Raw genomic sequence first — 101,200 nt, forward strand, 5'->3', positions numbered from 1 at the left:
CAATGACCAAAGAGCCAAAGAACCTAGCAGAAACTCTCATCCCCGCCAAGACTGCTTCGTCTCGGTGAAGCAGCTTCTATACCCCTAACCACATACCCGTCAACACTCCTACGCAAAAAAAATGAAACAAAATCATAACCTAATCAAAAAATCCCAGAAAACCGCCATGCCCCACACTAAATGTTCCTACCCCAAAATAAAAACAGGCCCATAAGGCCCGTTTTCACTCCAACCACTCCCTTATGAACTGGGGTCAGATAACGTCTTCCGTCGGTCCTTCGGTCAAAACACCTTCCCATTTGGCAGAAACTGCGGCGGCGTAGCCATTTCCCAGCACATTTGTGGCGGTGCGCAGCATGTCGAGGAAATGGTCGATCCCCAGAATGAGCGCAATCCCGGCCTCGGGCAGCCCAAACTGCGGCAGAACGGCAACCAGCGTAACCAGCGATGCGCGGGGAACCCCGGCAATACCTTTACTGCTCAACATCATAACAAGCACCATTAGCGCCTGCTGTGTCCACGGCATATGGATGCCATATGCCTGAGCAATGAAGATCGCGCCAAAAGACTGGAACAGAATAGATCCGTCCAGATTAAAGCTATACCCCAAAGGCAGCACAAAGCCTGCAATGCGCGATGGCACGCCAAAGTTTTCCAGCCGCTCCAGCAGCAGTGGATAGACAGATTCACTACTGGCTGTTGCAAACCCAAGAATGACCGGCTGCACGAGTTCGCGGATCAGCTCCTTGATGCGCGGACCAATGACACAGAATGTAATGCAGGTCAGCACAACCCAGAGGGTCATGATTGTTCCGTAGAACTGGAACAAAAACCGCCCGAAATGCATCACCATTTCCGGCCCACTATGCGCAAGGCTTCCCATGATGGAACCAAAGACGGCAATAGGGGCCAACACCATGACCATATCGGTCATACGCAACATGATATGCGCCAGTTCCTCCGACCATGCGAGCATGGTTTTGCCAGCCTTACCCGCAGCAGGCAAAGACACACCAAACAGGACCGAGAACACAACAATCTGAAGAATGTCATTGCGAGACATGGCATCCAGAATACTTGTGGGCACGATGTGCAGCACAAAGTCGACCGGCTGGAAAGGATGCCTGAGCGAAGCAATATCCGCAGGCAACGGTGCGGAGAACCCTGCCCCCGGCTGCAGGATGTTAGCCGCCAGCAAACCGATGGTGAGCGAGATAAAGGACATGGCCAAGAACCAGAGGATGACCTTCCCCCCCACACGCAGCACGAGCGTATCATCCCCCAGCTTGCCTATGCCGCTCACCAGCGTGGCAAACACAAGCGGGGCAATGACCATACGAATCAGCCTAAGGAACAGACCTGTAAGCAATGTTGCGACCTGCTCCGCAGCACTGACATACGCAGGTGCCCAAACATGTATGGACAGGCCGCACACAATACCCAAAACGAGAGCAACAAGGATGGCGTATGTCCGCCGTCTGGTATTTCCGAACTGCGTGGCAACTGCCATCAGCGTAATTCCTCTCCCGTTTTGACTGAAAACTTCCGTGACAAAGACGCTCCTAATAGGAAAGACTTGTCCGGTCGTCAAAAACCGTGTTGTGGAATGTGCTCCGCCCGTGCTCAGGGTGCCGTTAAAATTGGGGTTTGTCACAAAGTTTCGGCATTGCCCTTTTGCTCTTTCCATGAGATGTCATTTTCTCCACTTTCCAGTCGTCTGGCAGTTTTGTTCATGTCCTTTTTTCGCTCCGGTGTTGTTTCCCTTATTGTGGCCTCGACCCTATCTGGTCAGGCTATGGCCAAGACCGCGTGCGATACCGCGTCCGATGGGCAGATTGAAATTTCCATGAAGGAAGTTGGCGCAGCCATTGGCTATATGTGGGGGCGCGGCACTCTGACTTATGGCGGGCAGCGTTACCCCATTTCGGTCAAGGGTGGCGGTGCTCTGGCTTTGGGGGGCGCCAAAGTAACTGGCACGGGCTGCGTTAGGAACCTGTCCCGTCTGGTGGATTTTGAAGGCACTTACTGGACTATTGGTGGAGACGCCGCCGTAGGCTCCGGGCCTGTCGGCATTGTTATGGAAAATGCCAAAGGGGTTGATATGTCCTTTTCAGGCCATGCCCACGGTGCGCATCTCTCCGGCCAGATTTCTCGTCTTTACTTCAAAATTGATTCGTTCTGAGCAACAGCCGCATCCGCCATTATTGCCAGACCTGTTTGGGCTACTCGCCCCGTTCCTAAGTTTACCATTCGCAATCTGCTTATGCGACCCTCATAATTAAAAATTATTTTATGCGGTCTAATAAAAAAGGGCCTGCGGAATAATCCGCAGGCCCTTTGTTTATACCGTCTTCAACTGGTGGCTTTGTCAAACCAGCCAAAGTTCTTTCAGAACGCCCATGTTGCGTCACAGCTGAACCAGAACATATTGTTTGTGCCGTTATTGACGACAGGATTATCAACAGTACCAGCCTGGTTGAACGGATGTGTACCATTGAGCGATTTGTCCAGACGGACTTCCGGCCGAATAATAAAGCCACCCAGAGCCAGCTTTTTGTTAATGAACTCGGGCTTATAGGTCACGCCCACCGTGAGTTCACCATACGTTGTTGGCATGGCGTTGTAGTAGGGATACGGCTTATTGGTAAGCGCCTGTGTAAAGGAATTAAAGCTGGAATATTCAGCAATAAACACCCCCGGAGTTGTCGCGGAAAACTTCGCCACGCGCATTCAGGGTCAGCCACGGGTGGAATGCATAGGAGAAATAGGTGCTTACGCCGTAAACGTCGTCACGCAGACCATCATCATGCAAGTAAGTGCCGTTAACGGAAACAGTCATCTTATCATTCACATGATAAGTCGCCATGAAGTCCCCATTATACTGCATCAGGCTATTGGCGGCCTTGCCCATGCCGGAGCTAAGCCAGCCCTCGGCCGATGTGACCTGCCGACCATTGTTCCCCTGCGGGCCAAAATGGCCGATTGCGTGCATGTCCAGCTTGCCATCAAGCAGTTTGTTCCATGCAAAGCCAAAGTAACCCTTGGGTTTGTTGTTATTACCCGATGAGCCGAATGTTGTGGAGTTACCCGCATCCACCCCAAGGATCCAGTCCATGTGCTGGGTCACGTGCATGGTTGCCAGAATACCAACGGTTTCGAACGGCACGATGTAATCGGACGCATAGTTGAAGCTGTAGAACGGACGCGCCTGAGAGGGTGTGCCTTCCGCCCCCATGATGCCGTACATCTGGCCAACCTGCACGTCGATCCCGCGTTTGAAAATCCACGGTAGATGCGCATCAATATGTGCCTGCGTAGGCGCCCACTGGTAAAGGCCATGCAAGGAGCCGGACCCCATGCCAATGGTCGGGTCAAAACGTGCATCCGAACCATACATGGCTTCAAACACAAACCCCAGACCGTAGCCTTTGCCAACAGATGTGACAGGGTGAGAGATGGAACCCATAATCTGGTTAAGGGTCGCGGTATTGGCGCGGTCTGTATAGTACTGCGCAAAGTTGCGGCCTGAACGTGTCCAGGGGTTACCGGTAACACCCCCTTCAACCGACACATGCGCCTCCAGCCCCTGCCAGTAGTTCGGGGTCTGCCCAGCTTTGGGATGAAAGAGATTGCCCACGGTGGGCTTCATCGCATCATCTTCGCTGCTCACGCCAGAGGGAACTTCTTCCCCATCAGATGGCGTGCCCGCAGCTTTTTCTGCTTCTGGCGGTGCGCTGATTGGCGCATTAACAACCTGAGCAGTGTTCAGGGACGCAGGAGCGACCCCGGTTTCTGCTGCATGAGCATACGATGCAAGCAATGAGCCGCCCGACACACACGCGGCAAGAAGGAAATTGACTTCCTGAACAAAGTTTTTACGCATCACAACAATTCCAATCCAAGAAAGAAAACTAAGTCTTGTGTCTTCGGCTCATTCTTTTTTGAACTTACTCATAAAAAATACTGTACAAACCAGCATGATTGTTGAATAGATAAAAAATATTTCGATGTTGTAATAAATTACGACAGCAAGGGCAATCAACGCCGCCACAAGGGCAAAGCCCGGCAAAACAGGGTACAGCGGTGCCTTGTAGCTGCGCACCAGATTAGGTTCAGTCCGCCGCAGACGGAACAGGCTGATCATGCTCAGCATATACATGGTCAGCGCACCAAAGACCGACATGGTCACCAAAGTTGCCGTTAAAGACTGCCCCTGAATGCTAATCAGATCATCAGAAAAAATAGCCGCAATTCCAATGGCGCCACCCGCCAGAGTTGCCACATAAGGCGTTTTGAAACGCGGATGCAGCCGCCCCAGAACTTCGGGCAGAAATCCAGCGCGGGCCAGCGCAAACATCTGCCGGGCATACCCCATGATAATACCATGCAAGGATGCCACCAGCCCGAACAGCCCCAGCCAGACCAGCATGTGCAACCAGCCGCTATGCGCCCCTACAACCTGCTTCATAGCCTGCGGCAAAGGATCATTCAGGTTGGACAGAGCGTGCCAGTCACCAACGCCGCCAGCAAAAATCATGACACCAAAAGCAAGAGTAACAAGCGTTAGAATACCAGCAATATAGGCAATGGGAATGGAACGGCGTGCATCGCGTGCTTCTTCCGCCGCCATGGCAACACCTTCCACAGCCAGAAAAAACCAGATGGCAAACGGCATTGCCGCAAAAATACCACCCAGCGCCTGCCAGCCAAAGTGCGGCGCCCCACCCCAGCCATCGGCCAGAAAATGGTCCCATGTAAACGCTGGAGCCACCACACCCATAAACACCAGAAGTTCGATAATGGCGGCAATGGTAATGAACAGCTCAAATGTTGCGGCAATATGCACACCAATAATATTGAGCGTCATGAACACCAGATAGGCCCCCAAAGCCGCAACCTTGGGCGACAGTCCGGGGAACTGGACATTCAGATAAGCACCAATAGCCAGAGCAATGGCGGGGGGAGCAAAAATAAACTCGATCAGAGTTGCCAGACCGGCAACAAGCCCACCCCAGCGCCCCAAGGCCCGAAAGCTATAGGCAAAAGGGCCACCTGCGTGCGGGATCGAGCACGTGAGTTCTGTAAAACTGAAGATAAAAGCGGTGTACATCAACGCCACAAAAACAGTGGCTACCAGAAAGCCGAGCGTTCCGGCGGTGCCCCACCCGTAACTCCAGCCAAAATACTCGCCAGAAATGACAAGTCCGACGGCAATCCCCCACAAATGGAAGGCACCGAGAGACTGGCTGAGCTTAGTCCCGCTGCTCTCACTCATGCGTCTGTGTCCTTATCATGTAAAGATAGTGTGTTTTTGCCCAACACCTTGTCTGGTGCTGCGTCTTTTAAGCCGACACCTGTAAGTCCAAGCCGTTCCGCCTCCTGCATCAGCCATGCCAACTTGCTTGCGGCTACGGGTATCGTCATGCCGTGAGCATGGATGTTGGACAGGCAGTTCCGTAAGGAATCAGGGCAGCCCACATACGGTGCGTATGTCAGGTAAATGCCCAGACTGTCCGCAACACTCAGGCCGGGCCGTTCGCCAATCATCATAACGACCAGTCTGGCCCCCATGGCCTGAGCAATCTCGTCCCCAATGGCAACGCGGCTTTGCGTTGCAATCACCAGAGGAGCAATGCGCCAACCCCGAAGGAGAGGCTGCATTGCCTGAAAAAACGGAATGGCGTTGGTCTGGGTCGCAATGGAGGACAGACCATCCGCCGCCACGAACACAACGTCCCATTCCTCTTTGCGCAATGTGTGCAAAGACTGCTCACAAAGCCTGCGCCCCAGATCCGGGCGACGCAGATACGTGGCCCTATCCGCCGCACGGCTTTGCACATGCAGGCAGGGTGCGCCATGCAACTGCTGTTCCATGCCCTGCACGTCCAATGGCGCATGCACCGCATCCCGCGCCTGCGCATGCGCCGCCTGAAACGCCAGCACATCCGTGGTGCGCTGTGCGTTACCACTACGGCCAAGGCCAATACGTGCGCGGGTTAACCCACGCAGGGACTGCCATTCGTCCCTTACCGCCGGATTGGTCGGCACAGAGAGTTTGCCGTGTTCCGTCATGCCGCGCCAACCAGTCTGGCAAGCGGGGTCTGCCCCAGCGCCAGTGGGCGCATCTGGTTGGCTAGCGGGTCGTACAGCCCCATACGCTCCAGCCATGTGGCAAACTCGGGCGCTGGGCGCGCGCCCAGCATGTGCCGCAGGGTCAGAATATCGTGGAAAGACAGGCTCTGGTAATTGAGCATGATGTCATCCGCGCCGGGCACGCCAATCAGGAAGGTAATGCCCGCCACACCCAGCAGGGTCATCAGGTTGTCCATGTCATCCTGATCAACCTCGGCATGGTTTGTGTAGCAGGCGTCACACCCCATGGGCACACCCATGAGTTTGGCGCAGAAATGGTCTTCCAGTCCGGCGCGAATGACCTGTTTGCCGTCATACAGATATTCGGGACCAATAAAGCCCACCACGGTGTTCACCAGCAAAGGGTCAAACGCCCGCGCTACGGCATAGGCCCGCGCCTCTACCGTTTGCTGGTCAATGCCGTGGTGGGCGCCAGCAGACAGGGCTGCCCCCTGCCCTGTTTCAAAATACATGACATTCTGCCCGACCGTGCCCCGCCCCAGAGCCAAAGCCGCCTCATGCGCCTCCCGCAGAATGGCAAGGCTGACCCCGAACCCTTCATTCGCCTTTTGCGTGCCTGCAACGGACTGGAAAACAAGATCCACCGCGCCACCACGGTTCATGATCTCCAACGTATTGGTAACATGGGTGAGCACGCAGGTCTGGGTTGGAATATCGTATAACTGACGGGCCTGATCCAACATATCCAGCAGGGCCAGACCATTGGCCACACTATCCGTTGCCGGGTTAATGCCAATAACGGCATCCCCCATACCGTAAAGCAGACCATCCAACGTGGAAGCCGCAATCCCTTTCAGGTCATCCGTCGGATGGTTGGGTTGCAGACGCGAGGACAGGCACCCGGGCAGGCCAATGGTATTACGGAATTTGGTGATAACCTGAATTTTACGCGCAACACTCATCATATCCTGATTGCGCATGAGTTTGCTGACGGCCGCGGCCATTTCTGGTGTAATACCGGGCGCAATCCGGGCAAGACTGAGCGTATCCGCCTCGTGCGAGAGCAGCCAGTCACGGAACTCTCCAACAGTCATATGCGCTATGGGTGCGAAGGCGTTGGTATCGTGGGTATCCACAATCAGGCGCGTGACTTCGTCTTCCTCATAGGGAACAAGTGCGGTTTGGACAAAACTGCGCAAGGGAACATCGGCCAGAGCGTAACGGGCGGCCATTCTCTGCGCATCAGACTGGGCAGCCAGACCGGCCAACTGGTCGCCAGAGCGTGTGGAAGAGGCAACCGCCAGAAGGGTTTTGAGGTCAGGAAAATGGTAGCTCTCCCCTCCCAGCCTGTGACGATATCCCATCTTGCAAAGCCTCCCGCCCCTGCGTGCGCACTTTTGTCGCAAGGGCCAGAAAGGAAGCACCTCGCGCTTTAGTTCGATATCGTTACAATAGCAGCATCCCCGCCTTCGGACTTGACTGGAGGAGACAATTTATTGATCATTCAAAACAAATTGCACCCTTACATAGACGTATCCTGCCATGTCTGACCCGATGCAAAGCCCGACATCTGGTGTGCTGGCTGCTGCCGCAACCGGTGTTGAAGAGTTCATTACCTCCCGCGGGGGGGATATCGACCGGATTGCCGGGCGCTCTGGCCTTTCCACCGGCCAGTTCGCCCTGCCAACGGACAGGCTGGACCTGACCGCCTATTGCCGCCTGTTTGAAGAAGCCGCGCGTGAGACGCAGGATGGCAATCTGGGCCTATGGTTTGGCCAGCAGTTCCAGCCGGAAATGCTGGGGCTTGTGGGGTATATTGCCCTCCTTTCCGCAACAGTGGAGGAGGCCGTGCGCAATCTGGCCAGCCATTTTGGCTATCATCAAGGCAACACACATACACAGTTGATAGAACAAAAAAACGGGCTGCTCCGGCTGGAATACGCCATTCAGGACCCCGCCATTACCCAGCGCAGGCACGATGCGGAGCTGACCATGGGCATGTTCTGCAATGTTCTGCGCCACGCCATGGGGGAAGACTGGGTGCCCGAGGCCGTTCTGTTTGAGCACCAGCGCCCTGAACAAACACATGAACACAGGGATGCTTTTCAGGCGGATATCCGCTTTGGCCATGCCACAAACGCCCTGCTGTTCCGCAAAGCGGGGCTGGACCGCCCCATGCCCAAAGCCAACGCCAATATGCTTGAAATCATGCGGGCCTCGCTTATCTCCCTCTCCCGCAACCACCAGAGCAACGGGCTGGTGGTCCCTTCCCCTCCGCTCAAGGAGCAGATTGCCGCCATTATTCGCGCAGGGCTGGCAGAGCGGTGCTGCACACTCTCCGACATTGCCCAGAGCATGAACATGCCAGCATGGACACTGCAACGCAGGTTAGCCCAAGTTAACCTCTCCTTTGGCACATTGCTGGAGGAAGTGCGCTACGCCGAGGCCTGCCGCCACCTCAGCCAGTCCGGTTCGGACATGAGCGAAATTGCCATGGCTCTTGGCTACACCGAGACAAGCGCCTTCAGCCGCGCTTTTCGTAAATGGAGCGGCCTTTCCCCCCGCGCATGGCGGGAGGAGCACCTTATTAAAACAAACCGGCTTAACGCACCGCTAAGCACCCCGTAACCAGCCCACGACCGTATTCATATTTGCATCAACCCCGCATAATATGAGACACGAACAGGGCATGAAGCAGACCGCCCCCCCCCTCCGCCGTGGCTGGACCACGGGCAGTTGCGCAACGGCTGCGGCCAAGGCCGCATGGCTGGTTCTGCAAGGGCACGAGCCTCCTGCCACCGTGTGGATTACCCTCCCCTCTGGCAAAAACGCTACGTTCAGCCTCTGCCAGTATTCCGGCCCCCCCAACGCGCCCTGCGCCGCGGTTATAAAAGACGCAGGCGATGACCCGGACATTACCCACGGCGCCATGGTGCGCTGCACGGTTCAGGCTGGTGTTGCGGGTTCGGGTATTGTGTTCAAGGCCGGGCCGGGTGTTGGCACCATTACACGCCCCGGCCTGCCGTTACCGCCGGGCGAACCCGCCATTAACCCCACCCCACGCGCCATGATCCGCACAGCCCTGACACAGGCCAATCAGGGCATTACCCCGGACGTGGACGTGACGATCAGCATTGATAATGGGGAGGAACTGGCACACCACACGCTCAATGCCCGGCTTGGCATTGTGGGCGGGCTATCCATTTTAGGCACAACGGGCATTGTCATGCCATTTTCGTGCTCCGCATGGATTGAGAGTATTCACCGTGGGGTGGACGTGGCGCGGGCTGAATCCCTGCTCCATGTTCTGGCGGCCACGGGCAACGTATCCGAAAAAGCGGGGCAGGCCCTGTACGGTCTGCCAGATGTGGCCTTGATTGAAATGGGAGATTTTGCGGGTGGGTTGCTCAAATACATCCGTCATCACCCCGTCCCGCGTCTGAGCCTTGCTGGCGGCATTGCCAAAATGACCAAGCTGGGCCAAGGCCGCCTGGACCTGCATTCCAGCCGCAGTCAGGCGGATATGTCCGCACTGGCCCAGCTAGCCGCCCAACATGGCGCGCCAGACGGCCTGCCGGGACTGATCCAGACAAGCCCTACGGTTGCAGAAGCCTTTTTGTTAACCAGCAACCACAACTTCCCTTTAGGGAACCTGATTGCCCACAAGGCGTGGGATGTTGCCCACCACACCCTGCACCCCGCCACCGTAGCACTGGATGTGCTGGTGTTTGACCGCGCAGGCACACTGGTGGGCAAAGCAGAGGGGCCTTTACCCCTTTAACTGCGGAACCGGCGGCGGTAATCCGGGTCATACAAAGCGCTCTCCCGCCCGGCTATGCCTGCAAGGGCGGGACCGACCAGCACCAGCGCCGTGCGTTCGATCGGGTTGTGTTCCAGCTCTGCCTCAATATTCTCCAGCGTACCATGCAGCACAAGCTGGTCTGGCCATGATGCACGGGCAACAATGGCCACGGGGCATTGTGGGCCATAAAACGGGGTGAGTTCGGCCACAATACGGGCCAGAGCATGCACGGCAAGATGGATGGCCAGTGTTGCCCCCGTGGCGGCAAATGCTTCCAGCTTTTCGCGCTCGGGCATGGCGGATGCGCGACCGTTAACGCGGGTCAGCACAAGGCTCTGCGCCACGCCGGGCACTGTCAGTTCCCGCCCCAGAACAGATGCCGCAGCCGCAAAGGCTGGCACACCCGGTGTCATGGTCCACGGAATGTTGTTGCGCTCCAGCCTACGCACCTGCTCGGCCACGGCACTGTAAATGGACAGATCACCCGAATGCAGCCGGGCCACATCGTGCCCAGCTTTGTGGGCCTTTACATACTCTGCCTCAATCTCATCCAAAGACATGGGGGCCGTATCGACCAGACGGGCATCATCAGGGCAGTACTGGAGCATATCCGGTGGTACAATGGAGCCTGCATACAGGCAGACCGGGCAGGACGCCAGCAGGTCTCGCCCCCGGATGGTCAACAGATCCGCAGCACCGGGGCCTGCACCAATAAAATGAACCGTCACTTCCTAATCTCCTTCTGCCACCGCACAGGTTACACCACAAAAGACCTGACGGGGCAGGCACAACCGTGCCCCAGCCCCCGCACCGGCAAGAGCACATGCCTCCGCCACAGATGCAACCCCTACATGCCGCATAACCGTGCGCGAAGCTGTGGGGCAGACTTCCTGCACCTGCTGGAGTTGTGCGTGGCTTACCCACAACACCTCCGCCCCCCACCTGCGCGCTACCACATGGGGCAGGTCATCCATATTTTTTATGTCCGGGACCGCAATATAGTTGGGAGTTCTGCCCCTCAAACCATGCAGGCTGCGCGCAACCAGTTCCAGCGCATGTTCGGGCAATGCGGCCTTGCGCCACCCCATCCCCACCACAATCATGCGTTTTGGGGCTTGCTGGCCACCCATTGGGTGACGGTCATGGCGGGCCGGAAAGCATGGAACCCCCCAACCTCATCCAAACGCGCAACGGAAAGACGGGTCATGCGCCCCCCCCACTCCCGCAAAGCCTGTACTAACCGGCTCTCGGTTTCCACCACCACGGCGTTCACCACCATGCGCCCGCCCGGCCGCAGGGCGGCCCATGCCTGTTCCAGCACACCCGCACGGCTGGCGCCACCCCCTACAAAAATGGCATCTGGCGTTTCCAGCCCATGCAAACCATCTGGCGCACGGGCCTGCACAACCTGCAAATCGGGAACACCCAATGCCTGCGCATTGCGGGCAATACGGGCTGCACGTTCTGGCGCGCTCTCAATTGTTATGGCGCGGCACCCCGGCCCTGCGAGCATCCATTCGATGGAAACAGACCCCGCTCCCCCGCCGATATCCCACAACAGCTCTCCCATACGGGGCGCCAGGGCGGACAGGGTTACAGCCCTTATTTCCTGCCGGGTTAACTGTCCGTCATGTTCAAAGCAACTATCGGGCAGGCCGCTACACTGGGGCAGGCAGTGTTCGGTCGCACCTGCTGGCACTTCCAGTGCAAGCAGGTTCAGTGCGGCCACATCCGCCGGGGGGCCAGCCTGCGCAACAAAGCTACGGCATTGCTCATCAGCCCCGCCCAAGGCTTCCATCAGGTGGCAACGCACCGCGCCCAAACCAAGGCTTACCAGCCATTCCGCCAACTGCCGGGGGGTCCGGGCATCGGCCGAGAGCACAAGCAGCCTTGCCTGAGGCTGCAAAAACGGTCGCAACCGCGCCATGGGTCTGCCACAGACGGACACCACATGGCATTGCTCCCCCGCCCAGCCAAGCCGTGCACACGCCAACGACACGGAGGAAGGTGCGGGAAGGCACAACATTTCACCCGCCCCAAGGCTACGGGCCAGCACACCCCCAACCCCGTAAAAAAATGGATCGCCCGAGGCCAGAACAACCACGCGGTGCCCACGCAGGGCCATAACCTGCTGCACACCCGCACTAAACGGCGTGGGCCACGCCACACACCGGCCCTGCGGCAGCGGCGCCACCAGAGCCAGATGGCGCACACCACCAAAAACATACTCCGCCTGCATGATCAGACTTCTGGCTGTGCCACTCAGCCCGTCCAGACCATTCTCCCCCACCCCAATAACACTTAGCCAAGGAGCAGGCCCAAGGGCATGGTCGTCAGACATAATTGACCCTTTCCGGCATACAGCAATAAGGCCGGGTGGCCTTTGCTTGCTCCCGCTTATGGCCTGCGGGTATAGGTTGGCCAAGATAACCCGGCACCAAGGTTCTGACATGCCCGCAGCGTTTCCGCCCCCCTTGAACGAGAAGGGGAACACCGTACAGCCCGGCCTGCGCGTGCTGGTGCTGGGCGGCACAACGGAGGCCAGTACCCTGTGCCGTAAGCTGGTCACCGGTTGGCCTGCCTGCCATGCGGTTCTCTCGCTTGCCGGTGCAACCCGCCAGCCGCACCTGCCGGACATGACCACACGCATTGGCGGCTTTGGGGGTGTGCAAGGGCTGACCGACTGGCTGCGCCATAACGCCATCCATGCCGTTGTGGACGCCACGCACCCCTTTGCCGCACAAATGAGCCAGCATGCTGCCGCGGCCTGCGCTGCGGCCTGCGTGCCCCTGTTGCGGCTGGAACGGCCCGGCTGGAAAGCAACGCCGCATGACGACTGGCTGATGGTGCCCAGCATAACGGATGCGGCCAGCACGCTTGCCCATGCCAGCAGATGGAAGACCCACCCGCAATCCGTGTTCCTGACCACAGGGCGGAAGGAGACCCGGCCTTTTAAGGAGGCTGCGCAACACCACTATCTGTTCCGCTCCATTGATCAGCCCGAAGCGGCCGACCTGCCCCCCCACACGCAGGTCATATGCGCGCGTGGGCCGTTTGATCTGGCCGCTGAACTCCAGCTTATGCGTGTGCATAACATTACCGTGCTGGTGACCAAAAACTCGGGTGGGGTGGCCACTTACCCCAAGCTGGAAGCCGCCCGTATGCTGGGCATACCCGTGATCATGATTGCGCGCCCCACCGGGCAGGACACCCCCCACGCCGAGGATGCCGCAGCAGCTCTGGCGTGGCTGCATCAATGCGCCTCTTCCACCTTGCGAGACGTATAAAGCCAGGGTTCCTGACCTTCGGGCCGGGTTAACACTCTTGTGGCCGGGCAACCGATCAGCACCAGTGTGCTCATATCCGCCCATTCGGCATCGGCCTGTGCAATGGTGGAAAGCCGGACCGCCTCATCCGGTCGTCCAATGGCGCGGGCAAAGGCAACTGGCTCATCCCCCCCCATACTCAGCCGCAAATGGTCAAACGCAGCCCCTAGCTGCCATGGACGTGCGTGCGAACGCGGGTTGTACAAGGCAATCACCAACCCTGCCTGTGCCGCCAGCCGCAAACGCTCCAGCACAACCGGCCACGGTTTGAGGTTATCGGAAAGGGAAATGACACAAAAATCTCCCCCCAAAGGAGCCCCAAGCCGGGCGGCTGCGGCCAGAACAGCACTAACACCGGGAATGACCTGTATATTAAGCGTTCGCCAGACCTCGGGGCCATTTTCCACGGCTTCGAATACAGCACTCGCCATACCAAAAACCCCGGCATCCCCGCCGGAAACCACGGCCACATGCCGCCCGCTCATAGCCATTTCCAAGGCATGGCAGGCGCGGGAGATTTCCTCCCGGTTATCGGAGATATGGCGCACCACCTCCGGCCCAGCCTCCACCCGCCGGACATAGGGCGCATACCCGACCAGATCGGTCGCATGGGCAAGAGCCTGCCGCGCCTGCGGGGTCAACTGCTGCGGATTACCCGGACCAAGGCCCACAACAACCAAAGAACCACCGCTCATCGCACACGCTTCCTTCCGGGCAGCAGCACAAGGGAAAAATAAGGCGCTTTACCCTGACACTCCGCCAGTGGGGTAATCACCTGCCCCCCCTGCGTGCCCCGCTCCACGTAAACCGCGTCTTCCATCCGGCCACTCTGGGCAACGGCCTGACGGACATGGGGCATATTCCGCCCGATCTTCATAATAACGGCCGCATCCGTCCGCTCCAGCCAGTTGGCAAGCTCGGCCTGCGGCAGGGTTGCGGGGAGCACACACAGCACGTCATCACCATGGGTCATGGGGGCCAGCGCCTGACTCCAGCAGCCATTCATGGCCATAATGCCCGGAACCACCTGCGTATTGCACCGCTCATGCAGCCGGTCGAACACATACATGGCCGAACCGTACAAAAACGGATCTCCCTCGCACAGGAGGGTCACATCACGCCCCGTTGCAAGCACCTCTGCCAGCCGCTCAGCACTCTGGTCGTAAAAAGCCGACATATTCTGGTGGTAAGCCGGGTCGTTAACCGAAATCTCGGTCGTAAACGGGTAGACCAGCCGCATCTCACACGCATTGGGGCCAATATGGGCCTGCGCAATGGTCCGTGCCTGACTTGGGTGGTTTTCGCGGCAGAAATACGCAACAACGGGGGCAGAACCAATCAGGCGTGCCGCACGCAGGGTGATCAGTTCCGGGTCCCCCGGACCTACGCCTACAATACTCAGTGTGGCTGCCATTATTCGACCTCTGTCGCCAGAGCGTTAAGGGCCGCAGCAGCCATGGCGCTACCGCCAAGCCGCCCATGTACCACCAGCCATGGCACATCATGCCTTTTGGTCAGGGCCTCTTTGGATTCCGCAGCGCCAATAAAACCAACTGGCACGCCCAGAACCGCCGCCGGGCGGGGCGCTCCCGCATCCAGCATTTCCAGCAGATGGAACAAGGCCGTAGGTGCGTTACCAATGGCGACAACCGCCCCCCCGAGCCTTTCCCCCCACAAATCGAGGGCGGCGGCAGAGCGTGTGTTGCCAATAGCCAGCGCCTGCTGTGGTGTGCGCGGGTCTCGCAGGGTGCAGATCACATCATTATCCGCAGGCAGGCGGGTGCGGGTAACGCCACGGGCCACCATTTCCGCATCACACAGAATGGCGCATCCATCGCGCAGGGCCTGCCGTGCGCGGGGCACCAGATCCTCGGTCATGGCAACAGACTGCGCCACATCCACCATGCCGCAGGCATGAATAATGCGCACAACCACAGTTGCCTGCTCCGGGGTAAAGGCGCTCAGATCCGCCTCTGCCCGAATGGTGGCAAAAGAACGCTGGTAGATGGCCGCCCCATCCCGAATATACTCATAGGCCGGCATCCACCGCTCCTTCGTTTTTGAATAACTCGAATGCTTTATAAACAGCCTGTTCGTTCACGAACAGGCTTTCCACCTCCCCTGTGGCCGATCCATTACGCACCAGCCCATAACCCTGCCCACCTGCTACAAGGGTAAAGTCGGTCGCGGCCGGATGCGCACACCCTTTGCGACAGCCTGAAACATGCAGATGCGCCCCATCTGGCAACAACGGCGCCAGCCTGCGGGCCAGGTCTTCCGTCTCGCCAGCAGCCTGCGCACAGGCGCCAGCCCCGCTACAGGCCCATATGCGCAACAGAGGAGAATGCGGGTCAGCCACCATGCCAGCCACAGCAGGGGCCTGCGCCATGCCACCCAGAACAAGGGTGTGCCATGGTGTCAGCCGCAAAATACCATCTCCCTGTGCCGCCGCAACAGTCGCGCAATCATGCAGCGTATCTGCGGTCATGCACCCCATTGGCGCGGACAGGGCAAACAGCCCATGCCCCAGCGGCCCAACACGCCCGCAACACGCCCCCGCTGGAGTAGGGGCGGCTATGTGCAACTGCCCAGCCACCCCCAGCAACTCGAACAAGACCTGCCCCACCGCACGGTTACGTTGCGGCCGAACATTCTGGTGGGACGCAACAAACACCTGCGCAAGCCCCACGGCCTGACTGGCAGCCACGGCATAAGTGGTGGGGAGGCCGCGCATGTTCCCACAAACAACGGACCACTGCCCCGGCCCCACCGCACGCAGGGTAATATCCGCGCGCAACAAACCTGCGGGGTAAAGCCCGCCACCATCCACGGCAAAACCAAATTTGCCCGGCAGGGCTGTCAGTGCTTCCGCACCGATCAGCGCATTCCGCAAGGACTCCGCACAGGCGATTGTGTCCACAGCGCAGGACGGGTCATCCCCCGCCAGAGGGGAGACAAGCATTGCCTGCCGCCGCTCCATGCCCGCATCAACCAGACCAAGCCCCGCCGCCACTGCAATATCGGGGAACCGGCGCGCGGCATCCGCACTAAACCCACGGAGTTGCAGGCTGGCCCTGTTGGTCAGGCTTATGCGGCCGTTACCCATTTTTCTGGCGACATCCGCCAACAAAAAAGCCTGCGCTGCCTCCAGCCGCCCCAGCGTGGGGCGCACCCGTACCAGCCAGCCATCGGCTGCCTCCATCGGGGCAAAAAGCCCCGGACACCACCCTTTGATTTCCGGTTGAGCAAAACCGCCATACACCCCGGTTACTCCCGTCTGGTCGGCCACCTGCGCACATTGGCCACAAAGGGGCGCTCCCCCTGCTGGCACGCGGTGTCCTGCAAAAACGACAAGGGCTACAGCACCACACCCGCCCCCATGGTGGAACAGAGCCACACAGCCAGAACGCTGGATATCCGCCCTGCTCTGCCCCATACCGCGCAACGTGCTGGGGCTGGCCTGCGTTCGTGTTAGGCTCCCAGACACAGGCTTGTCAAAGTGCTCCAAGGCACGGCAGGCATCTACTTTTATTCTGTTTGAAGCAGCTTCCTCTTGCATCGCGAGCAAAACCCTGCTTGCAGCATGACTCATGCAGGCTTCATTTGAGCGAACCAGTTGGTTTCCCATCATGCTCCGTCTGGAAGGGGCGCGTGTTCTTGTGGCTGGCGGCGGCAATGTCGCGGCCAACAAGGTGCAACTTCTTGTCTCCACAGGGGCGCGGGTGGAAATTTTATCGCCCACCCTCTCCCCCGAACTCGAACGCCTTGTGGCGGACGGCAAGGCGCATGTTACACGCCAGGACGCCACGGCGGACAACCTGAGCGCACGCCTGCCCGGCTGCCGCATGGTATACCTTGCCACCAGCAACCGTGCGCTCAATGCCGAACTGAGCGCGCTGTGCCAGAGCCTGAATATTCCTGTTTGCGCGGTGGATGACCCAGAGGTATCCAGCTTTATTACCCCCGCCATGACCACGCGTGGCGCGGTGCAGATTGCGGTCTCCACCGGCGGCGCCGCCCCGGTTCTGGCACGCAGGCTCCGCGCGAAAATAGAAGAGATCATGCCCGCGGGCTTGCACAGGCTGGCAGCCTTCATGCAGCAAAGCCGCGTGGCCCTGCGCACTCAGGTTCCGGATTCCGCCATACGCCGCCGGGTATGGGAGCGTTTTTTGGATGGTGCGGGTGGCCCGCTGGCCATGGCAGGCAATACGCAGGCGGCACAGGGCGAACTTGACCGCATTCTAGGCGAAGGCAATGCCAGAACAGGCGAGGTCTGGCTTGTAGGGGCTGGGCCGGGCAACCCCGACCTGCTCACCCTTGCAGCCCTGCGGCTGATGCAGGATGCGGATAGCGTTCTGTACGACAATCTGGTCGGGCCGGATATTCTGAACTACGTGCGCCGCGATGCCGAGCGGGTTTTTGTTGGCAAACAGACCAACAACCATACCCTGCCACAGGAGGGCATCAATGCCGAACTCATCCGCCGGGCGAAGGCGGGCGAGCGTGTGCTCAGACTCAAAGGGGGAGACCCGTTTATTTTTGGCCGTGGGGGGGAGGAAATAGAAGCACTGGTGGAAGCCGGTGTGCCATTCCGCATTATCCCCGGCATTTCGGCCGCCAATGGGTGTGCTGCCTATGCGGGCATACCGCTGACCCACCGCGACTGCGCACAGGCCTGCCTGTTTATTACCGGCCACGCCAGAGCCGATGGCACGCTCAATCTGGCATGGGAGACCATAGCCCTACGCAGCCAGACCATTGTTATTTACATGGGGCTAACTCTGGTCAGTCAGCTCTGTGCCCGGCTGATCGAACATGGCCTGCCCGCAGACTGGCCCGCAGCCATTGTGGAAGGTGGCACCCTGCCACGCCAGCGCGTGCTGACCGGCACCCTGACCACTCTGCCACAACAGGTTACAGACAACCACATAACCAGCCCCGCACTGATTATTGTGGGGGAAGTTGTGAACCACCGGGTTATTTCTGCGTCGTCCTAAGTCACAGCCGTTTGCCAGGCACAGTGGGCCTGATGGACATACACCGCTCTGGCGCCACCGCCATTGCGCTCGGAAAGCTGGTCCGCCCTTACACAGAGTGCATCTGTTGCGGGTGGGCGGCCGAACATACGCCGGTATTCCCGACTGAACTGGGAGGGACTCTCATACCCCACGGCAAAGGCTGCTTCCGCCGCATCCACGTTTTCGCTCACCATACGCCTGCGGGCTTCCTGCAACCGCAATTGCGTGCGGTATTGCAAGGGACTCATGTTGGTAGCCGCCCGAAAATGCCTATGGAAGGTGGACAACCCCATACCGGCCACCTTAGCCGCACGGCCAATATCAAACGGTTCCGCGTAATGCTGGGAAATCCAGTGAATGGCCCGGTTAATATGGGAAAGATTACTCCCCGCCGTGGCAATCTGCCTGAGCGCACACCCCTGATCCCCCTGTAACAGCCGGTACAGCAGTTCACGCACGATCAGGGGTTTGAGGATGGGAATATCTTCGGGCTGGTCCAGCAGCTTCATCAACCGCAACAAAGGTTCGGTAATGCCTGAGTTAAGCGGGCTTAACCCCATACCCATAATACACGCCTGATTGGGGTCCACCTGCCGGTCATTCACAACCAGCAGCAACTCCGCAATCAACACGGGGTCCAGCGCCAGACACAAGGCCAGATAGGGCCGTTCCGGGCTGGCCTGTGTAATACAGCCCGCAACAGGCAGGTCCACCGCCGTCACAAGGTAGTGGCTATCATCATAATCAAACACGCGGTCACGCAGCATGACCTGCTTTCTGCCCTGCACAATAACGTAAACGCGCGGTTCAAAAACAAAGGGAATAGGCTCGCTCACAACCTCAGCCCGGTAGAGCGTCAGTTCGGGAATGGCGGTTGTCACCGTGGATTGTGTACAATGCCGGAGCACCAGCCTCTGTAATTCCGCCAGATTACCGGCCATGCACGCCTCTTTGCTCCATTATTCCCCCAAAGCAGCCTGTGCGTCAGGCAGGCATGCAGCATTCCAGATATAGGAGAATAAGGCAATCAGCCACCCGCCTGCCTTGCCCAAAAGAGCACATAGCGGAGCAAACCGAGAGAATAAGGCAAGAAGTGAGCAGAATTGCTCTACCGCCCAGTCGCTATTCTGGCCCATTTTTGGCTCCGATATATAACAGTCAGGGAAGAACAGGCTCATGGCCTACGCCACAACAAACCCTTACACGGGCGAAGTCGTCAAAACCTTTGCCGATGCCACGGATCAGGAAGTCCAGAACGCACTGGACAATGCCTATACCGCGTTCCAGTCCTGGCGTGATGTGTCCTTTGCCCAGCGTGCAGAGGTTATGACTGCTGCGGCAAAAATCCTGCGTGACAACATGGACGACTACGCATCCCTGCTGACGCTGGAAATGGGCAAGGTCTTTGCCGAAGCCAAGGCGGAAGTCACGCTCTCGGCCGAAATTTTTGAATATTACGCTGAACACGCCGAACGCCTGCTGGCCGCCGAACCCCTGCCGGTCAAAAACCCCGAAGAAGGGCAGGCCATGCTGGTCCACGAACCGCAGGGCATTGTGTTCGCTATTGAGCCGTGGAACTTCCCCTACTACCAGATCGCCCGCATTATTGCGCCCCAGCTTTCCGCCGGGAACACGGTCATTCTCAAACATGCGTCCAACGTGCCGCAGTGCGCCGCCGCGTTTGATGACCTGATGCGCAAGGCAGGCCTGCCCGAAGGCGCGTTCCGCAACCTGTATCTGGCCCGCCACCACACCGAAACCGTGCTCAATGACCCGCGCGTATGCGGTGTTGCCCTGACCGGCTCCGAAGGGGCTGGGGCCATTGTGGCCTCGGTCGCAGGGAAAGCGCTCAAAAAAGCCACCATGGAACTTGGCGGTTCAGACGCATTTGTTGTGCTTGAAGACGCTGATCTGGAAAAAGCCGTTAAATGGGCCGTGTTTGGCCGCCATTGGAATGCAGGGCAGGTTTGCGTCTCTTCCAAACGGTTGATCGTGGCCGATGCCATTTATGACCGCTTTGTAGACCTCTACAAAAAAGGTGTTGCAGCCCTTAAGGCAGGCGACCCGATGGACCCTGCCACAACGCTGGCCCCTCTTTCCTCCCAGAAGGCCGCGGACGACCTGCGCACTCAGGTGGAAGAAGCCTGCAAGCTGGGTGCCAAGGCCGAGGTTATTGGTGCAGCCGTGCCTGAAAAAGGTGCTTTTTTCCAGCCGGTTCTGCTGACCAATCTGGAGAACAACCCCGCCCGCCTGTGGGAGTTCTTTGGCCCGGTGACCCAGCTTTACCGCGCAAAAGACACGGAAGACGCCATCCGCATTGCCAATGATTCGCCTTACGGCCTTGGCGGGTCTGTATTCACACAGGACACCAAGCGTGGGGTGGACGTTGCCCGCCGCATTTACACCGGCATGGTCTACATCAACCATCCGACCATGGTCAAAGCAGACCTGCCGTTTGGTGGTGTGGCCCGCTCCGGCTTTGGCCGCGAACTGATCGGCCTTGGCATTAAGGAATTCGTCAACCACAAGCTGATTGACGTTGTGGACATTGACGCACCGTTCTGATCGAACACTCAGGTCGTTGCTATGAACGCCGTTTGCGCGGCGTTCGTAGCTCCCCACCAAAAGGCCCGGCATATCTGTCGGGCCTTTTGTGTAACGCGGCCCTTTTGCTTTATCGCTCGGTCTGACCAACCGCGAGCCGGAGCAGAATATACTCACGCAGCCGTTGGGGCAACAGCCGCTCAACCACCCGCAACACGCGGAACGGCCACGGAAAAATATACTCCCGCCGCCCCTGTGCAATGGCGCGGGCAATAACACGGGCGGCTTTTTTGGCTGAGACCAAAAACGGGCGAGGGCCTTCCAGCCGCTGGCTCATGGGGGTGTCCACAAAACCGGGCACGATCAAGGTCAGCTTTACGCCGTATTGCCGCCACGCAAGCCCCGCGGATTTGGCAAAGAAAGCCAACCCGGATTTGGAACTGCAATAGGAGGCGGAAAATGGCATTTCGTAAAATCCGGCTACGGAGCCAATGAGCGCAATATGCCCATACCCCCGCTCCACCATGCTCTTTGCCGCAGCCGTGGCCAGCGTAACGGGGGTTGCGTAATTCACCAGTCCGAGCTGGAGCACCTTGCGGGGGTCTTCCGTCCTGTCCTCCAGGGACTGGATATCCGACAGGCCCGCACCAAGCACCACGCAGTCCGGGCTATGGGCTTTGTCATCTTCCTCAAACGCCGTCAGGGCAGCGGCTCCATCGCACAGGTCAATCTGGCGTGTATGCACCACGGCCCCTCTGGCACAACATTCCGTGGCTATCCGGGTCAGGCGCAGGGCGTTTCTGCCCCACAGAATCAGGGTTCGACCGGGTGCTGCATAATGGTGTGCAAGCTCCGCACCAATGCCTCCCGTGGCCCCTGTGATCAGCACGGAACGCAGAACGTCGTTCCCCGATGCATCTGATTTCACATTTTTTCCTTTCCCATTGAGAGAGAATAAGGCATCACCCGTGGAGTTTTTCATGTTCCGTTCCATGGAGGGGCAATGTCTTTCCCGACTCAGATTACCGTTTCCCCTGTTTCGGGCTCACGTCAGCTTTCTCTCTTTATAAAGCTTCCGCGCAAACTTTACGATGGCCTGCCCGGATATGTTGCCCCTTTGGACATGGAAGAGCGCGATATGCTCTCCCCCAAAAAAGCACCTTTTTTTGACCACGGTTTTGCGTGTTACTTTCTGGCATGGCGGAATGGCAAACCCATTGGCCGCATATCTGCCCAGATAGATTCCCTTGTGCTCAAACAGCCCGGCCCCAGAACCGGCTTTTTTGGCGCGCTGGACACAGCAGAACCGGCCTGCGTTCCGCTGCTGCTTGAAGCCGCAACCCAATGGCTTGAAGCACGCGGTGTTGAACGCATACGTGGCCCATGGACGCTTAACAGCAACGGTCAGTCTGGTGTGATGATTGAGGGGCAGCAGGAAATGCCCATGATCGGCACGCCATGGCACCCCGCAACCCTTGGTCCCGCTGTTGAGCAGGCAGGCTTTGAAAAAGCGATGGACCTGCTTTCCTACCGTATGGAAACCGGGCCACAGGCCGAACAGGCGAACCAGATACCCCCCAACCTGCGCCAGCGTCTGGGCAAAATTACCATGCGCGGCCTGCGCCTGAAGCACATTGTGGAAGACGCCAAAATCCTGCGCGAAATCTATAATGATGCATGGGCCGATACATGGGGCAATGTGCCACTGACCGCCCATGAGGTTGAAGCCCTGCTTAAAGCGCTTAAACCCATCCTGCGCCCTGAGCAGTATGTGCTGGCCGAAGTTGAAGGGGAACCCGCCGCCATAGCGCTGGTCATACCCAATATGTTTGACATTAGCGGGGATCTGGGCGGCGCGCCCTCCCCTCTGGGCTGGCTCAAGCTGGGGGCGCGCGTTCTCCGGCATGACTTCCATTCCGCGCGGGTCGTGCTCCTTGGCGTTCGCAAAAAATATATGGGCACAGCCCTGCGCGCCATGCTGCCGGTTCTGATTATTGATGAACTGATGAAGCGCGGTCACGTGCTACCCTACCGGAACATAGAACTGGGCTGGGTGCTGGAAACCCATACAGGGCTGCGCAACCTTATTGAGCGTATTGTTCCCACCCCGTACAAGCGGCACCGCATGTATGAGAAAATTCTGGCTCAACCCGAAGCCTGAATGTTGCACTCCTAACCCGCTCCATTCCCCACCTCAGGGGCCAGCCCTTCATGCTGGTTCATGAGGTGGGGAATTATAGGTGGCTCCACCCGTTTGCTTTGAACTGCATGAGTGCTCCGCTCCCATCCACAACGGATACACCACAGGGGCCTGCTTCAAACTGGCCTATGCGCGTTACAGGCACATTCCCATACGGGGTTGGCAGGCTTGGGCATGTGCTAAGTTGCTGTTCACGCTCTGGGGGGACGGCAAACAGAATTTCGTAGTCATCTCCACCAGTCAGGCATATTTCCTGCCATGAACGCCCAAGACTACGGGCCGCAGCCGACAGGGGAACCGTATCGGCCTCAATGCGCACATGCAGCGCATTTTCCCGCGCCAGATGGCCTGCATCCTGCACCAGTCCGTCGGATACATCCATGGCCGCAGACGCCAGACCATGGAGTGGCAGCCCCACACGGGGCTGTGGCAGGCGGTAGCGTTGCGCCAGATGGCCTGTTGGGTCATCCAGACGCTCCCTCCCCTGCAACACCCGTAGGCCCAAAGCACCATCGCCTATGGTGCCGCTCACCCACAATCCATCCCCTGCGCGCGCACCACACCGCCGGATCGCCTGACCGGGGCAAACAGAACCAACAATAGTCAGGGACAGCACGAGCGGCCCGGAGGTAGAAGTTGTATCTCCCCCCATCAGGCTCAACCCAAAATGGGCCTGATCCTGCGCCAAGCCCAGACAGAACTGCTCGACCCAGCTTTCCGTAATATGGGGGGGGCGCGCAAAGGCCAGCAGCCAGCCTTCTGGCATGCTGCCCATGGCGGCAAGGTCAGACAGGTTGCACCGCAACAGTTTGCGGCCGATTGTATCGGGCGGGTCTGTGGGTAGAAAATGAACATTTTCCACCATGGCATCAACCGCCATCACCATTTCCCGCCCCTGTGGGGGGGAGAAAACGGCGGCGTCATCGCACAAATTCAGGGCGGCGGAACCTGCCAGTGGCAGAAAATGCCGCTTTATAAACGCAAATTCGGGCGGCAGGTCAGTCCTGGGTTGGGGAAGGTGCGATGCTGTCATGGTCCTCAACCGGTGTCGGGTTTTTGAAAACCGTGTCCAGCACACCATTTACCAGACGCGGTTCATCCCCAAAAAAGAAGCCATGCGCCACATCCATATATTCATTGATCAGCACCGGGGCTGGCACTTCCGCATGACGGAATTCCGCAATGGCTGCAAAAAACAGCGCCCGCAAAACCGGGTCCAGCCGCTCGATCGGCCATGTGGATGGCAGGGTTTTAACAATATCCTGCTCAATAGAGGTGTGGTTGGAGACAGCCCCCCTTACAATGGAGGTAAACAGCGCCACATCCGCCTCGGGAATACGCCCGTCTTCGTAAGTTTCACCGCTCAGGGTCGTGCCGAACCTGTGGACCAGAAACTGCTCAATAACGGAATCCGGACGATCCCCATTCTGTTCAATCTGGAACAGAGCCTGCACGGCGGCAACGCGCGCGGCTGTGCGTGGCCGCTGCGCGGCTTTCAGCTTGGGTTGGTCCTGTAGTTCTGTCATCGTTCTCTCCTGCCCCGCTTTTATGCAGAGCCGCGTTTTGTGGCGTTTTTATCCATAAAGGTCTAGTCTTTTTGTTCGCTCTGCTGGGTTTTGCTTTCCATGAGCGTCAGAATTTCCGAAAAATCCCGCGCTTCCGTAAAATCACGGTACACGCTGGCAAAGCGCACATAACCAACGCCGTCCACTTCCTTAAGGGCATCCATCGCCAGTTCGCCAATACGGGCCGAAGCGACTTCCGTATCTCCCGATGCCTCAAGCTGACGCACCACCCCGGTTACGATCTGCTCCATCTGCTCATCCGATACCGGGCGCTTGCGCAGGGCAATACGGATGGAGCGGGAAATTTTATCCCTGTCAAACGGGGCGCGGCGTCCATCCTGCTTGACCACCACCAGTTCGCGCAGCTGCACGCGTTCCACCGTGGTAAAGCGCTGCCCACAGGACAGGCACGCCCGACGGCGGCGAATGGCCGACCCCTCTTCATTGGGTCGACTGTCCTTGACCTGACTATCCGGGTTCCCGCAAAAAGGGCAACGCATGATGGTACCAACCTTCTCTCAGGCGCGTATCCGACGGCATTGTGCTGTTCAAAGAGCGCTAGGTGACAATCAGATATTTGTTTTAACCGGGTTCGTCCATACTGCCCATGCCCCAAGGCCCACGGAGTAACCATGAAACCTCGTTACCAAGCAATTCTGGCCAGCGCCCTGCTCAGCCTGACGGCACTCAGCCCCGTGCATGCCCAGGAACACAATACCGGGCCGTCCGTTCCCGGACAGGCCGATGCGCAAAAAGATATTACCATTACCGATAGTGCGTTGCACTTCCCTACCACGCCGGGGCAAGGGCAGGCGGAACTCTATTTTACACTCACCAATAACAGCCACACGACCCACCTGCTAACCGGGGTTACCTCCCCCGCATGCAGCAAGCTGATTGGCTACCACACCGATCAGGAAAATACCCCCGGCACACGGCACCTGTTCCAGCATCTGGCACTGCCGGAAACAACAACGCTGGTGTTCGCAAGTGCGGGCTACCACATGCTCTGCGTTGGTCCGGTCGCGCAAGCACTGGGCCAGTCCAATGTGCAGGTTACATTCCAGTTTTTGGGCGGGTCGAGCAAAAGTGTTTCAACCCCCATCACGTCCGCCGCCCAGTAAGGAACTCCCGCCTCCAAAGTAAGCGGAACAAAACCCGCCTGCTTTGGAGGCAGGTCGCTTTTAGCCACCCGTATAGGTGCTGAGTGTGCGCTTAACAGCCTGATGCCACCCAGCAATCATGGTCCGGCGCTGGGTGCTGTCCATTTTGGGTTCAAACAGAGTGCCGCGCGCCCATTCGGCCGCCACGTTTTCCTCATTTTCCCAGACACCTGTCGCCATACCCGCCAAAAAGCCAGCGCCCAAGGCTGTCGTTTCAACATTGCGGGGGCGTTCGACCTTGGCTTGCAGCATGTCGGCAAGGAACTGGCAGTACCAGTCATTGGCGGACATGCCACCATCCACACGAATGCTCTCGGTGGTGCCGCCACCATCCTGCACCATGGCACTGACCAGATCCAGCGTCTGATACGCCACAGACTCCAGTGCCGCGCGGGCAATATGGGCCGCCGTTGCATCCAGTGTTAGACCACAGATCAGGCCGCGCGCATCGGGGTCCCAATGTGGTGCGCCAAGCCCGACAAAACCCGGCACCATATACACACCATGGCTATGGGGCACGCGGGTTGCCATATCGTCCGTCTGGGAGGCATGCGTGATTAGGTGCAGGCCGTCTCGCAGCCATTTAATGGCCGCACCGGCCACAAAAATGGACCCTTCCAGCGCATAGGTTGGCTTGCCGTTCAGGCGGTAGGCAACTGTGGTCAGCATCCGGTTGCGCGATTCCACGGGTTTGTCGCCCGTGTTCAGCAGCAAAAAGCAGCCTGTGCCGTAGGTGGCCTTGGCCATACCCGGCGTAAAGCAGGCCTGCCCCACAACGGCTGCCTGCTGGTCCCCCGCAATCCCGGCAATGGGAATGGCCCGCCCGAACAGGGCTGGGTCCGTCTCGCCATACAGGGTGCTGCTATCCTTGACTTCGGGCAGCAGGGCCGCAGGAATACGGAACAGGGACAACAAATCCTCGTCCCACTGCTGCCGATGAATATCAAACAGCATGGTGCGCGAGGCATTCGTTGCATCGGTCGCATGGACCTTGCCGCCGGTCAGACGCCACAAAATGAAGGAATCAATGGTGCCAAACGCCAGTTCGCCCTTTTCCGCACGGGCACGCGCACCGGCCACATTGTCCAGCAGCCATGCCAGTTTTGTGGCGGAAAAATAGGGGTCCAACAGCAGGCCCGTGCGTTCGCGCACCAGAGCCTCGGCTCCTTCGTCGCGCAGTTTCTGGCACACACTGGCGGTCCGCCGGTCCTGCCAGACAATAGCGCGATGGATCGGCTTGCCCGTGCTGCGCTCCCATACCACTATGGTTTCGCGCTGGTTGGTAATGCCAATGCCCGCAACCCGATCTATGGCGCCACTCTGTTCCAGTGCTGCACGGGCGGTGTTGAGCACATCGGTCCAGATATCTTCCGGGCAGTGCTCAACCCAGCCTGCATTGGGGTAATGCTGGGGGAACTCCTGACGGGCGGCAGCCAGTTCGTTGGCATCGCGGTCAAAAACAATGCTGCGGGTTGACGTTGTTCCCTGATCGATCGCCAGAACACAATCTTTTTTGGTCATGGGGAATATCCCTTCTATTCTGAGCAGTCAGTCTGCCGCAGGAGTGGAGTGGCGGCCCAGAGCGGGCATGAACGGACGCAGCAGCGTCTGATAGAGTGTGGCGCCAATAACACCGCCCGCAAGCGGGCCAACAACAGGCACCCACCAGTAATTCTGGGGAGATGGCAGAGCCGTGCGCCCCCACCCTGCCACAAAGCAGAACAGGCGCGGTCCAAAGTCACGCGCGGGGTTAATGGCCCAACCTTCCAGATAACCCGAGGACGCACCGATAATGGCAACCAGCAGGCCAATAATCAATGCGCCGGAATTCGCCTGCGGGGCTGCCGTATTGTACTGGCAGGTCACGGCAAAAATACCAAGGACGAGGAATGCGGTCAGAATTGTCTCGTTCAGGAGCGCATGCAGGGGCGTTACAAATTCCCCCGGATGGGTAAAGAACACGCCCGCAGCCGCGCCATCATTGGCAAAGTCCAGATGGTGGGCCAGCGCGTAATGCACAATAACCGAGCCATACAGGGCATACACCAAAGATGCCCCCAAAAAGCCCCCCACAACCTGCGCCACCCAGTAAGGGAGCACCTTGCGCCATGCAAAACCACGGTAGCAAGCCAATGCCAGCGTTACCGCAGGGTTGGCATGGGTGCCTGAAACGGCCCCCGTTACGTAAATGGCAAGGGTCACACCCAGCCCCCACGTAATGGCGACCCCCCAGTAGGACAGCTGGTAGGGGCTGGGGTCGTACAGCGAGTACATGGCCGCAACTGAATCACCCACCAGAATGATGATCAGCACAGCCAGACACTCGGCTATCAGTTCGCCCAGCAGTGAGTTCTTTACCTTATCCATAATCTTTCCTCTTTTTATTTTTTTTGTTCGGAAAGCGGTGTTTTACAGATCAGACAGCTTTCTTCTGAACATAGGTTTCAACACGGGCTTTTTCCGCGTCATTCAGGTGCAGGCCAAGCTTGCTACGCCGCCACAGAACATCTTCTGCCGTACGCGCCCACTCCCGGTCCATCAGGTAATCGACCTCACGCGTAGTCAGGTCACCACCAAGCAGTTCACCCATGGCGTCCATGGTATCAGCCTGCCCGATAATTTCGTATGTGCGGCTACCGTAGTTGCGCATCAGGCGCCATGCCAGCCCCTCTGGCAACCAGGGCGCCACACGGCGCAGGCGGGCCAATGCGCCATCAAACCCACCTTCACCAATATCACCACCGGGCAGAACCTCGCTTGCAGTCCAGCTCTGGCCACCAACTGCGGGCAGAACGGGGGCAAGCTTTTCCAGCGCATGCTCGGCCAGTTTACGGTAGGTTGTAATTTTGCCACCAAAAATGGACAGCAAAGGCGCGCCGTCCTGCGTGTCCAGATCCAGAACATAATCGCGCGTTACGGCGGAGGCATTGGCCGATGCATCGTCATACAACGGGCGCAGTCCGGCATAGCTCCACACCACATCGCTTTCGCGCACCTGAACATTCAGGTAGCGGTTCACGCTTTCGCACAGATAGGTCACTTCGTCTGGCGCAATGCCGACCTTGCCCGGTTCTTCCTTCCACGGAATATCGGTGGTGCCGATCAGGGTGAACTTCTGTTCGTAGGGAATAGCGAAAACAATCCGCTTATCCGGGTTTTGGAAAATATATGCCTGCGGCCCCTCGTACACACGCGGGACAATAATATGGCTCCCCTTGACCAGCCGCACGGATTTGGAATTAGGGATTTTGAGCGTATCGGCCAGCAGACGCGCAACCCACGGCCCGGCAGCATTGACCATAGCTTTGGCACGCACGGTCTGGGTCTCGCCTGTCGTGCGGTTTTCCAGCGTTGCCACCCACTGCCCGTTCACGCGCTGCGCTGCAATCAGGCGTGTGCGCACGCGCACATCCGCCCCACGCTCGGCGGCGTCCATGGCGTTCAGCACAACAAGGCGACTATCCTGCACCCAGCCATCGGAATAAATGAAGCCCTTGGTATATTCAGGTTTGAGCGCACGCCCTGAAGAATGCTTACGAAAATCCACACCAATGGATTTGGGCAACGTCATGTTGGATGCCAGATGATCGTACAGAAACAGCCCGGCCTTGAGCATCCACGCAGGACGAACCAGCTTGGAATGGGGCAGCACAAACCGCAACGGCCACATAATGTGGGGGGCCATGGTCAGCAGGCGTTCACGCTCCATCAGGGCTTCGCGCACAAGGCGGAACTCGTAATATTCCAGATAACGCAGGCCGCCGTGGATGAGCTTGGTGCTGGATGAGGATGTATAGCTTGCCAGATCATCCTGCTCGACCAACAGGACAGACGCGCCACGCCCGCAGGCGTCACGCGCAATGCCGGTGCCGTTAACGCCCCCCCCGACAACAAGAAGGTCATAAATACGCTCGGATGATGCAGGTGCTGACATGGCTTTTATCGGTTCCATCTAGACGAAGGCTTTGTTCGTTTTATTCGAATTCGAAAACAGAACGCAAGAACTATGGTCAGCGTCCCCGCCGGAAGAGATTTTTTGAACCATCATGTTTCTTTTACGAACATTCCTGCGCGCCAATAACATGCAAATCCACGTCATGCTCACGCAAAATGGCACGAATGCCCGCAGGTGGCATCTGATCCGTAAAAAACGCATTGATCTGGGATATATGCCCCACCCGCGCCATGGGCCTGCGCAAAAATTTGGTGTGGTCCGCCAGCAGAAAAACGGTTCTGGCATTGCGCATAATGGCTTGCGCGGCATTAATTTCATCCGCGTCAAAATCCAGCAATGTGCCGTCCGCATCAATGCCAGAAATGCCAATAACGCCAAAATCCGCCCGATACTGCTCAATCATGGCCGCAGCAGCGGGGCCAACAATGCCGCCATCGCGCAGTCGCACGCTGCCGCCCGTAATAATCAGGCTACATTCGGGTGCTGGCGCCAGCAGCGTGGCCACGTGAATATTATTGGTGATCACCCGCAAAGTGCGGTGGGTACGCAACGAGCGGGCAAAAGCCTCTGTGGTGGTGCCTATGTTGATAAACAGGGAGGCGCCATCAGGAATCGCCTTTGCGGCTTCGCGCCCTATGGCTTCCTTTTCCTGAAAATGCAGGATCTGGCGGTCGGAATACGCAATGTTTTCAGCGGGCGACAGGCTGCTGGCCCCCCCGTGGTGGCGGGCCAGCAGGCCCTGCCCAGCCATCATGTTCACGTCCCGGCGCACGGTCTGGACGGTTACACCCAACTCCCGCGCCAGTTCCTCGCTCGCAACATAACCATGCTGGTTGACCAGCCGCAAAATATGCCTGCGCCGCCTTTCCAGAGCGTTGCTCATGCGGGTTCGGCCTCAATAACTGCTAACACGGCCTCTCCATAACGTTCCAACTTGGAGCGGCCCACGCCTTTAATTTCTCCCAACGTATCCAGATCATCGGGTTTTTCGAGCGCGATATCCTTCAGGACCGAATCATGGAAGATGACATAAGGCGGTATTTCCTGCTCTTTTGCTTCTTCCCGCCGCCACTTGCGCAACGCTTCAAACAATGCCTGCCGGTCCTCTGGCAAATCGAGTGCGACCGATTGCCTTTGCCCCCTGCCCGAGCCAGCATTCCCGCCATGTTCCACAACCGGGTCCGCCCGCAAGGCAACGCTTTCCTCCCCTCGCAGGATCGGGCGGGCAATATCGGGGTTCAGTCGCAGTCCGCCGTATTGTCCTTCTATGCGCAAGGCGCCACGCGCAATAAGCTGGCGCACCACACCGCGCCAGAACTGCTCGCTTCTATCCTGCCCTATTCCCCAGACCGAAAGCTTGTCATGCCCGTTGCGGCTTATGCCATCCGTCTGTTTAGCCCGCAAAACGGCAATAACATGCAGCGCGCCAAAACTTTCTCCCGTGCGGTATACGGCGGACAACAGCTTTCGGGCGGCCTCCGTTCCATCAAACGTCAGAACTGGGTGGCGGCAATTATCACAATGGCCACAAGGCTGCTCCAGTTCCTCACCAAAGCAGTTCAGCAACGCCTGTGTGCGACAGCCTGTTGTTTCCGTAAACGCGATCATGGCCTCCAGACGGCTGCGCATGATCCGTTTTTCGTTATCGGGGGCGGCAGACTGGTCCAGCCAGTAACGTGCACGGGCTATGTCCTCCCCACCGTAGAGCAGCACCGTATCGGACGGCAGGCCATCACGCCCGGCCCGACCGATCTGCTGATAATAGGCCTCGGGCGAGGATGGCATATCCAGATGCACAACGGCGCGCACGTCTGGACGGTCTATGCCCATGCCAAACGCAACCGTGGCCACAATAACCAATGGCTCACCAGAACGAAAACGCAGCAATGCCGCGCGTTTTTCCACAGGGGAGAGGCCGGCATGGTACGCAAGGGCAGGCCAGCCCCGCTCACGCAGGGACGCCGCTATACGCTCGGTTCTGGCCCGGCTGCCACAATAGACAATGGCGGCGTCCTCCCTGTAGCGCTCCAGCGCCACAAGCAGTTGTTTAAGCTCCGAACCCTTGGGCTGGACGGCAATATTCAGGTTTGGCCGATGGAAGCTGGAGACCAGAACATGCGCATGGGGCATGTCGAGTGCAGCCAGAATATCATCTCGTGTGCGTTCATCTGCCGTGGCGGTCAGGGCCAAGCGCGGCACATTGGGAAAATGCCGCGGCAGTGCGGTCAGGGCACGGTATTCAGGCCGGAACTCATGCCCCCAGGCCGAAATACAATGTGCTTCATCAATGGCAATAATGGAAAGCGGGATGCGCGTAAGCCGGTCGAGCGTGCCTGAAGACAAAAGCCGTTCGGGCGAAATATAGAGCAGGTCCACGCGCCCATTGGCCAGATCAGACCTGATCTGGGCAGATTCGTTTTCATCCAGCTCGGAATGCAGGGCCGCGGCATTAACACCAAGCTGCCTAAGCCCTGCGACCTGATCATCCATCAGCGCAATAAGGGGGGAGATTACCAGCCCCATGCCCGGTCGGCACAAAGCTGGAATCTGGTAGCAGATACTTTTGCCCCCACCCGTGGGCATGAGCACAAGGGCATCCTGCCCCTGCATGGCGCATTCCACAGCCTGCGCCTGTAAACTGCGAAAACCCGGAAACCCGAAAACAGCCTGCAAAACCTCCAGCACGGACCGGTTACAAAACCGATCCCGTGGTGGCGCTGAAAACGCCATGTCCTCCGGCGGGCCTAGGGGTGGCTCATACGGAGGAATGTCGGTGAATGCAGGTTCTGTTTCCTCCATGGTGCTCAGGGGCTTGTCAGTTCAATCTCTACACGGCGGGAACCAACAACCATCCCTTCCATATTGGACGGTGCACGGGGTGTTTCCACAATGCGGTCAGCCCGAACGCCATCTTGCTGTAGTTTGGCGGTTACGGCCTTGGCGCGCTGGATTGCAACAAGGGCATCGGCAGAGAGGTCTTTGCCTGCACCGGCATAACCTTCAACCCGCACAATGCGGGAGGGATGCTTGTCCGCTTCCTGCGCGACCTGCGCAACCACGTCCAGCCCGGCCTGATCGAGTTCAGCCGACTGATTGGAAAAAAACACAATATATTTGCGAGGGGCCTGACTTGCACAAGCAGCCAGCAGGCTCAGGCAGGCAACTGAAAATAGGCGGCGCATAATGGTCATTCCTATAATGATCAAAACAGAAGCATTTTATTTGGTGCCCCTCCCGGCTGCTGGCGTCAATAACGATTCCAGCAGGCCTAAGCAGCAGCGGCTTTTGCCACCCCGTCTGACAGACGCCAGATACGGTCCAGCTTTTCCACCCCGGTCAGGCGGTGGGCAATCAGTATAACGGTGCGCCCCTCGGTTACGTTGTTCAACGTCCGCAGGAACTCCTGCTCTGTCTGTGCGTCCAGCCCGGTGGCGGGTTCGTCCAGAATAAGAATGGGTGCGGGGGCGAGCAAGGTGCGCGCCAGAGCAATACGGCGCCCCTGCCCACCGGACAGGCGAATACCTCCCTCGCCGACCCATGTATCCAGCCCTTCTGGCAGGGAGCGCACCACATCGGACACAGCAGCCTGATCAAGCGCTCTCCACATATCCTCTTCCGAAGCATCGGGGCGACCGAGTAGAAGATTGGCGCGAATAGTATCGTCAAACAGATGCGTTGCCTGCGAGAGCCATGCCATTTTGCTGCGCACGGACTCTGGACGAATGGTGGCCATATCTTCCCCACCCAACACAATATGCCCACTCTGCGGGCTGGCCGCACGCAACAGCAAAGCCGCCAGACTGGATTTACCAGCCCCTGAAGGTCCCAGAATGGCAACCCGGCTCCCTGCGGGAATATCGAGCGTCAGCCCTTTCAAAACCCACGGCCTGTCTTCCGCCCAGCGGAAGCGCACATTCTCCAGACGGATACTCGTGTTGGCTGGCGCATCCTGCTGGGCTGCCTGTGCGCGGGCAACGGCAGGCTTTACAGCCATTTCCACCACCCGGCGGGCGGACGCCCCCATAATACCAGCCTGCAACCCGGCGCGGGTAAGGGTAACCGCGCTTTCAAACGCAGCCACACTCAGAAAGAGTATGCTCACGCCTTCAAGCGCCCCCAGCCTGGGGAGCAGAATGCCACCAATGGCCAGCAGTACCAAAAATATGGCGATCTGCCCAAACAGAAAGGCCAGAGCATTGGCAAACGCCGCACGGCGGGCAACGGCCATCTGCCCTTGCAGCAGTGCTGCATCTGCTGCCTGAACACGGGCCAGCATCCGCCCTTCCGCACCAAAAGCACGGATCTCGCGCAGCCCACCAACCAGATCAAGCACGGAAATACGCAAATGCGCCAAAAGATGCGCCGACTGTTCAGCCGCTTTTTGCCCCGACCGTGCGATCAGCCAAGGCACCACAAAAGAGGCGCAGGCAAACAGCAGCCCAACAGCCAGCCCCAGAACAAGGCTCTGCCGCCCAACAATAACCAGCAGAGCCGGAAAGGTCAGACCGGCACAGACCAGCGGCACCACAATGCGCAGGTAAAGCCCATCCAGCGCGCCAATATCCGACACCAGACGGGACAGCATATCCCCCGCCCGACGGAACCCCAGACCCGCTGCCGCACCGTGGGCAAGGGAGTGGAAAAACCACACCCGCAGGTCTGCCAGCGCACGGAACATGGCATCATGCGCAAACAGCCGCTCCGCGTAACGCAACGTCACGCGCCCTGCCCCCACCCAGCGCAGCAACGCTGTTGTGACCACCAATTCGCCCAGAACACACCCGGCCAGCCGCAGGCCGGACACCTGCATCAATGCCAGACCGCAGGCCAAAGCCGCCAGCGCCAGCAATACCCCAACAATCAGGCGTGCGCCCTGCCTACGCCATAGGCCAAAGATCACGCATATGGCCTGCCAGTCCGTAAATCTGGCGGAAGACTGGGGAGCTGTAGCAACAGGCGGCACACTGGCCTGCCCGGCGGTTGTCTGATCTTGCGTTGCCATGTCAGGCGGCCCCCTGCCGGTTGATCACACGCCCGTTTTGCAGGTCAATCCGCCGCCCCTTAAACATATGGGCGGCAGCCGAATGCGTAGCCAGAATAACCGTACGGCCAACGGCAAGACGTTGCAGGCTTTCAAAAACACTTTTTTCGGTTGCGGGGTCCAGATGCGCCGTGGGTTCATCCAGCAACAGAACCGGCGCGTTTTTCAGGTAAGCACGGGCAATGGCAATACGCTGCGCCTGACCGCCAGAAAGACCAAACCCACCTTCACCGATCTGTGTATCCAGCCCATCGGGCAGAGTCGGCAAAAACTCGTCCACAGCGGCTGAACGCAGGGCGCTGGCCAGTTCCCGCTCATCTGCATCGGGCTTGGCGAACAGAATATTATCACGCAGGGAGCCTGCAAACAGCACAGGTTTTTGCCCAATCCATGACACCACGCGTGAGAGCGCATCGGGCACGATGCTTTGCAAGGGGGCGCCATTCAACAGCACACGCCCGCTCTGGGGGGTAATAAAGCCCAGCAGCAATTCCATAATGGTCGACTTGCCCGCGCCAGAAGGGCCAGCCAGCACCAGCGTTTCCCCCGCTGGCACGGTAAAACTGACATGCTCCAGCGTAGCCCCACGCGCGGGGTCCCACGTAAAGCCGACATCATCAAACGCGACCATAACGCCATTGGCGCTAACGGTTCTGGCCCCATCCAACACCGGGCGCTCTGTAACTTCTGGCAGGTCCAGTATGGCGGTGGCAGCACCCTGTGCATGCGCCCGGTCCTGATAGGCCAGAGCAAAGCTACGCAGGGGTGCAAAAAATTCCGGCACGGCCAACAGCGCAAACAGACTGGCAATAACAGTCTGCTGCAATGCAGGGGAAGGACCACCTGCCTGCATGGCCAGCGCCTGCCGTCCATCAAGCACTGCCAGCAGAATAAAAGCGGCGACCATGGCGCAGTCGATTGATGCGGAGGAGAGAAATGCAACCCGCAGCACCTTCATGGTGCGTACGCGCAGTTCCTCGGCGGCATCACCCAGACGGCGAGTCTCATCTTCTGTCCGGCCAGCCAGAACAATGGTGGCAATACCTTTAATACGGTCCAGAAAGCGTGCCTGAAGGCGGGTCATGGCCAAAAACTGGTTGCGTGATGCCACAGCCGCACCAATGCCAAACACAGCCTGCCCAACAGGCACCGCCACACCACACAGCCCCAGAATAACAGCCGCACGTGGTTGCATAATGCCAACAGGAAGCAAAATAACAACCGGAGCGGCCATCCACAGCACCGAAGCAGGCACCCAGCGGCCAAAAAAGCCGTCCAGCGCTTCTATCCGGTCCACAACAACAGAAGCCAGCACACCGCTATGGGTGCGGCGCAACAGCGCAGGGCCACCCGCCAGAATGGAGGCCATGACCTCCCCCCGCAAACGCCTGCGCGCAACAATACCAGCCCGTGCGGCGGCCACATCGGCCTGAATCATGCAAAGGGCACGCAAAATGGCCAGAGCCGGAAACAGCAGGAAAGGCCATGCCGGAAATCCCGCTCCCTGCCCACCCGCATGCCAGCCCACAAGGGCATGCCCAAGAACAACAGCCACACACCAGGCCTGCCCAATACCAGCAAGACTGGAGAGCAGCCCGGACCCAACCACTGATCGTGCTGCCTGACGACCAAGACGCGACTGGAGGCGCGTCCAGTTACGTATTGCTGCTTTCTCGTTCCTCATGACAGACAGCGTTTATACTGCTCTGCCAAGGACGCAACAGTTTAGATCGCCACTCCCCGCTGCGCATAAGGCATGCCAGCGTTCTGCGGCTTGCCTTATTTTACGGGTTTTCCGCTTTATCCAGATGCATGACCAGCGTGAACAGCACGCCGTCTTTTCCGCTATAGCTCAAAGATGCCTTTAGCTGTCTGGCAAAACCGTGAATAAGTTTAAGCCCGATCCCCTGTGTGCCAGAGGCCGGGTCAAACGCGCAACCAATGCCATTATCACCAACACTCAGCGTAACCAGATTGCCATTTTTTGTCAGACGCACATGAATGACGCCCATCCGGCCATCGGGAAAGGCGTATTTGATCGAGTTTGTCACGACTTCGGTCACGATCAACGCCAGCGGCACAGCCTGATCCGGGTCCATCCAGAAGCTGTCTGACTCCACCTGTAGACTGATGCGCCCCGCATCTGCCTCCCCCGCAACATGGAAGGTCTGCTCACACAAATCTTTGAGAAAAACAGCCATGTTCAGGCTGGTCAGTGAGTCTTCCGCATAAAGCGTGCGGTGCAGCGTTGCCAGCGCACGGATTCGGTCTCGCGCCAGAGCAAACTCCGCCTTGACCTCCGGGTGGGCTATCTGGTTGGCCTGAAGATTCAAAAGGGATGCAACGATCTGGAGGTTATTCTTCACACGGTGGTGAATTTCCTTCATCAGGAGTTCCTGATGCGCCATGGCCTTCTTCAGCCTTGCCTCATGCCGGGAGAGGCGCTGGGTTGCCCGCGTAAATGCCTGCCCCAGCCGCTGGAGTTCAAGCGGCATGGTGCGTGTAATGCGCCCGTCAAACACGCCTTCCATCTGCCATTTACGCACGGAATATGTCAGCCGCCGCAAAGGCCAGACCAGCACAATATTGGCCGCAAGCGTAACCCCCACCAGACCAGCGGCAAGCAGGAACAGCAGGGCCGCAATCTGGAATACCATGGCGCGCAGGGCATCGGCTTCTATGGGGGTGCGCTGGGTTGAGACAAAAATATCCGCCCCACCAGCAATTCCCCCCAATGCGTACCCCCCCTGCACGGATGGAAGGGACACAACGGACCGATCGCTTTTTTCCAGCTTTTCCTTCAGGCGGAAGACCATATCCGGCCGGGGCTGCTCCCAGTTACAGTTGGTGCATACGGGGAAAAGCTCCCCATCATGCATGAGCAGCCATGCCTGAACGGGGTTTGTATCATCGGAAAAAGCCTCCCACCCCGAGGCCCCGCCCAGATAAGCGCGTGTGCGCGAAATTTGCAGGATGCCAACCAGATAACCGTGTGCTTCCGGCTCGGCCACAAAAGCGGCAGGGACGGTTATGCGCAAAAATGCTCCGTTATCTTCCCCACCACCACTTTTTTGCACAGCCTCCATAACCGTGGCGTTAATACGTGCTGGTGGCGTTAAGGTGCCGACCTCCGCGCAGGAACGCCCCGAAGGGGAGACGGAATCGAGTTTTTGCCCTTTTTCATCCAACACGGCCAAAAAGCAGTAACGCTGCCCGCTAATTGTTTCGGCCAGCCTGAGCGCGTGCACGATCTGGTCGCGGGTCAGGTCCATGTTGCCAATTGTTTCGAGCGCGCTACGCAGGCGGTCGGTATCATGCCGGAACTGCTGGTCCAGCCGCATAATGGCCGCAACCGCGCGTTGGGAACTGCCGACCCTGACTTCCTGATAATTACGAAGGGCCAGAACGGCCCCAATGCTCAGAACGGGAATGCCCGACAGGCAGATCAGCACCCGCATACGCGCACTGGTGGTGATAAACACCCGGCCCAGACCGGACATAAGCAGGCCGCCAAAGCGCCGGACGACCTGCCCGACCGAGGAAAATACAGACAAACGGCTCAGTCCTGCTTGCTCCGGTCTTCCTCAATCAGCTTGAGAAGCTCTTCAGGCACAGGCTCATTCACAACGTCATCAAAAAGCTGGTGCAGGCCACGCTTGAGCCACACATCAAAAGCCTGATCCCGAGACTGCCTGCTTTTGCGGGGGGGAGCGCCGTCCATACTCTTTCCCATTCCGAACCTAGGATCCTGCCATTGTTTGCCTGACGCCGCAGCATGCGGGGCGGGCAATTCATCCCCGACAGACCTGCATCTTTCAAGCTCAGCGTGCGCCATGTTCAGACTACAGCAGCATTCATGCTAGAGGACTCGGCACGCGCGCCACCAATAGGTTTTGTGGCGTTTGCGTGCACGCGACCGCTTTTTTTGCGACCAGCCGCCTCGGACACGGATTCTTCTCCAGTTAACCAGACTTCAAGCTGACGCCGAGCGCGGAAAACCCTGCTTTTGGCCGTACCAACCGCGCAGCCGGACATTTCCGCGAGTTCCTGATAGCTCATTCCTTCCAGAACCCCCAGCACCAAAGCTTCCCGCTGGTCGTCTGGCAGCCGTGCAAGGGCTGCATCCAGTTCCATCAGGGCAAGCCTGTCATCATGCCGGGCGGCTACGGCCAGCATGGACTGGGGGGCATCATCAATATCTGTCGTTTCGCGCTTTTTGCGCAAATCGGAAATAAAGCGGTTCCGCAGGATACGGTGCATCCATGCGCCAAAATTGGTGCCGGGGATAAAACTCTGCTGAGCGGCCAGCGCATTGCAAACAGCATCCTGCACCAGATCTTCGGCGGCGGTGCGGTTGCGGGTCAGGGCCAATGCCTGCACACGCAGCTTGGGCAGGATAGCAATCACCTGATCGTGGAATAACGAGGCTGTCATTGTTTTTACTCCGCTCTTCTTCCGTTTAAGGGAGCAATGAACAAGACCCCGGCAAGGTTACATGGGGATGCATTTTTTGTAATCACGAAAACGAGAGCGTTTGCTCCCAGAAGTTACCCGCCCTCACCCGCCTGCTGTTGCGCCAGTTTATGCAGCATGGTTCTGGCGCGGGACACTCGGGCCTTGATGGTGCCAACATCCACTTCACAAATTTCGGCCGCCTCCACATAGGTCATGCCCTGTGCTCCTATCAGCACCAGTGCTTCACGCAGCAAAGGGGTCAACTGCCAGAGCAGAAGCTCAAGCTCCTGCACTTCCTGCCGCCCATCAGCAGCAGGGGCTGCGCGCAGGGGGGGCTGCTGCTCGTAATGGGCCAGCACCTCGCGCTCTTTTTTGCCACGCCTGCGCTGTTCCAGAAAAAGATTGCGCAGAATGGTAAAGCACCACGCCTTCAGGCTACTCCCCGCTTCATACTGCACCATACGGTCCAGCGCGCGCAGAACAGTCTCCTGCACCAGATCATCAGCCATGGAGGGATCACGCGCCAAAAAGCGGGCAAAGCCGCGCAAAGACGGCAAAAGAGCGAGCAATTCTGCCCTAAAGGTGGAGCGCACGCCCTCATGATCGGGATTTGGTGTGTTAATCAGACTTCATCCCCTTTCAGCAATCGTCGCTCCGTGGCATCATTGCCTTACCGTATGTTTTTATCATGACCTAATCATAAGGAGATTTGTCATGTCAGAGTCACTGCGTGACGGGCTGATCCGGGCTCTCCCTTATGGCAGACGTTATGCACGCGCCCTGACTGGCAACCAGCCGGAGGGCGACCTGCTGGTGGCACAAAGCCTGAGGGGTCTTACATCACAACCCCCTGCGGAAGGGTTTACGCCCCTGCTCCAACTCTATCAGGCAATTTCGCGCCTGTATGGTATGGACGAAACGCATAGAGACACACAGGGGCCGGGTCTTTCCCCCACCCAGCGGCAGTTGCTGCTCCTGACCACGCTGGAAGAAATTAACGTGGAAACAGCAGCCCGCATTATTGGCCTGCCCCATGATCAGGCCATGCAGGAGTTGGAAACAGCCCAGAAACAACTCCACAAAGGCGTGCAGACATCGGTCCTGATTATTGAGGACGAGCCGATTATCGCCATGGATATAGAACTTCTGGTCATGCAGTGTGGTCACAAGGTTGCAGGCGTTGCCCACACACAGGCCGATGCCGTGCAACTGGCCGCACAAACCCGCCCCGGTCTTATTCTGGCGGACATCAACCTCGGTCCGGGGGGGGATGGCATGGCCGCAGTGGCCGAAATTACGGCTACCTTCAAAGTTCCAGTCATTTACGTAACCGCCTACCCCGAAAGACTGCTGACAGGCGAAAAACTGGAACCCTGCTTTGTTATTACCAAACCGTTTGACCCCTTAACCCTTGCCGTTGCCACCTATCAGGCCGTAAGCAGTATGGGTGTAGCTCAGACCTGATCTGTTGGGTAAAAAGCTGCCAGAAACCTTGATCGACTTTATTCTGGAACGGCTCAATCTGTTATGGCGCTCCCCCCCCTACTTCATTTGCAGGACATTACCCTAACCCTCGGCGGCAAGCCGCTCCTTGATGGCGCGGGGTTTGCCGTTGGCAAGGGGGAGCGTGTCTGTCTGGTCGGGCGTAACGGGTCGGGCAAATCCACCCTGCTCAAAATTGCAGCGGGCCTTATTCAGCCAGATGCGGGCACTGTGTTCCTCCAGCCCGGTGCGTCCCTGCGCTACCTGCCGCAAGAACCAGACCTGAGCGCATACGCCACAACGGCCGATTATGTTGCTGCCCAGATTGCCGACCCCAACATGGAATGGCGTACCGGCCCCATGCTGGACGCCCTCGGCCTGACGGGGGAGGAAAGCACAGCCCACCTCTCGGGCGGGGAAACGCGGCGTTGCGCCATTGCAGGCGTGCTGGCAGCCGCCCCCGACGTGCTGTTGCTGGACGAACCAACCAACCATCTGGATATGCCAACCATTGAATGGCTGGAGCGCGAACTGCTCAGCCTTGGCTCGGCCATGATCATGATCAGCCATGACCGGCGGCTGCTTTCAACACTCTCCCGCTCTGTGGTCTGGCTGGACCGGGGCATTACCCGCAGGCTGGATGAAGGGTTTGACCGCTTTGAATCCTGGCGCGAGGAAGTGCTGGAGCAGGAGGAACGAGACGCCCATAAGCTGGACCGCCAGATTGCGCGCGAAGAAGACTGGATGCGCTACGGCGTAACCGCCCGCCGCAAACGCAATGTGCGCCGCGTGCGCGAGTTGGCCGCCCTGCGCACCGCCCGAAAAGACGCCGTGCGCGCTCCGGGCACGGTTACTCTCAATGCCCAGTCCGCCTCCACCTCCAGCCGCCTTGTGGCTGTGGCAGAGGACGTAAACAAGGCATGGGGCGACAAATGCGTTATTCATAACCTTAACCTGCGCGTCCTGCGCGGAGACCGGCTTGGCGTTGTGGGGGCCAACGGTGCGGGCAAAACAACCCTGCTGCGCCTGCTAACCGGGGGCGACCAGCCCGATAGTGGCAGTATTACGCTTGGCCCTTCCTTAAGCATGGTTACTCTGGACCAGCAGCGCCGCTCCCTTGACCCCGAACGCACACTGGCCGAAACCCTGACCGATGGTGGGGGCGACATGGTCCAGATCGGGGACGAAAAGCGCCATGTTATTGGCTATATGAAGGATTTTCTGTTCCGCCCAGAACAGGCCCGCACACCCGTTAGCGCCCTATCCGGCGGGGAGCGGGGCCGCCTGATGCTGGCCTGCGCGCTCGCCAAACCGTCCAACCTGCTTATTCTGGACGAACCCACCAACGATCTGGATTTGGAAACACTGGATATTTTGCAAGATATGCTTTGCACGTATCCCGGCACGGTCCTGTTGGTCAGCCATGACCGTGATTTTCTGGACCGCATAGCCACCTCCGTTCTGGCGGCCGAAGGTGCGGGCGCATGGGTTGAATACGCCGGCGGCTACAGCGACATGCTGGTCCAGCGGAACCTGCAACCGCTGGAAACGTCGCCCGTTGTCGCGGTATCCGAGCCGACAAAACCCCGGGAGCAACCCGCCAGACAGGCTACGCGCAAGCTGAGTTACAAAGACCAGTACGCACTGGACAACCTGCCGCTGGAAATGGAAAAACTGGAGGCCAAAGCCGCCACACACCGCACCAGCATGGCCGACCCCGACCTTTACAACAAGGACCCCAAGGCGTTTGACCGCCACACCGCCGAACTGGAAAAAATTGAGGCAAAACTGGCAGAATGTGAAGAACAGTGGCTTGAACTGGAAATGAAGCGTGAAGCATTATCGGCTGAGTAAGCCGCCATTGCCCACCCCGCGTAACGCCACACAGTAACTTTGCACTCTGAATCGCAGGCATGATGACAAAGCCGCCCGACACGCCCAGACCTTCTGCCGGACCATGGGCAAGCGCGTTCCGGTCGTTACTACGCAACCGCTCCGCTCTTGCCTCTTTTGCTGTTCTTGCCGTTATTGTTCTGGCCAGTTTGTGCGCGCCTTTTTATGCCCACCACATTGCCCATACCGACCCGTTTGTCTCCAACGTAGCAGGCACCATTGTGCTGAACGGGCAGGAAACAGACATTATGCAGCCCAACGACAACCCGCTGCATCTGGGGCTTAGCCCCATTGGACCAACAGGCAGCACCACCTACCTGCTGGGAGCGGACAGTCAGGGGCGCGACATTATGGCCCGCCTGCTCTACGGGGGGCGGAACTCTCTGCTTATTTCCTTTAGTGCGGCACTCCTGTGCCTTGTTATGGCCGGAGTGGTGGGCATTACCGCCGGTTTTTTTGGCGGCATAACAGACATGGTTCTGTCCCGACTGATGGATATTATGTGGGCAGTCCCTGTTTACCTGTTCGCCATCTCGCTCTCCATTGTCACAATCACCTCGGGGCTGCGGATTGGGCCGTTTGTTATAGAGGCTGATAACCTGCTTATTCCCATTGTGATTATAGCACTGGTCTATGTCCCCTATGCCGCACGCCCAGTGCGTGGGCGGGTTATTGCGTTGCGACAGGCCGAGTTTGTAACGGCTGCCAAATGTCTGGGGGTGCCGCGCTGGCGTATTGTGCTGCGTGATATTTTGCCCAATGTCAGCACAACGCTGGTTGTGATGGGGCCATTGCTTATGGCCATGGCCCTGCTGGCGGAAAGTGCATTGTCTTTTCTCTCCATTGGGGTGCAGGCTCCGGCGGCATCATGGGGGACAATCATTCTTGATGGCGAAGGGCTGATATACACCCGCCCCATGGTCGCCATTGCACCCGGTCTGGCTATTGTGGCTGTTGTGCTGGCCCTGAACATTCTGGGCGATGGTCTGCGCGATGCGCTGGACGTGCGCGATACCTCCCGGCGGGAATGAGAGGACGGACAGACCATGATCATGCCCCTCCTGCGCCGTCTGGGTCAGACGGTTTTTGTGCTCTTCGGTATTTCCGCTCTGGTGTTCGCGGTGTTTTTTGCAACCCCCGGAGCCGACCCGACCGCCCGCATTGCAGGGCGTAACGCCGCCCCCCAGACCATGGAAAAAGTCCGCAAGGAATATGGCTTTGACCGCCCCCTACCCGTGCAATACGCCATTATGATGAAAAAACTGTTCATCACGCGGGATCTGGCAAGTTATGCCAACCGGGGTGAACTGGTCGTGCCCGAGATCATGCGTGCAGCCCCTGTTACCCTCTCTCTCGTCACTGGGGCTGCTATCATCTGGGTGGTTCTCTCCATTGCCATGGGGGTTATTGCGGCCGCGTTCAAAGGTTCATGGATTGACCGTGGGCTTATGATTCTAGGATTGGTTGGTATTTCCATTCCTGTTTTCTGGCTTGGTCAGGTTGTTAATCTGATCACCCAGAACCGTTACCATGACACATGGCTGTTTTCGTGGGTGCCGGGGCTGGGCTATGTGCCCTTCAGCCAAAGCCCGGGCGGCTGGTTTTTGGCGCTGGTTATTCCGTGGTGTGTGCTTGCGGTTATGTTTGTTGGTATTTACAGCCGGATTTTACGCGCAGACCTTGTTGGCATTATGGGGGAAGACTTCATACGCACCGCCCGCGCCAAAGGGCTGTCGCCCAGCCGCGTGCTGCTCCGCCATGGCCTGCGCACGGCACTGATTACATTTGTCTCTCTCTTTGGCATGGATTTTGCCCAGCTTGTGGGAGGGGGAGCTTTGCTTACGGAGGTCGTCTTTGGCCTGCCCGGTGTTGGTCGGCTCACCTATCAGGCGCTGAACAGCCTTGATCTGCCCCTTATTATGGCTACGGTCATGTATTCCGCCGTATTTGTGGTGCTGGCCAATGCCTTGGTGGATGCGACCTACATCTTCCTCGACCCAAGGGTGCGTGATGCTGGCTGACAACTCCACTCCCCCCCTGCTTGAAGTGCGCGACCTGTGCGTAAGCTTTACGTCACGCGGGCAGGTTATTCCTATTGTCGAGAATATTTCCTTCAGCATTGGGGATCGGGAAATTCTGGGGCTGGTAGGAGAGTCCGGTTCAGGCAAGTCCATAACCGCCATGGCCCTCATGGGACTGATAGACACACCCGGAGTGCGCATTACCGGTTCCGCCCATTTTAGGGGGCGGGACCTTCTGGCCCTGCCGGGCAGGCAACTCCGCGCCCTGCGGGGGCGGGAGATCGCCATGATCTTTCAGGACCCGATGACGGCCTTTACACCCGTCTACACCATTGGCTGGCAGATTGATGAGCAGTTGCGCGTCCACCAGTCTCTTTCCCGCAGGCAGGCCCGTGCGCGCACAATAGAACTGTTGGGAGAAATGGGGGTACCAGACCCCGCCAATACCGCCAACAGGTACCCCCACCAGCTTTCTGGCGGGTTGCGCCAGCGCGCCATGATCGCCATGGCGCTCTCCTGCAATCCATCTCTTCTGATCGCGGATGAACCGACCACAGCGCTGGACGTAACCGTGCAAGCCCAGATTTTGGAACTCATGCGCAAGCTACGCACGACCTATGGCTCCTCGGTTCTGCTGATTACCCACGACATGGGCGTGGTGGCTGAGACATGCGATAACACACTGGTCCTGTATTCTGGCAGGGTAGCGGAAACCGGAACAACCCAGGCGCTATTTGCTCACCCCCAGCACCCTTATACGGCAGCGCTGCTGGCCTCTATTCCGCCCATGAGCGGACCACGCCCAGATCGGCTACCCGCCATTCCCGGAGGACCACCCCAGCCTATGGAACGCCCCGCAGGCTGCGCCTTTGCGCCACGCTGCATATACACCCATGCTGCCTGCCTGCCTGCCCCGCCTCCACGGTTTTGCACCGTTGGGCCGGGCCATAACGTTGCCTGTGTACTGCCAGAGGAGGGCACCCCCCTGCCCCCACGGTCCGCCGCCAACACAGCATCCATTCCATGAGAAGCCCCATGTCTTCCGCGCCCTCCACCGAGCAGACGGCAAACGCCCCCCAGCCCCTTATGGCGGTCAGGGACGTGTACAAAACCTACACGTTAAAAAAAGGACAGACCTTAAAAGCGGTCGACGGCGTTTCCTTCACCATTATGCCGGGTGAAGTGCTTGGCCTTGTGGGAGAATCCGGTTGCGGAAAATCCACACTGGGGCGCTGCCTCCTGCGGCTGAGTGATGTATCTGCCGGGCAGATTGTATTTGAAGGGCAGGATATAACACACCTACCCGAACGCACCTTACGCCCCCTGCGCCCACGAATGCAGATGGTGTTCCAAGATTCCTACGCATCCCTCAACCCCCGAAGGCGCATCGGGGACCTGCTGGCTGAACCCTTGCGGGTACACCGCACCCCCGAAGGAAGCAGAAGAACTTCCGCCACCATAGCACACAGGCTGGCCGAACTTATGGAACTGGTCAGCCTGCCCCATACAGCGCTTGAGCGGTACCCACACGAATTTTCGGGCGGGCAGCGCCAGCGCATTAACATTGCCCGCGCCCTTGCCCTTGCCCCCCGCCTTATTGTTGCGGACGAACCCGTTTCGGCTCTGGATGTTTCGGTTCAGGCGCAAATTGTAAATCTATTTGCCGATTTACAAAAACACCTTGGACTTACCTATGTGTTTATTGCCCACGACCTTGCGGTTGTGCGCCAGATTTCCACCCGTGTTGCGGTCATGTATCTTGGCGTGATTGTTGAATTGGGCGAGACGGATACCGTTTTGCACCATGCGGCACATCCCTACACCATTGCGCTCACGCAGGCCGTACCCCGCCCGGTTGTGGGGGCCGCACGGCAGGCCCCTTTACGGGGGGAGATTCCAAGCCCGGTTAACAAACCCTCTGGTTGCCGTTTTCATACACGCTGCCCAGCAGCACAGCCCCGCTGCCAGAACGAGGCCCCCGTATTAAGGCAGATTGCCCCCGGCCATGAGGTTGCCTGCCATTATCCTGTTTGAAAAATAACGTAAGGAGTGCACTGAGCACACTCCTTACGCAAAACCTGTTTAATGGTGAGGAGGTTTAACAGCCACAACCTCAATTTCGACCAACCAGCCGGGGTTGGACAGTTGCGCCACGGCAAAAGCGGACCTAACCGGCAGGTTAGGCTGGTCTTTGGTGCCAAAGTACTTTGTGTAGCTTTGCATCATACCATCAAAATCCAGTTTTTTGGTCTGTGCATCGGCAACCATAAACACATGCATCTGCACGACATCCCCCATACCCAGCCCCATTTTTTTAAGAATATCCTGTATCCGTTTAAGGCTCTCATCGGTCTGTGTAGCCATGGAGCCATAGGCTGCCACGCTTTTGGCGGGTGCGGCCGGGTTGGTCACGGGGGCGCCAATGCCGCTGACGTAAACGGTGGAATAGCCCGCAGGCACCTCAACGGCGGATGCAATGGGGTATGCGGCCTCGTTCTGCCGGACAACGCCATTCTGGGCCTGTGCTGGCGCGCACGCCCCCATGCCCACAAGCCCCATAGCCGCAAACATGGTGGAAACTGCAAAAGTTCTGAACATACGCATAAGATTACTCCGCTTCGGGTGTCAGATGCAGGCGCATGAAAGCCACATCTGCGGGATTGAGGGGGTCTTTGTAGTCATTCCCAAAATGTGTGCGAATATACGCCACAACATCGGCAACCTGTCGATCATTCAGCATGCCAGAAAACCACGGCATGCCACCATAACCATTCAAAATGACGGTTGCGGGGTAACTTGCAATCTGCAAACGCGGATTGTGGACAAGTGCTGGAATGCGTGCCCCTGCCCCAACAGCCCCCTGCCCATCCGCCATATGGCAACTCTGGCAGATATGTTTGTAAACAGCCTCGCCCGATGGCATGTCCACCATTTGGGTTGAAGTGGGTGCTGCCCTATCCGCACGCGCAACACCAGACAGGACGAAAGCAGACAGAGCGGCGGAAAAAAGAAAGATCTTACGCATTATGCCGCCCCCAGTGCGCGTTTGTGGAGCCGTGTTACCGCATCCAGCGCGGACAGAACCGCCCCCTCCTGCCAGCACCCAACGTACGAGGCATGCTCCCCCGCCAGAACCACACGCTGGTCAACCGCGCATAGGGCTTGATAATGGGTTTTACGTGCTTCCTCGCTCCAAAGAGCGCAACATCCTAACGTCCACGGGGTCCGGCTCCAGGCGTAGCTTACGCCGTTCAGGAATTCCTTGCGGTATTGTGGATGAAAAGCCAGCCCTTGTTTTATGCCCTCTTCCAGCCGCTCCTGCGGGGTCATACCCGCAAAATCATACGCTGCCGGGCCAAACATATACCCCCCCAACAGAACAGCCGGTCCTTTGGAGAAAATGCCATGACTTGGGTAGGAGACCTGACTGATCGGCTGGTTCGTAAAGCTGATCCCGCCATAAATCTTGTCATCCTCTTCCCAAAACCGCCGTTTGAACTCCAGCCCAAGCTTGACGGATGAACCATAGGGCACGGCTGCTATGGCTGCCTTCATGCCATCACTGACCTGCACATCAAGCTGAGAGAGAATGGAAAGCGGTATGGTGCAAACACAGTAATCCGCCCTGGCATGGCGTACTGCACCACCGTGATGCATATCGTTATAAGTCACGCTTACGCCGCTGTTGTCCTGATGAATGGCGGTTACCTTGCAGTTCAGGCGTATCAGCCCCGGTATCTGTCTGGCAAAGGCCTTGCCAATACTGTCCATGCCGCCAACAGGCTGGAACATGGTTGTCTGCATATCCAACCGTTCGTGAAAGGCCATCCAGTTCCACATTCCGGATTTCCAGATTTCATCCCGGTTCATCAGGTCCGAAGGAATGGGTGCGCCATCTGGCCCACCGCCTTGCGGTTTTTCAAACCCCCGACGGAGCGAACTGAGTGTGCCTTTGGTATATTGCAAGTCTGGCGTCAGTGCTCCCCAGCCCCGCATGGCGTTTTTCAGGTGGGCCACTTCATCCGCACTCATCAGGTCATCCAGTTTGTGCTGATCTACCGCTTTGGCCAGAAGTTCTGCCGTAAAACCCGTAAAATCGGCCGTCAACTCCCTGTAACGCACGGCTTTGCCACCAAAAGAGCCAGTCGAATGGAGCCAGCTATTATGGTTAAGCTCAATAAACGGCTCCAACTGCACGCCAAATTCGCGGCAATAATACAGTAAAGCCTGATGATGGTAAGGAATACGCCACGGACCGGGGTTAATATAGTTCCCTGCGGCAAAACCAACTTTTTGCGTAGCCCCCCCGAGTTCGGCAACCGTATCCCCCCCACGCAGGCTGATGTTGCGCCCACCACTACGGGTCTGGAACTCCAGAACCTGAACATCATACCCGGCCTTGCGCAACTCATACGCACTCAGCATACCCGCCAGACCGGCCCCCAAAACCAGCACGGATGTGCCCCGCTTTGCACCAGACAGGTTGGGTGGGCCGGAAAAATCCGTGCCCATGGCGTGCCCCATGCTGGTCATGGCCTGATAAAGAGCCGCACTCCCTGCCAGCGTGCCAATACGCCCCAAAAGCTGCCTGCGTGTTTGTAAAGGCGCGTGTGATGGACCTGCCATTGCGTATTCCTGCTCTATTTTCCACCCATGGTTCCATACGCAAAGAACCCGAACACAGACCAAATTCTTTCAAAATAAAGGGAATGACCTTCTATTTGATAAGATTGGCTCCACCTTGCTTTTCTGCTTTTTCTGAGCATGCACGAAGGTAAGAATTACTGAGGACGAACCTTATGAATGCAGGTCTTTTCCATAACCTTGCTGTATTCAGGCTGCGCGTGGATCGCATAGTCTGGGCCCCACCAAGATGAGTGTTACTTCATCCCCCGTAAACCATTCTGGTATCAGAACAAAGTTAAAAACAGGGGGCGAATGTATTTTGGTATAAGAGCGCTGTTCTGGCCGGATAAACGATTATTCCTGCTTATCGAACAAGACAAAACTGTTAAAAACAAAGTCACGATCGATTAAAATGTTTTTCTACACTGAAATCTGATGCCCCTTGCGGGAAAATGATGACCCTATACCCATAATCTGGCGGTATTTGACAACAGTACGTCTGGATACCCGAAATCCCTGTTTTTCCAGAACTTCCACCAAAGCACTATCGGAAAGGGGGTTATCGGGCTTTTCTTCCCGCACAACTCTGCGCAGGCAGGCACGGGCTGCGGCCGCGGCACGTGGGGGTGCCTGCCCACCACGGCCGAGACCTGCGGTAAAAAAGAAACGCAGCGGCAAAACCCCATCTGGCGTGGAAACATATTTATCCGCCACCAATCGACTGACCGTACTTTCATGCACCTGCATGTCCTGTGCAATCTGGAGCATGGTCAGCGGGTGCAGGGCCTCCACCCCCCGGATCAGAAAATCTGGCTGGCGTTGCAGAATTTTTTGCCCAAGCAGCACAAGGCTTCTGCGCCGCCTGGCCACTACGTTCAAAAGCCAGCGTGCATCTGCCATCCATTCCTTAACCTGCCCACGCTCACGCACACTCAGGCGCGATGAGAGCTGAGAACGCAACTCCGTATTCAGCGTAAGGCTCTGCGCACGGTCCGCGTAGGCAAAAACCTGCCATTGCCCTTGGTCATCCTGCTCAACACGCAATTCCGCCTTGCGTAGCAAAGCTGGTTCGATCGCCTGTTTACAATATGGATATGGCTCCAGCCGTTGCAGTACCAGAAGCATTTGTTCGAGCTGTTGTGCGTTCACACCACACACACAGGCAAGCCCTACCCTGTCCCCTTTGACCAGACGACCAAGGTTTGCCAACAGTCTGGTAAATGCATCATTCAGCAGCCCTTCATCATCAAGCTGCACGGCAAAACATTCGGCAACAGACAGCGCCCCCACCCCAACCGGCTCCAACCTGAGCAGATACTGCCGAGCCTCCTCCACACAGGCACGCGCCACCCCCCGGCTCTGGCTGAATGTGTCCAGAGTGGCAGAGGACAGCCGACCGTATTCATCCACCTCTTCCAGCAACAAGGCCGCCAGACGGCACAACCATGCGGGCCTGACGGAAAGGGCAATCTGGCGAAGCAACCGCTCATCAACCGAGGCTTCCGCCGCCACCAGCCGGTCTGTCTCGTCCTGCGTGGTGGATGCGCCCGAATACGCGGGGTAACTGGCTGGCTGATCAAACTCCCATTCTGGTAATTCCAGAAAAGGATTCCGCTCCACCTGTTGGGTTACGTAAGCCTCCATATCGGTCTGAGACAGGCGCAACAGCCTGAGCGCTTCCCGCATTCTGGGGGTTACGGCAACGCCCTGTTTATGGCGGACCTTCTGCTCCAGAACCGGGCGCATAGCGGGTGGTCAGGTCCGTGTAGGGGGTGCGGGTGTAACCATCTCAGCCCGTCTGGCGGCGGCCTTGTCCCACACAAAAGCACCAGCCCACAATGCCAGAAAAACCGCCATGATCGCACTGCCCAGAAGCGGAAAATGCTCCGCCAGCATGGAGGCCATACTCACAAGGGAGGAACCTGCCACGCCCCCCTCCCCCAGTCCCGCGGCATATTCAGTCGCCCCGACCCCGAGGGCAGCAAGGGCAGAAACACTGGTTATGGCCAGATTATAAATCTGGCGGCGGGTGCGCGTTTGCGCACTCCAGCCATAGGCGCGCATCATCAGCACGGCATCAAGCGTATCTATGGCGGACATCCCTGCGGTAAATAGCAACGGGAACATAAGAATACCCACAAGCCCTAGCCCCTGAGCACTCTGGGCCGCAGCCAGCCCCAGCAGCCCGACCTCGGTTGCTGTATCAAACCCCAGACCGAACAGGAAACCCAGCGGATACATCTGCCATGAACGCCCGATAAGCCTGAAAGCCGGACCAAACAGGCGCGCCATCAACCCGCCGGACACCGTATCGGGCATGTCCGCTTTGTTGCGGAACATCTGCCATTGCCGCGCGACGGCATATACATTGTACCCCGCCATGAGGAACAGAAATGTTACGGACACAGCCGAGCCAATACTGCCGCCCACAAGGTGCCAGCGTTCCAGCCAGTCATGTGTAGGTAAAACCGCCAGAAACAGCACGGCAAGGCACACCACAGAGGAATGCCCTAACGAAAAGAACAGCCCCACCCCCAATGGGGAGCGCCCAGCAACCATAAGCTTACGGGTAACCAGATCAATCGCCACAATATGGTCCGCATCCATGGCGTGGCGCAGCCCAAACACCCATGCCAGCAGGGCTGAGGCCAAAAGTGTTGCATTGCCACCAAGGCAGAACCACGCGGCAGTCCACGCAAGGGCATTGAACAGCAGTAAAGCCGCAAGTAACCAGTACCCCTGCGCGGACCGTGCCGCCAGAATGGCTCTGTTTGGCAACCATGCGGGGTCTGGGGCCAGAGTAAATGGGTCTTGCCGCATGTTAGCAAATCCTTGGTAGTTGTTCCCCTGATGGCATGGTCAAAACCCGTGCGCCACCAAACTCATTCATAATATGCACGCTTCCGTGCGCGCCTGTACTGGCCTGCAACGTGCCAATAATGGCGGCATTGCGCCCCAGCGGGTGGCCTTGCAGGGCCGCAAGCGCGCGCGTGGCCTGGTGGGCGGGCACTACGGCCACCAGCTTGCCCTCATTGGCCAAAAACAGCGGGTCCAGCCCCAGTATTTCACACACCCCCTCTACTTCGGGGTGCACAGGCAAGGCTGCTTCATTAACCGTCACCACCACACCACTTGCTTCTGCCAGTTCGCTCAGCACGCCTGCCACGCCACCACGTGTGGCGTCACGCATGCAGCGCACATCAGGCACCGCGTGCAGCAGCGCATCCACAAGGCCATTCAGGGGGGCACAGTCACTTTGCAGGCGTGTTTGCAGCGCCAGATCCCCACGTGCGCACAAAATGGCGGCACCGTGGTCCCCCAATGTGCCATTGACCAGCACAACATCCCCAGGTTGTCCTGCGGCAATGCTGATATTGTGTTCGGGCCGGATAACGCCTACGCCACTGGTGGTTACAAACAGCCCGTCACAGGCATGGCGCGGGACCACCTTGGTATCCCCCGTTACAATCCGCACACCCGCCTGAGCCGCACTTTGGGCCATGGCCTCCACAACCCGGCGAAGCACGGATAACTCCAGCCCTTCGGCCAGCACAAACGCAGCAGACAGGGCAACAGGGGATGCGCCACCTACGGCCAGATCATTCACCGTGCCGCACACGGCAAGGGTGCCAATATTGCCACCGGGGAACTCCAGCGGTTCCACCACAAAGGCGTCTGTTGTCAAAGCCAGCCTGTCTCCGCGCTGTGTAAGCGCGGCCAGATCCAGCCGGGCCTGATCCTCCTGCGGGGCCTGCGGATTTTGTGCAAAAGCGGCCAGAAACACCTCGTCAATTAAGGCGCGCATGGCGCTGCCACCGCCCCCATGCGCCAGCGTAATGCGGCCATTTGCACCAATCCCTGTTACCGTGCCGGGCATTATGCCGCCTCCTCCACGCCGTGATATTCGTAATAGGCTGCACAGGCCCCTTCGGATGAGACCATGAGCGCACCCGATGGATGATCAGGCGAGCAGCCCCGCCCAAAAGCCTGACATTGCGGGGGTTTGATCCGCCCTGTCAGCACATCTCCACAACGACACTGCTCAAGGTCGGCCAAATGGTGGGGCTGCATGGCAAAGCGTTTTTCCGCATCAAACTGGTGCCATTCTGGCCGTAATTGCAGGCCGGACCCGGCAATCTGGCCAAGGCCGCGCCATTCGCACGCCTGCCGGACCTCATACACCCGGTCAATCGCGGCCATGGCGGCCGGGTTGCCCTGTGCCGCCACCACGCGGGCGTACTGGTTTTCCACGCGCGCCTGACCTGCCTCAATCTGGTTGAGCACCATAAGCAGGGATTGCAGAATATCCAGCGGCTCAAAACCCGCCACAACCAATGGGCGTTTGAAGTCCTGCGCAATAAATGCATAAGGCTGCGTGCCGATCACCATGGAAACATGACCGGGGCCAATAAACCCGTCCACGTTAAAATCCGGCTGCTCCAGCAGGGCGCGCAATGTGGGAATGATGGTGATATGCTGGCAAAGAATGGAAAAATTACTTATTTTTTCAGCATTGGCCCGCAAAACTGTCAGTGCTGTGGAGGGGGCTGTTGTTTCAAACCCCAACGCAAAAAACACCACCTGCCGGTCCGGGTTGGCCCGTGCAAGAGCCAGCGCATCGAGCGGAGAATAGACCATGCGCACATCCGCCCCTGCCGCACGGGCCTGTAGCAGGCTGCCGCTGCCGCCGGGCACACGCATGGCATCCCCAAAGGTGGCAAAAATGACATCGGGCCTATGGGCTATGGCAATGGCGTCTTCTATCCGTCCTTTTGGCAGCACACAGACCGGGCACCCCGGACCATGTGCGAACTCAATATTGGCCGGAAGCCGCCGGTCCAACCCATAACGAAAGATTGTATGGGTGTGCCCGCCACAGACTTCCATAACCGTAACGGGTCTGGCCCGAATGCGGCCAATACGCTCCGCGACCTGACTAATCTGCACCAGCAGTGCTTCGGCCAACTGGGGATTGCGGAAATCTTTTACAAACTGCATGGCTCAGACCTGCGCACTGGTGCGCATGGCATCCAGTTCTCCGGCCAGTTCATCCATACTGGCGAGCAGGCGCAGGGTTTCATGCGCCTCGGCCTCGTCTATCCGGCTCATGGCAAAACCAACGTGTACAAGCACCCATGTGCCCACAAGTTCTGCCAGCGGCTGGTCCGGCTGTGCAACACACAATACATCCACCTGCCTGCGCACGCCTGAAACATCCACCTCGGCCAGCATGGCCTGTTCATCCACAATGGCCGTTATCTGGCCGGGAATACCAAGACACATTTCAGGAATTTCCCTTCTGTAAAGTCTGTTTTCCCGCATCGGGCACAATACCGTAGCGCTCCAGCTTGGCCCGCAACCCCACGCGGGAGAGGCCCAGTTCACGCGCGGTCAGGCTTTTGTTCCAACCACACCGGGCAATGGTTTCCATCAGCACATTGGCTTCCAGCGCGTCCATGCGTTCCTGCAAGGTGCCACCATCCTGTACCACAGGGTCTGGCGCTGCCTGTGGCTGAGTGGCCAGAGGCACTGGCTCTGCTCCCATAACCATGGGGGATAACAGGTCCAGCCCCAGACTATCGCTTTCAGCCAGCACTAACATGCGCAGGATTTCGTTCTGTAATTCACGCACATTGCCCGGCCAGCCGTACTGCACCAGCACATCCAGCACGCCCGGAGCAAAGCCACGCACATGCCGTCCATGCCGCGCACAGGCGGCATCCAGCAAATGTTGCGCCAGAACGTGAATATCCGCAGGGCGGCTCCGCAGGGGGGGGATGCTCAGAACCATGCCGGTCAGGCGGAAATACAGGTCCTCCCGGAACCGGCCCGCCCTCACCTCTGCTCGCAGGTCCCTGTGCGTTGCGGCCAACACGCGCACATCCACACGCGTTGTTTCGTTCGTGCCGAGGGGGCGGAACTCCCCTTCTTGCAAAAAACGCAGGATTTTGACCTGAAAAGCCGGAGAAATATCGCCGATTTCATCCAAAAAAAGCGTGCCGCCATCCGCTTCTTCCACCAGACCACGGCGGTTTGCATGCGCGCCGGTAAAAGCGCCTTTGCGGTGACCAAACAATTCGGATTCCAGCAGATCATCGGGTATGGCGCCGCAATTAACGGCAACAAACGCACCCGCACTGCGCTGGCTGGCATAATGCACGGCACGGGCCAGCAGTTCCTTGCCTGTGCCGGTTTCGCCTTCAATCAGCACCGGAATGTCAAACACCGCTGTTTTAGCGGCCTGCCGGCATACATCGCTCATCGGGCTGGTCGGGGTGCGGATAATGGCGTCAAAATGGTAGCTCCCCGCTACCCGCTCACGCTGCTGGCGCAAACGCCCCTCCGCCACGGGGGGAGCCAGCTTGAGTTCGAGCGAGAGACGCTCATACTCCCGCTGCATGGCAAAAAGCTGTGTGGCATTACGTGCGGCCAGCAAAAGCTGGTCCGGGTGCCACGGTTTTGTAATATACTGGTAAATGCCTGCCTGATTAATGGCGTCTATCATGTCATCCGGTTCGGTATAACCGGTTACGATCATGCGGACGATATCTGGCCAACGCGCACGCACATCTGCCAGAAACTCCACACCACTCATGCCCGGCATACGCTGATCGCAAAAAATGGCGTGAACCCAGTTGTTTTCCAGCAGCGCGCGGGCCTGCTCCACGTTTGTCGCGCTCAGAACTTCAAATTCCTCACGCAGGATACGCGCAATAACCTCCACAGAGCGGGGTTCGTCATCAACAACCAAAATGCAGGCGGGCGTTACCACGATATGCTTACTCCGCTGCGCGCAGCATGTCCGCACGGGCCTGTGCTTGCGCCGCCAGTGCATCCAGCAGTGCGCGGCGCTCCCCCTTCAGCCAGTCCAGCCATTGTGGCATGCCCTGCCCATTGCGGGTGGACACATGCAAAATCTGCGCCTGAGGTGCTACGCGCTTTATGTTGGCCTCCAACACATCAACCTTCACATCCAGATGTGGCAGCAGGTCGGTCTTGGTGAGCAGAACCATATCTGCTTTTTCAAAAATATCCGGGTATTTAAGGGGTTTATCCTCCCCTTCTGTCACGGACAGGAGGGTCACCCGCCGTTTTTCCCCCAGATCAAAAGCTGCGGGACAAACCAGATTGCCAACATTTTCAATAAACAGGATACCACCCATATGCATTCCAAGGTGCTCCACGGCATGGCCAACCATGTGCGCGTCCAGATGGCACCCTTTGCCGGTATTGATCTGGATAGCTGGAGTGCCTGTTGCGCGAATACGCTCGGCATCATGACTGGTCTGCTGGTCCCCCTCAATTACCGAACAGGGAATGGTGCCTGCCAGCGTTTTGAGTGTTTCCACCAGCAACGTGGTTTTACCCGCCCCAGGGCCTGCCAGCATATTGAGCGCCAGACTGCCATCCTGGGCAAAGCGGGCACGGTTGGTTGCTGCGTAGGCATCGTTCTTGGAGAGGATATTACGCTCGATTTCCACCATGCGGGCCTGTGACAACCCCGGCGCATGGGCACGCGCGGGACCGCTGCCGTAATTCAGGTCGGCATGTGCGCCCTCCCCTTCATGCGGGTGGGGGTGATCGTGCCCATGGTCGTGCGAATGTTCGTGGGCATGGCCATGGGTATGGCCTGCGCCATGGGGGTGGGCGTGATCACCGCCTTCGAACGTTGCGCCATCGCCACTACAGCCGCATGTTGTACACATCAGATTACCTCCATGTCTTTCAACCTTATTTCCGTCCCGCCCGTGGGCTGGAGGCGCACACCCGCGCATACGGGGCAAGGGTCCATGCGATTTTCGAGTTCCACAGTCTGCCCGCAATCAAAACACCATGCGCTACCGGGCACGATATCAAAATCCAGCACAGCACCTTCAGCCAGTGTGCCGCGGGCGACTACCTCAAAGCCAAAGTGCATGGCGGGCAGTTCCACCCCGGCAAAACGCCCAACCTCCACCCGCACACGGGTGACCTTGGTAAAACCCTCCCGTTGCGCGCTTTCCTCGATCACGCCCATCAGGCTTTCACACAAGGACATTTCATGCATGCTGCGCCACCTCCACCGTAACAGGCACACAAGGGTTAAGTGCCGCCAGAACACACTCAACGGTGACCTTAGCGCAGCCCGGACGCAGCCGGGAGATAGCCTGACGGAAAAGCCCATCCTTGGCAGCATGCCAGAAAGTGGGGGATAAAATCTGGTAATCCGTGACCAGACCATTATGCACCTGCGCCACATGGACCAGCATACCACGCGCAGCGCGCGCCACCCCCACTCCGGCGCCCAAGCTGGCCAGAAAAGGACCAACACGGGCAAACATGCGCCCCTCCGGCCCTTCCAGACAGGCCAGAAACTCCAACACCCGCGCGACAAGCCGCGCAAATGGCGGAACACCCCCCTGCCCTGCCAGCGCTTGCATAACCGGGCAATGCGCATAATCAGGCCATATGCTGGCGTCATATGCCATAATGGGCCTGCTCTGCCCCCGGTCATGCCCCAGCCATGCCTGTATGGTCTGTGGGTTTAGGGCATCCATTGTCACACTCGCCCCCGCCCCTTCCAGCGCTGCATGGCAGCGGTGGAGCAGCCTGGGCAAAAACGCCGCGTTTTCCGCCCCCCCGCCTGCAAGCCACGCCGCAAATGCAGGGGCATCCATGGTGGCAATGGGCGTAGCCGAACCCGTAAGCTCCCTGACCAAATATGCCCCGTCCTTACGGTTGTGAAGCACTTTGCACAGGCTCTCGCGCTGGGGGGGCATATTCAACTGCACAGGTAATGTCACCAGCAACGCCAGAGCATGATCCTGCAAAATTTCATCCTGCATGCGGGCAGGCTCAAACGCGGCCTGCTCCACCAGCCCCAACGCCCGCGTACTGGCCGCCATATGGGCGACCCGGCACAGGCTGAACACCCGTCCGATCAACGCCAGAGCCTGTTCTGGCTCCAAACCGGCACATAACAGCCCGGCATCCACCACATTATGCGTACGAACACCCCATGGCTGGCCATTTTGCCCTCCATGCAGGAGAAGTCCGCCGATCATACCCCGTCCTGTCTGGCTGACTGCCCGACCAGAAGGCTCCTGCGCCCCATGGCATGGTCATGTGTTGGATGTTCCGCCTGCACGGCTGACTGCACGGCAGCCGGCTGGGGGTTGAGCGCAGGGTCCAGCAGGCCACGCACGGCAGCCTGTGCCGTGTCAGTCGCTTGCAACATGGTGGTAAAATTGAACATGGGCGAGAACAGCGAGCACGCCCAGTAACCGGGCAGAGCCTCGGCCCCACCATCACGCAGGGCTGCCGTAAACTCGTATGAACCGGATGGAAAATCCAGCAGCTTTTTACTGCCGGAGACGACACCCGCCCAATCTGCCCCCACACCGGGGACCACAATCAGATTCATAAACCAAGGGGTCACCAGCGCCCCCACCACCTGCCCCTCAAAAACACTAAACCCGACAGCTTTGACATTCAGGGCTTCGTTCACAAACGGCAGGCCCCGCATTTTGCTGGCATAAATATCGGCAAACACGCGTTCCAGCGCCTGCGCAAACATGCTGGCAGAATTTTGCTCCGTGGGACATTCCGCCTCGCTGTGGTGGTGCGGCGCTGCGGAGGGAGCGTCCGCCCCCGCAGCAGGTGGCGCGGCAGAAGCGGAAACCACCATAAACTGCTCTTTTGCGCCATCGCATGTCGGGCAGCGCCAATAATCGGGCAGGCTGGCAAAAGGCGTGTGCGGGGGCACCTGCCATACCACGCATCCTTCTGCCGGGTCATAGACACTCCAGCAGATTTTGCACTCCATGATCGCATCATCAGGAAGGCGTGTAGCATCGCCCAGATACGAGCCTTCAAACCTTGGGCTGGGGCTGCTCATGCCTGCCCACTCTGCCGGGAGGCTCCTTCCTCTCGCAATACAGTGCAGATTTCGTGCAGGCGGCTTGCGGAATCTGCAATATCTTCCGGTGCCGCGCAGGCGACCTCTGGCACGGTGGATACCTCGATCGTGTCCAGAATCAGTGTGTCCATGGAATTAAAATACCGCACACGCCAGATATGTGGCGTGGCTGTGGCCTCTATCCGGCAATTGCCATACCCGCGTGACAGAATGGTCAGCCGCCCCCGCCCCAAGCAGGTTTCCAGCATGTCCATATCCTCGGGGGTGTGCGGTAGCAGGCTCAGGTTTACAACGTGGGGAGGGTTCTGGGGGCGCCAGTTCTCGCTTTGCTCAAACAGTTCGGTCAAAATAGCCGGAGCGTTCACAACGCCGTCTTTTACACCAGCAGCCACATCCGGGCGGTTACGTTTTGCAGGAAACGCACGCGCCACAAGTGCTTTGGGAAAAGCCGAAACCTCCACCTGTTCACGCACATCCTGCCCATGCGGGCCACCATAGGCACGCAAGGACCACACGCCCGCAAACACGGTTTCCTGCACTTCCACCAGCCCTGCTGTGTCTTCCAGTCTGGCTGAAACCTCGCCCTCGCCCAGCGCATCGTTGACTGCCGCCGCAGATGCGGGGGCCAGATCGTGCCGGGGTAAAAGGCGGGCATCCCCCTCCTGCCAGTCCTGCGCCTGTTTTTGCAGGTTTTCTAAAAATGCGAGTGTTGCGGCCATAATGGCCGGGTCTTCAATTTCTGGCACGTGTGGTTCGTACACATTAACGCCCGAGGGCATGGCCAGATAATTCAGTTCCTCATCTTCCTGCCCAAGCTGCGACCCCGGACCGAACCCCACTGGTGGGACCATAAAAGATGCACTCATGCTCCACGCTCCGCGCCCTGTGTGGCGGGCGGGGCAAAAATTGCCCCAAACCTGCTGACATAAGTATCCCAGTCCCGCATGCGCGAAATACTGGCTTTGACCTGCCCGTTTTCCAACAAGACCAATGCCGGAAGGGATAGATCGCCATCATTGCGGACCAATGCTGCCTCAAGCGTTGCATCAGCCACGGCCCCACTAATCGGTTGCACCCCCTGCAAGCCAGCGGCCCCCAGTTGCAGCAGGTCTGGCAAAATGGCCGCCAGATCGGGTGTTTCCAGATGTATTCTGGCGTGACTGGGCAGCAGCAGCAGCACAAAACCGGCCTCCGCCTGCTCCAACGTGTGCAAAACGGGCATGCCGTGCCGGGTTGTTAGGCCATTAACCAAGGGAAGTTCCAAGACGGACATAGCGTATTCAGGCCTCCGTAAGCCCTGCATCAAATGCAGCCTGTAGGTGGGGGGGAAGGCGTGGGGGTGCTGCACACAGGTCCGCAAACCCGTTGCTGACGATCTGCTCGGCAGCGCCACCATCGACCTGCGTTGTGGCTAATGTGGCCAGTGCGTGCAGGGCATCGTGCAATTTTTGTGCTTCCACCGGCTCCAAGCGTGCACGGGCCATACCCATAAAAACCAGCAGGTAGTCCCCTACCTGCGTATCGGGCACCAGAATGGTATCGACCTGCTCCTGCCGGGCAGACTGTTGCGTACCCCTGTGTGGCTCAACCTCACAGAGCGCCATGCTGCCATTGCAGTAGAGCACTTTCATCGGGATACCCAGACACATCTTTTATACCCCTCTGCTGCGCGCAAGAATGCGCTCATCCCCGTAACGACAGGCCATCTCCTCGGATGGGCGGCCCTGCTCATAGGCTTTGCGGGCTACGGCCTGCGTCATCACTCCGGCCCCCGGTTCTGGAGCGCTTTGCCGAGGTGTGGGCACCACACCGCAGCGCTGCGCCAGAAGGTCCAGCACCATGCGCACGGCATGGGGCACCTGCTCGGCCACGGCCCTGGTCAACCCGCCGCCATAATCCTGCATGGTCACGGGTTGCACACCCACCAGATGAATGGCGCGTGGCGCATGGCCACGCAGGTCCAGCAATGCCAGCACTTCCTGAAAACCGGTCTGGTGGAGGCTCATTTTGCGCGCCCCTATTGTTGCGGGCACGGCAGAGCCTTCCACATGGTGCAAGGTGGTTGGGGGGAGACCAAAATCTATGGCGTCCACAATAATCAGGGTTTCAAGGTCTTCCAGCACGGGCAGCAGATAAAGGCCCTGCGTGCCACCATCCATGACCTCCACTTCCGGGCCAAAGCTGTAGCGGGCGGCAAGGTGCTCAACCGCACGCACACCAAACCCCTCATCCGCCCACAGAATATTCCCGATGCCCAGCACCAGAATTTTCCGCTCACTGCCATATAGAACCGCGTCTACCGCCACGTGTGCCGCCTCCTGTTCCCCATGCAGGGAACCGCGCCCCACCCAAGGCAGGTTCGCGCTTTCCCTGCCATTCAATAAAAGCAAGAAACATGCCAACTTCCAGAATGGCAGATGCGCGACCGGGCTAATACAAAAATCCCGCCAACACGTAAATGTGATGGCGGGATTTTATGGACTCTAACTTTCCAGAATGAGCAGAATAGTGGTTACACCACTCTCATTCTGGCCGATCATCGCGGTAAGACCGATACCCATTGGTCATTGCCGACAGCAAAGTCTGGCGGGACATAATATCCTCCCGCGTGACGGTATAAATGTGGATCATAACAAACAGAATAATCACCCACATTCCCCAGTGGTGGAGGAAGTGCGTGCCCAGGTCGCCCCCTAGCCAGGGCATGACCCAACCAAATACCCTGCCCTCCCAGCTATCCATGCCTGTTCCTTCAGAATACAGCGCAAATCCGCTCACAATCATGAACAGGCCGGTCAGGGTAAAGCAGAAGAACAGGGCCGTGCGGGCCAGCGCGTTATGCCCGATTGTTTTTTCGCCCTGCTTTTTAATAAAGGCATAGACCAGTATTTCGTCCAGCAGGCCTTTCCAGTAGTCCTTTCGCCAGACAGGAATATAGAATAGCTCGCGCGTATAAATATTCCCCATAAAGGTCCAGATAATACGCCCGGCAAACCCCACAGCAAAAATCCAAGCCGCGGCAAAATGCAGGTACCGGATCCAGCCCATGAGAAAATGGTTACTGGGTTCGCCCGAAAGCGTTGGCAACGGCGTGCCAATAAAATACCCGGTAACAGCCAGCACAACAATGGATGCCGCCGTAACCCAGTGCCAGAGCCTGACAGGGGCCTCATACACATAAATTGTGGTGAGCCTGCGCGCGCGTAATGCCCGCGCATTTTGCCCCTGCAGGTTCGTGCCCTGCAGGTCCTCGTCAGTCAGGACGTTCGATTTGGATGAAACCATCGGGCTATCCCCCTTAGCGCACGGTTACGCGGGCGAGTTCATCCCCATCAGGAGCCATCACGTGTGTGGCGCAGGCCATGCAGGGGTCAAACGAGTGCAGGGTCCGCAGGATTTCCACCGGCTGTTCGGGGTTTGCCATGGGCGTTCCCAGCAACGATGCTTCGAATGCACCAATGTTGCCCTTGGCGTCCCGCGGGCCTGCGTTCCATGTGCTGGGCACCACGCACTGGTAGTTTTCTATCCGGCCATCCTTGATTTTGATCCAATGACCAAGCCCACCACGGGGTGCGGCCACAAGACCAACCCCCTTGGCCTCCTTGGGCCATGTGGCCGGATCCCAGCGCGACATATTGGCTGTTGCCAGGTCCCCATTGCGGATGTTGGTGATCAGGGCGTCGTAATCATCCAGCAACTGCTGGGCGCAATAATGCCCTTCCAGCGCACGGGTGAGCGTACGCCCAATGGTGGTGGGTAGCGCCTGCTGTGGCGTAAAGCTGGTGCCCGCCAGCGCGTTAAAGCGGCCCAGAGCATCGTCCACCTGTGCTTTAACGTAAGGCACACCTTTTGCGTATGCCAGAATATAGCGCGCCAGAGGCCCAACCTCGCACGCATTACCACGCCAGCGCGGAGCCTTGACCCATGAATATTTGGCGTTTTCATCCACGGCTTCAATATTGGTGCGCGTGCCCTTGGCGCCACTGCCCAGAGCGTAGTGCGGGTCGGTCACACCATCCCACGGGTGCAGGCCAACATCCTCACGCCCCTGCCCGTAGCTATACCAGCTATGGGTTACAAACTCCTGCACCTGTTCGGGGTCACGGGCATCAATCGGATGGATTTCGTTCCAGTTGCCATTCAGAATGACGCCACCGGGCAGGCGGTCGGTCGATTTATCGCCCTGTATGGTGGGGTAATCGCCGTAATCCATAAGATTGTGGTTTGCCAGACCGCCACCATAGAGCCAGTTCTTGTAATAGCTGGCAATGGCGATTACATCGGGCACGTACACATTTTGCGAAAACTCATAAGCCTCATCAAGCTTTTGCTTAATAAAGTTCAGCCGGTCCATGTTCAGCGGAGCGCCTGCGGCCATGTCGCCATCAATATTGATGGCACAGGGCACACCCCCCACCATATAGTTGGGGTGCGGGTTTTTGCCGCCTAGAATAGTATGGATTTTGACAATTTCTTTCTGGAAATCCAGCGCTTCCAGATAATGGGTGACCGCCATAAGATCGGCTTCGGGCGGGAGCAGATAAGCTTTGCTATCCCAGTACCCATTTTTGAAAATACCAAGCTGTCCGCTCTCAACAAACTTTTTCAGCCTGTTCTGCACATCGCGGAAATAGCCCGGAGAAGACTTGGCGTGGTTAGGAGAAACGGACTGTTGCAGCATGGACGTGGCGCGCGGGTCCGCCCGCAGGGCGTTAACCGGATTAACCCAGTCCAACGCGTGCAGATGGTAAAAATGCACCACATGGTCATGCCAAGCCAGAACCTTGGCCATAATCTGGCGAATAAGAAACGCATTGGTCGGAATGCGGATATCCAGCGCATCCTCTACCGCGCGCACGGAGGCCAGTGCATGGCAACCTGTGCACACACCGCAGATCCGTTCCACAAAGGCCCATGCATCCCGCGGGTCACGCCCACGCAGAATAACTTCCAGCCCGCGCCACATTGTGCCTGTGGAAACGGCATTGCGGATGATGTTCTGCTCATCCACATTAACCTCAACGCGCATATGCCCTTCAATACGGGTCAGCGGGTCCACCACAATGCGCTTTCCACCATTATCAAGCGCAAAACCGTTTGGTGTCTGAAGCGTGGTCATTGGGCATCATCCCCTTTGTAGCGTGCGCGGCTGAGCGCGCTTATGGCGGCATGGGCGGCAAGGCCCGCGCCTACGGCTCCGGCGGCAACCATGCCAACCTTGTCGGCGCTGGCCTCTATGCCAAAACCGCCAACATTCTGGAGCCTTGCGTACCATGACCCCTTGTCCCAGAACCCATCTTCAGAGCAGCCAATGCAACCGTGGCCCGACTGAATGGGAAAGGACACGCCGTCATTCCACCGCACGGTGGAGCACGCATTATAGGTTGTTGGGCCTTTACAGCCGACCTTGTACAGGCAGTACCCCTTGCGCGCGCCTTCATCATCAAAGCTTTCCACATACTGGCCCGCATCAAAGTGGGGGCGGCGGTAGCATTTGTCGTGAATACGCTGGGAGTAGAACATTTTGGGCCGTCCCTGCCGGTCAAGTTCTGGCAGGCGGTCAAAGGTGAGCATGTAGGTAATAACGCCGGTCATAACCTCGGCAATCGGTGGGCAACCCGGCACCTTGATAATGGGTTTGTCCAGAATGACCTTGTGCACCGGCGTTGCCTGCGTGGGGTTGGGGCGTGCGGCCTGCACACACCCGTAAGAAGCACATGACCCCCACGAGATGATAGCCTTGGCCCCACTCGCCACTTTTTTAAGCTGTTCCACAAACGGCTTGCCGCCAATAATGCAGTACATGCCATCTTCATTAAGGGGCGGGTTCCCTTCCACGGCCAGAATGTAGTTGCCGTGGTATTTTTCCATGACCTCGTCCAAAATGGCTTCGGCCTGATGCCCCGCAGACGCCATGAGTGTGTCGTCATAATCCAGCGAGATCATGGACAGGACCACATCCTTGACCAGCGGATGTGCCGAACGGATAAAACTTTCCGAGCAGCAGGTACATTCCAGCCCATGCAGCCACAAAACCGGCAGGCGGGGCTTGGTTTCCATCGCACTGGCAATCTGGGGCACAAATTCCGGCCCCAGACCAAGGGCGGCAGCGGTAAGCGAACAGTATTTGATGAACGACCGACGGGTAATGCCCTGCCGTCGCATCACTTCATAAAACGTTTCAAGACCAGCCATCAATGAAGACGTCCTCCTCAGGCGGCGAACCGGAACAGGTCCGCAATTACCTACAAGGAGAAAGCAAGAAGTGTGCCACACGCCAAAAAGGACAGACTAACCCGCCCACACCAGCGCGCTGGACACAATATGGCCGGAATAATTGGCTACCAGCTTTCCAGTTTATACCTGCGCTGTTAGCAAAAATCAGACAGGCCTGTGCCTGTATGCCGCCACAGCCGCCTGCCCCAGCGCCAATCCACCATCCCCCGCAGGCGCGTGAGATGGCATAAGCACCTTCAGTCCCGCCTCCTGCAAAAGCGGGAGCAGCATGCCAACAAGCACGCCGTTGTGCATAACCCCGCCAGAAAGTGCTACCGTTCCCAACCCTGTGCGCTCGGCCAGTTGGCGCATGGCCGTGGCCAGAGCACGCGCAAGCCCGGCATGGAACGCATAAGCCAGTTCTGGGCCGGTGCTGCCACCTTGCAGGCGGTGCAGGGCCGCGCGCCACATGGGAGTTGGGTCCATTTCCAGCAGTCCGCCAGCCATACGCAGGTCAAAAGCCAGTGGGGCCAAGGCCCCTTCTGCCTGTTCGGCCAGTGCTTCCAGCCGCATAGCGGCCTCCCCCTCATAACTCAGTTTGGGCGGCGCGCAGCCAACAAGGGCTGCCATGGCGTCAAATAGGCGTCCGGCTGAGCTGGTCATGGGGGCGTTAACCCCCGTGCGCACCATGGCCCGCATTGTATCCACTGGTTTTGCCTGTAACGCGCGCAGCACTCCCTGCGCCTGATTGGTGGCATCTGCCCCCAATGCGTGGTCCAGATGCGCCAGCAACATGCGCCATGGCTCACGCACTGCTTTTTCACCCCCCGGCATGGGAACCATGCTCAGGTGGCCCATACGGGTCATGTGCGCATAATCACACACCAGCATTTCGCACCCCCATAGGGCGCCATCCGGCCCGTAGCCCGTACCATCGAGCGCCAGACCAAGAACAGGCCCCTGTTCCCACCCGTTTTCGGCCATGGTGGCGGCAATATGCGCGTGGTGGTGCCAAACTGTTTCCAGCAGCCAGCCATGATCGCCTGCCAGTTTTTTGCCCACTGCACGGCTACGGTACGCAGGGTGCGCATCCACCGCCACAATGGCTGGCGTTTGCCCGAACAGCGCCCGGTAGTCCGCAAGCCCTGCCAGCATGGCCTGCTCCGTAGCCAGTTGCGCCATATCCCCCAGATGGTGGGAGAGCAAAGCCCGCCCACGCTGCGTGAGGCAGAAAGCAGCCTTAAGGTCTCCCCCCACGCCCAGCACGGGCGGAGACTTAGCCAGCACAGCGGGCAGTTGCAGCGGTTCTGGCGCCAGCCCACGCCCCCGGCGCAAAACACCGGTATGACCTGCCAGAACCCGCACCACGCTATCATCCAGACGGCGGGCTATGGGCCGGTCATGCATGAGCCATGCATCCGCAATACCCTGCAATTCCGCCAGAGCTGCGACGTTATCAACAACCTGTGGTTGCCCCGAACGGTTGGCGCTACTCATGACCAACGGTTCATCTATTTGATTCAAAAGCAGCACGTGTAACGGCGTATAGGGCAGCAGCAGCCCAACACGCTCCATGCCCGGCGCTACATTGGACGCAAAAGACTGCCCCGTCTTCCTGCGCACCAGCACCACAGGGGCGGATACATCCTCCAGTGCCTTGCGTTCCGCATGGCATAGATGGGCATAGGCCTCTGCCATGCGCATGTCCCGCACCATAACGGCAAGTGGGCGGGTTGGTCTGTTCTTACGCGCCCGCAGCACCGCCACAGCCTGCTCCGAGCGGGCAAGGCACGCCAGATGGAAACCCCCAATCCCTTTTATGGCAACAATCTGCCCCGCCCGCAGGCTGGCCACGGTCTGATTAAGGGCTTCATTCCCTTCAACCCGCGCACCATCCCCTACCCCCGGCAAAAACTCTAATTGGGGGCCACAGGCAGGGCAGGCAACTGGCTGGGCATGGAAGCGCCGGTCCTGCGGATTGGCGTATTCCGCGCCACAGGTCTGGCACATGGCAAAAGCTGCCATGGTTGTGCGCGCACGATCATAGGGAATGCCCGTTACAATGGAAAAACGTGGCCCACAGTCCGTACAATTTGTAAATGCGTACTGATAGCGGCGGTTTTTGGGGTCCGTAATCTCCACAACACAGGCAGGGCACACAGCCAGATCAGCCACAATACCGGCCTGCACCGTGCCCGGTTGGCTGGCCTGTATGGTAAAATCCTGCCAACCGGCATCCTGTGCCACGCACCGCCTGATGCTGGCAATGCGCGCATGCGGGGGAGGAGTGGCAAGCCCGGCTACCAGTGCCTCCAGCAGATCCGCGGGCGCTGCGGCCACAATACGCACGCCATCCCCCCGGTTGCTCACGTAGCCCCGCACTCCCAAACGTTGTGCAAGCCGCCACACAAACGGGCGAAAACCAACCCCCTGCACCAGCCCTGTTACAAAAATTTCCTCCGCGCAATCAGGCATTAGTGCACAGTGCAGGCCATACATGGGTCAAACGAGCGCACAATATGCTGCACGGAGAGCGGGGTCTGCTCCCCCTCGCGCACGGGCGCACCCCTGAGTGCGTATTCCAGCGGGCCTTCCACCCCAGCGGCATCCCGAGGAGAAAAATTCCACGTTGTTGGGGCAATAATCTGATACCGCGAGATCAGCCCATTTTCCACACACAGCCAGTGGCCCAAAGCGCCGCGTGCGGCCTCGGTCATGCCAATGGACCGGCCATCGGGCACGGTGTTTGGCTGGGTGTGGCACCATGCCTCGCCCGGGCGCAGAGCGCGCACCCACTGCTCCATAAGTGGCACAAGGCGTGCAACCTCCACCAGCCGCGCCACCACGCGGGAGTGCACATTCCCGCCATCGCGCGCAACAAGATCCCGCGCCAGAGGCTGCCCGGCCATGAGCTGGCGGGCCAGTGCCCCTGTCTCGCACGGATAGCCCGCCATGCGGGGGGCCTTGCACCATGTGTAGGCGGTCTCCTCTCGCAACTGGGGTTCGGTCGTTCCATCAAACGGTGGCAGAGGTTGGGCCGGATCGACCATGTGGCTGAAGGCATGGTCTTCTGCCACATCATCCATATTGAGTGGCAGCACCGTGCCGGATTCAAAAACACCAGAGCGCCAGTGCCGCTGCGCGGGATCGCCCTCAAAACCCGGATACGCGCCAAAACTCAAAAAACGGTCATAACCCCGCCCGCTATGCTGCAAGGACAGGTCCTGCGCAATTTGTAAAAACAGACCAAAATCTGAACCATTTTTTTTATCTGCCCAACGCTGAAGGTCCTGCGCATCAGACAGCTCTGCAACATCCTCCAGCCGTGCGCCAAACAGGGATTCCTCCAACGCGGCGCGCACCCCACCCAGAATGCCCAAGAGCCGCATACAGTCCTGCTTTTCCACCCCACGGGACAACCCACCGGGCTGTATGGCCAATGTGTGCGGCCAGTGCCCGGCCAGAATACCCATAACATGCAAGGCCAGCGCACGTGTTTGCAGAATACTACGCACAGCACTCCCCCGCAGCGCGGCAAAACGGTCATGCGCGTGAGCATACCACCGCCGCCCCTCATAATCAGGGCGGGCAAAGTCCGGCATAAAAAACAGATGAAAATGGGTCAGGTGGTCTGCCAGATTTTCGGTCGCCACAATCAGATTGGTCGCCAGTTGCCCGTTATGGGCTGGGACCATACCCATAACGCCCCCAAGCGCCAGTGCTGCCGCATGGGACTGGGAGACCGAGCATATGCCACAGATCCGTGGGGCAATAACCAGTGCATCCATGGGGGTGCGCCCTTCCAGCACACGCTCTATGCCACGGAACAAGGGGGCGTTAACCCACGCCCTTTCCACCTGATGACCAACCACATCCAGCCGGACTTCAAGGTCCCCCTCCACACGGTTGAAGGGGCCTGCCACCAGCCGGGTTTTTGCCTGTTCCGCCATACCTGCCCTCTTCCTTTACACGTCCTGCCCGGGGCAGGTTGGGGGAACAATCAGGTGGTCGCTCACAGCGTTACGGGCCACTCGGTCCGGTGTTGCAGCCCTGGCAAGGGTGGACAGGGCCACAAACCACGCTTTGGGCATATCGGTTGGCAAACCAACGGGAATACCGGCAATGCGTGGGGTTTGCGCAAACGGGTGGCCCGGTTCCTCAAATTCGGGGGCGGTGCAGTTAATGCAGGCATATCCCCCACGCGTGCATGATCCCTCACCATTCCACAGGCGGTTATTGCAATCCGCATGTGCCTGCGTGCCAACGCACCCCATATATTCCATCATGCAACCAAGCTGGGCGGGTTGGCGCGCACTGGCTTTGTATTCGTAATATTCATTGCGGGTGCAGCCCTGATGCACAAGCTGGTCCGCGTAAAGGCGGGGGCGGCCCACGGCGTCCATATCCTCTGCCGTCATGCTCCCTTGCGCCAGCAGGGCCAGAGTTTCGATCACCCAGCCCGGATGGGTCGGGCAGCCTGCAATATTGACGACCGGCAAACCGGAGCGGGAGCGAAAATCCGCACCAAGTGCTCCGCCGGGGTGTACGCCCTCGTACTGTAATCCGCAGGCATCCAATATATTGGGCGAGGCCGCCGCCATGCCGCCATAAGCCGAACAACTGCCAACAGCCACAACATACCGCGCCACAGCCGCCAGACGGTGGACCCACGCCATCATAGGAACATCCGTGCCCCCCATAACATGGTATCGCCCCGTGCCATCGGGGCCACGCAGTACAGCCCCTTCCAAACACAATGCATCCAAATGCACATGCCCTGCCAGAATATCCGCCAGCAGCACCTTGACCTCCGCCCCGCTCTGCTCGGACAGGCTGGGATGCCACAAAAACTCCACCCCCGCGCCACGCAACTGGGCAAGGAGGTCTGGTGTTTCCGCGCATAGGAGTGACATGCTGCACCCACCACACCCGCCAGACTGAAGCCACAGAACAGTAAAGGCCATGCTCTCCCCTACTCCTTGCCCGGCATTGGGGCGCAGCCGGAACCGTCAGGGATAAAAGCGGGCAGGTCAAACGCCACCACAGCCCCTCCCTCTGCCCCATTGCGCACAGCAAACTGCCCCCCATGGTCGGACACGGTGCCGTAGCAGATGGCAAGCCCGAGACCTGTTCCTTTTCCCACAGGTTTGGTGGTAAAAAACGGATCAAAAATGTGCTGCGCCACATCGGGCGCAATACCGCTGCCGTTATCGGCAATCTGGACACGCACCCGTGCGCCATCCCGCCGGGCCGTAATGCACAGAACGGGGCGTGGAACATCTTCCATGGCATCCAGCGCATTCTGCACCAGATTCATAATAACCTGCTGCATCCGGCCTGCATGGCCTTCCACCTCCAGAGGTTCCTCCACATCCATGCGGGTTTCGACCATACGGTCCGCACTCGCCAGCACCCATTCCAGCCCTGTGCGCACTACGGCGGCCATGTCAAACACCGCACCCGCACTCCGCTTATCTGAGGAAAAGCGGCGCAGATCGGCTACAATATCCCTCACGCGCTCAGCACCTTCCACAATGCCGTCCAGCGTTCCATCCAATTCGGAGATAACCATATCCACCCGCAGGGCCTTGCGCTCGCGCTCGAACTGGGCCGCGCCGGGGTGCGCATGAATATGTGCAAGGTAGGCGACTAGCCGGGGGATAAACCGCTTGAGCGTATAGGCATTGCCATACACGAACGAGATCGGGTTGTTCAGCTCATGCGCAACCCCAGCGACCAGCCGCCCGAGGGATGCCATTTTTTCCGCCTGCACCAGTTGCACATGGGCGGCTTTAAGGTTCCGGTGCGCCTGATCCAGCTCGGAGTATGCGCGCCTGACCTCGCCCAGCGGCCGCCCCAGCAGCACAATCCCGGAAAGACGCTGCCGCCGGTCGTAGAGCAACGTGCCATTAACCGCGAACGGGAGCGCGCCAGAACGGGTGGAAAACTGGAATTCCCTATCTTCCAGCCCTTCCCGGCGGGTCATGCAACCTGCAACGTCCCCCGCCTTCAAGCCGGAAGATGGCGCAATCAGCGCTTCCAGACGCAGGCCCACAATGCTCTGGCCCTCCGGTGCAAACAGCTTTTCCGCTGCGGCGTTGGTGCGCACAATGCGTAATGCCGTATCGCACGCGACCAGCACATCGGACATGGATTCAAACACACTGGCCATAAAGGCGTGGGCTTCCTGCAAGGCGGCGTTGTTACGCTCCAGCTCCACCTGCTGGCCAATAAGCTGGCCCCATGTTTCTTCCATTTTGCCAATAACGTTCAGCCAGATCTGCTCCCCCTTCGCAGAGGTGTGGATGCCCTCGGGCTGTGGTGCCTTTCCTGTCAGCATTCAAGGCACCTCCTGAGCTATCAGAGCGAACGTCCCAACATTATAACACAGCCCCAAGCAGCGACCACCCACAGAAAACGTGTCAAATTTTGGAAACAAAGCATTTATATTATTGTTATTTATTAATTCACACCTGCCCTGCTATTCAAATCAGGACAATGCACACCCGATCAGCCTGATTTTTGGAGACATTTTGCATGACCCGCGCATCCCTTCTGTTTACAGCAGCCTCAGCCATGCTCGCGCTGAGCACGATTAACCCTGCATCCGCCCAGACCGTTACCGATGCGGCCCAGATCAAATCTGGCACCTATGTGGTTGAACCCGCCCATACGCAGATCGGCTTTTCTGTTCTGCACTTTGGGTTTACCAATTATTTTGGCGCTTTTTCCAATGCATCTGGCGCGCTGGAACTCAATGCACAATCCCCAGCCTCGTCCAGATTGTCCGTAACCATTCCGGTGGCCTCCGTGCAGACCACCAGTTCCAAACTAACGGATGAACTCAAAAGCCCACAGTGGTTTGATGCAGCAAAGTTCCCGAACGCAACATTTGTTTCGACCAGCGTTAAAATGGTTGGTCAGAATGATGCAACCATCAACGGCAACCTGACCCTGCACGGCGTAACCAAACCCGTTACCCTGACTGTACACTTTGTGGGTGCAGGCGTTAACCCTATGGATAAAAAATACACAACCGGTTTTGATGCCACAGGCACCATCAACCGCAGTGACTTCGGGATCAAAACCTACGTGCCTTACGTAAGTGATACCGTGACCCTGCGTATTTCTGGCGCGTTTGAAAAGCAGGATTAACCTTTTTATCCAGCACCCACATGGCATTCCTGCTCTTTGGAGCATTCTGGCCGCCATGTGGGCCTGCCCCAGCGCCTCTTTTTTGCTTAAACACAATAAATTCAGCATCACACCAACTGAATATATGATCGAATTCGCAACAAATAAACGCATAATCGGCTGATACGCCAGTTCAGCACAAAATATCTTCCATAATATCATTTATTGAAAATATGAAAAACAGAGCGATATTTATTATCGCCCCCCAATGCAGCTCTGTTCTGCCTCTTTTTCTCTTCCCAATTCCGAAAACGGGCCTGTTCCGCACATATCTGCTACGCGCATAGCACGAATTATACTGAATGATTGATATATATCATTGCTTGTGCTGTATTTAGGGTTGAATCATGGCCATCAACGCTAGGGCGTTATGGTTGTAGACCAACAGGTTTCTCAAACCCACAGGATTGTTCTGGCGGACTCCATGCCAGAACAATTGATTATTGAGGCACCAGCCCAGCCCGACACAGCTGAACAGGATAATACCCGTCTATGAACACTGCTCCCCTGCCTGGTGAGATTGATTTTACAAACCTTCCTGACCTGGCGGCTCTGGGGCAAACGCTTTTCAAGCAAGTTCCGATAGGGACGGTTATCGTACGTCTGTCCGATAGCCAGATTATCCTGCGCAACCCAGCCTTCCGCCGCATTGCGGACGACAAGATAGCCACCATGTCCGGGCTGATAGAAAGCAGTTGTGTAGACCCCAAACAGCAGGAACTGCTCCGCGCCCAGATCAGGCAGGCCAAAAGCCGGGCAGACCGGGAAGAAACCAGCGAACTGCCCGAGCTTGTTCTGGACCTTAAAGGTGCTGACGGCAAAATACGCATTGTGCAGCACTATGCGCTCATGTTCCACAAGATGGGTATTGCTGTTGGCATTTTCCGCGATATTTCGGACATAAAACGCAAATATCGCGCACTCCAGAAAGACGCCTTTACGGACGAGCTGACAGGCGTTGGCAACAGGCGGGGCCTGATGGAACGCTGGAGTGAGGAAATAGAGGATGACCCGGCCCAGACCATTGGGTTCCTCATGATCGATCTTGATCAGTTCAAACCGATTAACGATACCTACGGCCACGCCACGGGGGACAACGTGTTACGCAGTCTGGCCCGCAGGCTGCGCAAAAGTGTGCGCAAAAGTGACTATGTTGTGCGGTTGGGCGGGGACGAATTTGGTATTCTGCTCCCTGATATTGAGAGCAGAACCATGCTGGACACAATCAGCAACAAACTACTTGCGGCCCTGCGCCGCCCTGTGGTGATCGACAACCTCAAACTCGCCCTGTCAGGCAGCATTGGCGGGGGGCTTTACCCTGATGATGGCAAGGACCTTGCCGCGATCATGGTCCATGCCGACCACTCCATGTACAGCACAAAAAAGAACATTCCCGCCAGAAAACGCTCCAAAAAACACCCGGTGACCGTCAAAGCTCCAGCGGCGTAAAATCTACCCCCGGCATACGGACCAGCGTATTCCACCGGCCTTGCCCAGCCCCCCCTACTCAGACCGGAACAACAGCCTGAGCAGGGCAAGCCTGCTATTCCTCATGTTCCGAAGGATGCAGAACATGGGGAAATGCGGAAGTGCTGAAAAACGCGATCAGAATACCGCAAAGAGCAACCACAAGAGCCAGCGGGGTCAGCACCGCAAAGCCGCCATGGGTCAGCACCACACCACCAGCGGCAGAACCAAGCAGAATGCCCGCATTGCTGGCGGCGTTAATGGCGGCCCCGGCCACATCCGCCCGTGTTGCACGCGCACGGATTGCACCGGACATAACAAACGGAATAATGGCTGAATAGCCAATGCACCACAGGCCCACAGCCCCAACGGACATCCACCCCGACAGGATGCGCCCATACAAAAGCCCCATACCAACCAGTATGGCCATGCCACTGGCCAACATGCCAGCAGCGGGGCGGCGGTCCACAATCTGCCCCGCTCCCCACAGCCCCAGAATGCTCAAAGCCCCCGTAAGCAACAAAGCAACGCTTAGCGCGCCACTGGACAGGCCGTGGTCAAGCAGGAGCGGCGTAACGTAGGTGTAAAGCAGGTTATGCGCAAAAAAGAACACCGCATCCACCGCCACCACAATCAGGAACGTGCGCATGACCTTGCGCGAGGTAATGCTGGGCAGGCTCTCCTTAACATGCACGGTAGAGGACACGGGCGGTAGAAAGAAGGCAATGCAGAGCGTAAGCACAACGGCAATACCCGTCATGATGTACATAGCCACACGCCAGCTTGCCAGATGCCCGACCGCCGCCGTGCCCGGCACGCCCAAAATGGCGCCAAGCGATGTACCGCCATACACGAACGAGATCGCCCGCCCGGTCATTCTGGGCGGCACAAGGCGCGCTGCGTAAGCGGAAACAATGGACATAAGCAGAGCGTGGGCCAACCCGCCAATAAGACGGCCGACACACAACAGCACAAAGGTGGGAGCCATAGCCACCACCAGATTGGACACCACATACCCAGAGAGGGAAACAAGCATAAGCCGCTTGCGGTCAATATGGGCGGTCATAATGGTCAGGGGAACTGCGCCCAGTGTGACCATAAGCGCAAAGGCGCTCACGGCCAGCCCTGCCTCGCCTTCCTGTATATGGAAGCTACGCGCCATTTCGATCAGTATACCGACCGGCGCGACTTCGCTGGTCAGCGCCGTAAAGGTGCAGGCAAACAAAGCCCAAAGCCCTACGCTGGCTCCGGGGGGAAGATTTTTGAAAAGCATGATACCCTGTTTGAATACAGAAATACGGATTTATACCGCGTCTTCAAAGCCCTTCTGGCACTCCTTGCGCCAAAACGGAATAGGCCGTTTTGTATAAACACAAGGTCGCGTAACTTTTTCTTATATTCCAGTATTTTATAAAAATATAACCACCCCGGCACACGTTGTTCTCTTGCGCATCAGAAGCATCCATGGCCGCAGAAACAACCGTAATCTAGCGCCTTCGCTCTGGTGCAGCCCCACGTAAGGCAACAGGATGGTGCAATATTATTTGGCGGATTTACTGGTGTTTTACCCGGTATAACGGGCCAGAAAAGGTGCTGTCACGCTTTGTTGTGTATGGGCGACATCATACGGCCTGCCTTGGGCCACAATATGCCCACCCCGGCTGCCTGCTCCCGGTCCCATATCAATAACCCAGTCGCTGCGTGCAACAAGGCGCATATCATGCTCCGCAACCAGCACGGTATTACCCGCCTGCACCAGTTCATGCAGATGGTCCATCAGCCTGTCTGCATCAAACGGGTGCAGGCCAGTGGTTGGTTCATCCAGCACGTAGAGCGTATGGCCCCGCCGTTGTTTTTGTAACTCCGTTGCCAGCTTGATCCGCTGGGCCTCCCCGCCGGAAAGTTCGGTCGCAGGTTGGCCCAGTGTCAGGTGCCCCAGCCCTCCACGCTGCAACGTAGCCAGAATTTGTGCAGGACCGGCATCCTTGGCCAGAAAAAGGCAGGCTTCATCAACCGTCATGGCCAATAGCTCAGCAATGGAGCGGCCACGATACGTGACTTCCAGCACCTCCGGTCTGTAACGCGCACCGTGGCATGTGGGGCATGGCGCGTAAACACTGGGCAGGAACAGCAGTTCCACCATGGTCGCCCCGGCTCCCTCGCAGGTAGGGCAACGCCCTTTGGGCAGATTGAACGAAAAATACCCTGCGTCGTAGCCCCGTTTTTGGGCCAGTTCGGTTCTGGCATACAGTTTACGGATTGTATCAAACAGGCCCGTATAGGTTGCCAGATTGGAGCGTGGCGTGCGGCCTATGGGCTTTTGATCAATAACCACCAGACGTTTGATGTGCTCCAGCCCCGCAGTAATACTGCCCTCCGGCTCCCCGGTGGCAATGCTCATCAGAGGGTCTTCCCCCTCTTCCTCGGTTGCAACCGGGGCCTGCCCCAAGGCTTTGGCCACAACGCTGGTCAGCACCTGACTGACAAGGGAGGACTTGCCCGAACCGGATACCCCCGTAACCGCAGCCAGAACCCCAAGGGGAAAAGAGGCCGAAAGATTATCCAGATTATTCCATGTCATATGCTGCAGGCGCAGCCATGCCACAGGCGTTCTGGGCGTATGGGGCACCGCAGCAGGAGCGGCAAACACATAATCGCGCGTGTGGGAGGCGGCAACATTCTCCAGCCCGGCAAGGGGGCCGGAATACAGGACCTCCCCCCCACGGGTGCCCGCCTGCGGCCCAACATCCACCACCCACCGGGCATGGCGGATAATATCCAGATTATGCTCGACAAGGAAAAGAGAGTTCCCCGCACAGCGCAACCGCTCCAATGCAGCAAGCAGGGCCTGTGTATCTGCCGGGTGCAAGCCTGCGGAGGGTTCATCCAGCACATAAACCACGCCAAACAGGTTGGAATGGATTTGTGTGCCAAGGCGCAAACGCTGGTATTCTCCGGGGGAGAGGGTCTGCACGCCTCGGTCCATTTGCAGGTAGCCAAGCCCGAGGGCTTCCAGCACGCCAATTCTGGCGGCCATATCCTCCACAATCCGCCCGGCGGCAATGGCTGTTGCACCACCCCCCTGCCCCGCGCCCACGGCGTTACGCAATGTTGCTGCTATGACCTCCAGCGGCAGGGCGCTCATGGCGGCAATTGTGTAGCCGCCAAAGGTCACGCGCAGAGCATCCGCATTCAGCCGCTGGCCATGGCAGGACGGGCAGACCGTGGTGGTCATGAACGCTTCTACCCGGCGGCGCATCATAGCACTTTGCGACTTGGCAAAAGTTTGCACAATATAGCGCCGCGCTCCCGTAAACGTACCCTGATACGCAGGCTCCACGCCCTGAGCCATGGCCTGCACAACCTGTGCATGGGTCAGGCCGGGATAAACCGGATAGGTTGGGGTTTCTTCGGTAAAAAGTATCCAGTCCCGTGTTTTTCTGGGCAGGTCGCGCCAGGGTTTATCAACATCAACCCCCTTGGTGATCAGGATATCACGCAGGTTCTGCCCCTGCCACGCAGTAGGCCATGACGCCACAGCACGCTCGCGAATGGAGCGTGAGGGGTCCGGCACCATGCTTTCTTCCGTTACGTCGTGAATACGGCCCAACCCATGGCAGCGTTTGCACGTCCCCATGGGCGTGTTGGGGGAGAAAGATTCCGCCTCCAGCCGCGCAAGCCCCGCAGGATACACACCTGCGCGGGAGTAAAGCATACGCAAAAGGTTGGACAGTGTTGTGATACTCCCAACCGAAGACCGGCCAGAACTACCACCGCGCTGTTGCTGGAGCGCTATGGCAGGGGGAAGCCCGTCTACTGCATCCACATCGGGAACGGGCATCTGCTGGAACAGACGGCGGGCATAGGGCGAGACGGATTCCAGATAACGGCGCTGTGCCTCTGCATACAACGTGCCAAACGCCAGCGAGGACTTGCCCGACCCCGAAAGCCCCGTAAACACAACCAGACTGTCGCGTGGAATATCCAGACTGACATTTTTCAGATTATGTTCGCGCGCGCCATGCACATGAACAAAGCCATCATCCCCACTCCGGCCTGTTTTATTGACTTTGTTCATGCTGTTCAGCCTACCTCTGCTATAGTGTTTTCAGGCCTTGAGTTCCGGGTCCCTGAACCGGCGGTTGGCGAGCACGGGCAGCGCGGCACGGGTTGCGCGCATGCGCTCCATATCCACCGTGGCAAAAAGCAGGTCGGGGCTACTCCCCGCGCGGGCAACGGCAACGCCCATAGGGTCCACCAGCATGCTGCACCCTATGTTGCGTGGGCCACATTCCCCCACGGCGGCAACGTAACAGGTGTTTTCCAATGCCCTTGCAGTCACCATGACCTCCCAGTGCCACTCCTTAGCGGGGCCACGCACCCATGCGGCAGGCACACTCAGCAGGTCTGCCCCACGCACCACAAGGGAACGTGCGACCTCGGGAAAGCGCACATCGTAACAGGTCATCAATCCCACCCGCACGTCCCCCACCTGCACAATGGGGGGGAGTTCCGTGCCCGGCACATAGTCGTTTGATTCCTTCATGTTAAAGGCGTCATACAGATGTAGCTTGCGGTAGCAGGCCACAAGCCCGCTGGCATTGAGCACAATCTGGCAATTATGGGTCAGCGCAGGGATGGCCGGGGTAGCAATACAGCAGATCACGCTCAGGTCCTTACCCGCCAGCGCATGGACCAGCCCGGTAACAAATGGCCCATCAAGCTGTTGCGCAGTACGCACGGTAATGCCGGGATCATGCATATCTGCTGCAATAATGCTCTCTGGCAGAATGAGCAGCCGTGCTCCTTCTGCCGCTGCACGCTCAATAAGGGACACACATTGGTCAAGATTGACACGCCATTGTGGCGCTACGGCAAACTGTCCTAGAGCGATTTTCATCCGGGCAATCCTTACAGGCAAAAACCATCTGGCGTGGGCTGGGGAACGCACCCCCTCCGGCTTTTTACGACACTGAAGCACTCAGGCGCAAAATCAAACCCCTGACACCCGGCACCTTAACATGCCCCCTGTGCATACATGCCGGGGGCGGTCGTTATTCATCATCAAACCATCATACTTTATTCTAAGCCATCTGGGATAATGAACACGCCCTGTTTATGCCAACAAAAGGTCCATGCCATGCGCCAGCGTGTTCTTGCTCTTTGTGCCGCAACACTCTGCGCGCTCGCGCCCGCTGTGCCACAAACCGCGCTGGCAAACCCTGCCATGCTGCCTGATGGAAGGCCCGTGCTCCCCCCTCCACCAGCCCCCGGCTCGCACGCGCAGGAGGCGGATATGCAGGCGTTTGCAAACACGCGCGCACTCAGGGGCAGCAACCGCTGGCAACTGGCCCATAACGATGCGGACCTGCACCCGCAGCGCGTGATTGGTGATTTTTCCTGTGCTGCCGGGTTCGCACTCAGTGCGGACAAACTACCGGCCCTGCTTGGCCTGCTGAACACATTGGCCGAACCCCTAGAACAGCGCGTGACGGAGGAAAAAAACTTCTGGCACAGAACGCGCCCTTTTGTGGGCACCAATCAGGACATCTGCACCCCCGATAAACGCGCCAAACTGACGGACAGCTTTGCCTACCCCTCCGGCCATACAACATGGGGGTGGCTGGCGGCATCCATTCTGGCAAGCGCCCTGCCCGAACGCGCCACCGAAATTATGCAGCGTGGTCGCATTTTTGGAGAAAGCCGCATTGTATGCGGTGTGCATTGGAAGAGCGATGTGCAAGCGGGATACATGAACGGAAGCGCCATGTTTGCAGCATTGCAGGCGCAACCCTGGTTTATGAAAAAAATGGCAGATGTTCGTAGCGAATTAAAAACCCTACAAAGCCACCCAACCCCACCCGATGCCACAACCTGCGCTACGGAGCATGAAGCCGCGGCAGACACGTTCTAGCGTGTTTGCTGCGCCCATAAGCCTGTTAAACCCTTGTTTCCGATCAACCGGATTGAAAACGGGGCGGGCCATACCCACCCCGTGCCGCTTTTACCAGCTATAGCCTATCGTCGCCTGAGCGTTGCGGCGTTCGCCAAAAAAGCAGTATCCGCCTACACCACCATCGGCATAACAGTTGCCAATATAGTTTTTGTCAAAAAGGTTCCGAACGTTAGCAGACACCTTCCACCCATGGAGTGAACTGGAAACGTTGGACAGGTCGTAAGAGATGGACGCATCAAACAATGCGTATTGCGGCAGCCATACGCTCCCTGTTTCCAGTTCACCGCCATATGTCTTGGCCGTGTAGCGCATACCGCCCCCAAAACCAAAGCCCTTCAGCTTGCCAGAAGGCATGGTGTAAAAGGCGAACAAAGACGCATTGCCCTTGGACGACTGTTGCAGCGGCTTGCCTGTTGAATCGTCCTTGATTTTTTGAATACTGACGGCCGCAGTCAGCATAAGATTCCGAAATGGCTCAGCGTGCGCTTCAAATTCAAAGCCATCGGAATGCACCAGCCCACTTTCCGTGTTGGTCTCCATGGTTGGGGGAATGGGAACAAGCACATGGCTCTGTTCAATATGGAAGCCAGCAACAGTCAGCAAAAGCGATGTGCCGGGGAGCTGATATTTCAGCCCACCTTCAAGCTGTTTCCCCACAGATGGCGATGGCTGGCGGGTAACACCAGGAACGGACGTGGCTACAGCACCGACCTGCGGCTGAAAAGAGGTGGAGTAGCTGATGTAAGGCGCAAGCCCAAAGTCGAAATGGTACAGGCCAGAAGCACGCCACGTAATCTGGCTGACGTTCTGCGTATCATTCGACGGCGCAATATAGGCCACCTGATGCGAATGGTACCAGTCATTCCGCAGGCTTCCGGTCAGCACAAAACGCCGCCAGCGCAGTTCGTCCTGAGCATAAACCCCGATCTGCTGTGAATTGACCTTGTAATCAATAGCTGGGTCCATGCTGGGGATAGCCATATTATAATTGGGATGCAGCACGTCCATATCCGGAGCGGTTCCCATACTTTCGTTATCTTTTGTTTTTTGCTGCATATAGTCAAACCCAACCATAAGCGTGTGCTGCACTGCCCCCGTATGGACATGCCCCTTGAACTGGCTGTCAAAAGCCAGATCATGGGCATGCTCGTATGCACCATAGGAAGAACGGCCAAGCATGGTGCCGCTGGTCTGGTCGGGGCTATTATAATAGCCATTGTTGAGCACACTGCGATACGATGTCATGACATCATCGTATCGACCGCGCGTGCTAAAGCTCCAGTCCTTGTTAAACCGATGGTTCAGGATATACGTAATCCCGCCCTGCCGACGATTATATTTTTCAAAAGAGGCGTCTCCATCATAAAAGTTACGAGGAAGATACCCAAATGTTCCGCGTTTGAGAGAACCCACCAGCGGCGCACCACCATAGGAGCCGTTTTCGGGGTCATACTGGTAATTGCCCAGCAGGGTCAGGGTTGTCGGTCCGTCCCCCCCAAACGTAAAAGCGGGACTAATACTAAAACGCCTGCTACCCGTTCTGGCCAACTGGGTATGCTGCCCATTAACCGTGCCATACAGGCGGTAGCGCACAAGACCATCGTCCGTTGCAAAGCCGCCCACGTCCGCATCGACCCGGTAGAGGTCAAACATGCCGCCTGTTGTATCCACACTGCCATAAAACTTCTGCTCTGTTGGCAGCTTGCTTGATAGGGCAGTCAGCCCCCCCGGGCTGGACTGCCCATAGAGAGCAGAGGCCGGGCCTTTAAGCAGTTCCACCCGCTCCAGGCGCGAGGTATCGGTCTGGGGCACGGCAAAGCCCACTGGGCTGGCCTGTACTTTCAGCCCGTCCAAAAAGGTTGGCACGGTAAAACCACGCACATCAAACAGGTCATAACGCGTGCCTTCCCCCCCACGGGTATCGGCGGTCACACCTGCTGCATAACGCACAGCCTGATTGAGCGTTAAAACGCCGCGTGTGTCCATTTCGTCACGCGTGATCACGGTTACGGACTGTGCCGTCTCGACCAGTGGCGTGTTCATTTTTGTCGCGGAGGATGCCATGACCGAGGACCGGCCGTGGCCACGCACTTCAACCAGTTCGTCCTGCACAACGCGGGCTTTGGTTTTGTTGGTTGCAGTACGGGCTGGCGGAACTGCCTGAGATTGCTGGTGTTTATCTGCCTGCGTATCCTGATCCGCAGCAAATGCCGCATCGCTTAGAACAAACGAGACAAAAACCGTATAAAAAAGTTTGCTGCGCTTCATACCCAACCCGTTTCGTTACCGGCTTCTCCTATCAGAGGGCAGCTACTCGGTATCCTTGTTAATAATGAGACTTAATTGCGCTCCTATCCAGTTTCCTAACACTCAGCAACCCGCCACGCCCGCATTGGCCCAAACGCGACACTATTCCGCCTGAACGCCAAAACCCGATTGCCCATGACTGGCAATCGGGTCCAACGCCTTATGCAAGGCTGATTGTGTTTGATGGAAAAATGCCGACAAACCGTCTTATGTTACGGCCTGCCCCACACCCTTTTTACGAACGTGGGGTGGGTAGGGAATTCACACGCAATGTGCTGGGGGCGACACCAAAAGTCCGATGGAACATGGTGCTGAAGCTGCCAGCATTGTCATACCCCAGATCAAACGCGACTTCGGCAATGGACTGCCCTGTTGCAAGTCTGGAGGCGGCTTCCACAACCCTGACCCTGCGCCGCCATGCGGCAAAGCCCATACCCATTTCCTGTTGAAAAAGACGCGTAAACGTCCGGCGGGCCATACCTGCTTCCCGCGCCCAATAATCAATATCGCGGCAATCACCCGGCTGGGCTGTAATGGCTTCACAAACACGGCGCAACCGATGGTCCGATGGAAAAAGCAGCCGGTCTGCAATACGTGGTGCGCGGGCAATTTCGTCCACCAGCAGCCGGGCTATGGCGGACATGCGATCATCCATATCAAAATTGAATGTCATTGCCACAATTTCATCCACCAACCCCCGCACGAGCGAGGATGCATCGAACATCTTGCATGGCAGGGCGTCTGTTCCAGCCAGACTGGAATCAACATAAACAACCTGAAAAGCTAGATCCGTCCGGCATGTTGCCTGATGAACAACCTTGGCAGGGAGCCAGATTGCCTGCCCCGGACCAAGCACAAAACTCTCGTTTTGCGTGTTGACGGTTACACTCCCCGCCAGAAAAACAGACAGTTGCGCCCGCTCATGGGCATGGAACGCATCCACAAACCCACCTGTATAACAATCGGAAAACCCTACAACTGGAGGAGGATGCCGCGGAAAATCGGCAGTGCGTTTCATACTGTTCTAATCCAGTCCATTTTTTACAAAACCACCCAATGGACTGCCTTCAGGCTAGCCGGAGATCCATTATTTCAGATATCGAGGCACGATATCAAGCCTGTTCTGATTTATACGAACAATAGCCAGCCATGGCAAAATGAACCCTGAGTAAGCCAACAATTTATGGCAGACGGTCCGCGCCAGCGCCGTTTTTGCGGGGCCTGTCGGCACAGGCGGCTATTGAACTTGTGGGGGCTGCAACGTCTGCCGTTGCGTGGGCTTACACTGACTCTATACTCTATCAAGCGCCCTGACCTGCCCGACTGAGCACGCGGATTGACGTTTGAAGATAAGCCTGCCGAAAGCCGGTTGCGCCTGACCTTTATACCTGAAGGCAACACCGGTTAGCCCAGAAACAACCACTTAAATTGGAAACAGAATAAAATTATTATTTATGTCAATTCTGACAAACACCCATCAAGAACTATCATTTCAATACCTCTGAATAGAGGGTTGGGTTTATTCACCTCATGGGCACACATAGTCGTGATATGCGCATGGGCTATATCGTCCATGCCACAAAAATGGTCTAGGTTGAGCAGAAATGTCTATATTCCTTTATATATAGACAAGCCCGCTTGCCCATTCCTGTATCCGACCGCAAGGACCATCATCCCATGAGCCCGTATCGCACTCTTAATCCAACCTCTGGCAAAACAGAAAAAGTTTTTGACCTTCATGCCACGGATGTCATGATCAGAAAGCTGGAACAAGCCCATGATTTTTGGAAAAATGACTGGCGCCACCGCTCCATAACCGAGCGCAGCGCCCTGCTCAATAAAGTAGCGGATAATCTTCGGACCAATAAAGAGCAGCATGCCCGCCTTATTTCCATAGAAATGGGTAAGGTTCTATCTGAAGCAATCTGGGAAATTGAACTTTCGGCGGATATTCTATCCTACTATGCCAAGATGGCGGAAACATTCCTCAAACCGCGTGACCTCCCCGTTGCACAGGGCAAAGCGCGGGTTCTGAGCGAACCGCTGGGGGTCATTTACTGCGTAGAACCATGGAATTTTCCATATTATCAGCTTGCGCGTGTTGCCGCCCCCAATCTGATGGCTGGCAATGTTGTTATGGTTAAGCATGCGCCGGGGGTTCCCCAGTGTGCGCTTGCTTTTGAAGCACTGTTCCAAAATGCCGGGCTGCCTGAAGGCGCATATACCAATCTGTTTATTACCAATGATCAGTCCGAGCTTTTAATTGGCCGACCTGAAGTGCGCGGTGTCGCCCTAACGGGCAGTGAGCGCGCAGGCAGTGCGGTTGCAGCTCAGGCTGGGCATCATCTCAAAAAAAGCACGATGGAACTCGGTGGGTCAGACGCATTTATCGTGCTGGATGATGCTGATCTGGATGTTGTCGTCCCCCGTGCTGCGGCCGCAAGAATGGGAAACAATGGGCAGGTCTGTACAGCCGCCAAGCGCATGATTGTCCACCATTCCTTAGCCGATGAGTTCATATCCAGACTAAAGACTGCAACACAGGCTTTTCAATATGGAGACCCGTTGGAACAAGGGGTAACCCATGGCCCAATGAGCAGCGAAACTGCCATGAAACATGCGATCTCGCAGGTTGAAAAAGCCGTAACCCACGGGGCAAAACTAGTTTGCGGTGGCAGGCAGATTGCTCGGGAAGGTTTTTTTATGCAAGCCGCAATCCTTACCAATATTACAAAAGACAACCCTATTTATTATGAAGAAATTTTTGGCCCCGTTGCTGCTGTCTATTCTGTGCAAAGTGACGAGGAAGCTATTGCCCTTGCCAATGACTCACCCTATGGGCTGGGCGGTTCCATCCATACAAACGACGAACAGCGCGGCTACCAGCTTGCCTTAAAAATTGATACTGGCATGGTTTTTATAAACGACATTACCGGCACAGCACCGGACCTGCCATTTGGCGGCATAAAAAATTCAGGATTTGGCCGGGAGCTTTCAGAATTTGGCATTGAAGAGTTTCTTAATCGAAAACTCATTCATATGCCCTGATCGCACATTACCCGAAATTTCCCCTTACTCTCTGATACCCACCATATCAGGTATCAGAGAGTATCTGTGCAGCACGTTGAATAATTATATTTCCATCAAGAACGCGCCCCCATGCATGCTGGGGGCCTGAACTCTAATATTTAAGATTATGGGCATGAGAGCAAGGGCCACCCGCCTATGCTCTCATGCGCCCTTACGACCAGCCCCGCATAAATGTCCACATGGTTTTATTTTCAAAAATCTCTAAATAAATACTCCAGAAACAAAATAAACTAATATTTATTAAGCTGCTGAAGCGTATCCGATGGTGTTTGCAGACCTGAATACTGCATGACACCAAATGTCATCGTCGCATCTGGCGTGGGCAGATCTTGCTGCCGCCAGCCTCCCCCCAGAGCGCGGATCAGCCCGACTGTGCTTTGCAAGGCGCGGGCCTGCACCTGCACCCGGTCAATCCGTGCATCCAGCGTGTTGACCTGAGCAATCAACGCATCAAGGTAATTGTCAGCACCACCTTTATACAAAGTCATGGTCAGGGTCTGGGCTTTTTTCGCCGTTCCTACCGCCTGCCCCAAACGCTCGGTTTCCGCCCGCAACCGGTTGGTCATGGAAAACCCGTTCTCAACATCGGCAAAGGCGGAAAGCACGGTCATTCGGTAATGATCCAGCGTTTCGCGGTAGATGGACCATGAATGCTGCAACTGGGCACGACGCAACCCGCCTTCAAACAGAGGCATGGAAACAGATGCTCCGTAAGACCACATGCTGTTGGCCAGATTGGCCAGATTGAAGCCATTGGAATCAAACCCGCCATTGGCGCTAAAAAACACGTGCGGATAAAACGCCGCACGGGCAATGCCAATAGCCCGGTTTGCCTGTGCCATACGCCTTTCCGATGCGGCAATATCGGGTCTGCGTTCCAGCAGGTCAGACGGCAGACCCGCAGGAACATCAGGTTCTGCATTGCTCAGATCATCCACCGGCTGAATATGAAAGGTGGAGGGCTGCTCATTGACCAGCACGGCAATACCGTGTTCCAGCACGTCCCGCTGGGCCTGCACATCCAGCAGGCGGGCCTGTGTCATGTAAAGCTGGTTCTGCGCGCGGGCAACATCAATGCCGGTGGCGTTCTGGTTATCCAGCCGTGTCTGGGTAACGTGTAACGCCTGCTGATAATAGGCAATGGACTGGGTATAAATAGCGTGCTGGGCATCCAGCCCCCGCAGGGCAAAGTAATCCGTTGCCAGTTCCGCCTGCAAGCTCAGCCGTGCGGCCGCATAGTCTGCCGCCTGTTCCTGAGCATAGTATTTCTGCACCCTTACCCGGTTACGAATACCAGACCAGATATCCGGCTCCCAGCTTGCAAGGCCGGAATAGAACTCATCCGTTGCTGTAATGGGGCCTTTGTAGCGGAACAGCCTGTCTGCCGAACTTTTGTTGTCGCTTGAGCCAAACGCCATGCCAAAATGCGGCAAAAGGTCGGAGCGCGCCTCCATGACAATAGCACGGGATTGCGAAAAACGCTCCGCAGCAGCCTGAAGGTCAGCATTGTTGGCGAGCGCTTCGTGCTCAAGCCCGTTGAGCACGGTATCATCAAACAGGGTCCACCAGTCTGGTTTTAACGCCACGGAACTGGGGGCTGCATCCTTAAAAGGCCCCTGCCCGTGCCATGAGACCGGAACAACATAATGTGGCGGCGCATAACGGGGGGCCAGATCGCACGCACTCAGCGCACTCAGGGAGAGCAGCAGACCCGCCCGCGCCGCCAGAGCACGCACAGGCAGGGGACGAAAATATGCCGATATCTGTTTCATTCGTCATCATCCCCTTTTGTTTCTGCTGTTGCGTTGGGTGTGCTGAGGTAGCCCTGCTCCGGCTCCACGGGCCTGACCTTTCCCCCCTCCATCAGATCGGCGGGCGGGTTATTGATAATCCGGTCATCTGGGGCAAGCCCGGCACTGACCTCCGTATAGGCATCTGACATGCGACCCACGGTTATGTTCTGGTAATGCGTAATCTGCTGCGCATTGACCGTGGCAACCTGCATACCGTGTTCCTGAAACACCAGTGCGCCGGTGGGAATGGTATAAACCCCCTTGCTGGCAGGGGCTGTCAGGGTGACTGACGCAAAGCTGCCCGGCCATAGTTTTTGTTCCGCATTGTCGATTGAAAACTCCGTAATGACCGTCCGGGTATTCGGGTCAAACCCTTTAGCAATAGTCAGGAACTTTGCTTCGAACACGGTATTGGGGAACTGAGGAACGGAAACCTTTGCCACCAGTCCGGGCTGGAGGATGGAGGAAAATGTTTCCGGCACGGATACAAACAGACGCATGGCATGGGTGTCCGCTACGGTAAACAGCTCGCTGGCTGTGCCGTTTGCGTTCATGCTGCCGCTCCCGGCCCCTACATAATCCCCCACGTTGATGTTACGCGCTATGACCACGCCATCAAACGGTGCTTCAATGCTCTTGAAGTGGATCATGGCCTGATACTGGGCCACCTTGTGTTCAGCGGCTTCAAGCTCTGCCTTGGCGGACTGCTCATTGGCGTTCTGCACGGAAACAGACTGGCCAGATACGGCCTGCGACTGGCCCATGGCCCGCCAGCGTGTGGCTGTTATGGCAGCAAGGCCGTATTTGGTCTGCGCCACCTTCAGGTCCGCCTGCGCCTGTGCGTATTCCGCATCCAGCCGGGGCGTATTGATTTCGGCCAGCAGATCTCCCTTTTTGACGACTGCGCCGTAATCCCGGTACCACATTTTCACATAGCCAGAGACCTGCGCATACATGGGGGCTTCGTACCATGCGCTGATTGTACCCGGTAAAGACATGGTCACCGTTGGGGGTGCGGGCGTGGGCTTGACCAGCGCAACATCAGGCACCCGGTCATAGGCGGCATCCTGCTGGATGCGCACGGTATTATGGGCGCGCTGGACCAGCAGATACGCAATATCCGCCATCATGACAGCCGCGAAGAAAATAATGACAATTCTGCCTTTGCTGGCAACAAACATCAGACAGTCTCCTGCTGGTTAGCGGCATCCGTGCTGGATGGCCGGGCCGGACGATGGTGGAAAATTGCATAAACACAGGGGACAAAAAGCAGGGTGGAAACCGTAGCCACAACCAGCCCGCCAATAACCGCCTTACCGAGTGGCGCATTCTGGGAATTACTGATGGCCATTGGCACCATGCCGATGATCATGGCCGAAGCGGTCATAATAACCGGACGGATACGGCCAATACCGGCTTCAATCGCGGCAGTCGCGGCGCTGCGGTGCATGGCAAAGCGCTCCTTGGCGAAGGACACAACCAGAATGGAATTGGCCGTGGCTGTTCCCATGCACATGATCGCACCTGTTAGCGCAGGCACGGAAAGGCGCGTATGGGTCAGGAACAGGCTCCATGCAATGCCCGCCAAAGCCCCCGGCAATGCCGAGATGATAATGAAAGGATCAATCCAGGACTGGAAGTTGATCACAATCAGCATGTAAATCAGCAGGACCGACACAACGAGACCGGCAATAAGCTCCACATATGCGCTGTGCATGGTGGTGGCCTGCCCGCGGATGTCCACCGCCACACCACGTGGCAGATCGCTTTGTGTTGCGGCAATTTCCTGCTTGACCTGGCTTAGCACAGAGCCAAGGTCGGTAAACTCTGTGGAAACATAAATATCTATATCAGGCATGGAGTTATAATGAGACACCTGCCCCGGCGTGCCGATGGGGGTAATGGTGCTGATGCTACCCAGCAACTGCATATCCTTGCCTTCGGGGTCATTATCCCCCTTATCCACCGGAATGGTCAGCAGGTTATTGTAATGTGTTAGCTGGTCCTGAGAGACATAGACATTGAGCGGGAAAGTAATGCCGGTTTTGGGGTCAAGCCAGTATTGTGGATCCACGGTCTGACTGCCCGAGAGAGTCATGAGTTCGTTACTGGCAATATCCCCTTCTGTCATGCCCGTAGCCTGACCAAATGTGCGGTTCCCCTGCACAAACAGCGTTGGCGTGGCCATGGTCTGCTGGATTGTCGTATCCACCGCACCGGGTATGTGCCGCAGGCGGTTCACCAGCAGGCGGGCATAGCGGTAATTATCCCGAATATTCGGACCGGATACCTGAATATCGACCGGAGCGGGGGAGCCAAAGTTAAGGATTTTTTCCGTCAGATCCGCAGGCTGGAACGTAAAGACCGTGCCGGGAAAACTGGCCGAAAGCTCACGCCGCAGCAGAGCGCGCACATCCCATACGGGGGAAAGCTCGTTCTTGAGCGTAATGCTCAGATCGCAATCCTGCGTGCCTATTGTGGGTGTTGGAATGAACGCCTGATTATGCGGGCCTTCCGGCAGACCGCAGTTGTTGATAACCCCTTCCACCTGACCGGGCAGAAGCTGCTCGATACGGTCATCCACCAGACTGGCTATGCGCCCTGTGGTTTCAATCCGGGTGCCAAGCGGCACGCGCATATGCATCTGCAATGCACCGGATTTAACCTCGGGAAAGAAGTCCTGCCCCACCACCGCAAACAGGGCGAGGGAAAGAACAGACACCCCCAAAAACACAGCCACAAACCTGTAACGCCGGGTTACCACACGTTCCAGCACCCGCCCGTAACGGAGCTTGAAGGCATGGAAAGCATGCTCAAACCTGTTCTGGAACCGGCCAAAAACACCCTTGGGCAAGGCTTCATGCTCATCCCCATGCAAACCGGGATGCACCTGCCCTGCCAGCAGATATTTGGCCATGGTCGGCACCAGTGTACGCGACAGGATGAACGACGCCAGCATGGCAAAAACAATGGCTTCGGCCATGGGCATGAACAGCCACCCCGCAACACCACTCAGGCGGAACAGCGGGGTCCACACAATGCAGATGCACAAGGTGGCAACCAGCGTGGGAATAACAATCTGGTTGGCAGCATCAATAATCGCTGTTTCCAGATCCTTGCCCATTTCCAGATGGGTATCGATATTCTCGATCATGACGGTCGCATCGTCCACCAGAATACCAACCGCCAGAGCAAGGCCCCCCAGTGTCATGACGTTAATGGTCTGACCAGCCCATAGCAGGCAGATAATGGCGGCCAGAATGCACAGGGGAATGGACGTGGCGATAATAATGGTGGAGCGCCACGAGCCAAGGAACAGCAGCACAACCAGACCAGTCAGCACTGCGGCAGTCAGCATTTCGCGCACGACGTCACGGATGGCGTCTTTCACAAAAACCGATGCATCATTCAGGACCGAAATATGCACATCCGGCGGCACAAGCTGCTGGATACGCGGCAACAGCTCCTTGGTTCTGGAAACAACATCCAGCGTTGAGGCATCACCACTTTTCATAACAATGACCTCAACACCCTGCTTGCCCTTTACAAGCACGAGGTTGGTCTGCGGGTGGCCGCCACGGTACACGTTGGCAACGTCATGCACATAAATGACCGAATTCCCCACGCGCTTGACGGGAATATCCCCCAGTTCCTGCATGGAGCGCGGGGTGGCGTTGGTCTGAACCATCCAGTCCGTGCGGTCTATTTTCTGATCCCCGGCGGGCAAAACAATGTTCTGCTTGCGCAGGGCGTTCTGCACGTCCATGGCGGAAAGATGGTGTGCCTGAAGCTGCGTCTGATTGAGCGCAACCATAATAAAACTGTCCATCCCCCCATATGCCTGCGGCAGAACCGAGCCTGGCACGGTCACAAGAATGGGGCGGATGCGCGTCATTGCGATCTTGAACAGGTCCGATGGGGTCTGCTTGTCCGATGTGACCTGCAAGGCCAGAACCGGCACCGAGGACGCATCCAGCCGCATGACCATGGGAGCAGGAATATTGTCTGGCAGCTGCTTGATAACAGTCTGGGAGATCGCCGTAACTTCGGCTTCCGCCTCACCAATATCCGTTCCGGGTTGGAAGTAGATATTGACGATGCTGCGACCGTAATACGAACTGCTCTCCATGTGTTCTATACCCTCCACGGTGGAGGTCACGGCCAGTTCGTAATTATAGGTTATGCGTCCGGCAAACTCCTCTGGCAGCATGCCGCCATATGTCCACACAACAGACACGACAGGCAGCTTGATGTTGGGAAACACGTCGGTTGGCGCACGCAGTACGGACATGACGCCAAATGCGAGAATGAGCAGAGAAAGGACCACAAAAGTATAGGGCCGTTTCAATGCGGTTATGACGATAGCATTCATGCGTTCCCAGTTCTCAATGGTTTGTGGTTGGGATTGGCCTGAAGCTAGAAATTTTTTATTCAAAAATCTGTTAGAAAAAATTTTATTGATGTAAAAACAAAATTAATATGTACGCATCACCTTAAAATAGAATAAAAATAATTTCATGAATATATAGTATATGTTCATCTGTTTTCTTGTTTTATATCCATAACACGCTAGGCAGAACGCTGTCCCTAATAGAGACAGTGAAACACCCGCTCTGCTGCTTTCCAGACAAACCCTTGTATCCGATTGAACAGACGGGATTAACAGTATTTGGCGCGATAAATGGCAAACCTAGTATGAAGCCAAACCGCCCCAGAATCTTTGCCCTGACGTAACAACCGTATTCACAAGCTGATGGGTAATAATGGCCTTAGGGCACTTTGCCATTGCGCGATGCGAGGATCTGGTGGAATGTGTATAGGCAAGATACTGGGCATAATCCAGTGTAAGGCCAATACGTGCCAGCCTCCGGCTCAACCCGGACATAAGCCGCGCCATGTATTGGCACAGATCGACGGGCTTTGCCGCACAGGCAATAACCTTGCCTACTGAAGACCGGACCAGACCAGAAGCATCGGGAGACAGAATGTCTGATATTTCCGAATTCATTACGAATTTACCCAAGGCCGAACTGCATTTACACATTGAAGGGTCCCTTGAACCCGAAATGATGTTCAGACTGGCCCATAGGAACAAAATTAATATTCCTTTCCGGTCGGTAGATGAGGTTCGGTCCGCCTATAATTTTACGAATCTTCAGGATTTTCTGAATATTTATTATGCAGGCGCTAATGTTCTGATCGAAGAAGAAGACTTCCGAGATCTCGCCGTTGCTTATTTTGACCGTGCCGCCCAAGATGGTGTGACACATGCTGAAATCTTTTTCGATCCGCAGACACACACCGACCGCGGGATTCCGTTCAATGTTGTGATCAACGGCCTTCTTGCCGGGATGAAGGAAGCTGAAGAAAAACACAGCATTAGTTCAAAGCTTATTCTGTGCTTTCTGCGTCACCTTGATGAAGAAGAAGCGTTCAAAACATTCCGGACAGCTGAACCATGGTTTGACCGTATCGTCGGCGTGGGGCTTGATTCATCTGAAGTCGGACATCCTCCTTCCAAATTTGCTCGTGTTTTTGCCGCAGCGGGGGACGCTGGTCTAAAGCGTGTGGCGCATGCAGGTGAAGAAGGGCCACCAGAGTATGTCCAGCAGGCTCTGGATATCCTGCATATCGACCGACTTGATCATGGCAACAGAGCTTTGGAAAACTCCGAACTGACAACACGTCTGGCCCGAGAAGCTATGGCGCTGACAGTGTGCCCTCTCTCTAATCACAAGTTACGGGTCGTGAATGATCTGTGCGATCATCCAGTGGACCGCATGCTTGCACATGGACTGCGTGCAACAATCAACTCTGATGATCCGGCATATTTTGGTGGATACATAGGCGACAATTATCGCGCTGTCGCAAAGGGACGAAACCTGTCTCGGGAAGCATGTATGACTTTAGCGCGAAATAGTTTTCTCGGCTCCTTTCTGAATGACTATGAAACTATGGCTCATCTCCAGAAGTTGGATGCCTTTTTCCATAAACATCATGAGGTGGACTTATGACGGCTTTGTCCCAGCATGGGATTCTTGTTACACGGCTGCGGCTTCCAAAGCGGGTATCCTGATATCCTAAAGGCATGGATGATACCATAGATATACCCGAATTCATCATCGAAGAACGGTCTTACTATATGTGGAGGGAAAGTAGGACTCGGTATCGCCAACTCCCTTTGCGAACCTGATACCAAGCATCCGCAACCTAACTCTTTGGTGTGCTGCCTAAGTAACTGTTTCATAAGCCCATAAACGGCTAAAAACCTTGAGGCACGCCCCACTAACTTGGACAGCATTACTGATAATAATATTGAGTTTAGGTTCTGTTGACAAAAGATGGTGACCACAGGCTGACAGCAGCGAAATTGAGAAAGACGAGGAAGGATTTCTTCGTTTTGTCATAGCGGGTGGCGATATGGCGGAACTGCTTGAGCCTGTTGAATATCCTTTCGATACAATTTCGATCACGGTATATTCCTCCCACAGCGCGCTTCGCGCCCGCAGCATCGCCTCCATGAGATCGAGCGTCAGGGCATTCTGCGCCACCGCCTCACCACGTACGGCAGCATCAAATCGACCACGAGATGTGCCACCAAGGCGGATGCCCTCATAAAGCGTAAAGCTTACGCATCCAGAGCTATGTCCGCTTCCGCCTACATGTCAGACATACATGCCTCTGATTAGCTTTCCACATAGCAGACACGCTTCAATTATTCTGATGAGGAAACAAATTTGATTTCAAAGCCCCTAGAGAACTTTACTTTTACGCTTTGAGAAGAATAGCCCCCATAGCCTGCCGAGATGCGAGACGCTTATAAGCTTGCTCAAATTCCTCCAGTGTCCATGCACTATCAATGACTGGACGAACAGCATCCTTCTCAACAAAAGACCGAATAATGCTGAATGCATTGGACACGGCCTCGTCCGTTTCCAGCCATGCGTCGTATCCGAGAAGGCGTTTCTCATGAACGACAATTTCAGCCAGATCCAGACAGGCTTCAGCACCGCCAGCAAACCCGATGGATACAACTAACCCCCGTTCACGCACCGATTTTATCAGTTCCCTGAGCAGAGGGCCGCCAACTGGATCAAAGGCGAGGTCGGCTCCCTGACCAGCCGTAAGGGAAGATACAACATCCGACAGAATCTCAGTTGAGAGATCTATAACCTCCGCCGCTCCACTCTTACGGGCAGCTTCTGCCTTCAGGGGGCTGGAGACGACTGCAACAGGCCTCGCCCCCAAAGCTCGCGAAAGCTGGATCAAGGCGTGACCGACTGCTCCGGCCGCTCCTGAAATCAGAACCGTCTGCCCCGCTTCAATGCGTCCGACACGGGTTAAGGCCTGATACGCAGTCACATAATTGATAGGGAGTGCTGCGCCTTCGTCCAAACTGATAGTATCAGGCAATTCGAAGACATGGCTGTTTTTGACAGATACATATTCCTGTTGCAAACCGTCTTCCGTGATCCCTAATTCACCGCCGCCGTAAATTGCAACACGTGCTCCAGATTGAAAGAGGTCACTATCCTCTACCGTACCTGCGCCGTCATTGCTCAGAACGAGAGGCGCCTTGGCTTTGTTGAAAAGACCTCGACGAATTTGCCCGGAAAGTTGATTGACGGTCGCGGCATGCATTTTGATCAAAGTATAACCTGGCCGAGGCAAAGGTTTAGGACGTTCCTCAATAGCCATTGAGGGGGCTGTTCCAAAAGACGTGCAAACCAAAGACTTCATGATGCTTCACCCATGCAGAAAAAACATTAGACACTCACAAAGTCATTCTGCCTTTCTGTGGGTAGCCAGATAGAAAGCGCTCAGAATAACAATCAAAGCACTCATCCAGAAATTGGCTCTCAGCCCGAAGTGATCGACTATCGCGCCTCCAAGACTTGAGCCAACCGCAATGGCAACCTGCGCAGTAAACGTGAACATGGCGGCCGCTGCTTCTGAATGTTCGGTCTCGATACTGCGGTGCCAGGTATTCAGGCACAGTGGCAGAGCCCCCCAGGCGATGGCCCAGAGAAGAATGAGCACCGTTTCAAATTTCGGAAACACCAGCAGCACCGGCAGGAGCAGAAAGGGTATTGCCAGCGATATTTTCGAAGCAAAAAGCGTTGCTTTGAGATTATTTTCCAAAAAGCGGGTAGCCACAAGGTTAGATGCAAACCCGATAGCACCATAAGGCAACCTGCGAGCAGAATAAGAGAGAGCCATAAAATAATCCTGCGACGATCTGTGCGTCCGGAAAACAGCATGACTCCGGGAGCAGAAAGTGCTGCCATCATGCCCGGAACTGTCATGGTAAGCCCCGCCGTTCCGGAACTTATAGAAAATGTTCTCGAAATATCAGGCAGGATACCTACAGGAAGAAATTCGGTGGTGACTGACGCAAATGATCCCAACGCCAGGGACAGGACGGCCAGTCTCTGGCGACCAGAAGAAAGCTCCCGAGAAGTCAAATGCTGCATGATGGGAACATTTTTGCTGAAACTTCAGGTTGGAAAACTATATTCCGAGATTCCGCACTAAACATACAAACAAAAAAGAAGTGAGTATTTACTGAATGTGAAGTCATTATATTCATTTATGGCACCTATTCCCATATGAATTCAGATAGGAGCAATCCACACGACGTGGATACAGCCTCGGCCTTTTTTGGAGATTTTCCTGTCTTAAAATCGAAGGCTTTGCATGACTATAGAGTTTTTTATCAAAATGTTTGTGAATAACTTTCATCAATGAATGTCTATCAATTCTATTCACCTCATGAAATACTCCGTTGCATGAAGTGGTCCAGAAAATCTCGGATTTTTTACGAAAGAAGAAAGATAATCGCCATCACATCTTGCGTGATGGCGAGTTGTCTGATTGGGGCCGAGACAGACCGCGTGCACTTACCTTACAGGAGGTCTTCCATGGCGGATCAGAATTCCCAAACTTTGCGGCTTATTTTCCCGCAGTGGCAGGGCGGCGATAATCCTCCCTATTATCTTGGATCAAAACTTCTGGCCTGGCTGGCGCCTCCTTCTGCTGGCCCTGTTGAGGAAGTTCCGGTTGATGCTCCGACTGACGTTCCTCTGCCAGTCGAGGATAAAATGCGTGGACGCAGTGTTCTGCTGAAACAGATGCAGAACGCTCGGAAAATCATTGAACGCCATCAACCGAAGTCACTGGCGGTTCTGGGTGGGGACTGTCTTGTCTCGCTCGTGCCTTTTTCATGGCTTTCAGAACGCTATGGCGATAAGTTGGGTGTGCTCTGGATTGACACCCATCCAGACGTTCAGACCCCAAAGCAGTATACGAACGCACATGCGCACGTTCTGGGGGCTTTGTTAGGCCATGGCGACCCCGACCTGACGAAAGCAGTAACAAAGCCGGTTCCTGCAAAGAATGTGATGATTGCAGGCATCCACGACCCACTTCCGTTCGAAGCCCAGTTTATTGCGGACCATGGATTGCGGACATGTTCACCCCAGCAGGTGCGGGATGGCGCACAGCCCGTCATGGAATGGCTAAAAAACAGCGAGATCGAAGTGCTGGCTATTCATCTGGATCTGGATGTGCTGGATCCGCACAACTTCCGTTCTCTACTGTTTGCAAAGCCGGGTCGTGGCAAGCATGATTTCGGAGATGTTGCCGAAGGCAAGCTCAACATTCCTGATGTTCTGAAACTGATTCAGGAAGTGGCGACCGAAAAAGAAGTGGTCGGTATGACAATCGCCGAGCACATGCCTTGGGATGCGGTAAACCTGCAGGAAATGCTCAAACAGCTTCCTCTTATCGGCAGTTAAACCTTCGTGCCAGAAAGCCTGTATTCGTAAGAACAGGCTTTCTCATTTTACTTTCATTTCCTCGACAAACAGCGACAGAGGCATCGAATGTCGATGGTGTCGGGGGTAGAAGAGATGAAACCCCAGATGCGTCGGACAGAAGGCTTCCAGAACTGATATCAGTTTGCCATTCTGGATGTGTTCTTCTGCAACAATTTTAGGGATATAGGCGAGGCCAATGCCGTCCAGGCAAGCATCGCGCGCACTGAACACATTGTTGCATACAAATTGGCCGACGGGCTGAAACTTCAGGTCTTTTCCCTTCTGTCTGAAGCGCCACGGATAAATCTTTCCGTGGGTTGGCAGGCGCACACCGATACAGTTTTGCGCTTGCAGACCCGCCGGATTTTTGGGGACGGCATGACTTTTGAAATAGGTCGGAGCCCCAACAACCACAAATTGGATGTCAGGCGATACAGGCACTGAAATCATGCCCTGTGTCACCAGTTCTCCAAGGCGCACACCCGCATCGAAGCCTTCATCCACGATATCAATCAGGCGCAAATCCGTTGAGATCTCAAGGGAGATTTCGGGGTAGTTCTTTAGAAAATCTGCAATACGGGGTCGCAAAAAGAAGCCCAGAGATTCATCTGTCACGGTGATCCGGAGATTGCCTCTGGGGCATTTACGGAATTCATCAAGACTAGCTATCCGGTTCTCGATTTCGTCGAAAAGCGGCTGAATATTTTGTAGCAGATAGTCTCCCGCAGGCGTGGGAACGACACGCCGCGTTGTTCTCGTCAGAAGGGTGACGCCCAGTCGTTCCTCCAGAAGACGCATGGTGTGGCTTATTGCGGATGGCGTAACACCTCTGCGGGCCGCCGCCTTCGTGAAGCTCCGTTCTTGAGCAACTGCCAGAAAAGAAAGCAGTTCGCTAAAATTTTCTCGTGACACTTGGTGACCTGAACCCTATTTTATCACTTGTTATCACTGACGATCTTAACACCAAATACCTTTGGGATTGCAACAGCACCAGCTTGTTGAAGGGGATGTCGCGGGACGAACTCAGGCTGATTTTGGGAATAGCGGTCGCCATGGCGAAAAACTCCATGACGGGCGGACAGGAGACTCTCCCCCACCCTCTCAACCCGTCACAGAAATCCGCGCAGCCCTCTGTCTCTGTCTGCTACACCGAGACAACCTCGCACCCGCTTTTTCGGCAGAAAATGTCGGCAATGGCGGGGAAGCGAAATGTCTGGTTTGGAGCAACCAGACAAGTTTTTGCCATTCGCTCGATTATGTCTAACGATCTCTGCGCCCTGCCGCTCCGCCTGCTCTGGGCTGTTGCTGATCTTCAGCATCGGGCATGCCTTAATAAGGGATCACGCTTCTATTTTAGGTGAAAACGGAACGTCTAGTATTAATAAAGAACATACATTTAGGAAAAGATGAATTTTACAACCTGTAGCTTCAGACACACTCCAGCTTCAGGGGACTCATCTGATCCTTCGTTTCCATACAAAATCCCCACGAGCCCTTGCTCGCTACACACGGCTCCTCCTGAAAGACCTTTTATGCTAGGTGTATTTATGACAAATCGAGCACGATTAGATTTGATAATATTCCCAGAAATAGTAGATACAACTGGTTTCGAAAACATATTTATCCCAGCATAACCTTCAATATGCACTTCTTGTCCTTCTTCAATATCGACAATAGATTCGATATCATAAGATTCGTAATTGCAAAGAAGAGACCTCTGATCATATGACAAAGATACCGCCATAATATCAATCAAACCATTTTTAACTCTCGGGTTTGGTATAACGTTAAAGGTTTTCTTTCCGTCTTTAGAGAGCGGAATTATGATGTCCGTTCCCAATACACTTAGAGACGCACCATTAAAATTTTTTGCATCTAATGTAGTATTTAAGACTCCCGTTACAATGTGAACGCAGGTAACGAGCCAACTTTTATCATTAGCGGAAACAATAAATCCGGTTCCACCATTGTTAAAGCATCGTAGATGGGATAGGGTAGCCCACGTTTTTCTCCAAATTTTCTATCAATATATTTTTTAAAGAAATATCACTTGGTCAATATGCACTTTTGATGGACCATATTCAATAGCTTTGGGGTCGGCGCGGGACGATACTCGTTCGTTACATGCTACGTCTGCTTAGAAGAAACATATGGTTGCACTTTTGTGTCTAGAAAGAAGGCGTAAGCGGACTATTTCCTGATTTCTGTGAGCCCAAGCTCGTACCACATCCACCCGAAATCGTAGGCGGCCATCCTCGCCTTCCAGGGTACTGTCCCAGCGCGAGGCGTTGATACAGACGGGGCGGACCTCAACACCATGCTCCCGGGCATCGCGCACCAGCTGCGCCGGCGCATAGAAGCCCATGGGTTGGGAGTTCAGGAGTGCCGCCAAGAACACGTCCGGGTGATGGCATTTCAGCCATGACGAGGTGTAGGCGAGGATCGCGAAGGATGCGGCATGGCTTTCCGGGAAGCCGTAGGAGCCGAAGCCTTCGAGCTGCTGGTAGATGCGCTGGGCGAACTCTTCCGGATAGCCCTTGCGCGTCATGCCTTCGAGCAGGCGGGTCTGGAAGTGCGACACGGTGCCGGTATTCTTGAAGGTCGCCATCGCCCGACGCAACCCGTCCGCCTCGGCGGCGGTGAAGTCGGCGCAGACCATCGCCACCTGCATCACCTGCTCCTGAAACAGCGGCACGCCCAGCGTGCGCTTGAGCACCTCTTCCAGTTCGGGAGTCGGGTAATCCGGCTCTTCCAGCCCCTCCCTGCGGCGCAGATACGGATGGACCATGTCGCCTTGAATCGGGCCGGGTCTCACGATCGCGACCTCGATCACCAGATCATAATAGGTGCGCGGCTTGAGGCGCGGCAGCATCGACATCTGGGCGCGGGATTCGATCTGGAAGATGCCGATCGTGTCCGCCTTGTGGATCATGGCGTAGGTCCGGGGATCCTCGGCCGGGATGGTCTGAAGCGTGAAATGCTGGCCCTTGTGCGCGGCCAGCAGGTCCAGCCCCTTTTTCATGCAGGTCAGCATGCCGAGCGCCAGGATATCGACCTTCATGAATTTCAGGGCGTCGATATCATCCTTATCCCACTCGATGATCTGGCGGTCCTCCATCGCCGCCGGTTCGATCGGCACCAGCTCGCCCAGCCGGTCGCGGGTCAGCACGAACCCGCCGGGATGCTGCGAGAGATGCCGCGGCACACCGATTAGACAGCGCGCGAGGTCCAGCGTCAGGCGGATACGCCGGTCGGTCAGATCGATCCCGGTCTCGGCAAATTTCTCTGCTTCGACATGCCGCGACCAGCCCCAGATCTGCTTGGACAGGAGCGCGATCACGTCCTCCGGCAACCCCATCACCTTGCCGACGTCGCGCAACGCGCCCCACGACCGCCGTCAGCGCCGCGCGGTCGCGGCCGTAATGGTCATAGACCCACTGGATGATCTCCTCGCGTCGGGCACCGCCATACCGGTGCCGACAGCAGCCCCTGCCCCAAGCTGGGGGGCGCCGGAGATCAGACCGTTGGCGATGCTGCCGCCAAAAATCGACAGACCGACAATTGCAAGAGAGGCCAGCACCACCGAGGTCGCCTGTCCGATCGTAGGAACGGCATCGCCATAAGACGTCGCAAACTGTTTGAAGAGCACGGAGGCGATGGCGGAGAAGGACGGTCTGCGGCAACCGGTCTCTATCTCACTGGGCGGAAGCATCGGCGCTGTCGCCCCTGCTCCTCTCTACGCGCATCACGGCTGGCTCGGCTGTGCTGTCCTGATCGGTCTGGTGGCCTTGGCCAGCACGGCTCTCGCACGCGTGGCATGGCAGGAAACAGTCGTTAACGCATAAAAGAAGAAAAAGCTGATCTGAGGCACAGACGGGATCAACGTAGTTGCCCAAAACGCTTCCTGCATTCGGCGGGAGTCACGCCAAGATGATGCTTAAACACACTTTGTACGCAGACACCACAGCCAGCATAGACTCTGGCAGTGAGCGCCTCGTCGTCCGATCGCGCAATTTCCACTGAACAAAGGGTCATCCAGCAGGAATCACGTTATCGTGATAATGCCACGTTTTAAGCACTAACTACGCTGCGCTTTCACTCCCATTTGCATCCTATACGCATCCTGCGCGTGGAGCAGAAACGCAAAAGGCCGCCCGATGGGCGGCCTAAGCGTTTGATATTAAACAGAATTCATGGTTGCGGGGGCAGGATTTGAACCTGCGGCCTTCAGGTTATGAGCCTGACGAGCTACCGGGCTGCTCCACCCCGCGGTGGTG

The 101,200-nt window shown here is 57.1% G+C and carries 85 protein-coding genes, 1 tRNA gene and 5 pseudogenes; 22 read left to right on the forward strand and 69 right to left on the reverse strand.

Annotated features, from left to right (window positions below):
• Positions 1–253: 253 nt before the first annotated feature.
• Complete coding sequence (locus AABE20_RS03600) at positions 254–1,510, reverse strand: dicarboxylate/amino acid:cation symporter (RefSeq protein WP_338331884.1); 1,257 nt, start codon at positions 1,508–1,510, stop codon at positions 254–256.
• Between the two features lie 222 nt (positions 1,511–1,732).
• Between AABE20_RS03600 and AABE20_RS03605 the strand changes: the two genes are divergently transcribed.
• On the forward strand, positions 1,733–2,182 hold the full coding sequence (locus AABE20_RS03605; protein WP_338331885.1) for a hypothetical protein: 450 nt from the start codon (positions 1,733–1,735) through the stop codon (positions 2,180–2,182).
• A gap of 206 nt (positions 2,183–2,388) precedes the next feature.
• Here AABE20_RS03605 and AABE20_RS03610 read toward each other — a convergent pair.
• The 4 genes and pseudogenes from AABE20_RS03610 to AABE20_RS03625 all read right to left on the reverse strand — a co-directional run bounded on the left by AABE20_RS03610 (position 2,389) and on the right by AABE20_RS03625 (position 7,457).
• Positions 2,389–3,883 (reverse strand): annotated as a pseudogene (locus tag AABE20_RS03610) (outer membrane beta-barrel protein).
• Positions 3,884–3,931: 48 nt separating this feature from the next.
• Entirely contained in the window at positions 3,932–5,275 is a 1,344-nt protein-coding gene (gene eat / locus AABE20_RS03615) for an ethanolamine permease (protein ID WP_338331886.1), read from the reverse strand.
• Positions 5,272–6,072 carry an ethanolamine ammonia-lyase subunit EutC gene (eutC, locus tag AABE20_RS03620; RefSeq protein WP_338331887.1) on the reverse strand — a complete coding sequence of 267 codons (801 nt, stop codon included), beginning with the start codon at positions 6,070–6,072 and terminating at the stop codon, positions 5,272–5,274. The genes eat and eutC overlap by 4 nt, the downstream gene beginning before the upstream one ends.
• Positions 6,069–7,457, reverse strand: a complete 1,389-nt coding sequence (locus AABE20_RS03625) for an ethanolamine ammonia-lyase subunit EutB (protein WP_338331888.1) — start codon at positions 7,455–7,457, stop codon at positions 6,069–6,071. The genes eutC and AABE20_RS03625 overlap by 4 nt, the downstream gene beginning before the upstream one ends.
• Before the next feature lie 178 nt (positions 7,458–7,635).
• Between AABE20_RS03625 and qhpR the strand changes: the two genes are divergently transcribed.
• Together qhpR and AABE20_RS03635 are read left to right on the forward strand one after the other, a co-directional pair.
• Complete coding sequence (gene qhpR, locus AABE20_RS03630; protein WP_338331889.1) at positions 7,636–8,721, forward strand: AraC-like transcriptional regulator QhpR; 1,086 nt, start codon at positions 7,636–7,638, stop codon at positions 8,719–8,721.
• Between the two features lie 61 nt (positions 8,722–8,782).
• Positions 8,783–9,874 carry a cobalt-precorrin-5B (C(1))-methyltransferase gene (locus tag AABE20_RS03635; protein ID WP_338331964.1) on the forward strand — a complete coding sequence of 364 codons (1,092 nt, stop codon included), beginning with the start codon at positions 8,783–8,785 and terminating at the stop codon, positions 9,872–9,874.
• Here the strand turns inward: AABE20_RS03635 and cobM are convergent.
• Genes cobM through cbiE form a run of 3 tightly spaced genes read right to left on the reverse strand, consistent with a single transcriptional unit; the run spans position 9,871 to position 12,236 of the window.
• Complete coding sequence (gene cobM / locus AABE20_RS03640; RefSeq protein WP_338331890.1) at positions 9,871–10,623, reverse strand: precorrin-4 C(11)-methyltransferase; 753 nt, start codon at positions 10,621–10,623, stop codon at positions 9,871–9,873. The genes AABE20_RS03635 and cobM overlap by 4 nt on opposite strands.
• A gap of 3 nt (positions 10,624–10,626) precedes the next feature.
• Entirely contained in the window at positions 10,627–10,998 is a 372-nt protein-coding gene (locus AABE20_RS03645) for a cobalamin biosynthesis protein (protein WP_338331891.1), read from the reverse strand.
• Positions 10,995–12,236 carry a precorrin-6y C5,15-methyltransferase (decarboxylating) subunit CbiE gene (gene cbiE, locus AABE20_RS03650; RefSeq protein ID WP_338331892.1) on the reverse strand — a complete coding sequence of 414 codons (1,242 nt, stop codon included), beginning with the start codon at positions 12,234–12,236 and terminating at the stop codon, positions 10,995–10,997. The genes AABE20_RS03645 and cbiE overlap by 4 nt, the downstream gene beginning before the upstream one ends.
• A gap of 109 nt (positions 12,237–12,345) precedes the next feature.
• Between cbiE and AABE20_RS03655 the strand changes: the two genes are divergently transcribed.
• Positions 12,346–13,182 carry a cobalt-precorrin-6A reductase gene (locus AABE20_RS03655; protein ID WP_338331893.1) on the forward strand — a complete coding sequence of 279 codons (837 nt, stop codon included), beginning with the start codon at positions 12,346–12,348 and terminating at the stop codon, positions 13,180–13,182.
• Here the strand turns inward: AABE20_RS03655 and cobJ are convergent.
• The 4 genes from cobJ to cobG are packed head-to-tail and all read right to left on the reverse strand — an operon-like array spanning position 13,149 to position 16,708.
• Entirely contained in the window at positions 13,149–13,916 is a 768-nt protein-coding gene (cobJ, locus tag AABE20_RS03660; RefSeq protein ID WP_338331894.1) for a precorrin-3B C(17)-methyltransferase, read from the reverse strand. The genes AABE20_RS03655 and cobJ overlap by 34 nt on opposite strands.
• Positions 13,913–14,638 carry a precorrin-2 C(20)-methyltransferase gene (locus AABE20_RS03665; protein ID WP_408740679.1) on the reverse strand — a complete coding sequence of 242 codons (726 nt, stop codon included), beginning with the start codon at positions 14,636–14,638 and terminating at the stop codon, positions 13,913–13,915. The genes cobJ and AABE20_RS03665 overlap by 4 nt, the downstream gene beginning before the upstream one ends.
• Positions 14,635–15,264 (reverse strand): precorrin-8X methylmutase, encoded by a 630-nt coding sequence (locus AABE20_RS03670; RefSeq protein ID WP_338331896.1) that lies wholly within the window; start codon positions 15,262–15,264, stop codon positions 14,635–14,637. The genes AABE20_RS03665 and AABE20_RS03670 overlap by 4 nt, the downstream gene beginning before the upstream one ends.
• On the reverse strand, positions 15,251–16,708 hold the full coding sequence (gene cobG / locus AABE20_RS03675; protein ID WP_338331897.1) for a precorrin-3B synthase: 1,458 nt from the start codon (positions 16,706–16,708) through the stop codon (positions 15,251–15,253). Before cobG ends, AABE20_RS03670 begins: the two co-directional genes overlap by 14 nt.
• Before the next feature lie 103 nt (positions 16,709–16,811).
• On the opposite strand from cobG, the gene cysG reads away from it, so the two are divergent.
• Positions 16,812–18,218, forward strand: coding sequence for a siroheme synthase CysG (gene cysG / locus AABE20_RS03680; RefSeq protein ID WP_338331898.1), 1,407 nt, complete (start codon positions 16,812–16,814; stop codon positions 18,216–18,218).
• Here the strand turns inward: cysG and AABE20_RS03685 are convergent.
• Positions 18,215–19,180, reverse strand: a complete 966-nt coding sequence (locus AABE20_RS03685) for an AraC family transcriptional regulator (RefSeq protein WP_338331899.1) — start codon at positions 19,178–19,180, stop codon at positions 18,215–18,217. The two genes, cysG and AABE20_RS03685, sit on opposite strands and share 4 nt — an antisense overlap.
• Before the next feature lie 235 nt (positions 19,181–19,415).
• On the opposite strand from AABE20_RS03685, the gene AABE20_RS03690 reads away from it, so the two are divergent.
• Positions 19,416–20,804: an NAD-dependent succinate-semialdehyde dehydrogenase gene (locus AABE20_RS03690; RefSeq protein WP_338331900.1), complete on the forward strand. Its 1,389-nt coding sequence runs from the start codon at positions 19,416–19,418 to the stop codon at positions 20,802–20,804.
• Positions 20,805–20,913: 109 nt separating this feature from the next.
• On the opposite strand, the gene AABE20_RS03695 is transcribed toward AABE20_RS03690, so the two are convergent.
• Positions 20,914–21,765, reverse strand: coding sequence for an SDR family NAD(P)-dependent oxidoreductase (locus AABE20_RS03695; protein ID WP_338331901.1), 852 nt, complete (start codon positions 21,763–21,765; stop codon positions 20,914–20,916).
• Positions 21,766–21,786: 21 nt separating this feature from the next.
• Here AABE20_RS03695 and AABE20_RS03700 point away from each other — a divergent pair, with 21 nt between their 5' ends.
• Positions 21,787–22,944, forward strand: a complete 1,158-nt coding sequence (locus AABE20_RS03700) for a GNAT family N-acetyltransferase (protein ID WP_338331902.1) — start codon at positions 21,787–21,789, stop codon at positions 22,942–22,944.
• Between the two features lie 73 nt (positions 22,945–23,017).
• On the opposite strand, the gene thiL is transcribed toward AABE20_RS03700, so the two are convergent.
• The 3 genes from thiL to nrdR form a co-directional block, all read right to left on the reverse strand.
• Entirely contained in the window at positions 23,018–24,016 is a 999-nt protein-coding gene (gene thiL, locus AABE20_RS03705; RefSeq protein WP_338331903.1) for a thiamine-phosphate kinase, read from the reverse strand.
• Positions 23,982–24,509 carry a transcription antitermination factor NusB gene (nusB, locus tag AABE20_RS03710; protein ID WP_338331904.1) on the reverse strand — a complete coding sequence of 176 codons (528 nt, stop codon included), beginning with the start codon at positions 24,507–24,509 and terminating at the stop codon, positions 23,982–23,984. Before nusB ends, thiL begins: the two co-directional genes overlap by 35 nt.
• Positions 24,510–24,571: 62 nt before the next feature.
• Complete coding sequence (gene nrdR, locus AABE20_RS03715; RefSeq protein ID WP_086646468.1) at positions 24,572–25,048, reverse strand: transcriptional regulator NrdR; 477 nt, start codon at positions 25,046–25,048, stop codon at positions 24,572–24,574.
• Positions 25,049–25,180: 132 nt separating this feature from the next.
• Here nrdR and AABE20_RS03720 point away from each other — a divergent pair, with 132 nt between their 5' ends.
• Positions 25,181–25,672: a copper chaperone PCu(A)C gene (locus tag AABE20_RS03720; RefSeq protein ID WP_338331905.1), complete on the forward strand. Its 492-nt coding sequence runs from the start codon at positions 25,181–25,183 to the stop codon at positions 25,670–25,672.
• Positions 25,673–25,732: 60 nt separating this feature from the next.
• On the opposite strand, the gene glpK is transcribed toward AABE20_RS03720, so the two are convergent.
• The 12 genes from glpK to AABE20_RS03780 form a co-directional block, all read right to left on the reverse strand.
• Entirely contained in the window at positions 25,733–27,232 is a 1,500-nt protein-coding gene (gene glpK / locus AABE20_RS03725; RefSeq protein WP_338331906.1) for a glycerol kinase GlpK, read from the reverse strand.
• Between the two features lie 27 nt (positions 27,233–27,259).
• A complete protein-coding gene (locus tag AABE20_RS03730; protein WP_338331907.1) occupies positions 27,260–28,078 on the reverse strand; it encodes an MIP/aquaporin family protein in 819 nt (272 codons plus the stop codon).
• Between the two features lie 49 nt (positions 28,079–28,127).
• Positions 28,128–29,645 carry a glycerol-3-phosphate dehydrogenase gene (gene glpD / locus AABE20_RS03735; RefSeq protein ID WP_338331908.1) on the reverse strand — a complete coding sequence of 506 codons (1,518 nt, stop codon included), beginning with the start codon at positions 29,643–29,645 and terminating at the stop codon, positions 28,128–28,130.
• Positions 29,646–29,766: 121 nt separating this feature from the next.
• Positions 29,767–30,549, reverse strand: a complete 783-nt coding sequence (locus AABE20_RS03740; protein ID WP_338331909.1) for a DeoR/GlpR family DNA-binding transcription regulator — start codon at positions 30,547–30,549, stop codon at positions 29,767–29,769.
• Entirely contained in the window at positions 30,546–32,396 is a 1,851-nt protein-coding gene (recQ, locus tag AABE20_RS03745; RefSeq protein WP_338331910.1) for a DNA helicase RecQ, read from the reverse strand. The genes AABE20_RS03740 and recQ overlap by 4 nt, the downstream gene beginning before the upstream one ends.
• A 74-nt stretch (positions 32,397–32,470) precedes the next feature.
• Positions 32,471–32,848, reverse strand: coding sequence for an OmpA family protein (locus tag AABE20_RS03750; RefSeq protein WP_338331911.1), 378 nt, complete (start codon positions 32,846–32,848; stop codon positions 32,471–32,473).
• Between the two features lie 86 nt (positions 32,849–32,934).
• Positions 32,935–34,668, reverse strand: coding sequence for a thiol reductant ABC exporter subunit CydC (cydC, locus tag AABE20_RS03755; RefSeq protein ID WP_338331912.1), 1,734 nt, complete (start codon positions 34,666–34,668; stop codon positions 32,935–32,937).
• A 1-nt stretch (position 34,669) separates the two neighbouring features.
• Positions 34,670–36,391 (reverse strand): thiol reductant ABC exporter subunit CydD, encoded by a 1,722-nt coding sequence (cydD, locus tag AABE20_RS03760; RefSeq protein ID WP_338331913.1) that lies wholly within the window; start codon positions 36,389–36,391, stop codon positions 34,670–34,672.
• A 100-nt stretch (positions 36,392–36,491) separates the two neighbouring features.
• Entirely contained in the window at positions 36,492–38,165 is a 1,674-nt protein-coding gene (locus AABE20_RS03765; protein ID WP_338331965.1) for a sensor histidine kinase, read from the reverse strand.
• Between the two features lie 101 nt (positions 38,166–38,266).
• The gene (locus tag AABE20_RS03770) at positions 38,267–38,428 is read right to left on the reverse strand and encodes a NepR family anti-sigma factor (RefSeq protein ID WP_338331914.1); all 162 of its coding nucleotides are present in this window, start codon (positions 38,426–38,428) and stop codon (positions 38,267–38,269) included.
• 116 nt (positions 38,429–38,544) lie between these two features.
• Entirely contained in the window at positions 38,545–39,141 is a 597-nt protein-coding gene (locus AABE20_RS03775) for a sigma-70 family RNA polymerase sigma factor (RefSeq protein ID WP_338331915.1), read from the reverse strand.
• A 113-nt stretch (positions 39,142–39,254) separates the two neighbouring features.
• Positions 39,255–39,671 (reverse strand): sigma-70 family RNA polymerase sigma factor, encoded by a 417-nt coding sequence (locus AABE20_RS03780; RefSeq protein WP_408740681.1) that lies wholly within the window; start codon positions 39,669–39,671, stop codon positions 39,255–39,257.
• A gap of 205 nt (positions 39,672–39,876) precedes the next feature.
• Here AABE20_RS03780 and AABE20_RS03785 point away from each other — a divergent pair, with 205 nt between their 5' ends.
• The 6 genes from AABE20_RS03785 to AABE20_RS03810 all read left to right on the forward strand — a co-directional run bounded on the left by AABE20_RS03785 (position 39,877) and on the right by AABE20_RS03810 (position 46,592).
• On the forward strand, positions 39,877–40,626 hold the full coding sequence (locus AABE20_RS03785) for a response regulator (RefSeq protein ID WP_338331917.1): 750 nt from the start codon (positions 39,877–39,879) through the stop codon (positions 40,624–40,626).
• 63 nt (positions 40,627–40,689) lie between these two features.
• Positions 40,690–42,498, forward strand: a complete 1,809-nt coding sequence (locus AABE20_RS03790) for an ABC-F family ATP-binding cassette domain-containing protein (protein ID WP_338331918.1) — start codon at positions 40,690–40,692, stop codon at positions 42,496–42,498.
• 59 nt (positions 42,499–42,557) lie between these two features.
• Positions 42,558–43,568 (forward strand): ABC transporter permease, encoded by a 1,011-nt coding sequence (locus AABE20_RS03795; protein ID WP_338331919.1) that lies wholly within the window; start codon positions 42,558–42,560, stop codon positions 43,566–43,568.
• Positions 43,569–43,583: 15 nt separating this feature from the next.
• Entirely contained in the window at positions 43,584–44,558 is a 975-nt protein-coding gene (locus AABE20_RS03800) for an ABC transporter permease (protein WP_338331920.1), read from the forward strand.
• Positions 44,548–45,585 carry an ABC transporter ATP-binding protein gene (locus tag AABE20_RS03805; RefSeq protein WP_338331921.1) on the forward strand — a complete coding sequence of 346 codons (1,038 nt, stop codon included), beginning with the start codon at positions 44,548–44,550 and terminating at the stop codon, positions 45,583–45,585. Before AABE20_RS03800 ends, AABE20_RS03805 begins: the two co-directional genes overlap by 11 nt.
• 8 nt (positions 45,586–45,593) lie before the next feature.
• Positions 45,594–46,592, forward strand: coding sequence for an ABC transporter ATP-binding protein (locus tag AABE20_RS03810; RefSeq protein ID WP_408740669.1), 999 nt, complete (start codon positions 45,594–45,596; stop codon positions 46,590–46,592).
• Positions 46,593–46,640: 48 nt separating this feature from the next.
• On the opposite strand, the gene AABE20_RS03815 is transcribed toward AABE20_RS03810, so the two are convergent.
• The 24 genes from AABE20_RS03815 to AABE20_RS03930 all read right to left on the reverse strand — a co-directional run bounded on the left by AABE20_RS03815 (position 46,641) and on the right by AABE20_RS03930 (position 71,638).
• Positions 46,641–47,162 carry a RidA family protein gene (locus AABE20_RS03815; RefSeq protein ID WP_338331922.1) on the reverse strand — a complete coding sequence of 174 codons (522 nt, stop codon included), beginning with the start codon at positions 47,160–47,162 and terminating at the stop codon, positions 46,641–46,643.
• 4 nt (positions 47,163–47,166) lie between these two features.
• Positions 47,167–47,583 (reverse strand): c-type cytochrome, encoded by a 417-nt coding sequence (locus tag AABE20_RS03820; RefSeq protein ID WP_338331923.1) that lies wholly within the window; start codon positions 47,581–47,583, stop codon positions 47,167–47,169.
• Positions 47,583–49,184 (reverse strand): flavin monoamine oxidase family protein, encoded by a 1,602-nt coding sequence (locus AABE20_RS03825; RefSeq protein ID WP_338331924.1) that lies wholly within the window; start codon positions 49,182–49,184, stop codon positions 47,583–47,585. The genes AABE20_RS03820 and AABE20_RS03825 overlap by 1 nt, the downstream gene beginning before the upstream one ends.
• A gap of 420 nt (positions 49,185–49,604) precedes the next feature.
• A complete protein-coding gene (gene rpoN, locus AABE20_RS03830) occupies positions 49,605–50,930 on the reverse strand; it encodes an RNA polymerase factor sigma-54 (RefSeq protein WP_338331925.1) in 1,326 nt (441 codons plus the stop codon).
• Positions 50,931–50,939: 9 nt separating this feature from the next.
• On the reverse strand, positions 50,940–52,004 hold the full coding sequence (locus AABE20_RS03835; protein WP_338331926.1) for a HoxN/HupN/NixA family nickel/cobalt transporter: 1,065 nt from the start codon (positions 52,002–52,004) through the stop codon (positions 50,940–50,942).
• A 1-nt stretch (position 52,005) separates the two neighbouring features.
• The gene (gene hypE / locus AABE20_RS03840) at positions 52,006–53,061 is read right to left on the reverse strand and encodes a hydrogenase expression/formation protein HypE (protein ID WP_338331927.1); all 1,056 of its coding nucleotides are present in this window, start codon (positions 53,059–53,061) and stop codon (positions 52,006–52,008) included.
• Positions 53,061–54,182: a hydrogenase formation protein HypD gene (hypD, locus tag AABE20_RS03845; protein ID WP_338331928.1), complete on the reverse strand. Its 1,122-nt coding sequence runs from the start codon at positions 54,180–54,182 to the stop codon at positions 53,061–53,063. Before hypD ends, hypE begins: the two co-directional genes overlap by 1 nt.
• A 3-nt stretch (positions 54,183–54,185) precedes the next feature.
• A complete protein-coding gene (locus tag AABE20_RS03850; protein WP_338331929.1) occupies positions 54,186–54,467 on the reverse strand; it encodes a HypC/HybG/HupF family hydrogenase formation chaperone in 282 nt (93 codons plus the stop codon).
• Between the two features lies 1 nt (position 54,468).
• Positions 54,469–55,956 carry a sigma-54-dependent transcriptional regulator gene (locus AABE20_RS03855; RefSeq protein WP_338331930.1) on the reverse strand — a complete coding sequence of 496 codons (1,488 nt, stop codon included), beginning with the start codon at positions 55,954–55,956 and terminating at the stop codon, positions 54,469–54,471.
• Positions 55,957–55,963: 7 nt separating this feature from the next.
• Positions 55,964–56,890, reverse strand: coding sequence for a hydrogenase nickel incorporation protein HypB (gene hypB, locus AABE20_RS03860; RefSeq protein WP_338331931.1), 927 nt, complete (start codon positions 56,888–56,890; stop codon positions 55,964–55,966).
• The gene (gene hypA / locus AABE20_RS03865; RefSeq protein ID WP_338331932.1) at positions 56,890–57,231 is read right to left on the reverse strand and encodes a hydrogenase maturation nickel metallochaperone HypA; all 342 of its coding nucleotides are present in this window, start codon (positions 57,229–57,231) and stop codon (positions 56,890–56,892) included. Before hypA ends, hypB begins: the two co-directional genes overlap by 1 nt.
• Positions 57,224–58,228 (reverse strand): hypothetical protein, encoded by a 1,005-nt coding sequence (locus AABE20_RS03870; protein ID WP_338331933.1) that lies wholly within the window; start codon positions 58,226–58,228, stop codon positions 57,224–57,226. The genes hypA and AABE20_RS03870 overlap by 8 nt, the downstream gene beginning before the upstream one ends.
• Entirely contained in the window at positions 58,225–59,061 is an 837-nt protein-coding gene (gene hybE, locus AABE20_RS03875; RefSeq protein ID WP_338331934.1) for a [NiFe]-hydrogenase assembly chaperone HybE, read from the reverse strand. Before hybE ends, AABE20_RS03870 begins: the two co-directional genes overlap by 4 nt.
• Entirely contained in the window at positions 59,058–59,948 is an 891-nt protein-coding gene (locus tag AABE20_RS03880) for a hydrogenase expression/formation protein (RefSeq protein ID WP_338331935.1), read from the reverse strand. The genes hybE and AABE20_RS03880 overlap by 4 nt, the downstream gene beginning before the upstream one ends.
• Positions 59,945–60,355 (reverse strand): thioredoxin domain-containing protein, encoded by a 411-nt coding sequence (locus AABE20_RS03885; protein WP_338331936.1) that lies wholly within the window; start codon positions 60,353–60,355, stop codon positions 59,945–59,947. Before AABE20_RS03885 ends, AABE20_RS03880 begins: the two co-directional genes overlap by 4 nt.
• Positions 60,356–60,362: 7 nt before the next feature.
• The gene (locus AABE20_RS03890) at positions 60,363–60,731 is read right to left on the reverse strand and encodes a HypC/HybG/HupF family hydrogenase formation chaperone (protein ID WP_338331937.1); all 369 of its coding nucleotides are present in this window, start codon (positions 60,729–60,731) and stop codon (positions 60,363–60,365) included.
• A 3-nt stretch (positions 60,732–60,734) separates the two neighbouring features.
• The gene (locus AABE20_RS03895) at positions 60,735–61,388 is read right to left on the reverse strand and encodes a HyaD/HybD family hydrogenase maturation endopeptidase (protein WP_338331938.1); all 654 of its coding nucleotides are present in this window, start codon (positions 61,386–61,388) and stop codon (positions 60,735–60,737) included.
• A 217-nt stretch (positions 61,389–61,605) separates the two neighbouring features.
• A complete protein-coding gene (gene cybH, locus AABE20_RS03900) occupies positions 61,606–62,367 on the reverse strand; it encodes a Ni/Fe-hydrogenase, b-type cytochrome subunit (RefSeq protein ID WP_338331939.1) in 762 nt (253 codons plus the stop codon).
• Between the two features lie 13 nt (positions 62,368–62,380).
• Positions 62,381–64,201: a nickel-dependent hydrogenase large subunit gene (locus tag AABE20_RS03905; RefSeq protein ID WP_338331940.1), complete on the reverse strand. Its 1,821-nt coding sequence runs from the start codon at positions 64,199–64,201 to the stop codon at positions 62,381–62,383.
• Positions 64,198–65,277 (reverse strand): hydrogenase small subunit, encoded by a 1,080-nt coding sequence (locus AABE20_RS03910; RefSeq protein WP_338331941.1) that lies wholly within the window; start codon positions 65,275–65,277, stop codon positions 64,198–64,200. Before AABE20_RS03910 ends, AABE20_RS03905 begins: the two co-directional genes overlap by 4 nt.
• A 186-nt stretch (positions 65,278–65,463) precedes the next feature.
• Positions 65,464–67,773 carry a carbamoyltransferase HypF gene (gene hypF / locus AABE20_RS03915; RefSeq protein ID WP_338331942.1) on the reverse strand — a complete coding sequence of 770 codons (2,310 nt, stop codon included), beginning with the start codon at positions 67,771–67,773 and terminating at the stop codon, positions 65,464–65,466.
• Positions 67,773–69,248, reverse strand: a complete 1,476-nt coding sequence (locus tag AABE20_RS03920) for a nickel-dependent hydrogenase large subunit (protein WP_338331943.1) — start codon at positions 69,246–69,248, stop codon at positions 67,773–67,775. Before AABE20_RS03920 ends, hypF begins: the two co-directional genes overlap by 1 nt.
• 15 nt (positions 69,249–69,263) lie before the next feature.
• Positions 69,264–70,262, reverse strand: a complete 999-nt coding sequence (locus tag AABE20_RS03925) for an NADH-quinone oxidoreductase subunit B family protein (RefSeq protein ID WP_338331944.1) — start codon at positions 70,260–70,262, stop codon at positions 69,264–69,266.
• 8 nt (positions 70,263–70,270) lie between these two features.
• Complete coding sequence (locus AABE20_RS03930; RefSeq protein WP_338331945.1) at positions 70,271–71,638, reverse strand: sensor histidine kinase; 1,368 nt, start codon at positions 71,636–71,638, stop codon at positions 70,271–70,273.
• 197 nt (positions 71,639–71,835) lie between these two features.
• On the opposite strand from AABE20_RS03930, the gene AABE20_RS03935 reads away from it, so the two are divergent.
• Both AABE20_RS03935 and AABE20_RS03940 read left to right on the forward strand, forming a co-directional pair.
• Positions 71,836–72,453, forward strand: coding sequence for a YceI family protein (locus tag AABE20_RS03935; protein WP_338331946.1), 618 nt, complete (start codon positions 71,836–71,838; stop codon positions 72,451–72,453).
• A gap of 531 nt (positions 72,454–72,984) precedes the next feature.
• Positions 72,985–73,941, forward strand: coding sequence for a diguanylate cyclase domain-containing protein (locus AABE20_RS03940; RefSeq protein ID WP_338331947.1), 957 nt, complete (start codon positions 72,985–72,987; stop codon positions 73,939–73,941).
• Between the two features lie 94 nt (positions 73,942–74,035).
• On the opposite strand, the gene AABE20_RS03945 is transcribed toward AABE20_RS03940, so the two are convergent.
• From AABE20_RS03945 to AABE20_RS03955, 3 genes are all read right to left on the reverse strand, one after another.
• Positions 74,036–75,232 (reverse strand): MFS transporter, encoded by a 1,197-nt coding sequence (locus AABE20_RS03945; RefSeq protein WP_338331948.1) that lies wholly within the window; start codon positions 75,230–75,232, stop codon positions 74,036–74,038.
• Between the two features lie 291 nt (positions 75,233–75,523).
• Positions 75,524–78,037, reverse strand: a complete 2,514-nt coding sequence (locus AABE20_RS03950; RefSeq protein WP_338331949.1) for an excinuclease ABC subunit UvrA — start codon at positions 78,035–78,037, stop codon at positions 75,524–75,526.
• Positions 78,038–78,067: 30 nt separating this feature from the next.
• A complete protein-coding gene (locus AABE20_RS03955) occupies positions 78,068–78,859 on the reverse strand; it encodes a deaminated glutathione amidase (RefSeq protein WP_338331950.1) in 792 nt (263 codons plus the stop codon).
• A 240-nt stretch (positions 78,860–79,099) separates the two neighbouring features.
• On the opposite strand from AABE20_RS03955, the gene AABE20_RS03960 reads away from it, so the two are divergent.
• Positions 79,100–79,873 carry an acid phosphatase gene (locus AABE20_RS03960; protein ID WP_338331951.1) on the forward strand — a complete coding sequence of 258 codons (774 nt, stop codon included), beginning with the start codon at positions 79,100–79,102 and terminating at the stop codon, positions 79,871–79,873.
• A gap of 90 nt (positions 79,874–79,963) precedes the next feature.
• Here the strand turns inward: AABE20_RS03960 and AABE20_RS03965 are convergent, their stop codons facing one another.
• Both AABE20_RS03965 and AABE20_RS03970 read right to left on the reverse strand, forming a co-directional pair.
• Positions 79,964–82,183 carry a TonB-dependent siderophore receptor gene (locus tag AABE20_RS03965; protein ID WP_338331952.1) on the reverse strand — a complete coding sequence of 740 codons (2,220 nt, stop codon included), beginning with the start codon at positions 82,181–82,183 and terminating at the stop codon, positions 79,964–79,966.
• 274 nt (positions 82,184–82,457) lie between these two features.
• Positions 82,458–83,240, reverse strand: coding sequence for an AraC family transcriptional regulator (locus tag AABE20_RS03970; protein ID WP_338331953.1), 783 nt, complete (start codon positions 83,238–83,240; stop codon positions 82,458–82,460).
• 659 nt (positions 83,241–83,899) lie between these two features.
• On the opposite strand from AABE20_RS03970, the gene AABE20_RS03975 reads away from it, so the two are divergent.
• Positions 83,900–85,270, forward strand: a complete 1,371-nt coding sequence (locus tag AABE20_RS03975) for an NAD-dependent succinate-semialdehyde dehydrogenase (RefSeq protein WP_338331954.1) — start codon at positions 83,900–83,902, stop codon at positions 85,268–85,270.
• Positions 85,271–85,542: 272 nt separating this feature from the next.
• Here the strand turns inward: AABE20_RS03975 and AABE20_RS03980 are convergent, their stop codons facing one another.
• The 3 genes from AABE20_RS03980 to AABE20_RS03990 are packed head-to-tail and all read right to left on the reverse strand — an operon-like array spanning position 85,543 to position 91,477.
• A complete protein-coding gene (locus AABE20_RS03980; RefSeq protein WP_338331955.1) occupies positions 85,543–87,084 on the reverse strand; it encodes an efflux transporter outer membrane subunit in 1,542 nt (513 codons plus the stop codon).
• Entirely contained in the window at positions 87,081–88,286 is a 1,206-nt protein-coding gene (locus AABE20_RS03985; protein WP_338331956.1) for an efflux RND transporter periplasmic adaptor subunit, read from the reverse strand. Before AABE20_RS03985 ends, AABE20_RS03980 begins: the two co-directional genes overlap by 4 nt.
• Complete coding sequence (locus AABE20_RS03990; RefSeq protein WP_338331957.1) at positions 88,286–91,477, reverse strand: efflux RND transporter permease subunit; 3,192 nt, start codon at positions 91,475–91,477, stop codon at positions 88,286–88,288. The genes AABE20_RS03985 and AABE20_RS03990 overlap by 1 nt, the downstream gene beginning before the upstream one ends.
• A 613-nt stretch (positions 91,478–92,090) precedes the next feature.
• On the opposite strand from AABE20_RS03990, the gene AABE20_RS03995 reads away from it, so the two are divergent.
• Complete coding sequence (locus AABE20_RS03995; RefSeq protein ID WP_338331958.1) at positions 92,091–93,119, forward strand: adenosine deaminase; 1,029 nt, start codon at positions 92,091–92,093, stop codon at positions 93,117–93,119.
• Positions 93,120–93,578: 459 nt separating this feature from the next.
• Here AABE20_RS03995 and AABE20_RS04005 read toward each other — a convergent pair.
• The 3 genes and pseudogenes from AABE20_RS04005 to AABE20_RS04015 form a co-directional block, all read right to left on the reverse strand.
• Positions 93,579–93,716: pseudogene (locus AABE20_RS04005) on the reverse strand (IS110 family transposase); the annotation flags it as partial.
• 157 nt (positions 93,717–93,873) lie between these two features.
• Positions 93,874–94,803 carry a quinone oxidoreductase family protein gene (locus tag AABE20_RS04010; RefSeq protein ID WP_338331959.1) on the reverse strand — a complete coding sequence of 310 codons (930 nt, stop codon included), beginning with the start codon at positions 94,801–94,803 and terminating at the stop codon, positions 93,874–93,876.
• Between the two features lie 84 nt (positions 94,804–94,887).
• Positions 94,888–95,325 carry an MFS transporter gene (locus AABE20_RS04015; RefSeq protein WP_338331960.1) on the reverse strand — a complete coding sequence of 146 codons (438 nt, stop codon included), beginning with the start codon at positions 95,323–95,325 and terminating at the stop codon, positions 94,888–94,890.
• A gap of 39 nt (positions 95,326–95,364) precedes the next feature.
• On the opposite strand from AABE20_RS04015, the gene AABE20_RS04020 reads away from it, so the two are divergent.
• Positions 95,365–95,640 carry a hypothetical protein gene (locus AABE20_RS04020; protein WP_338331961.1) on the forward strand — a complete coding sequence of 92 codons (276 nt, stop codon included), beginning with the start codon at positions 95,365–95,367 and terminating at the stop codon, positions 95,638–95,640.
• A 386-nt stretch (positions 95,641–96,026) separates the two neighbouring features.
• Positions 96,027–96,902 (forward strand): arginase family protein, encoded by an 876-nt coding sequence (locus tag AABE20_RS04025; RefSeq protein WP_338331962.1) that lies wholly within the window; start codon positions 96,027–96,029, stop codon positions 96,900–96,902.
• A gap of 42 nt (positions 96,903–96,944) precedes the next feature.
• On the opposite strand, the gene AABE20_RS04030 is transcribed toward AABE20_RS04025, so the two are convergent.
• The 4 genes and pseudogenes from AABE20_RS04030 to AABE20_RS04045 all read right to left on the reverse strand — a co-directional run.
• Positions 96,945–97,835, reverse strand: a complete 891-nt coding sequence (locus tag AABE20_RS04030) for a LysR family transcriptional regulator (protein WP_338331963.1) — start codon at positions 97,833–97,835, stop codon at positions 96,945–96,947.
• A 484-nt stretch (positions 97,836–98,319) separates the two neighbouring features.
• Entirely contained in the window at positions 98,320–98,940 is a 621-nt protein-coding gene (locus AABE20_RS04035) for a trypsin-like peptidase domain-containing protein (RefSeq protein ID WP_338331967.1), read from the reverse strand.
• A 234-nt stretch (positions 98,941–99,174) separates the two neighbouring features.
• Positions 99,175–100,384: pseudogene (locus tag AABE20_RS04040) on the reverse strand (error-prone DNA polymerase family protein); the annotation flags it as partial.
• Positions 100,384–100,587, reverse strand: a pseudogene (locus tag AABE20_RS04045) (P-type conjugative transfer protein TrbL); the annotation flags it as partial. The pseudogenes AABE20_RS04040 and AABE20_RS04045, both read right to left, overlap by 1 nt.
• Positions 100,588–100,590: 3 nt before the next feature.
• Between AABE20_RS04045 and AABE20_RS04050 the strand changes: the two are divergent.
• A pseudogene (locus AABE20_RS04050) lies at positions 100,591–100,768 on the forward strand (MFS transporter); the annotation flags it as partial.
• A 349-nt stretch (positions 100,769–101,117) separates the two neighbouring features.
• On the opposite strand, the gene AABE20_RS04055 reads toward AABE20_RS04050, so the two are convergent.
• Positions 101,118–101,194 (reverse strand) — tRNA-Met (locus AABE20_RS04055).
• Positions 101,195–101,200 lie beyond the last annotated feature (6 nt).

Origin of the sequence: Acetobacter zythi, from assembly GCF_963921165.1 — a bacterium.
In the GTDB taxonomy this organism is placed as follows: domain Bacteria; phylum Pseudomonadota; class Alphaproteobacteria; order Acetobacterales; family Acetobacteraceae; genus Acetobacter.

Coding starts and splice junctions, on each gene's coding strand:
- AABE20_RS03600 (WP_338331884.1), bottom strand. CDS start 1,510: ATGGCAGTTGCCACGCAGTTCGGAAATACCAGACGGCGGACATACGCC.
- AABE20_RS03605 (WP_338331885.1), top strand. CDS start 1,733: ATGTCCTTTTTTCGCTCCGGTGTTGTTTCCCTTATTGTGGCCTCGACC.
- eat (WP_338331886.1), bottom strand. CDS start 5,275: ATGAGTGAGAGCAGCGGGACTAAGCTCAGCCAGTCTCTCGGTGCCTTC.
- eutC (WP_338331887.1), bottom strand. CDS start 6,072: ATGACGGAACACGGCAAACTCTCTGTGCCGACCAATCCGGCGGTAAGG.
- AABE20_RS03625 (WP_338331888.1), bottom strand. CDS start 7,457: ATGGGATATCGTCACAGGCTGGGAGGGGAGAGCTACCATTTTCCTGAC.
- qhpR (WP_338331889.1), top strand. CDS start 7,636: ATGTCTGACCCGATGCAAAGCCCGACATCTGGTGTGCTGGCTGCTGCC.
- AABE20_RS03635 (WP_338331964.1), top strand. CDS start 8,783: ATGAAGCAGACCGCCCCCCCCCTCCGCCGTGGCTGGACCACGGGCAGT.
- AABE20_RS03645 (WP_338331891.1), bottom strand. CDS start 10,998: ATGATTGTGGTGGGGATGGGGTGGCGCAAGGCCGCATTGCCCGAACAT.
- cbiE (WP_338331892.1), bottom strand. CDS start 12,236: ATGTCTGACGACCATGCCCTTGGGCCTGCTCCTTGGCTAAGTGTTATT.
- AABE20_RS03655 (WP_338331893.1), top strand. CDS start 12,346: ATGCCCGCAGCGTTTCCGCCCCCCTTGAACGAGAAGGGGAACACCGTA.
- cobJ (WP_338331894.1), bottom strand. CDS start 13,916: ATGAGCGGTGGTTCTTTGGTTGTTGTGGGCCTTGGTCCGGGTAATCCG.
- AABE20_RS03670 (WP_338331896.1), bottom strand. CDS start 15,264: ATGCCGGCCTATGAGTATATTCGGGATGGGGCGGCCATCTACCAGCGT.
- cysG (WP_338331898.1), top strand. CDS start 16,812: ATGCAGGCTTCATTTGAGCGAACCAGTTGGTTTCCCATCATGCTCCGT.
- AABE20_RS03685 (WP_338331899.1), bottom strand. CDS start 19,180: ATGGCCGGTAATCTGGCGGAATTACAGAGGCTGGTGCTCCGGCATTGT.
- AABE20_RS03690 (WP_338331900.1), top strand. CDS start 19,416: ATGGCCTACGCCACAACAAACCCTTACACGGGCGAAGTCGTCAAAACC.
- AABE20_RS03695 (WP_338331901.1), bottom strand. CDS start 21,765: ATGAAAAACTCCACGGGTGATGCCTTATTCTCTCTCAATGGGAAAGGA.
- AABE20_RS03700 (WP_338331902.1), top strand. CDS start 21,787: ATGTCTTTCCCGACTCAGATTACCGTTTCCCCTGTTTCGGGCTCACGT.
- thiL (WP_338331903.1), bottom strand. CDS start 24,016: ATGACAGCATCGCACCTTCCCCAACCCAGGACTGACCTGCCGCCCGAA.
- nusB (WP_338331904.1), bottom strand. CDS start 24,509: ATGACAGAACTACAGGACCAACCCAAGCTGAAAGCCGCGCAGCGGCCA.
- nrdR (WP_086646468.1), bottom strand. CDS start 25,048: ATGCGTTGCCCTTTTTGCGGGAACCCGGATAGTCAGGTCAAGGACAGT.
- AABE20_RS03720 (WP_338331905.1), top strand. CDS start 25,181: ATGAAACCTCGTTACCAAGCAATTCTGGCCAGCGCCCTGCTCAGCCTG.
- glpK (WP_338331906.1), bottom strand. CDS start 27,232: ATGACCAAAAAAGATTGTGTTCTGGCGATCGATCAGGGAACAACGTCA.
- AABE20_RS03730 (WP_338331907.1), bottom strand. CDS start 28,078: ATGGATAAGGTAAAGAACTCACTGCTGGGCGAACTGATAGCCGAGTGT.
- glpD (WP_338331908.1), bottom strand. CDS start 29,645: ATGTCAGCACCTGCATCATCCGAGCGTATTTATGACCTTCTTGTTGTC.
- AABE20_RS03740 (WP_338331909.1), bottom strand. CDS start 30,549: ATGAGCAACGCTCTGGAAAGGCGGCGCAGGCATATTTTGCGGCTGGTC.
- recQ (WP_338331910.1), bottom strand. CDS start 32,396: ATGGCGTTTTCAGCGCCACCACGGGATCGGTTTTGTAACCGGTCCGTG.
- AABE20_RS03750 (WP_338331911.1), bottom strand. CDS start 32,848: ATGCGCCGCCTATTTTCAGTTGCCTGCCTGAGCCTGCTGGCTGCTTGT.
- cydC (WP_338331912.1), bottom strand. CDS start 34,668: ATGGCAACGCAAGATCAGACAACCGCCGGGCAGGCCAGTGTGCCGCCT.
- cydD (WP_338331913.1), bottom strand. CDS start 36,391: ATGAGGAACGAGAAAGCAGCAATACGTAACTGGACGCGCCTCCAGTCG.
- AABE20_RS03765 (WP_338331965.1), bottom strand. CDS start 38,165: ATGCGGGTGCTGATCTGCCTGTCGGGCATTCCCGTTCTGAGCATTGGG.
- AABE20_RS03770 (WP_338331914.1), bottom strand. CDS start 38,428: ATGGACGGCGCTCCCCCCCGCAAAAGCAGGCAGTCTCGGGATCAGGCT.
- AABE20_RS03775 (WP_338331915.1), bottom strand. CDS start 39,141: ATGACAGCCTCGTTATTCCACGATCAGGTGATTGCTATCCTGCCCAAG.
- AABE20_RS03780 (WP_408740681.1), bottom strand. CDS start 39,671: ATGGCTGATGATCTGGTGCAGGAGACTGTTCTGCGCGCGCTGGACCGT.
- AABE20_RS03785 (WP_338331917.1), top strand. CDS start 39,877: ATGTCAGAGTCACTGCGTGACGGGCTGATCCGGGCTCTCCCTTATGGC.
- AABE20_RS03790 (WP_338331918.1), top strand. CDS start 40,690: ATGGCGCTCCCCCCCCTACTTCATTTGCAGGACATTACCCTAACCCTC.
- AABE20_RS03795 (WP_338331919.1), top strand. CDS start 42,558: ATGATGACAAAGCCGCCCGACACGCCCAGACCTTCTGCCGGACCATGG.
- AABE20_RS03800 (WP_338331920.1), top strand. CDS start 43,584: ATGATCATGCCCCTCCTGCGCCGTCTGGGTCAGACGGTTTTTGTGCTC.
- AABE20_RS03805 (WP_338331921.1), top strand. CDS start 44,548: ATGCTGGCTGACAACTCCACTCCCCCCCTGCTTGAAGTGCGCGACCTG.
- AABE20_RS03810 (WP_408740669.1), top strand. CDS start 45,594: ATGTCTTCCGCGCCCTCCACCGAGCAGACGGCAAACGCCCCCCAGCCC.
- AABE20_RS03815 (WP_338331922.1), bottom strand. CDS start 47,162: ATGCGTATGTTCAGAACTTTTGCAGTTTCCACCATGTTTGCGGCTATG.
- AABE20_RS03820 (WP_338331923.1), bottom strand. CDS start 47,583: ATGCGTAAGATCTTTCTTTTTTCCGCCGCTCTGTCTGCTTTCGTCCTG.
- AABE20_RS03825 (WP_338331924.1), bottom strand. CDS start 49,184: ATGGCAGGTCCATCACACGCGCCTTTACAAACACGCAGGCAGCTTTTG.
- rpoN (WP_338331925.1), bottom strand. CDS start 50,930: ATGCGCCCGGTTCTGGAGCAGAAGGTCCGCCATAAACAGGGCGTTGCC.
- AABE20_RS03835 (WP_338331926.1), bottom strand. CDS start 52,004: ATGCGGCAAGACCCATTTACTCTGGCCCCAGACCCCGCATGGTTGCCA.
- hypE (WP_338331927.1), bottom strand. CDS start 53,061: ATGCCCGGCACGGTAACAGGGATTGGTGCAAATGGCCGCATTACGCTG.
- hypD (WP_338331928.1), bottom strand. CDS start 54,182: ATGCAGTTTGTAAAAGATTTCCGCAATCCCCAGTTGGCCGAAGCACTG.
- AABE20_RS03850 (WP_338331929.1), bottom strand. CDS start 54,467: ATGTGTCTTGGTATTCCCGGCCAGATAACGGCCATTGTGGATGAACAG.
- hypB (WP_338331931.1), bottom strand. CDS start 56,890: ATGTGTACAACATGCGGCTGTAGTGGCGATGGCGCAACGTTCGAAGGC.
- hypA (WP_338331932.1), bottom strand. CDS start 57,231: ATGCATGAAATGTCCTTGTGTGAAAGCCTGATGGGCGTGATCGAGGAA.
- AABE20_RS03870 (WP_338331933.1), bottom strand. CDS start 58,228: ATGATCGGCGGACTTCTCCTGCATGGAGGGCAAAATGGCCAGCCATGG.
- hybE (WP_338331934.1), bottom strand. CDS start 59,061: ATGAGCAGCCCCAGCCCAAGGTTTGAAGGCTCGTATCTGGGCGATGCT.
- AABE20_RS03880 (WP_338331935.1), bottom strand. CDS start 59,948: ATGAGTGCATCTTTTATGGTCCCACCAGTGGGGTTCGGTCCGGGGTCG.
- AABE20_RS03885 (WP_338331936.1), bottom strand. CDS start 60,355: ATGTCCGTCTTGGAACTTCCCTTGGTTAATGGCCTAACAACCCGGCAC.
- AABE20_RS03890 (WP_338331937.1), bottom strand. CDS start 60,731: ATGTGTCTGGGTATCCCGATGAAAGTGCTCTACTGCAATGGCAGCATG.
- cybH (WP_338331939.1), bottom strand. CDS start 62,367: ATGGTTTCATCCAAATCGAACGTCCTGACTGACGAGGACCTGCAGGGC.
- AABE20_RS03905 (WP_338331940.1), bottom strand. CDS start 64,201: ATGACCACGCTTCAGACACCAAACGGTTTTGCGCTTGATAATGGTGGA.
- AABE20_RS03910 (WP_338331941.1), bottom strand. CDS start 65,277: ATGGCTGGTCTTGAAACGTTTTATGAAGTGATGCGACGGCAGGGCATT.
- hypF (WP_338331942.1), bottom strand. CDS start 67,773: ATGCCTGATTGCGCGGAGGAAATTTTTGTAACAGGGCTGGTGCAGGGG.
- AABE20_RS03920 (WP_338331943.1), bottom strand. CDS start 69,248: ATGGCGGAACAGGCAAAAACCCGGCTGGTGGCAGGCCCCTTCAACCGT.
- AABE20_RS03925 (WP_338331944.1), bottom strand. CDS start 70,262: ATGGCCTTTACTGTTCTGTGGCTTCAGTCTGGCGGGTGTGGTGGGTGC.
- AABE20_RS03930 (WP_338331945.1), bottom strand. CDS start 71,638: ATGCTGACAGGAAAGGCACCACAGCCCGAGGGCATCCACACCTCTGCG.
- AABE20_RS03935 (WP_338331946.1), top strand. CDS start 71,836: ATGACCCGCGCATCCCTTCTGTTTACAGCAGCCTCAGCCATGCTCGCG.
- AABE20_RS03940 (WP_338331947.1), top strand. CDS start 72,985: ATGAACACTGCTCCCCTGCCTGGTGAGATTGATTTTACAAACCTTCCT.
- AABE20_RS03945 (WP_338331948.1), bottom strand. CDS start 75,232: ATGCTTTTCAAAAATCTTCCCCCCGGAGCCAGCGTAGGGCTTTGGGCT.
- AABE20_RS03950 (WP_338331949.1), bottom strand. CDS start 78,037: ATGAACAAAGTCAATAAAACAGGCCGGAGTGGGGATGATGGCTTTGTT.
- AABE20_RS03955 (WP_338331950.1), bottom strand. CDS start 78,859: ATGAAAATCGCTCTAGGACAGTTTGCCGTAGCGCCACAATGGCGTGTC.
- AABE20_RS03960 (WP_338331951.1), top strand. CDS start 79,100: ATGCGCCAGCGTGTTCTTGCTCTTTGTGCCGCAACACTCTGCGCGCTC.
- AABE20_RS03965 (WP_338331952.1), bottom strand. CDS start 82,183: ATGAAGCGCAGCAAACTTTTTTATACGGTTTTTGTCTCGTTTGTTCTA.
- AABE20_RS03970 (WP_338331953.1), bottom strand. CDS start 83,240: ATGAAACGCACTGCCGATTTTCCGCGGCATCCTCCTCCAGTTGTAGGG.
- AABE20_RS03975 (WP_338331954.1), top strand. CDS start 83,900: ATGAGCCCGTATCGCACTCTTAATCCAACCTCTGGCAAAACAGAAAAA.
- AABE20_RS03980 (WP_338331955.1), bottom strand. CDS start 87,084: ATGAAACAGATATCGGCATATTTTCGTCCCCTGCCTGTGCGTGCTCTG.
- AABE20_RS03985 (WP_338331956.1), bottom strand. CDS start 88,286: ATGTTTGTTGCCAGCAAAGGCAGAATTGTCATTATTTTCTTCGCGGCT.
- AABE20_RS03990 (WP_338331957.1), bottom strand. CDS start 91,477: ATGAATGCTATCGTCATAACCGCATTGAAACGGCCCTATACTTTTGTG.
- AABE20_RS03995 (WP_338331958.1), top strand. CDS start 92,091: ATGTCTGATATTTCCGAATTCATTACGAATTTACCCAAGGCCGAACTG.
- AABE20_RS04010 (WP_338331959.1), bottom strand. CDS start 94,803: ATGGCTATTGAGGAACGTCCTAAACCTTTGCCTCGGCCAGGTTATACT.
- AABE20_RS04015 (WP_338331960.1), bottom strand. CDS start 95,325: ATGGCTCTCTCTTATTCTGCTCGCAGGTTGCCTTATGGTGCTATCGGG.
- AABE20_RS04020 (WP_338331961.1), top strand. CDS start 95,365: ATGACTCCGGGAGCAGAAAGTGCTGCCATCATGCCCGGAACTGTCATG.
- AABE20_RS04025 (WP_338331962.1), top strand. CDS start 96,027: ATGGCGGATCAGAATTCCCAAACTTTGCGGCTTATTTTCCCGCAGTGG.